Raw genomic sequence first — 114,190 nt, 5'->3', positions numbered from 1 at the left:
GCGCACAGACTTATGCCACCGAAGGCTCGTGCCGGAGCCGCTGTCAAGAAGGTCCGGCGCAAGGAACGCAAGAACGTCGCCCACGGGCAGGCGCACATCAAGAGCACGTTCAACAACACCATCGTGTCCATCACGGACCCGACCGGTGCGGTCATCTCCTGGGCCTCCGCTGGCCAGGTGGGCTTCAAGGGCTCCCGCAAGTCGACTCCGTTCGCCGCGCAGCTGGCCGCCGAGGCTGCCGCGCGTCGCGCCATGGAGCACGGCATGCGCAAGGTCGACGTGTTCGTCAAGGGCCCCGGCTCCGGCCGGGAAACCGCCATCCGTTCGCTGCAGGCCGTGGGCCTCGAGGTCGGGCAGATCGCCGACGTCACCCCGCAGCCGCACAACGGGTGCCGTCCGCCGAAGCGTCGCCGGGTCTGAGAGGTAGAGAGAGATGGCTCGTTACACCGGTGCAGACTGCCGCCGTTGCCGGCGGGAGAAGATGAAGCTGTTCCTCAAGGGCAGCAAGTGCGATGGTCCGAAGTGCCCGTTCGAGTCCCGGCCGTTCCCGCCCGGGCAGCACGGCCGCGGCCGCACGAAGGAGACGGAGTACCTGCTCCAGCTCCGCGAGAAGCAGAAGGCCCGTCGTGTCTACGGCGTGCTGGAGAAGCAGTTCCGCGGTTACTACGAGGAAGCCGTTGGCAAGCAGGCCAAGACCGGTGAGGTCCTCCTGCAGATCCTCGAGTCGCGGCTGGACAACGTCGTTTACCGGGCCGGCTACGCCCACTCGCGGGACATGGCCCGCCAGCTGGTCAAGCACGGTCACTTCACGGTGAACGGCAAGAAGGTCGACATCCCGTCGTACCGCGTCAAGGAGCACGACATCATCGAGGTTCGGGGCAAGAGCAAGGAGCTCACCCCGTTCATCGTCGCGCAGGCTCAGGCCGGCTCGAAGACGGTTCCGGCGTGGCTTGAGGCCATCCCGAGCCAGATGAAGGTGCTCGTGCACTCCCTCCCGGCCCGGCAGGTCATCGACACGCAGGTCCAGGAACAGCTGATCGTCGAGCTCTACTCCAAGTAGTCCGAGCTCGTTCGGTGGCCCGCCCTCCCGGGGGCGGGCCACCGGAACAGTTTGTGTCGTGGGCGTCAAATAGCGGGCGCCCCGGAAGAGAAGAGAAAAGATGCTCATCAGCCAGCGACCCTCCCTGTCCGAGGAGTCGATCAACGAGACCCGGTCCCGGTTCGCCATCGAGCCGCTGGAGCCGGGCTTCGGCTACACCCTGGGCAACTCGCTGCGGCGCACGCTGCTGTCGTCGATCCCGGGCGCGGCCGTCACCTCGATCAAGATCGACGGCGTGCTGCACGAGTTCACCACGATCCCCGGTGTCAAGGAGGACGTGGTCGAGCTCGTCATGAACATCAAGGAGCTGTGCGTCAGCTCCGAGCACGACGAGCCGGTCAGCATGTACCTGCGCAAGCAGGGCCCGGGCGACGTGACCGCGGGGGACATCCAGCCGCCGGCCGGCGTCTCGGTGCACAACCCGGATCTCAAGCTCGCCACCCTCAACGGCAAGGGCCGGCTCGACATGGAGCTGACCGTCGAGCGGGGCCGGGGCTACGTGACGGCGGCGCAGAACAAGCAGTCCGGCGCCGAGATCGGCCGCATCCCGGTCGACTCGATCTACTCGCCGGTGCTGAAGGTGACCTACCGCGTCGAGGCGACCCGTGTCGAGCAGCGCACCGACTTCGACCGGCTGATCATCGACGTCGAGACCAAGCCGTCGATGGGTCCGCGTACCGCGCTGGCCTCCGCCGGTTCGACGCTGGTCGAGCTGTTCGGGCTGGCCCGGGAGCTGGACGAGACCGCCGAGGGCATCGACATCGGGCCGTCCCCGCAGGACGCCCAGCTGGCGGCGGACCTCGCACTGCCGATCGAGGAGCTGGACCTCACCGTCCGCTCCTACAACTGCCTCAAGCGCGAGGGCATCAACTCCGTTGGTGAGCTCATCGGGCGTACCGAGGCCGACCTCCTCGACATCCGCAACTTCGGGCAGAAGTCGATCGACGAGGTCAAGATGAAGCTCGCCGGGATGGGTCTCGGGCTGAAGGACTCGGCTCCGAACTTCGACCCGGCGCACGTCGTGGACACCTTCGGCGAGGCCGACTACGACACCGACGACTACCGCGAGACCGAGCAGCTCTAGTCCGCGCTGCCGCCACAACTGAGGAGCACCAAAAATGCCCACGCCCACCAAGGGCCCCCGCCTCGGCGGCAGCCCCTCGCACGAGCGGCTGATGCTCGCCAACCTGGCGACCGCGCTGTTCCAGCACGGCAAGATCCAGACCACCGAGACGAAGGCTCGGCGGCTGCGTCCGCTGGCCGAGCAGCTCATCACCAAGGCCAAGCGCGGTGACCTCGCCTCGCGGCGGCGGGTGCTGGGTGTCGTCAAGGACAAGGACGTGGTCTACGCCCTGTTCGACCAGATCGCGCCCCGGTACTCCAACCGCCCCGGCGGTTACACCCGGATCGTGAAGACCGGTCCGCGCAAGGGTGACAACGCGCCGATGGCCATCATCGAGCTGGTGGAGGAGCTTCAGGTCGCCGAGCCGAAGGCGAACAAGAAGACCGCCGCCCGCAAGGCCGCGCAGCAGGACAAGGTCGAGGCGCTCGCCCCGGCCGACGAGACCCCGAAGTCGGCCCCGGCCGACCAGGACTCCGAGGCGCCGGTGTCGGCGTCCGGTGACACCGACGCCGCTCGCGAGGACAGCGACGAGGCCACCGAGAACAAGGCCTGATCAAGGGCAACGTCGGGCCCGGCACCCCATCGGGGTGTCGGGCCCGACCCATGACAGGAGGTACGAGGTGGACGAGCGGATCCGGCTGCGGCTGGACGTCTCGTACGACGGCACGGGCTTCTCCGGCTGGGCCGCCCAGCCCACCCGGCGCACCGTCGCGGGGGTGCTGGTCGAGACCCTGGACCTCGTCCTCGGCGCCGGTACGGCCACCGGGCTGACGGTGGCCGGGCGGACCGACGCGGGAGTGCACGCCACCGGGCAGGTGTGCCACCTGGACCTGCCCGTCGACGTGTGGCGGGAGCACGAGGGGCGGCTGCTGCGTCGGCTGGCCCGCCTGCTCCCCACCGACGTACGCGTACGGGCGATGACCGAGGTGCCGTCCGACTTCGACGCCCGGTTCTCGGCCACCTTCCGGCGCTACGAGTACCGGGTCACCGACGCGCCCTTCGGTGCGGAGCCGCTGCGGCGGCACGAGGTGCTGGCCTGGCCCAAGCCCCTGGACCTGGCCGCGCTGAACGCCGCGGCGAGCGGTCTGGTCGGTGAGCACGACTTCGCCGCGTACTGCCGGCGCAAGGAGAACGCGACCACACTGCGTGAGGTGACCCGGCTGGACTGGCGTCGCGACCCGGACGGCATCCTGGTGGCCACCGTGCAGGCCGACGCGTTCTGCCAGGCGATGGTGCGCAGCCTGGTGGGGGCGATGCTGGTGGCGGGCGACGGCCGCCGCCCGGTCGAGTGGCCAGGCAGCCTGCTCACCAGTGAGGTTCGCTCCAGTGAGGTGACAGTGGCCCCGGCGCGCGGGTTGACCCTCGTCGCGGTCGGCTACCCGGCCGACCCGGCCGACTACGCCCGCCGTGCCGACCTCACCCGCCGGCTGCGGGTCCCGGTCGAGGGCTGACCGTCGACGGCGTGCCGGTCAGTTGCCCGGCAGTTCGCCGTCGTCGGTGCTGCCACCCTGGGTTCCGCTGCTGCCGGTCGGCGCCGCCGTCGGCTGTCCGGCGCTGCCACCGTCGGCCCGCTGTTGCAACACCCCCCGGCTGAGGTGCAGCTCGATCATGTCGAACAGGATCTCGCCGACCTTGGCGTCTCCCGCCTTGATCGCCGAGCCGTCCTTCTGGACCACCAGCGCGTACGCCAGGTAGTGGCCCCGGACCTGCCAGCCCACCCGCGCCGGGGCGCTGGCCAGCACGTCGGTGCCGTCGCCCTCGCCGGCGGTGAGGCCACGGAACCGGCCCTGCCGTTCGTCGAGCAGCGGCCGGATCCGGTCCCGGGCCCGTTCCGCACTGACCTTGTCGGTGAGGTTGAACAGGCCGGCGGTGACCAGGTGGTCCCCGTCGGGTGTCCGCAGCGTGGCCCGGACGATCTGGTTGCAGCCGAGTCGGACCAGCAGGTCGGCGACCTCGCCGGTGGCGGCGACGGCACAGCTGGCGCTGGACTGGGTCTTGACGACCTCGTAGCTCGGCTGGCCGTCGTTGAGCTTCAACTCCTTGCCGGCGAAGAGTTCCTTGGCGGTGAGCGGGGCCTGGTCGGTGTCCCGGGAGTCCAGGGTGAGCCGTTGCGCCGCGGCGGACGTCGGGGCGGCGTTCGGCTGGAACGTCGGGGTGGCCTGCGGTTGCTGGTCGCGGTTGTCGAGCAGCGCGGCGGCGCCCAGGCCGCAGAGGGCGAGCAGCACCAGGACGGCTGCGCCGCCGATCAGCACCTGCCACAGTCGGCCGCCGCCGCGTCGGGCTGATGGCTCGATCGGCGACGCGGAGCTGTAGACGTGGCCGCGGGGCGTGGCGGGCGGCGTCTCGGCACGAGCCGGCCGTGGCGGTGGTGGCGGGGGTGGCGACGACGACGGCAGCGAGAGCTGGTTCGCTCGCGGCAGCGACGGCGTGGGGAAGCGCGACGGAGAGGGCCCGGCGGGCGGGGGCGGACCGGCGCCGAGCACCGACAGGTCGGACCCGGGCTCCGGGTACTCCTCGAAAGCGTCCTCATCGGACTCGTACCGATACACCATGTCGCCCAGAGTAAGAGCCATTGTCCCTTTTGGGGATAATATCCAGGAAATGTGTGCGTAGGCCGTGTCATGGCCGGCCCGGGCCGGTGCGAGAATTGCCGGCGTGACCGGCGACCACTACTTCACCGCGCAGCCTGCCAGCGACGCCCCGGCGCGCGAGATCGAGTTCTCCGTCGCCGACCGCGACTACCGGCTCGCCTCGGCCGGCGGGGTCTTCTCCGCCAGCCGGCTCGACCCGGGCACGGCGGTCCTGCTGCGCAAGGCCGAGCTGCCCGCAGCCGACACCAGCGGCGACCTGCTCGACCTGGGCTGCGGGTTCGGGCCGATCAGCTGCGTGCTGGCCGACCTCGCGCCCGCGAGCACCGTCTGGGCCGTCGACGTCAACGCCCGGGCCCGCGAGCTGACCGCCGCCAACGCGGTCCGGATCGGCGCCGGCGACCGGGTCCGGGTCAGCGCGCCGGACGACGTGCCGGCCGACGTCTCGTTCGCCCAGATCTGGTCCAACCCTCCCATTCGGATCGGTAAGGACGGGCTGCACGACCTGCTGCTGCGGTGGCTGCCCCGCCTCGCGCCGGACGGTGTCGGCTGGCTGGTCGTCGCCCGGCACCTCGGCGGCGACTCGCTGCAACGCTGGCTCACCGAGCAGAGCTGGCAGGTGGAGCGGCACGCCAGCCAGAAGGGCTTCCGGGTGCTGCGAGTCACCCGGTAATTGGATATACCCTCCGCCCCTCGCTGGGGCAGGATCCCCGCGTGGGATACGTGGACGTGGCAGGGGTCGGGCACATCCTGCCCGACGGTCGGGAACTCTTCGCCGACGTGTCGTTCCGGGTCGGGGAGGGCGCCAAGGTCGCCCTGGTCGGCCCGAACGGCGCGGGGAAGACGACGCTGCTGCGAATGGTCGCCGGTGACCTGCCGGTGCGGAGCGGTGTCGTCGCGCGCGCCGGTGGGCTGGGCGTCATGCGCCAGTTCATCGGCATGATCGGGGACGAGTCGACGCTCGCCGACCTCGCCCTGTCGCTGGCCCCGCCCGCGCTGCGCGACGCCGGCCGCCGGCTCGGCGAGACCGAGACAGCCATGCGGACGGCCGAGGCCCACGGCAAGTTCAGCAACGCCGCGGGCAAGGCCCAGTTGGCGTACGCCGACGCGCTCGGCGCCTGGGGCGAGGCCGGCGGGTACGACGCCGAGGTGCTCTTCGACACCGTCGCGACAATCGTGCTCGGCCTGCCCTGGGACACCGTGCGGGACCGGCCGGTGCGCACCCTCTCCGGTGGCCAGCAGAAGCGCTTCGCGTTGGAGCTGCTGCTGCGCGGCCCGGACGAGGTGCTGCTGCTCGACGAGCCGGACAACTTCCTCGACGTGCCCGGCAAACGCTGGTTGGAGGCGCGACTGCGCGAGTCGACCAAGTCGGTGCTCTACGTGTCGCACGACCGCGAGCTGCTGGCCCAGAGCGCCGACCGGGTGGTCGCCGTCGAGGGTGGCAGCGCCTGGGTGCACCCGGGTGGCTTCGCCAGCTGGCACTCCGCCCGGGTGGCCCGGCACGCCCGCCTCGACGAGCTGCGTCGTCGCTGGGACGAGGAACACCAGAAGCTGCGCGAGCTGATGCTGATGTACAAGCAGAAGGCCGCGTACAACGACGGGTTGGCCTCGCGCTACCAGGCCGCGCAGACCAGGCTGCGCAAGTTCGAGGAGGCCGGGCCGCCGCCCGTACCCCCGAAGGACCAGGACATCCGGATGCGGCTGAGCGGCGGGCGGACCGGCAAGCGCGCTGTCATCTGCGAGCGGCTTGAGCTCGACGGCCTGACCTTCCCCTTCGATCTGGAGATCTGGTACGGCGACCGGGTGGCGGTGCTCGGTGCCAACGGCAGCGGCAAGTCGCACTTCCTGCGGTTGCTGGCCCGGGGCGGCACCGACCCCGACCCGGCGAACGGGCCGGTCGACGGGGCGGGCGCGCTCGCCCCGGTGGCGCACGACGGCACGGCCCGCCTCGGTGCCCGGGTCCGACCCGGTCACTTCTCCCAAACCCATGACCGGCCGGAGCTGATGTCGAAGACCCTGGTCGAGGTCCTCTGGCGGGGTGACGAGCATCGCACCGGGATGGACCGGCACGCCGCGATGGGGGTGCTCAGCCGCTACGAGTTGGCCGCGCAGGGCGACCAGCGCTTCGGCACGCTCTCCGGCGGGCAGCAGGCCCGGTTCCTGGTGCTGCTGCTGGAGCTGTCCGGGGCGACCCTGCTGCTGCTCGACGAACCCACCGACAACCTCGACCTGGCCAGCGCGGAGGCACTGGAGGCGGGTCTGAACGCGTTCGACGGGACGGTGATCGCGGTCACCCACGACCGTTGGTTCACCCGCTCGTTCGATCGGTTTGTGCTGTTCCGGGGCGACAACGAGGTGGTCGAGACTCCGGAGCCAGTCTGGGACGTGGGCTGAGCGGTCCCCGGGCCCGCCGCGTCCGGCGGGCATAGGGTGGATCTCGTGACTGAGATGACCTATCGCCGGTTGGGCGACTCCGGGCTCGTGGTGTCCGTGGTCGGCATCGGCTGCAACAACTTTGGCCGCAAGCTCGACCTCGACGGCACGCGCGCGGTGGTGGACGCCGCCCTGGACGCCGGGATCAACCTCTTCGACACCGCCGACATCTATGGCGAACCGCAGGGCGGCTCCGAGGAGCTGCTCGGGCAGGCGCTCAAGGGGCGCCGGGACGACGTGGTGGTGGCCACCAAGTTCGGCATGGACATGAACGGCCTGAACGGGCCGGACTTCGGTGCCCGGGGTTCGCGGCGCTACATCGCCCGTGCCGTGGAGGCGTCGCTGCGCCGGCTCGGCACCGACCACATCGACCTCTACCAGATGCACGAGCCCGACCCGGGCACCCCGATCGACGAGACCCTCGCCGCCCTGGACGACCTGGTCCGCGACGGCAAGGTGCGTTACCTGGGCAACTCCAACTTCGCCGGCTGGCAGATCGCCGACGCGGACTGGGTCGCGTCGTCCAACGGTCGGGCCCGCTTCATCAGCGCCCAGAACCACTACAGCCTGCTGGAGCGCTCGGTGGAGACCGAGGTCATCCCGGCCTGCGAGCGGTTCGGCCTTGGCATGCTGCCGTTCTTCCCGCTCGCCAACGGGCTGCTCACCGGTAAGTACAAGCGCTCGGGTCAGCCGCCGGCCGGCAGCCGGCTCTCCGGCGGTGGCCGGTACGCGGAGCGGCTCGCCGCAGCCGACTGGGACACCATCGAGGCGATCGAGGCGTACGCGGCCGAGCGGGGTCTGAGCATGCTCCAGGTGGCGATCGGTGGGCTGGCCGCCCAGCCGGCGGTGACCTCGGTGATCGCCGGTGCCACCACGCCCGAGCAGGTGGTGGCCAACGCCGCCGCCGGCACCTGGGAACCCAGCGACGAGGATCTGACGGCGCTGCGCGCCATCCTCTGAGCGAGGCGGGCGCCCGCCGGCGCGTGATCCACTCGCGTTCCTTGAAGTCGGGGCGTCCTGCGGTCCGGGAAGCCCCGACTTCAAGGATGTCGAGTCGATCAGTCGTTCTGCGTACCGGTGCGGCGGCGGCCGAAGAGCATGGCCACCCCCATCGCCGCGGCGACGAGCACGAGGCCGGCCGCCGCGAACGGCCACCAGCCGGCACCCGCCCCGGCGGTTCGGTCCGGCGCGGTCACCGCGACCGGCGCGGGCACCGGTGGGGACTGCGCCACCCGGGCCTGCACCGTGGCGGTGGCCTCGCTCTGCAACGGAGCGGGGGACTTGACCGTGACCTTCCACTTGCCGGCGGAGAGCACCGGGCCGCTGCTGTAGAAGCCCTGCCCCTCGGGCTGTGGCTCCAGTTGCACCGGCCCGACCTTCTGCCCGTCCGGGCCGGTGGCGGTGAGGACCAACCGCACCACCTGGTCCAGCCGGCGGCCGTCGGCGTAGACGGCCTGGATGGTGACCCCCTCAGCCCCGTCACCGGCCACCGTCAGTTTGAGCTTGTCGGCCTGAGCGGCCGCCGGGGCAGCGGAGAACAGGGTCAGGGCCAGCCCGACGAGAACGGCGGCCAACACCTTGCGGATACCCGTCACGGACATCTCCTCACTACCTACGAGGGAGGCCCCTCCCCGACGTCGTGACGTCGGGGAGGGGCCTCGTCGGATCAGAGCTGGCGACCGGGTGCGAGCCGGGTGGCATCCTCACCCAGGCGTCCGGTGCCCTTGATCGGAGCGCCGTCGTTCGCCTTCACCCCGGCCTTGCTGGCCGCGCCGCCGAGCCGGACGATCATGGCGTCGGCGTCCCGGATCAGGACGTCCCGGATCTCCGCCTCGGCCACCAGTGTGGCGTCGGCGGCCAGCGTACGGAAGGCGGTCAACTGCTTGATCGCCTTGTTGTCGTTGCCGGCCGCCTCGGCCTGACGGGCCGCGTCCAGCTTCGCCGTCAACTGCTTGTGCGCCTTGGCCGAGAGTCGACCCGTCGCCTTGAACCGGTCCAGCAGGCCCTGCATGTCCCGGAACGAGGTGGTGACGAAGAACCGGACCGCAGAGGTGGTCTGGTTGCCCGCCTTGTCGGTCGCGGTCACGGTCAGCTCGTGCAGGCCGAGCGGCAGCTCGTACATGGCCTGCAGAGTGCCGCTGGCGTACGCCCTGCCGTCCAACTGGCCGACCACGGACGCGATGCCCGAGGTCGGGTCGACGGCCTGCCAGGACACCCGAACGTCCTGGCTGTCACCGTAGAGCTGGCCATCGGCGATCCCGGACACCAGCAGCGTCGGCTTCGTGCCGTCGATGCGCAGCACCGCCGACTTGAGCGTCTCGGCGTTGCCCGCCTTGTCGGTCGAGCGGAACAGCAGCTCGTGCTGGCCGTCACCGGTCACCTCGACCGGCGTCGTGTACGGCGTCCAGGTGCCACCGTCCAGGGACCACTCCACCGTCTTGACGCCGGAACCGGCGTCGGTCGAGGCCAGCACGACCGGGATCGTCCCGTTGTGCCAGCCGGCGTCGTTCGCCGGAGCGAACGTCGCCGTGGTGACCGGCGCGGTGGTGTCGATCTTGACCGAGACGGTCTTCGTCGACTCCACGTTGCCCGCCTGGTCGGTCGAGCGGAACCGCAGCTCGTGCTCGCCGTCCCCGCTGACCGCCACCGGAGCGGTGTAGGCCGTCCAGGTGGTGGCACCGTCCAACTGGTACTCGGTGCTGGCGAGCCCGCTACCGCCGGCCTCGTCGGCGGCGGTGAGGGTCACCGTCACCGGCCCCGTGTACCACCCCTCGGTCGGGGTGCCGGACACCGTCGCTGTGGTGACCGGCGCGGTCTCGTCGGCGACCTTCGTGCTCAACCGGAAGTAGTCGAACACGGCGGTCTTCGAGGCGGTCTGGTTGGCGCCGAGGGTGAACAACCCAACCTTCGGGGTGGCACCCACCGCGCTGTTCGTCAGCGCCTCCAACGCGGTCCAGGTCGTCCCGTCGGCCGAGTACGACGCGGTGAACGTGTCACCGGTGCGGGCCAGCCGCAGGTGCCACACCGCCGAGGTGAGGCTGGCCGCCTCCGGCTGCGGGTTCTGCACCGTCCCGGCGATCTCGCTGCGGAACTCGATCCGCCGCGTCACCGCCTGGCCGGCCTGGTTGTCCGCGATGAAGTCCAACTTCAGGTAGTTGTCGTCGTCGGCCTGCACGAGCAGACCGGCCTGCTGGTACTGCTCGTTCAGCAGACTGCCGTCGACCTTCGTCTCCAGGGTCCAGTCGCCGGACGGCGCGGTCTGGAGGATGAAGTTCTTCGGCCCGGTGTTGTCGGTGCCGTAGATGTCGCCGTTGGGCACGTCGATCCGCAGCGCGCCACCGGTGACCCGGTAACCGTTCGGGTCCTCCCGTGTGATGGCGTCCCAGCGGCACTTGTCCAACGTGGAACCGGTGAACTCGTCCGACGGGTCGACCGGGCCGGCCGGGGCGTCCGGCGTGACCTGGAACGAGTCGAACGCGGCGTCGACCACGGGCGCCTCGGTGCCTCCGTTGAGCGCGAAGACCCCGATCCGCGGGTTGGTGATGCCGGCGAGCGCTGCCGACTGGCCGACCGGGGTGAAGGTCTGCCCGTCGCCCGAGGCGGCGGCGGTCAGGTTCGTCCCGTCGCTGGTGATCCGCAGGTACACGGTGTCACCCGCCGGCGCGGCGGCACTGTCGGCGGCCTCGTTGCGAGGCGTACCGGCCGTCTCCCGGATGAACTCCACCCGCCGGCTGCCGTTGTACAGCAGGTCCAGCTTGGCGTAGTTGTCGTCGTCGCCGTACACCAGCACGCCAGCCTGCTGGTAGTTGGCCGTCACCGGCAGCGTGACCTTGGTGGTCATCTCCCAGGCGCCGGTCGGAGCCGCCTGTAGCACCAGGTTGGTGGCGTCGTTGCGCGCGCCGTAGAGGTCACCCACCCCGGTGGGCAGCCGCAGCGCGCCGCCGCTGAGCGAGTAGAGCTGGTTCTCCCGGACCACGCTGGTCCAGCGCTCCTTGTCGAGGCTGTTGCCGTTGAAGTCGTCCGAACGCGCCCCGAAGCAGGACGTGTCCGGAGCGTCGACCCGCACCGGCACCGTGGCGTACGACCTGGCGCCCTTGCTGTCGGTCACCGTGAGGGTGGCCGTGAAGGTGCCCGCGTTGGTGTAGGTGTGGCTGGCGTCCACTGTGGTCGCCGAGCCTCCGTCACCGAAGTCCCAGGCGTACGTCAGCGGGGTGTCGCCCTCGGCGTCGGTGGCCGTGCCGTCGAACTCGACGGTGACCGGCACGGTGCCGGTGGCCGGGGTCGCGGTGGCGGTGACCACCGGCGGCGCGTTCTCGGTGACGCCGCGGCCGATGAAGTCCATCCAGTTGACGTTGAACAGCGAGCCCGTCCCGCCGTTCGGGTCGCGGGCCACGAAGTACAGCGAGCCGCTCGCGGCACCGGTCACCGGCGCGCTCACGTCTGTGTACGTCTGCCACGCGCCGGTCGTCGGAACGGTGGCCGTGGCCACGATCGGTCCGTCGACGGCGCCCGCGTGGACCTCGATCCGACCGCCGGCGGCTGCCGAGGCGGCCCGGAACCGGATCTCGGTGATGTTGGTCAGGTCCGCCGGAGCGACCGACCACCAGTCACCGTCCTCGATGAACGCGATGCTCTGGCCACCACCGGCGGTGTCGGCGCCGGCCTCTCGTTGCACGCCGGCGTCTCCGCCGCCGGTGCTCACCGGGGCGCGCCCGGTGGCGGTGAAGTACTCGGCCTGCTTCTGCTTGGGCTGCAGGATCTCGATGTCCCGACCGGTGAGCGGGCCGGACCCGCCGGCGCCACCCTCGTCGGTGTAGGTGGCCTCGAAGACAGCGAACACGTTCGCCTCGGCGCCGTGCCCGGAGGCGAGCGACGTCTGGACGGTGCCGGTGCAGCCGGTGTGCTGCTCCAGCGGGTGGGCGTGCTCGTCGTGACCCAGCAGCACCTGGAGCTGCACCTTGTCGCAGTCGACCTGCCCGTCCTCGGGGTCGGTCACCTTGACGGAGTAGCGGACCTGGTTACCCCAGTTGAAGAAGCCACCGTCCGGCGGGAACTCGATGGTCACCGTCGGCGCGGTGTTGCCCACGGTGATCGGCACGTTGGCCACCGCGGTACGGCCCTTCGGGTTGGTGACGGTGAGCTGGGCGGTGTAGCTGCCGGCCGTCGCGTACGTGTGCGTCGGGTTGGCCTCGGTCGAGGTCTGCCCGTCGCCGAAGGTCCACGAGTAGGTGAGCGCGCCGCCGTCCGGGTCCCGGGAGCCGGCGCTGGAGAAGGTGACAGTCAGCGGCGCCGGGCCCGAGGTCGGGTTGGCGGACGCCGCGGCGATCGGTGCGCGGTCACCGGCGGTGTAGTCGATCCGGTAGATGCCGGAGTCGTCGTTGTTGCCGCCGAACCCGGTGCCCCACTCGATCAGATAGAGCGCGCCGTCCGGACCGAACTCGAAGTCCATCGGCCGGACCATCTTCATGCCGGTGAGCAGCTGATTGATGTCCACCAACGACTTGCCGTCGGGGGTCACCTGCATGGTGTACATCTTGTTCTGGTTCCACTCGCCGAGCAGAGCCTTGCCGTCGTAGTACGCCGGCCACTTGCGGTTGGAGTTGAGGTCCGCGTCGTAGCGGTAGGCCGGGCCGCCCATCGGGGCGCCACCGCCGCCGATCTCCGGGTAGCGCGCGTCACCGGCGTAGCCGTAGTCGACGGTGGCCGGGACGACCGGCGGGAGGTTGGTCAGGCCCGTGTTGTTGGGCGAGTTGTTCACCGGTGCGGCGCAGTCGAACTTCGGGCCGCTCGGGCCGGACGGGAACGTGTAGTCGTTGTACGCCTCGTTCGTCCCGGTGCAGTACGGCCAGCCGTAGTTGCCGGGGGTCACGACGTTCCACTCGACCAGGCCCCGGGGGCCCCGGTCCGGGTTGTTCGCGTTGGCGTCCGGCCCGTAGTCCCCGACGTACAGGGTGTCGGTCTTCGGGTCGGTGCCGATCCGGAACGGGTTGCGGAAGCCCATCGCGTAGATCTCGGGGCGGGTCTTCTCGGTGCCCGGCGCGAAGAGGTTGCCCGTCGGGACGGTGTACGTGCCGTCGTCCTCCGGGTGGATCCGGATCACCTTGCCGCGCAGGTCGTTGGTGTTGGCCGAGGTGCGCTGCGAGTCGTAGTCCTGGCGGCCCGGCCGCTCGTCGAGCGGCGAGTACGCGCTCGACTCGAACGGGTTGGTGTTGTCACCGGTGGCCAGGTAGAGGTTGCCGGCGCTGTCGAAGGCCATGCTGCCGCCAGCGTGGCAGCAGGTGTTGCGCTGGGTGTCGACCCGCAGCACCTGCTTCTCGCTGGCAGGGTCGATGGTGTCGCCGGTGACCGTGAAGCGGGACAGCAGGTTGCGGGTGACCCCGTCGTTCGGGGCGTAGTAGAGATACACCCACTTGTTGGTGGCGAAGTCCGGGTCGAGCCGGATGCCGATCAGGCCGTCCTCGTTGCCGGTGAAGACGTCCAGGTCGACGGCGGTGACGGTGCTGCCGGTGTCCGGCTTGACGATCTGCACGCGACCGTCGCGCTCGATGTAGAAGACCCGCCCGTCTCCGGCGATGTCCAGCTCCATCGGGTTGCTCGTGTTGCTGTCCAGCGCGACCTTCTCGAAGTTCGAGGTCTTCGAGGCGCCGCAGTCGGCGTTCTCGACACCGGCCGCGGTCCGGATGCCGCCGAGCAGGTGGGACAGGAACTCGGGCTCGGCGTACGACTCCCGGGTGTGGCCCGCCCCGGTGTACCAGGATCGGCCGCCGTCGAAGTCCTGACACCAGGCGATCGGGTGGTCGGCGCCCATGGCACCGGCGCCTGCCGTGTAGCTCTTCTCGTCCAGGCTGGCGAGCACGTGCACGTCCGGCCGGGGATTGGTCTGGTAGTTGTACCACTCGTCGAACCGGGACCATCGGTCCGGCAGCCCGGTCGTGGACGGGTGGGCGTGGTCCTCCACCTTGACCGTGGCCTGCTGGTTCTGCGGGTGGTTGGCGAAGTACGCGCCGACCAGGTCGCCGTACCAGGCCCAGCTGTACTCGGTGTCCGATGCGGCGTGGATGCCGACGTAGCCGCCGCCCGCCTTCACGTAGCGCTCGAACGCCGCCTGCTGCTCGGCGTCGAGCACGTCACCGGTGGTGGAGAGCCAGATCACCGCCTTGTACTTCGCGAGGTTGGCGTCGTTGAATGCGGAGCCGTCCTCGGAGTTGTCCACTGTGAATCCGTTGGCCACACCGAGCTGTTGGATGGCAGCGATGCCGGTGGGGATGGAGTCGTGCCGGAAGCCGGCGGTCTTGGAGAAGACGAGGACGGAGAAGGGATCGGCCGCGGCCTTTGGCGCCTTCGGCACCACCTGGCTGACCGGGGCTGCGGCTTTCGCATCCCGTGGGGGGACCTGGGCGGCCGCCTGGGCGGGCGCGCCGAACAGGGTGGTCGAGGCCATGGCCAGGGAGATCAGGGTTGCGGTGATGGGTACGCGGGCACGACGAGAACGGGACACGCCGCCTCCTATGTCGTAGTGACAGGGATCGCGGGAGCCGGCTCGCCGAAGACCCTCCCAGATGGAGCCGGTGGTGACACCGCGTCACGGTGCCCCCGCCAACATTTTGTCGAATCGCTGAACAAATTAATTCGGCTGGCTCAATGTCCGGCAAGATGCCGGCAGGTAACGGTTCTGCAACGGGGGGCGACATTCCGAATAGGACCGGGATGAAGCGCCCAACCTAATCCGCCATTCCGGCCCGTCGACACCCGCCTTGGCAGACCGGCGGATCTGTCGTACGGTGACACGCAAGTAACCCACGGGAGCCCGGTGTACCGGGCTGAGAGGGGGGCTGACAGCCCCCGACCGTCGAACCTGATCCGGATAATGCCGGCGCAGGGAGGAGCGTTGCCGTGCCGTCCCTGGGGCGACTGCATCTGATCACCGACACCCGACCCGGGCGAGACCCGCTCACCGTGGTCCGGGCCGCCCTCGCGGTGGCCCGAGCCGACCTGGTGGTGCAGGTCCGGGTCGAGGATTCCGCCACCGACCGCGAGGCGTACGAGCTGGCCCAGCGGGTGCTGGCGCTCTGCGTGCCGTACGGGGCGACCTGCCTGGTCAACGATCGGCTGCACGTGGCGCTGGCGGTCGGTGCCGCCGGTGGGCACGTCGGGGCCGACGACCTGCCGGTCGCCGCCGCCCGTCGGGTGCTCGGCCCGGCCGGCGTGCTGGGCGCCACCGCCCGCGCGCCGGGAACAGCGACCGCGGCGGTCGCGGCGGGAGCCAGCTACCTGGGCGTCGGGCCTTGCCACGCCACCAGCACCAAGTCCGGCCTGCCGGACCCCATCGGGCCCGTGGGCGTACGTGCCGTCGTCGACGCCGTCGACGTGCCGGTCATCGCGATCGGCGGCGTGACCGCCGAGCGGGTGCCGGAGCTGCGGGCCGCCGGGGCGTACGGGGTGGCGGTCGTCGGGGCGGTCTCCGCTGCCGCCGACCCGGGGCGGGCGACCGCCGAGCTGATCGAGGCCCTGGCGTGCTGACCGGCCGGTCGGAGTCAGCGCGATCGAGTGACCGGGGCCGGCCGGACGTCGCGGTGGTGGGGGCGGGGCCGATCGGGCTGGCGATCGCCTGGCGCTGCGCCGCCCGGGGGCTGCGCGTGGTGGTGCACGATCCGGAGCCCGGCTCGGGGGCGTCGGCGGTGGCCGCCGGCATGCTCTCGCCGGTCGCCGAGGCGTACTTCGGTGAGTGGCAGCTGACCGGGCTGCTGCTGGCGTCCGCCGCCCGCTGGCCGGCGTTCGCCGCCGAGCTGACCGCGGCGAGCGGCACCGGGATCGGCTACCGGACCGAGGGCACCCTGATGGTCGGGCTGACCGGCGACGACCTGGCCGAGGCGCGCCGACTCTGGGCGTACCAGCAGGGGTTGGGCCTGCCGGTGACCCCACTGCGCCCCAGCGAGCTGCGCGACCGCGAGCCGGCGCTCGCACCACGGCTGCGCGGCGGCGCGCTCGCGCCCACCGACCACCAGGTCGACCCCCGGCGGCTGGTGCCGGCGCTGCGCACGGCCGCCCAGCGGGCCGGCGCGGTGCTCGTGCCGCAGGCGGTCGCGCACCTGTCTGATGTGGACGCTGCGGTCACGGTGGTCGCCGCCGGCTGTGGGGCAGCCGCCCTCACCGGCCTGCCCGTCCGGCCGGTGAAGGGCCAGATCCTCCGGCTCCGCGCGCCCGACGGCGTCGCGCCGGGCTTCCGGCACGTGATCCGGGGGTACGCCGACGGCGAACCCGTCTACCTGGTGCCCCGCGCCGACGGCGAGGTCGTGCTCGGCGCGACGGTCGAGGAACGGGCGGACACCACTGTCACCGCCGGTGCGGTGCAGCGCCTGCTCCGCGCCGGAGTCGACCTGCTGCCCGAGCTGGCCGAGTACGACCTGGTCGAGGCGGTCGCCGGGCTGCGCCCGGGCACGCCGGACAACGCACCGATCCTCGGGCCGCTGCCCGACCGGCCGGACGTGCTGGCCGCCACCGGGCACCACCGGCACGGCATCGTGCTCACCCCGATCACCGCCGACCTGATCACCGAGCTGGTGCTCGACGGCGTGCCCCACCCGCTGCTCGCGCCCTTCGGACCCGAACGGTTCGTCGGTGCCGGCTCGGCCGGTCGCACACCGGCCGCGACGGGTGGCGGCCTCGGTGGCCTCCGCGGCCGGCGAGGAACTGAACCGACGATGGAGGGGGACCTGTGGAGTTGACGGTGAACGGGGCCGGACGCAGCGTCCCCGGCGGCGCGTCGGTGGCCGACCTGGTGCGCGACGTCGTGCCCGAACAGCGGGGGGTGGCGGTCGCGGTCAACGGCGAGGTCGTGCCCCGGGCCGGCTGGCCGGCCACTGTGCTGCGTGACGGCGACCGGGTCGAGGTCCTCACCGCGGCGCAGGGCGGGTGAGCGGCGTGACGTTCGAGCTGGGTGGGGAGACGTTCACCTCGCGGTTGATCCTCGGCACCGGCGGCGCCGCGAACCTGCACGTGCTGGAACAGGCGATCCGGGCGTCCGGCACCGAGCTGGTCACGCTGGCGCTGCGCCGGGTGGGCACCGCGCCGGGCTCCACCGGTGGGCTGCTGGAGCTGCTGGACCGGTGCGGGGTGCGACTGCTGCCGAACACCGCCGGCTGCCACACCGCGACCGAGGCGGTGAAGGTGGCCCGGCTGGCCCGGGACGCGTTCGACACCGACTGGGTCAAGCTGGAGGTGATCGGCGACGAGCGGACGCTACTGCCCGACGGGGTGGAACTGCTCCGCGCCGCCGAGGAGCTGGTGGCCGACGGCTTCACCGTCCTGCCGTACACCAGCGACGATCCGGTGCTCGCCCGCCGGCTCGCCGACGTGGGCTGCGCCGCGGTGATGCCGGCCGGTTCCCCGATCGGCTCGGGGCTCGGCATCGGCAACCCCCACCACATCCGGCTCATCCGGCAGGGGGTGGACGTGCCGGTGATCCTCGACGCGGGCATCGGCACCGCCTCCGACGCGGCCCTGGCCATGGAGCTGGGCTGCGACGCGGTGCTGCTGGCCAGCGCCGTGACCCGGGCCGAGGACCCGGTGGCGATGGCGACCGCGATGCGGTACGCGGTCGAGGCGGGCCGGCTGGCGGCAGGCGCCGGCCGGATCGCCCGACGCTTCCACGCGCTGCCCTCCACACCCGACGAGGGAAGACCCGACCTGTGACGCCGCCGTCCGGTGTTGTCCTGTTGACCGACCGGCTCGTCGCGCGGGGCGGGCTCGACCGGGTCGTGGCGGGAGCCGTGGCCGGGGGAGTGCGCTGGGTGGTGCTGCGGGAGAAGGACCTGCCCCGCCCCGAGCGCACCGCCCTAGCCGTCGAGCTGCGCGCGATCCTCGCCGACGTCGGCGGAACTCTCGTCGTGGCCGGCCCCGACCCGCTCGGCGGCGCCGCCGTGCACCTGCCCGCCGCCGGCCCGTACCCGCCGCCGACCCACAGCCTGGTCGGCCGCTCCTGCCACAACGAAGCCGAGATGAACCGCCTGACCACCGAGCACTACGCGACCGTCTCCCCGGTCTGGCCCACGAAGACAAAACCGGGCTACGGCCCACCCCTGGGACCGGCCGGCCTGCGAAAACTGATCAGGACCAGCAACGTGCCGGTCCTGGCGCTGGGCGGAGTCGAATCCCCGGAACAGGTAACCGCCTGCGTGAAGGCGGGAGCCACCGGAGTAGCCGTACTGGGCGCACTCATGCGAGCAAAAGACCCCACCCAAACAGCCGCAACCCTGACCAGAGCCTTCCAAGAGGCGGTCACCCCTGTGCTGACCCAAACCCGGCGCGGGGTCACCCAGGTCTCCACGTCAGGGCTGCGGCCGACCGTGCCCACGCAGGGATCAAGCCTGACCGCCCGGAGTGGGCACGGTCGGCCGCAGCCCCCAACCGCAACCAAAGGCCAGGGAAAATGACCCCGCGAACACTGCTGACAATCGCAGGCTCAGACTCCGGCGGCGGCGCGGGCATCCAGGCCGACCTGAAGGTCTTCGCCGCGCTGGGCGCGTACGGCACCAGCGTCATCACGGCGGTCACCGCACAGAACACCCGAGGCGTCGACGCCGTCCTGCCGTTGCCTCCGCGCACGGTCACCGAGCAGTTGGACAGCGTGCTCGCCGACTTCACCGTCTCGGCGGTCAAGACGGGAATGCTCGGCACCCCGGCGGTCGCCGACGTGGTGGCGCAGGCCGCACGTGCCGGCCGGCTGCCCCAACTCGTCGTCGACCCGGTGCTCGTCGCCACGAGCGGCCACCGGCTCGGCGTGGTGGGCGCGGTCGAGCGGCTGCTCCCGTACGCCACTGTGGCGACGCCGAACTGCGCGGAGGCCGCGGCCATCACCGGACGCCCGGTGGACGACGTGGCCGGGATGGTCGTGGCCGCCGAGGCGCTCGCGGCCGGCGGCCCCGACCACGTCGTGGTCACCGGGGGTGATCTGGACGGCGGCGAGGCGGTCGACGTGCTGCACGGCGACGGTGTCACCACGCTGCTGCGCGCCCCCCGGGTGACGACCCGGCACACCCACGGGACCGGGTGTTCGTTCTCGGCGGCGATCGCCGTGCGGCTCGCGCTGGGTGATCCGGTGCCGGCGGCGGTGGGTGCCGCCAAGGAGTACGTGCTCCGGGCGCTGACCGGCGCACGGGGTTGGGAGCTGGGCGCGGGGCGCGGACCGCTGAACCACTTCGGCTGGTCCGCTTGATCACCAGGGAGGCTGTCATGCACGCACGAGGCAAGGTGTACGTGGAGGGTTCGCGACCGGACGTCCGGGTGCCGTTCGCGGAGGTGGGGCTGACCGGGGATCTTCCGCCGGTGCGGCTCTACGACACGTCCGGCCCCGGGTCGGACCCGGAGGTCGGGTTGCCGCCGCTGCGGGGACCGTGGATCGCCGAGCGTGGTGACGTGGCGCCGGTACGGGGTGCGGGCACGCCACTCGCCGGGGTGGACGGTCGCCGGCCCACGCAACTCGCGTACGCGCGGGCGGGTGTGGTGACGCCGGAGATGGAGTTCGTGGCGATCCGGGAAAACGTCGACCCGGAACTCGTACGGGCCGAGATCGCCGCCGGCCGGGCGGTGCTGCCGCTCAACGTGAACCATCCGGAGTGTGAGCCGGCGATCATCGGTAAGGCGTTCCTGGTCAAGGTGAACGCCAACATCGGCACCTCGGCGGTCAGCTCGTCGGTCGCTGAGGAGGTGGAGAAGCTCACCTGGGCCACCCGTTGGGGCGCGGACACCGTGATGGACCTGTCCACCGGGAAGCGGATCCACGAGACCCGCGAGGCGATCGTGCGGAACTCCCCGGTGCCGATCGGGACGGTGCCGATCTACCAGGCGTTGGAGAAGGTCGGCGGTGACCCGGTGAAGCTGAGCTGGGAGGTGTTCCGGGACACCGTGATCGAGCAGGCCGAGCAGGGCGTGGACTACATGACGGTGCACGCCGGGGTGCTGCTGCCGTACGTGCCGCTGGCCGTGGACCGGGTCACCGGGATCGTCTCCCGGGGCGGCTCGATCATGGCGGCCTGGTGCCTGGCGCACCACGAGGAGAACTTCCTCTACACCAACTTCGCGGAGCTGTGCGCGCTGCTCGCCAAGTACGACGTGACGTTCTCCCTCGGCGACGGGCTGCGCCCCGGCTCGATCGCGGACGCCAACGACGAGGCGCAGTTCGCCGAGCTGCGCACCCTCGGCGAGCTGACGACTGTCGCCTGGGAGTACGACGTCCAGGTGATGATCGAGGGCCCGGGCCACGTGCCGATGCACAAGATCAAGGAGAACGTGGACCTCCAGCAGGAGTGGTGCCACGAGGCGCCCTTCTACACGCTCGGTCCGCTGACCACCGACATCGCGCCGGCGTACGACCACATCACCTCGGCGATCGGCGCCGCGATGATCGGCATGTTCGGCACCGCGATGCTCTGCTACGTGACTCCGAAGGAGCACCTCGGCCTGCCGGACCGGGACGACGTGAAGGCGGGCGTGATCGCGTACAAGATCGCCGCGCACGCGGCCGACCTGGCCAAGGGCCACCCTGGCGCGCAGGAGTGGGACGACGCCCTGTCGAAGGCGCGGTTCGAGTTCCGCTGGGAGGACCAGTTCAACCTCTCGCTGGACCCGGAGACCGCTCGGTCGTACCACGACGCGACCCTGCCCGCCGAGCCGGCGAAGACGGCGCACTTCTGCTCGATGTGCGGCCCGAAGTTCTGCTCCATGAAGATCACCCAGGAGCTGAAGGAGTACGCGGCCCGCGGCATGAAGGACAAGTCGGAGGAGTTCGTCTCCGGCGGCAGCCGGGTGTATCTGCCGCTGGCCTGAACCGGCGCGGTGCGCGCTCTTGGGTGATCGGGTCGGGGTGATCGACTCGGGTTCACTGATGTCGCGGTGTCCGAGCCGGTGGGACAGGCCGACATCAGTGAACCCGAGTGGATCAAGCAGGTAGGCAGGTCGATCGGCGTTCCGACGTGCCCGCGGGTGGGGTCACTCGCGGTGGTGCCGACCGGTGGAGCGCAGCGACCGGCGACCGTTGTCCTGCTCCGGCTCGTTGTCCGACACCGGCTTGCTCAGCCCGGCGACCCAGTCGACGAACTCCTCGTCCTTTGCAGGCAGCGGCTCCACGTTGTCTGCCGCCTGCTGGCTCTCCTCGTCGGCCCGGGACCGGTTGCGGCGGAAGAGGCCACCGAGCCGTCCTCGGCGGGAAGGCTGCTCGGCAACCTTGCCCGGCTTCGACGCGGCCGGTGTGGCGTCGGTGCTCGCCGTCTCGTCGGTGCCGGCGTCGGTGCCTGTGCCAGCGTCGGAGGACGTGCCGGCTGCGCCCGGCACGACCGGTGCGTCCGGCCGGCTCGGGCTTTCAAGGTGGGCGGCTGTCTCGCCGGTCGCGGCCGCGCTGGTCGGCGTAGTCCGATCCGCCGAACTGTCCGCTGCCTCCGCCTGTCCGGCGCGCCGGGTGGTGTCGAAGGCGTTCCAGGAGCTGGCCCGGCTCAGGTCCGGCAACGGCGCCCGGTGCCGGGGCCTCGGCGTCGGCCCGGTCGCCTTGTCCGACCCGGTCGGCGTCTCCGATGTCGCTGGCCCCGGTGCGGAGGTCTGCGGCGGCACCGTCCAGGCCGCGCTGACCGGCCAGGCCGAAGGTGCTGGTGTCCACCGGTCGGCGTCCGGGTCACCGGCGGCAGTGCTCCCGAACAACCCGGTGCCGGGACCGTCCTCGGTGGCGGCCGGCTCGTCGTCGGCTTCGCCCGCCAGCTGGGTTGCGGATGCGCTGGCCGGGTCGGCGGTTTTCGCCTTCGGGCTGGTTGCGGTGGTCGGGGTGCGCGGCGGGTTGGCGGCGTCGGCCTTCGAGCTGGTTGCGGCGGCCTCGCTGCGCGGCAGGTCGGCTGCCCCCGCCACTGCGCTACTCGCGGCCGGGGCGCGGGGAGGCTTGGTCGCTTCCACCTTCGGGTCGGCTGCTTCCGCCTTCGGGCGGGGTGCTTCCGCCTTCGGCACGGGCGCCTCGGCCGGGACGCGGGACGACTGGGCTGCTGCTGCCGCCGTCGGGTCGGCTGCTTCCGTTCCGGCGGTTGCGGCCCGGGTGCGGGGCGGCTTGACCGCCTCGGCCTTGGCGCCGGCCGGTGTCGCCGTCGAACCGCTTGCGGCGGTCGGGGCGGCTGCTGTCGCGCCGCTTGTGGTCGGGACCACCGCCGTCGCGCCGCTCGTGGTGGTCAGGGCGGTTTCGGTGGTCGGATCGGCGTCGGTGCCCGGGCTCTGCTCGCTCGGAACGGGAGCGGCGGTGACCGTGCCAGAACCGGTGCTGTCGGCGGACCTGCCCGCCCGGGTGACCTTCCTGGTGCGGCCGGTGGCCGCCTCGTCGGCGGTATCCGACTCGGATGGCGCGGCGTCATCGACCGGGTCAGAGATCGCGGCACCCGGGCTGACCTTCGGCTTACGGACCCGGCGCGGCTTGCTCGGCACCGCCGCATCACCCGTACCGGCGTCGGCCGCGCTTGCGCTGGTCGTGCCGGTGCTGGCCGCGCCCGGGCTGGCCGCGCCCTTACTGGCCGCTTCGGTGGCGGTCGTGCCCGCACTGGCCATGCCGGTGCTGGTGGTTCCGGTGCTTGCCGTTCCCGCACCAGGCGCGCCCGTGGCGGTCGTGAGCGTGTTTGTTGCGCTGTCGGTCGGGGCGCTGGCATGGCCGACTGTCGGGGTGGCGGCATCGGCGCGGCCGGCCTTGGCGCTGGCCGGGGTGGCGTCGGTGGGGCTGCTGACGCTGGTCGCGGCTGAGCGCTCGCTCTCGACCGGGGAAGTGACATCGTCCGGGATCGACCGGCGCGTCTGCGCTCCGGCGGTGAACTCGCCGGTCGGATCGGTCAGCCAGGCTGCGGGTTTCGCCGCAACGGCGGGGGTCGGGCCATCCTGGCCGCCCGTGGTGGACGCCGGCCAGTCCCAGTGGGCCGGGGCGGTGCGTACGCCATCGGAGCCGGCTGCGGCCCTCGGGCCTGCGACGACACCACCGGCGGGCTTGGTGTCGGCGGGCAGCTCCGCGTCGGTGCGTTCGGTGGTGTCCGGGTCGTTAGTCGAGTTCGCCGACGCGGTGCCCGGCAGGGCCGGGCCGGGGGGCAGTGGGCGCAGGATGTCGGACGGCTCGATCGCCTGCGAATCCGCGCTGCGAGCGCCGGTCGGCCAGCGCAGTAGCGCTGCGGCCGCCGCGCCGAGCGCACCGGCGAGGATCGCGATCAACGAGCCGTAATAGGGAGTGGCCTGGTAGCGATCCACGGCGTCACCCGGGCCGGCGGTCAGGTACGCGAATGCCACCAGCACCGGACCGGCGACCCCGGTGGCCCCGCTGATCAGGGGTGCCTGGCCCCGCCAGCGAGCCAGCGCGGCGGTCGCCACGCCGGCCAGCAGCGCCACGATGGGCAGCAGGAGCAGCGACAGCCGTTGCGCGGCGTCGTCGGCCAGCCAGCTCGGCTCCAGGACGCCGAGCCGCACGGTCGGCATCGGGCCGGTCGTGCCGAGCGACGGCAGGACCGAGATCAGCGCCAGCAGCCAGACCGCGCCGGCCACCGCGGCCATGTTCCAGCCCAGCTCGGGCCGGAGCAGAACGGCGATCGCCGCGCCCGCCCCGATGACGGCACCGAGTACGGCGCAGATGCCCACCGCCCAAACCGGGTCGACGGAGATCAACTCGGCGGCGCGGGCGGGCTGCATGCAGAGGGGAGCGATGACGGTGGCACCGAGCGCCGCCGCGCCACCGATCGCCAGCTGGCGGCCGGTGCTGACCGCCGGTGCGTCGCGGCGAGCGAGGCGTCCGGTCAGGACGGCGCCGACGACGGCGGCGTTCGCGGCGAACCAGCCCACCCAGACGAGCTGGGTGGGCCACTGGTTGACGGTCGTACCGGTGAAGGCGCCGGTCAGCCGGACGATGCCGAAACCGTACGCGACGCCGAGCTGGCCGGCTCCGGCCAGCACGCTCACCCCGAGCGCCGTGAGCAGCAGTCTGCCCCAGGTCCGAAAGGCCATGTCGGGCACGTTACGCACCCGGTACACCGAATCGCCACCGGCACGCCGCGCGACGCGCAGGCCCGCGCTCGGCGGGTCTACTTGAGTTCGACCAGCCGAGCCAGGTAAGTCGTGTCTCCGACATTGGTGAGCATATGTACCGCGCCCGGATCACGGTAGACCACGCCGCCGGTGGGCTCGTCGGCGTCGATCCGGGTGCCGTCGATGGTCTGCACGACGTTCTTCGCGCCCTCGATCGCCACCACGAGGTAGGGGTGGTCGTGCCGGTGCAGCGGCTGCCGCTCGCCGGGTTCGAGGCGGATGTGCCAGACCCGGACCCGGTCGTTCTCGTACACGATCTCCTGGCCCACCGGCCCGAGTTCGGTCCCGTCGATCACGTCGGTCATCGTTCTCCGTCCAGTTGGGGGAGCACCTCGGCGGCGATCAGTTCGAGGTGGTCGAGGTCATTGAAGTCGATCAGACGCAGGTGGACCCGGGTGGCGCCGGCTGCGGCGAACTCGCCGATCCGCTGCGCGAGCTGCGCGGGTGAGCCGACCACCGGGTCCTCCGGCGGCAGCGCGCTCTTCTCGTGCAGGGGTGCGGCCCGCCGCTGGGCTTCGGCGTCGGTCCGGCCGATGGCCACGACGATCCCGGCGGAGAGCACCAGCGGGTCGCGCCCGGACTCCGCCCGCCCGGTGCGCTCGCACGCCTCAAGCACCCGGTCGTACGCCTTGGCGGTGTCCGCCACGGACTTGAACGGCATGTTGAACTCGGCGGCGTACCGGGCGGCCAGCTCGGGGGTGCGCTTGGGACCGCGACCGCCAACGATGATCGGGGGCCCGGGCACCTGCACCGGCTTGGGCAGGGCGGGCGCGTCCACGAGCCGGTAGTGGTCGCCGGTGAAGCTGTAGGTCTCGCCGGACGGGGTGCTCCACAGCCCGGTGATGACCTCAAGCTGCTCGGCCAGCCGGTCGAAGCGCTCGCCGACCGGCGGGAACGGGATGCCGTACGAGGTGTGCTCGCGCTCGTACCAGCCGGCGCCGATGCCCAGGTCGACCCGGCCGCCGCTCATCTGGTCGACCTGCGCGACCATCACCGCGAGCGGGCCGGGCAGGCGGAAGGTGGCCGACGTCACCAGGGTGCCGAGCCGGATCCGCTCGGTCTCCCGGGCCAGCGCGGCGAGGGTCAGCCAGGCGTCCGTGGGGCCGGGGAGGCCCGGGTCGGCGCCCATCGACTGGTAGTGGTCGGCTCGGAGGAAGCCTTCGTACCCGCAGGCCTCGACCAGCCGCGCGAACCGGAGTTGGGTGTCGTAGGTGGCGCCCCGGTTGGGTTCGGTGAAGACCGACACCCGCATGCTCATCGTCCTTCCGTGCTGGCCGTGGCCGGTTCGTCGCGTTCCATCAACAGCTCGTGCAGGTCGGCGCTGACTCGCGCGACGTCAGCCAGGTGGGCGTTGCGGCCGAGGGTGCGGGGCCGGGGGATGTCGACGTCGAGCACCTTGCGGATCCGGCCGGGGCGGGGGCTCAGCACGACCACCCGGTCGGCGAGCAGCACCGCCTCGTCGATGGAGTGGGTGACGAAGACGATGGTCGGCTTGTTCTCCATGTGCACCCGCTGGAGTTCGCCGGAGAGTTCCTCGCGGGTGAGCGCGTCCAGCGCGGAGAACGGCTCGTCCATCAGCATCACGCGGGGCTCACCGATCAGCGACCGGCACAGCGAGACCCGCTGCTGCATGCCGCCGGAGAGTTCGTGCGGCAGCCGCTTCTCGAACCCGGCCAATCCGGCCACGTCGAGCAGTCGCCGGGCCCGCTCGCGGTGCTTGGCGCGGCTCCAGCCGAAGATCTCCACCGGCAGGAGGACGTTGTCCAGCACGGTGCGCCAGGGCAGCAGCGCCGGCTTCTGGAACAGCATGGCGATGTCCTGGCGAGGGCGGGTGATCGGCGTACCGGCCACGGTGATCTCGCCAGCGGTCAGCGGGAGCAGCCCGGCGATCAGCCGCAGCAGGGTGGACTTGCCGCAGCCGGAGCGGCCGAGCACGGCGACGAACTCACCCTCGGCGACGTCGAGGTCGATGCCGCGCAGCGCCTCCACCCGGCCGGATCGGCCATCGAAGGTACGGGACACCCCGGACAGTCGGATCATCTCCGGCGCACCTCCGCTGAGTGGACGGTCAGGAATCCGACAAAGGCTAGCGGGCGTGTCTACGTATCGCACCGTCCGGGGTGGTCGTCAGGTTGTTTCCGTTCCGCAACCCGATATGCCTGGCGTCGCAACTGTGGGTTTCTCGTACGCTGTGCCCGCGAAGAGTCCCCTCACGACGGCGGTGCCCGGCTTCCACCCCGACCGCCGGCCCGTCACGACAACCCCCTCCGGTGGCCCGTCGGCCCCGGTAGGAAAGGACATGGTGCTACTGATGAGAAGGCTGACCCGTACGGTCGCTACGGCCGCGCTGGCCACTGCCCTCGCTCTCGTTTCCGCCTGCAGCAGCGGGTCGGACTCGTCAGACGACGCCAAGGGCGGCAACGGTGGTTCGCTGGAGAAGGTGACCTACCTCACCTCTTTCGGTAACTTCGGCCGTGACTCCTACGCCTGGGTGGCAAAGGAGAAGGGCTTCTTCAAGGACGCCGGTTTCGACGTCGAGATCAAGCCCGGTCAGGGCACCGGTGGTGTGATCCAGACCATCGTCGGTGGCCAGGCCCAGTTCGGCCCGATCGACCTCACCGGCGGTCTGCTCCAGGTCGGCAACGGCCAGGCGAAGGACTTCACCGTGGTGGCCGCGATCCAGCAGCGCACCATGGCCGGCATCGCCACCGTCGAGGGCAAGAACATCGCCTCCCCGAAGGACCTGGAGGGCAAGAAGCTCGCCGACACCCCCGGGTCCGTGGTCCGCAACCTGTTCCCGACGTACGCCCGGCTCGCCGGTGTTGACGAGAAAAAGGTGACCTGGGTCAACGGTGAGGCGCAGAACCTGATCAGCACGCTGGCCACCGGCCAGGTGGACGGCATCGGCCAGTTCGTCGTCGGTCAGCCGACGATCGAGGCGGTGGCCAAGAAGAAGGCCGTCATGCTGCCGTACAGCAACGTGATGCAGGACCTCTACGGCAACGTGCTGATCACCTCCTCCAAGATCGCCAAGGAGAAGCCCGAGATGGTGAAGAAGTTCACCGCGGCGCTGCTCAAGGGCCTGGAGTACAGCCTGGCCAACTCCAAGGAGGCCGGCGAGATCCTGAAGAAGAACGTGGAGGCCTCCAACCCGGTCGCCGCCGCCGCCGAGCTTGAGCTGATGGCCGCGTACGTGCGCTCCGGCAACACCGGCACCGCGATCGGCACCCTGGACAGCGGTCGGGTCGCCAAGAGCATCGCCATCCTGCAGGGCGCTGGCGCGCTGAAGCAGAACATCACCCCCGAGCAGATCATCGACTTCAGCCTCGCGCCGAAGGCCTGATCGTCCGGTCGTCACCAGGGGGTACGTTCCGCCGACTCCGGTGGGACGTACCCCCGTCGCTCGTCGGCCCCCCGGGGGCCGAGGATTTCGAGGAGGACAAGATGACCGACGTCCGGTCAGCGGATCCGGCGGTGGCGCCATCCCCACCCCCGGGCGCCGGCCCCGAGGCGGGGCGCGCGGGTCGAGGTGCCAGCCTCCGGGCCGGGGCCGGGGCGGCGCTGCCCGCGGCCGGCCTCCTGGTCGCCCTGGCGGCGTGGTGGCTGATCGCCCGGTTGGAGCTGGTCCACCCCGCGGCTCTGCCACCGCCCGGTGGTGTGCTCGCCGCGTTCGTCGACAAGCCCGCCCAGATGCTGGAGCACACCTGGGACACCCTGCTGGAGATCCTGATCGGCTTCGCGCTCTCGGCGGTGGCCGGTGTCCTGATCGGACTCTCCCTGGCCAGCTCCCGCACGGTGGAGCGGATGTTCACCCCGCTGCTGGTCGCGGTGAACGCGGTGCCGAAGATCACGCTGGGCCCGTTGTTGGTGGTGGCACTCGGCTGGGGTCAGAAGCCGATCCTGACCATGGTGTTCCTGCTCTGCTTCTTCCCGATCGTGCTCTCGACCGCGACCGGGCTCACCACCACGCCGGCTGACCTGGCCGAACTGGTGCGCTCCTGGAACGCCTCCCGCTGGCAGGCGTTCCGCAAGGTGCGCTTCCCGGCCGCGTTGCCGCAGATCTTCGTCGGGCTCAAGGTGGCCATGCCACTGGCCGCGATCGGCGCGGTGATCGGTGAGTTCCAGGCCGGCGAGAGTGGCCTCGGCTATGTGATCACGCAGTACGCCGGTATTGGCGACACCGCCACCGCGTGGGCGGCGATCATGTTGGTGGCGCTGGTGAGCATCCTGCTCTACTCGGCGCTCGTGCTGAGCGAACGGATCGCCCTGCCCTGGGTCCGCGAAACCACCAGCAGCCGCTGACCCGCCGCACGGTCAGCAACCGCAACGAAGAGGGCCGGCCTCCCCATCGGGAGGCCGGCCCTCTTCGTGCACGGTGGCCGGGAAGCGTTACCCCGCCAGGCGCCAGCGGCCGTTACGGGCCACCAACGTGGTGAGCGCCTGCGGCATCAGGCCGCTGTGGTTGTCCGGCGTCATTCGGATCGGGCCGGACAGGCCATCCATCTGGGACGTTTCGAGCACGTCCCGAAGGCCGTCGCGGTCCATCTTGCCGACCTCACCGCCGGCGCGCAGTTCCGCATCGGCGATCAACTGCATGGCGTCCGCGGCGAAGGACGACGACCCGTTGTAGCCGCCGAAACGTGCCGTGTAGTCCTGGAACCACTGTCGTCGCGCCGCCTTGGCCGGCGTCGTCGCGATCACGTCGTCGATCACCATGGTCTGGGTGAAGATCAGCGTGGCCCGCTCGGTGGCCCTGGCTGCCTCGCCGAGGAAGAGGTCACCGGCCGCGCCCGCGTCGAAGAACAGCGACCCGCGGAAGGTGGTCTGCGAAGCGCTGGTGGCCGCCAGCGTCGCCTGCTCCGGCGGCGTCCAGAAGACGAGCGCGTCGGGCTTGCCTGACGTCAGCTGCCGGACCTGCTGACTGACGTCGGTGTCGGTGGTCTTGACCTTCTGCTCGCGCAGCGTGATTTTGGCCTTGTCCAGCTCGCTCCTGAGTGCGGTCGCGCCCTCCCGGCCATAGTCGTCGTCGCTGACGAGCATCCCCACCTTGCGGAGGTTGTTGCGACGCAGTTCGGTGGTGAGTGCGGCGGCGCTGTCCACGGCGTTGGGGCCGAGCTTGAACACGTAGCGCCGCTCGGCGACCGGGCTGGCGATCGCGCCGGAAGCGGCGAGCGCAATGGTGGGAATCCGCTTCTCGTTGATGGTGCCGACCGCACCGACCGCGCATTCGTTACAGCCGCCCATGATGATGGCGCTGACTTGGGAATCGCTGCTGAAGTCGACGATGTTGCGAAGTGACTCGGCCGAGTCGGAACGGTTGTCCTTCACCTTCAGCTCGATCTTCCGGTTGTTCAGTGCTCCGGAGGAGTTCAACTGGTCCCTCTTGAGTTCCAGTGCGCGCTGGTATGCCCGCCCGACGGGGGCGGCGGCGCCGGAGAGTTCGAGGTCGGCAGCGATCACGATCGGACTCGTGTCCTGCTCCGCCCCGCCAAACTGGCAGCCGGTGAGCGTGGTGGCCACTACGGCCGATGCGAGCGCCGCGATGGTCGCGGAGCGGATGGGGCTCAACTCAGTCCTCCAGGTGCGGGCGCGGGCGCTGCCCGGTCACCGCCGCTAATCCGTCCTCAGTGGAGGACGGTATCTCCTCTGCCGTACGGTGTGCGCGAAGCCTGCAAAACCTTGCCAATGGCCGGCGCTGTGGTCAAGCGCGGACCCCGGCAGCATTTTCGGGACGGTCATCCCACATGCTGGGGTAACGCAATGTTTGCAAAAGCTCACTTTGCACACACGCGTGACCACTCTGGAGTTACATGCCCTGTTCAGGGGCTTGCGGAAATGAAGGTATCAGTTGCCCGGATCACGGGATGCGCTCCGTCCGACCGTTTCCTACCTCACTGCGGCTTCCCAAACCCGATCTTCTCTGATGAAATCGCGGCCGTGCCGCGCGTGGTCCCCTCCGCTTACGGCATGGCTCGGCGGCTCAGGCGGGGAAGAAACGACGGAGGCGATGTCGTGAGCACCGGACCGACGACCCTGCCCGCGCTCGGCGACAGCGCTCGGCGTCCCCGCCGAGGGTTGCCGAGACTGCGCGACGCCCGGATCCGGTCCAAGCTGGCCCTGATCCTGGTTGTCCCGGTGGCGGCGGTGATCGCGCTGGCGACGGTCCGCCTGATCTCCATTGGCGAGGGTGCCTTCGACGCCACCCAGGCCCGATCGCTGACGGCCCTCTCCATCGACGTCAGCGCCCTCACCCAGGACCTTCAGGCCGAGCGGATGGCCGCCGCGGCCTACCTGGCCACACCGCAGCAGCCGGCCGACGCGTACAACCTGCGGGTCCGCCAGACGCAGCAGAAGGTGGACGAGTACCGCGCCGAGCGAGGCCGGGTCGGCGAGGTGCCGACCGCCCTGCGCGAGCGGCTGGTCGCCATCGACGACCACCTGGCAACCCTGGACGGCACCCGCCAGGAGGTGCTGGACCGCCGGCAGATGGCCGTTGCCGAAGCGGTTCTCCGCTACGGCGTGATCCTCACCGACCTGGTCTCGTACGGTGACGGCCTGGCCCAGTTGCCCGGCGACGAGAGCCTGGGGGACAGCCGGCGTGCGGTCTCCGCCTTCGCCCGCGCCAAGGCCTCCGTCGCCGAGGAGCAGGCGGTCGCCTACACCGCGTTGACGGCGGGTCAGCTCGACTCGGAGCAGTTCTCGTCCTTCGTGGCGACGCTGACCGGTCAGCAGGAGGCCCTGGTCGCGTTCTCGCTGGCCGCCGACCCGGTGCAGCGCGCCCTGGTCGACAGCACCGTCTCCGGTGACGCGGTCGGCCTGGCCGACCGGGTGGCCACCGACATCACCCGCTCGGTCGGGCAGCGCCCGCTGGTCACCGCGCAGGACGCCACCGCCGCCATCGGCGCGGTCAACGACCTGATGCGCTGGGCCGAGATCCAACTGCAGGACCGCCTGCTCCAGCAGGCCGACGAGGCACGCTCGGACGTCATCCGGCAGGCCGTGGTCGAGTCGATCCTGGTGCTGCTGACCCTGATCATCGCCATTTCGCTGGCCGTGGTGCTGGCCCGCTCGCTCAACCACTCGCTGCGCCGGCTGCGTGAGGGCGCCCTCTCGGTGGCCAACCACGACCTGCCGGACGCGGTGCAGCGGCTGCAGACCATGGGCAGCGTGGGCGACGGCGGGGTGGAGGAGATCGTCCGACAGGTCCGGGACCCGATCCAGCTCAACACCCGCGACGAGGTCGGTCAGGTGGCGTTGGCCTTCAACGTCGTCCACCGCGAGGCGGTACGGGTCGCCGCCGAGCAGGCTGCGCTGCGTACCAGCGTCTCGGCGATGTTCCTCAACCTGGCACGTCGTAGTCAGACCCTGGTCGACCGGATGATCGGCGAGCTGGACGCGATCGAGCGCGGCGAGGAGGACCCGAAGCGGCTCGCGCAGCTCTTCGAGCTCGACCACCTGGCCACCCGAATGCGCCGCAACGACGAGAACCTGCTGGTCCTGGCCGGCGCCGACTCCGCCGCACCGCGCCACGACAACGCGCTGGTGGTGGACGTCCTGCGCGCCGCCCAGTCCGAGGTCGAGCTGTACAACCGCATCGAGTTCGGGACGGTCGACACCGACATCTCGGTGGCCGCGCACGCGGTCAACGACGTGGTACGCCTCGTCGCCGAGCTGCTCGACAACGCCACCCGGTTCTCGCCACCGAACACCACAGTTGTGGCCGACGGTCGCCGCATCCGTGACTACGTCCTGATCCAGATCGAGGACCGCGGGCTCGGCCTCACCGACGAACAGCTCGACTCGCTCAACCGTCGGTTGGCCGCCCCGCCGAGCGTCGACGTCGCCGCGTTCCGGCTGATGGGTCTGGCCGTGGTGAGTCGGCTCGCCTCCCGCTACGGCATCCGGGTCGAGCTGCGCCGCAACGTCGAGGGCGGCACCGTCGCCCAGGTGACGCTGCCCGCCGCCACGGTGGTGCTGCCCAGCAACCGGGGACGCGACCAGGCGCTCACGCGGCCGCGTCAACCGATGGCCGTGGAGCAGACGCCGCTCACGCCGGTCGGTCACAGCGAGCAGTTCGCCGGTGCCGCGACCTCGGCGGCGACGCTGCCCGACCAGTGGCGGAGCAGCCCACCGGCACCCGCCCAGTGGCAGTCCCCGCTGGACTCGCGGGACACCAACTCTCCGGTACAGGCGGGTGGCTACGCCGGCACCCGCTCGGCAGCGCCGGCCCCCGTCGCCCCGCTCCCGCCGGCGCGGCCCGCGTACAGCAACGGCGCGGGCGCCTCGGCGGGCAGCCCGACAGTGGCCTACCCGACCATCGATCCGCTGCCCCGGCGCGGCTCGACCCCGGACACCGCCGACGGGCGTGGCGCGACGCCAGGTCTGCCGGTCGGGCCGGTCGCCGGCCTCGGCGCGGTGGCACCGCCCGCCGCGCCCCCGGCACCCGCTGCCCCGCCGGTACCCGCCGCACCGGTCAGCACTCGGCCGGACTTCCCGGCCGAGGCGCCGATCTTCCGGGAGATGGAGGCGGTCTGGTTCCGGTCGCACGGCGACGACGCCACCGCGATCTTCACCCGACCCAATTTCGACGAGCCGCCGGCTCCGGCCGACGCCGGCCTGCGCTCGGGCAACGGCGCTCAGTCGAGTGCCGGGTCCGTGCCGCCCGCCGCGCCGGCCCGGCCGAAACTGCCGACCCGTACCCCGGGCAGTTCCAACACCGACGGGACCAGCACGTCGGGTGCCGCTGGCCATGGCACCAGCACGTCGGGTGCCGCAGGCCATGGCACCGCGACCGGCGGCGGCTTCGGCGCGCCGCCCGCGGCGCCGCCGTCGTACACGCCGCCTCCGGCGGCCCGACCGGCACCGGCCGCGCCCAGTGCGCCCTCGGTGGACCCGGGCGCCTGGCGGACTGCGGCCGACGAGGGCTGGTCCCGTGCGAGCAGGGCGGCCGAGCCGGCTCCCGCCGGGACCACCCGTTCCGGATTGCCCAAGCGGGTGCCGCAGCAACAGCTCGTGCCGGGCGGCATCGAACCGAAGAGCGGCCGGGACCGCAGCCGGCGGACCCCGGATGAAGTACGAGGTCTGCTGTCGGCCTACCACCGCGGTGTGCAGCGGGGTCGGACGGCCGGGACGGACCTGAACAGCACCTCGACCAAGGAGAGCCGATGAACAGGCCAGCTGCCATGCAGGACATGGGTTGGCTGCTCACCAACTTCGCCGACAGCGTGGCGGGTATCGCCCACGTGGTGGCGGTGTCCGCCGACGGGCTGCTGCTCGCGTCCTCCCGGGACCTGCCGGGGGACCGGGCGGATCAGCTCGCCGCGATCACCTCCGGTGTGGTGAGCCTGACCGAGGGCGCAGCCCGGATGTTCAGCGCGGGCGGGGTGTTGCAGACAGTCATCGAGATGGACAGCGGGTATCTCTTCCTGATGTCGATCAGCGACGGATCGTCGATGGCCGTGCTGGCCGCGCGCAGCTGCGACGTGGGCCAGGTGGGCTACGAGATGGCCCTGCTGGTCGAGCGGGTGGGTGCCGCGCTGGTGCCGCTGCCGCGTGACGCGGTGCGCTCCTAGCACCGGAAGACGGCGCTCGAACCGCGCGCCGAAGCAGGACGAAAGGCGGCACTGGCCGGGCTCTACAGTGGACGGGGAGGTGATCGGGAATGGACCAACGGCGCGTTGACCCGCGTGGCGCGCTGGTGCGTCCGTACGCGGTCACCCGGGGTCGTACCGAACCTCGACAGGACATCGCCCTGGAGGCCGTCCTGACCGCGTCGCTCACCCAGGTTGCCGAGTCCCGCTTCGCCGGGCATGACAAGCACCGAATCGCCACGGTCTGTGAGGGCCGAGCACAGTCGCTGGCGGAGATCGCCGCGTACACCCGGATGCCGCTGGGCGTCGCCCGGGTGTTGGTCGCCGACATGGTGGCCGAGAGCCTGCTGACGTTACACACTGCTGCTCCCGCCGAGGGGTTCGAGGAGCGGATGGAACTGCTTGGAAGGGTGCTAAGTGGACTTCGCAGGCTATGACCCCGCTAGGGGGCGGCCGGGCCGGGGAATCGTCTCCGCGAAGATCGTCGTCGCGGGCGGCTTCGGCGTCGGTAAGACGACACTGGTCGGGGCGATCTCCGAGATCACACCGCTGACCACAGAGGCGTTGATGACAGCGGCGGGTGTCGGCATCGACGACCCGTCCAAGGTGCCGGGCAAGGAGACCACCACGGTCGCCATGGACTTCGGCCGTATCACGATGGCCCAGGACCTGATCCTGTACCTCTTCGGTACACCGGGTCAGACTCGGTTCTGGTTCATGTGGGACGAGATCATCCGAGGTGCGGTGGGTGCCGCCGTGCTGGTGGACACGCGCCGGATCACCGACGCGTTCGCCCCGCTGGACTACTTCGAGAACCGCAACCTGCCGTACGTGGTGGCCCTGAACCGGTTCGACGGTGCTCCCCAGTACGAGCTGGAGGAGGTCCGCGAGGCGCTGGCCATCTCGCCGCAGGTGCCGCTGGTGATGACCGACGCCCGGCACCGGGACTCGGTCAAGCAGGTGCTGGTGACGGTGGTCGAGCACGCCATGCTCCGCCTTGAGGCCGAGCACGGGCGGGGTTTCCCCACGCCTGTCGGCTGAGCCGTCGGGTCATGGCCGGCCGGCGCATGCCGGTCGGCCATGACGCGTCAGTCCACCCGGAGTCGGTAGCCGCGCTTCACCACGGTCTGCACCACGCGGGGCGCGCGCAGACCGGCCCGTAGACGGGCCACCGCCATCTCCACCGCGTGCTCGTCCGCGCCCCGGGGCAGCGTCCGCAGCAGCGCCGTGCGGGACAGCACCCGACCGGGCGACTGGGCCAGGGCGCGTAACACGGCCATCGGGGCGGGTGCGAGCGGTCGCAACTCGCCGTCGATCACCGCAGCGTGCCCGCGCAGCGTGAGAAGGTGCCCGCCGGCCTTGAACGTCACGGTCCTGCGGGGCAGCTCGTCGACGATCGTCCGCACCAGCGCCCCCAGCCGGGCCCGGCCCGGCGCGCTCACCGGCACCCCGCGCCGGAGCAGCGGCTCGGCGGTCACCGCGCCGACGCAGCTGGCGAGCACGTCGCCGCGGAACGCGGTGAGCAGCGCGTCGGTGCGGTCGCCGGCTGCCCGCAGCAGCGCCTCGGCCGCCGGTGCCGAGGTGAAGGTCACCGCGTCCACCAGTCGGCCGGCGATCAGGTCGATCAGCCGGTGCAGCGGCGCCGGGTCGCTCGGTGGGGCCCAGCGATAGACGGGCACCTCGATCACTGTGGCACCGGCCGCCTCCAGCGCGAGGGTGCACTCGGGCTGTCGCTCACCGTGCAGCTGCATGGCGATCACCTGCCCGGCCACACCTCGCCGGCGCAGGTGGTCGACCACCTCGTCGCAGCTCTCCGAGGCCGGCGACCACTGGTCGTGCAGCCCGGCCGCACGGATCGCGCCGCGTGCCTTCGGGCCACGGGCAACCACGTACGAGCTGGCCAGCACCGAACGCAGCGGCTCGGCCAGCCCCCAACCCTCGGCCGCCTCCAGCCACCCGCGCATGCCGATGCCGGTGTTGGCCATCAGGATGTCCGGCGGCTGGTCGAGGCACGCGCGGGTCGCCTCGCGCAGCTCGGTGTCGTCGGACAGCGGCACGATCCGCAACGCCGGGGCGAGCACCACCCGGGCGCCCCGGCGTTCGAGCAGCGCGGCCAACTCGTCGCGCCGCCGGTCGGCGGTCACCCCGATGGTGAAGCCCGCCAGTTCTTCCCGCATCAAGCCTCCTGTCGCAGCCGCACCTCGACCAGCCCGTCGCGGCAACGCGCGTCGTGCCGTGCCACGGCCACCCCGGGCAGGTCGAGGCAGTGCCCGCTGCGCAGGTCGTACACCTGCTTGTGCAGCGGCGAGGCGACCGTCGGCACTCCGCCGCGGCTGCCGACGATGCCCCGGGACAGCACGTACGCCCCGGAGACCGGATCGCGGTTGTCGATCGCGAACAACCCGTCCTCGGTGCGGAAGAGGGCGATCTGTGCCCCCTCGACCAGGGCGGCGACCCCTCGGTCCGGTTCCAGGCGGTCGAGGGGGCAGACAGCGGTCCAGCTCAGCGTGGTGGTCAGGTTCATCGCCGTACCTCCGGTAGGCCCAGGGTGACCGGTTGCCGACGGTGCTCGAATCCGCCCGGGGGGTGCTCGCGCACCGGCACCGGTTGTCCGCGTTCCCGGGCGAAGGTGATGGACGGGTCGGGCACGTCGGGCGCGTTGACGAAGGAGGTGTAGCGGCGGAGCCGGTCCGGGTCGTCGAGCACGTCGCGCCACTCGTCGGAGTACGACGACACGTGCTGGGCCATCGCCGCGTCCAGTTCGGCGCAGAGCCCGAGCGAGTCGTCCACGATCACCGCGCGCAGGTGGTCGAGGCCGCCGTCCATCGCCTCGATCCAGCCGGCCGTGCGTTGCAACCGGTCGGCCGTGCGGATGTAGTAGATGAGGAACCTGTCGATCAGCGAGATCAGCGTTTCCGTGGACAGGTCGGTGGCGAACAGGTCGGCGTGCCGGGGGCGGAAGCCGCCGTTGCCGCCGACGTAGAGGTTCCAGCCGGTCTCGGTGGCGATGATGCCGAAGTCCTTGCTGCGCGCCTCGGCGCATTCGCGGGCGCAGCCGGACACCGCTGACTTGATCTTGTGTGGAGCCCGTAGCCCTCGGTAGCGCAGCTCCAACGCGACGGCCAGCCCCACCGAGTCCTGTACGCCGTACCGGCACCAGGTCTCGCCCACGCAGGACTTCACCGTCCGCAGCGCCTTGCCGTACGCGTGACCGGACTCGAAGCCGGCGTCCACCAGCCGCCGCCAGATCTGCGGCAACTGCTCCACCCGCGCCCCGAACAGGTCGATGCGCTGCCCACCGGTGATCTTCGTGTAGAGCTGGAAGTCCCGGGCCACCTCACCGATCACGATCAGCTTCTCCGGGGTGATCTCACCGCCCGGGATCCGGGGCACCACCGAATAGCTGCCGTCGCGTTGCAGATTGGCCAGGAAGTGGTCGTTGGTGTCCTGCAACGACGCCTGCTCACCGTCGAGCACGTGGCCGCTGCCCAGCGAGGCGAGGATCGACGCCACCACCGGCTTGCAGATGTCGCAGCCGCGCCCCCGGCCGTGCTCGGCGACCAGTCGGGAGAAGGTGCGGATCCCGCGCACCCGGACGATCTCGAACAGCTCCCGTCGGCTGACATCGAAGTGCTCGCAGAGGGCGCTGGATTGCGCCACACCGGCCGCGTCCAGGAGCTGCTTGAGCATCGGCACGCAGGAACCGCAGCTGGTGCCGGCCCTGGTGCACGCCTTTAACGCCGGCACGTCCGCGCAGCCGTCGGTGATGGCGGCGTCCACGTCGCCCCGGGTCACCGCGTTGCAGGAGCAGACCTGGGCGGCGGCGGGCAGCGCACCAGCGTCCGCCCCACCGCCGTCCGGGGCGAGCAACGCCAGCGGCGCGGCCGGCAGCGGGCCGCCCACGCTGGCCCGCAACGTCGGGTACGCGCTGGCATCACCGACCAGCACCCCGCCGAGCAGCGTGTGCGCGTCGTCGGAGAGCACCAGCTTCGCGTAGACCCGGGTGGCCGGGTCGGTGAACGTGACGTCCAGGCAGCCCGGGGTGGTGCCGTGGGCGTCGCCGAACGAGGCCACGTCGACACCGAGCAGCTTGAGCTTGGTGGCGGTGTCCGCGCCGGGAAAGGTGGCCGCGCCACCGACCAGCCGGTCGGCCACCACCTCGGCCGTCGCGTACCCGGGTGCGACCAGGCCGTGGCAGGTGCCGTCGACCGCCGCGCACTCGCCGATCGCCCAGATCCGCTCGTCGGCGCTGCGGCAGGTCGCGTCGACCAGCACCCCGCCACGCGGGCCTAGCGGCAGCTCGGCGTCCCGGGCCAGCTGGTCCCGGGGCCGGATGCCGGCGGCCACCACCACCAGCTCGGCGTCGAGCACGCCACCGTCGGACAACTCCAGTGCGGCGACCGCCCCGTCCGGGCCGGGTCGGATCGCGCTGGTCGCCACCCCGAGGTGGGTCCGTACGCCCAACTCGTCGACGTAGCGCCGCAGCATCGCGCCACCGGCCTGGTCCACCTGAACCGGCATCAGCCGGGGCGCGAACTCGACCACGTCGGTGCTCAGGCCGAGCAGCCGCAGCGCGTTCGCCGCCTCCAACCCGAGCAGCCCGCCACCGATCACCGCGCCGACCCGCCGGCCGGAGGCGTACGCCCGGATCGCCGCCAGGTCGTCCAGGGTCCGGTAGACGAAGACCCCGGGCAGCTCCGCGCCGGGCACCGGTGGCACGAACGCGTACGAGCCGGTGGCCAGCACCAGCGCGTCGTAGTGGTACTCGCCGACGCCGGTGGTCACCACCTGCCGGGCCCGGTCGATGGCGGTGGCCGGCTCGCCCAGCCGCAGCCGCACCCCGTCGTGCGGCGTGTACAGGTTGAGCTCGCTCTCACCCACCCCGTCGAAGTACGCCGAGAGCCGCACCCGGTCGTACGCCGGGCGCCGCTCCTCGGCCAGCACTGTCACCCGCCAGCGGCCCTCCGGGTCACGGGCGCGCAGCGCGTCGACGAAGCGCTGCCCGACCATGCCGTTGCCGATGACGACCAGATCGCCGCCGCTCATCGCGTCACCTCCACCGATTCCGCCTGGCTCAGCCAGTCGACGATGCCGCCCACCGCGTCCCGGCACCCGCCGCATCCGGTGCCGGCGCGGGTCGCCGCCACCACCGCGTCGACAGTCCGGGCCCCGGAGCGCCAGCTCCGTACGAGTGCGCCCTTGCTCACCGTGTTGCACTGACAGACAGTGGCCGCGTCCGGCATCAGCGCCGGTGACGCGGCCGGAGTCGCGCCGACCGTGCCGAGTGCCCGGCCCAGCAGGAGCGCCCGCCGGTCGGCCGGCACGGGGTGACCACGGTCGAAGAGCTGGATCACCGTGCCGACGGCCGGGTTGTCGCCGAGCAGGATCGCGCCGATCAGCCGCTCGTCGCGGATCCGCAGCCGGGCGTACGTGCCCCGGGCCGGGTCGGTGAAGGTCAGCTCCTCACCCGGCCCGCCACTGACCGCGTCACCCATCGAGGCCAGGTCGATCCCGGCGGCCTTGAGCCGGGTCACCACCGGCTGGGGCCGGTACCGCGCGAGCGGGTCCGTCCCGGTCAGCACGTCGGCGAGCACCCGGGCCTGCGCCCAGGCGGGTGCGACCAGCCCGGTGAGCACACCGTCGTGCTCGGCGCAGTCACCGATCGCCGAGATGGACCGGTCGTCGGTGCGGAGCCGGTCGTCCACCACCACGCCGCGCCGGACGTTCAGCCCGGCGGCCCGCGCGAGGGCGGTGTCCGGGCGTACGCCGCAGGAGAGCACCAGCAGGTCGGCGCGCAACGTCCGGCCGTCGGCCAGGTCGAGGCGTACGCCGGTGGCGTCGGCGGCCACACCGGTCGCCGGCACCGCGAGCTGCACGGTGACGCCGAATCCGGCGAGGGTGCCGGCGAGCACCGCACCGGCCGCCCTGTCGAGCTGCCGTTCCATCAGGTGTTCCCTCGGGTGCACCACTGTGGTGGCGAGCCCTCGGCTGGCCAGCCCTCGGGCGGCCTCCAGGCCGAGCAGCCCGCCGCCGAGCACCAGCGCGGTGCGTGCGCCGTCAGCCGCGGCGAGGATCCGCCGGCAGTCGTCCAGGGTCCGGAACGGGACCACCCGCTCCGGCAGGTCCGCCGGGTCGAGGCCGGGCAGAGGCGGCACCACCGCCCGTGCGCCCGTGGCCAGCACCAGGTGGTCGTATCCGATCCGTTCGCCGTCGTCGGTACGGACCTCCCGGGCGGACCGGTCGATCGCGGCCACCGGTACGCCGGCGCGCAGGTCTATGCCGTGCCCGGCGGCCTCGGTCAGCTCCACGTCCGGCTCGTCGATGCGGCCGGCTAGCAGGGTGGAGAGCAGGATCCGGTTGTACGCGCGGTGCGGCTCCGCCCCGAGCACTGTGACCTTCCGGTCCCCTTCGCGGGCGTGCAGCTCGCCGGCGAGGCGGGCGCCCGCCATCCCGTTGCCGACGATCACCACCCGGGCCGTCATGCCTTCTCCACCCGTACCGCGCAGATCTTGAACTCGGGCATCCCGGAGATCGGGTCCACCGCGTCGTTGGTGACCGAGTTGGCCCGTCCCGCACCCGGGTAGTGGAACGGCGCGAACACGGTGTCCGGTCGGATCCCGGCGCTGAGGCGCGCCGGGGCGCACAGCTCACCCCGGCGTGAGGTCACCCGCACCGGGTCGCCGTCGTCGATGCCCAGGCGGGCGGCCAGGTCGGGGTGCAGCTCGACGAACGCCTCCGGGGCGGCGCGCCGCAGCGCGGGCACCCGGCGGGTCTGGGTGCCGGACTGGTACTGCGCCAGCACCCGGCCGGTGGTGAAGTGCAACGGGTACGCGGAGCAGACCTCCTCGGCGGCCGGCCGGTGGTCGACGGGGTGGAACCGGGCCCGGCCGTCCGGGGTCGCGAACCGCTCGGCGAACAGCCGGGGAGTGTCCGGCCCGTCCTCGGTCGGGCAGGGCCACCAGACGCCGTCGTCGCCGTCGATCCGGGCCCAGCTGATGCCGGCGTAGTCGGCGATCCCGCCGGCGGAGGCGCGGCGCAGCTCGGCGAAGACGGCGGCCGGGTCGGCCGGGAACCGGGCTGCCGCCTCGGTGGCCGAGGCCTCGTGGGGGGCCAGTCTCGCCGCGAGGGCGGAGATGATGTCCAGGTCGGTCCGGACGTCCGGTGGGGGTGGGCGCAGCGCCCGGCGACGCAGCACCCGACCCTCCAGGTTGGTCATGGTGCCGTCCTCCTCCGCCCACTGCGCGGTGGGCAGCACCACGTCGGCCAGCGCGGCCGTCTCGGAGAGCAGCAGGTCGGCGACGACCAGCAGGTCGAGATCCCGCAACCGGCCCTCGATCCGGGACGCCCGAGGCGCGGAGACCACCGGGTTGGAGCCGAACACCAGCAACGCGCGGGGGCCGTCCGGTGTGCCGAGCGAGTCGAGCAGTTGGTAGGCCGGCACACCCGGGCCGGGCAGCTCGTCGGCCGGCACCCCCCAGACACCGGCCACGTGCTCCCGGGCCGCCGGGTCGTCGATCCGCCGGTAGCCGGGGAGTTGGTCGGCCTTCTGCCCGTGCTCCCGCCCGCCCTGGCCGTTGCCCTGGCCGGTGAGGCAGCCGTACCCCGAACCGTCGCGGCCGGGCAGGCCGAGGGCGAGGGCGAGATTGACGTACGCGGTGACCGTGTCGACGCCCTTGGCGTGCTGCTCGGCGCCCCGCGCGGTCAGGATGATCACGCGACCGCCGGTGCCCAACGCGCGGGCGGTCTCCTCCAGGTCGGCCACCGGCACACCGGAGAGCTGCTCTGCGCGGGCCGGCCACCAGGCGGCGACGCTGCGGCGGACCGCCTCGAAGCCAGTGGTGCGTTCGGCCACGTAGGACCGGTCGACCCACCCCTCGGTGAGGGCGATGTGCAGCAACGCGTTGGCCACCGCGAGATCGGTGCCGGGCAGCGGTTGCAGGTGCAGGTCGGCCTGGCGGGCCGTGGCGGTGACCCGGGGGTCGACGACGATCAGCCGGCCGCCGCCCCGGCGCTGTTCGGTGAGCCAGCGCACCAGCGGCGGCATGGTCTCCGCCGGGTTCGCGCCGACCAGCAGCAGGGTGTCGGCCCGGCCCAGGTCGGCCAGCGGGAACGGCAGCCCACGGTCGATGCCGAAGGCGCGCATCCCGGCGGCCGCCGCCGAGGACATGCAGAACCGTCCGTTGTAGTCGATGTGCCGGGTGCGCAGCCCGATCCGGGCGAACTTTCCCAGCGCGTACGCCTTCTCGTTGGTCAGGCCGCCGCCACCGAAGACGGCGACCGCGTCACGGCCGGCGTCCTGCTGGACCGCGCGGATGCCGGTGACGACCCGGTCGAGCGCGGCGTCCCAGCTCGCCGGGCGCAGCTCACCGGTGGCCGGGTCGCGCAGCAGGGGAGTGGTCAGCCGCTCCGGGTGGTCGAGCAGTTCGGCGGCGGTCCAACCCTTCTGGCAGAGCCCGCCCCGGTTGGTGGGGAACTGGCGGGGGTGGACCGAGACCCCGGTGTCGTCCTCGCGCAGCGTCATGCCGCACTGCAGCGCGCAGTACGGGCAGTGCGTCGCCACCTCCCGGGGCGCCAGCCCCGGTCGAGTTGCCGACCATGCACCGTCTGTCATGTCGGCAAAGCGTGCCGCCGGGCGGTTTCCGGTCCGGGTCTCTTCTGTTTCGGTCCTGTCAAGTGGGGCTCACACCGCACGCGGGCACGGCAGAGGACGGATGGTCGCCAGCGATCACTGCCCCGGCGCGGCTCGACCCCGGACACCGCCGTTCCGGCTCCGTTGCGGCGGAATCCGCTGTGACTTCGCGTGCGGTGGGAGGTGCGAGCCGGAGCCTTTGGAGCTGAATCGCTGACGACATCAGCGTCGTTCATTGGCTTACAATATGGGAAATCTGTCTCACTAATTGGGAGAGCGCGATGAGCGTGACGGACGTCTTCGACGCGGTGGCCGGCACCTACGACGAGGCGCGCAGGCGGCTCGTGCCCTGCTTCGACGCCTTCTACGGCACGGCGGTCGAGGTGACCGCGCCACCGCTGCGGGCCGCGCTCGCCGCCGGTCGTACGCCGGAGGTGTTGGACCTGGGCGCCGGCACCGGCCTGCTCTCGCTGCTGCTGGCCGCCGCGGTGCCCGGTGTCCGGCTGACCCTGGTCGACGGGGCGCCGGCGATGCTCGCCCGCGCCACCGAGCAGTTGGACGCCCGGTCGGTGCCGCACCGGACGGTCCGGGCCGACCTGGCCGATCCGCTGCCCGCCGGCCGGTACGACGCGGTGGTCAGCGCGCTGGCGATCCACCACCTCGACGACGAGGGCAAGCGGACGCTGTACCGGAGGGCTGCCGGCGCACTCGCGCCCGGCGGGGTGTTCGTCAACGCGGAGCAGGTCGCCGGCCCGACTCCGGAGTTGGACCGTCGCTACGACAAGGTGTGGATGCAGCGGATCACCGAGCTGGGCGCGTCCGGTGAGGAGATCGCCGCATCCCGGGAGCGGATGCGGCACGACCGGCCGGCGACGGTCGCCGACCAGTGCCGGTGGCTCGCCGAGGCGGGCCTGATCGACGTCGACTGCTACTTCAAGGAGTGGCGCTTCGCGGTGTTCGGCGGCCGGGCCCGGTGAACATCGCCGGTATGTGCGTTTCGGCGGCGGGGGGCGAGCCGGCGGTCGCGTGGATGACTGTCGGTCACACCGGTGGGTAGTCTCAGCGGCATGACTGCCAAGGTGACTCTGTCGTTTACCGACGAGACGATCGAGGAGGCCCGGCGGTTCGCCAAGCGCGAAGGGCTGTCGCTCTCCGCATGGATGGACCAGGCCGCCCGCGAGAAGGCGCTGCGCGAGGTGTTCACCGCGCACGCCGCAGCCGTGGGCCGTGCCGGTCTGGACCTGGAGTCCGCCGCTCTCGCCGACGCCCGCGAGGTGGGCATGGTCAACGACCTGCTCTCCGGCGGACGACCGCGTGCTGCGTAGGGGAGAGGTCTGGCGCATCGAGGGCGCCCGGGAACGCCTCGGCCTCGTGGTCAGCTCGGACGTCTACAACTCCACCGACGTACCCATCGTGATCGTGGTCGAGGTGGTGGAGGAGTCGCTGCTGCGCGACTCGCCGCTCGCCGTGTCGATGGGCCGGTACGTGGTGATGCCCGACCGCATCTCCTCGCCCATGAAGAAGTGGTTCACCGACTGCGTGGACGTCGCCGACACCGACACCATGATCCGGGTCGGCCGCGCGCTGCGCATCCTGCAACAGCTCTGAGCACCGACCTCACCACCGCCGCCGGCCCGTGGTGCGGTCCCCGTTTCCGGGCCGACCCGCGACGGGCACTGCCAGGTAACCGGGCGTTCCTAGCGTTCCTCCTCGTCACATCGACGAGGAGGAGCCGCCGTGAGCACGCTCACCAGCACCGCAGTCACCACCCGGCCGCCGGCTGCCACCGGGCGCGCGCGCCGGCTCGACGACTGGCGCCCCGAGGACCCCGACTTCTGGCGGGTGACGGGCGCGCCCATCGCCCGGCGCAACCTCTGGGTCTCGATCTTCGCCGAGCACGTCGGCTTCTCGGTGTGGAGCCTCTGGTCGGTCACCGTGCTCTTCCTCGGCCCCGCGTACGGCATCGACCCGGCCGGGAAGTTCCTGCTCACCGCCGTGCCGGCCGCACTGGGCGCGGTACTGCGCCTGCCGTACACGCTGGCGGTGGCCCGCTTCGGCGGGCGGCGCTGGACGATCATCAGCGCGCTCCTGCTGCTGGTGCCCACGGTGCCGATGACGGTGCTGCTGGAACCCGGGGTGTCCTACTCCACGCTGATGGTGCTCGCCTGCCTGACCGGCGTCGGTGGCGGCAACTTCGCCTCCTCGATGGCGAACATCAACCTGTTCTACCCACAGCGGCTCAAGGGCCGGGCCCTCGGGCTCAACGCCGGCGGCGGCAACCTCGGCGTACCCGCGGTGCAGTTGGTCGGGTTGGCGGTCCTCGCCACCGCCGGTGCCGCGTACCCCCGTCTGGTGCCGGCGGTCTACCTGCCGCTGATCGTGCTGGCCGCGCTGGCCGCGGCCCGCTGGTTGGACACCGTGCCCGGGGCGCGCAACGAGCCGGGCGCGCTGCGTGAGGCGGCCCGCGACCCGCACACCTGGGTCATGTCGGTGCTCTACGTCGGCACCTTCGGCTCGTTCATCGGGTTCGGTTTCGCCTTCGGTCAGGTGCTCCAGCTCCAGTTCGCCGAGCGGTTCCCCACCCCGGTCGACGCCGCCTGGCTGACCTTCCTCGGCCCGCTGGTCGGTTCGCTGATCCGCCCGCTGGGCGGGCACCTGGCCGACCGGTTGGGCGGTGCCCGGGTGACCTTCTGGAACTTCGTGGCGATGGCGGCCGGCGCGGGCACCGTGCTGTACGCCGCCCGGGAACGGTCGTTCGGGCTCTACCTGGCCGGGTTCCTCGCCCTGTTCGTCTTCTCCGGCATCGGCAACGGATCCACCTACAAGATGATCCCGGCGATCTTCCGGGCCCGGGCGGCGGACGCCGTGACGTCGGGTCGCCGCGATCCGGAGGCCGCCGCGCGGTGGGCGCGGCGGATGACCGGCGCGCTGATCGGCATCGCGGGTGCCGTCGGGGCGTCCGGCGGGGTGCTGGTCAACATCTCGTTCCGACAGTCGTTCCTGGGCTCCGGCAACGCCGACGCCGCCTACCTGGCCTTCATCGGCTGGTACGCGTTGTGTTTCGCGGTCACCTGGGTCGTCTACCTCCGGCCGAGGGTCGATCGGCTCGCCAACGTGTGAGCTGGGCCACGGCTGGCGTGTCGCCGCGCACGAGCGCACCCCCGTTTTGACCTGCGGATGGGGCGCCGGGTATCGTTGCCTGCTGTTGTACGACATCCAGAGGCGTGCCCCATCAGGTACGCTTGGTCGTTCGTGCGCGCTGGTCCGGCCTGCAAGATCTGGTCACCTCGGCGCGCGACCCCAGACCGACGACGAGACAAGGTAGACCTGTGCGTACGTACAGCCCGAAGCCGGGTGAGATCGAGCGTCAGTGGCACGTCATCGACGCCTCTGATGTCGTGCTGGGCCGCCTGGCCACCCACGCCGCCACGTTGCTGCGTGGTAAGCACAAGCCGACTTTCGCGCCGCACGTCGACACGGGCGACTTTGTCGTCATCGTGAACGCGGGCAAGGTTGCGTTGACCGGCAACAAGCGCCAGACCAAGGTTGCTTACCGCCACTCCGGTTACCCGGGTGGTCTGAAGCAGATTGGCTACGAGGAGCTGCTGACCAAGCGCCCCGAGCGGGCCATCGAGCTGGCCGTGAAGGGGATGCTCCCGCACAACAAGCTCGGCCGTCAGCTGATCAAGAAGCTGAAGGTCTACGCCGGTGCCGAGCACCCGCACCTCGCGCAGCAGCCGGTGCCGTTCGAGATCAAGCAGATCGCGCAGTGAGCGCGGGCGAAGGAAGCAGCATGACCGACATCACCGAGACCGAGGTCGCCCCGGAAGCCCCTGAGGCCACCGAGGCGCCGGCGCCCGTCGCCCGCGCGCCTCGCGGTGACCGGCCGATCCAGACCGTGGGCCGCCGCAAGCAGGCCATCGTCCGGGTCCGTATCGTCCCGGGCACCGGCAAGATCACCTGCAATGGCCAGGACCTCGAGGCGTACTTCCCGAGCAAGGTGCACCAGCAGCTCATCAAGGACCCGCTGGTCACCGCCGAGAAGCCCGAGCAGTTCGACGTCATCGCCAACCTGCATGGCGGCGGCACCACCGGGCAGGCCGGCGCGCTTCGGCTGGGCATCGCCCGCGCGCTGATCATCAACGACCCGGACGACCGCCCGGCCCTGAAGAAGGCCGGCTTCCTGACCCGGGACGCCCGGGTCAAGGAGAGCAAGAAGTACGGCCTCAAGAAGGCCCGTAAGGCTCCTCAGTACTCGAAGCGCTGATCTTCAACAGCGCGTTGTACTTCTGACGGACGGCCGGTCCGCCTCCCCGCTAGGGGGAGGTGGGTCGGCCGTTCCGCTTTCTCCTCATTGGCAGTGCTCATCGGAGGTTGGCGGGTATGGGTCGGTTGTTCGGCACGGACGGCGTACGCGGGCGGGCAAACGCGGATCTCACACCGGAGTTGGCGTTGGCGCTCGCTGTGGCCGCCGCGCACACGCTCGCCGAGACGGACCGCAGCCACCCGCCGCTCGCCGTCGTCGGTCGGGACACCCGGGCCAGCGGCGAGATGCTGGAGGCGGCCGTGGTCGCCGGTCTGACCAGCGCCGGCGCCGACGTGGTGCGGGTCGGCGTGCTGCCGACCCCCGCGGTGGCGTTCCTCACGGCAGAGACCAAGGCCGACCTCGGGGTGATGCTCTCCGCGTCGCACAACCCGATGCCGGACAACGGGATCAAGCTCTTCGCCGCCGGCGGGCACAAGTTGCCCGACGAGATCGAGATGCAGATCGAGGCGGCCGTCGAGACGAACGCCACCACCGCCTGGGACCGCCCGGTGGGTGCCGGCGTCGGCCGCGTGCACGACCTTCTCGACGGCGCCGACCACTACGTCCAGCACCTGGTCAGCACCGTGCCGCACCGGCTCGAAGGCATCAAGGTCGTGGTCGACTGCGCCAACGGCGCCGCCGCCGAGGTCGCCCCGGTCGCCTACCAGGAGGCCGGCGCGGAGGTCATCGCGATCCATGCCGAGCCGAACGGCCTGAACATCAACGACGAGTGCGGCTCCAACCACATCGAGGCGCTGCGTGAGGCCGTGGTCGAGCACGGCGCCCACCTGGGCATCGCCCACGACGGCGACGCCGACCGTTGTCTGGCGGTCACCGCCGACGGCGACGAGGTGGACGGCGACGAGGTGATGGCGATCCTCGCGCTGGCCATGCGGGATGCCGGCACGCTCACCCAGGACACCCTGGTGGCCACCGTGATGAGCAACCTCGGGCTGCGGCTCGCGATGTCCGCGCAGGGCATCCGGCTGATCGAGACCAAGGTCGGTGACCGGTACGTGCTGGAGGAGCTGCGCGCCTCCGGGCTGGCGCTCGGCGGTGAGCAGAGCGGTCACATCGTGATGCCCGCCCACGCCACCACCGGCGACGGGGTGCTCACCGGCCTGCACCTGATGGCCCGGATGGCGGCCACCGGCAAGTCCCTCGCCGAGCTGGCGTCGGTGGTCACCAAGCTGCCCCAGGTGCTGATCAACGTGCCGGTCGGCGACCGGACCGTCGGTGCCGCCGCGCCGGCCGTGCGCGCCGAGGTCGAGCGGGCCGAGGCGGAGCTGGGTGAGACCGGCCGGGTGCTGCTGCGCCCGTCGGGCACCGAGCCGCTGGTCCGGGTGATGGTCGAGGCGGCCACCGAGGCGACCGCCCGTGAGGTCGCCGAGCGGATCGCCGAGCTGGTCCGCACCGCCAGCCCCGCCACGTCCTAGCGGGCGGGCGCGGTCAGTTCGGACGCTGTGGAGCTGAGTCGCTCACGACATCAGCTCCACAGCCTCCCGGACAGCCGGCCCGTCGATTCAGCGGCTCAGAGCGCGCAGCCGGCTGACCGCCTCGGTCAGCACCTCGGGACGCTTGCAGAACGCGAACCGGACCAGCCGTCGGCCCGCCTCCACATCGTCGTAGAAGACCTGCGTCGGCACCGCCACCACACCACAGCGCTCCGGCAGCGAACGGCAGAACTCCACCCCGTCCCGGCCGCCGAGCGCGGTGATGTCGGCGGTGACGAAATATGTCCCCTCCGAGTCGAGCACCTCGAACCCGGCGTCGGTGAGACCACCGACGAGCTGGTCACGGCGCTGCTGGAGCCCGTCGCGGAAGCCGGTGTAGTAGTCGTCCGGCAGGGCCAACGCCACTGCCACCGCCGGTTGCAGCGGTGCCGCGTTCACGAAGGTGAGGAACTGCTTCACCCGCAGCACCGCCGAGACCAGCGCCGCCGGGCCGCTCGCCCAGCCGACCTTCCAACCCGTGCAGGAGAACGTTTTGCCGGCCGAGGAGATGCGCAGCGTCCGCTCCCGCATCCCCGGCAGGCTGGCCAACGACACGTGCGGGCTCGACGCGTCGGTGAAGACCAGGTGCTCGTACACCTCGTCGGTGACCGCGTACGCGCCGAACTCCTGACACAGCTCGGCGACCAGCGCCAACTCGGCCGGGGTGAAGACCCTGCCGGTCGGGTTGTGCGGTGAGTTGAGCAGCACCAGTCGGGTGCGCGGGCCGAACGCCGCGCGCAGCGCCGCCGGGTCGAAGGCGTACCGGCCGTCGGCCGCGGGCCGCAGGGTCACCGGTCGCCGGACCGCGCCGGCCAGGGCGATCGAGGCAGCGTACGAGTCGTAGTACGGCTCGAAGCACACCACCTCGTCACCCGGTTCGCAGAGGGCGAGGATGCTGGCCGCGACCGCCTCGGTGGCACCCGCGGTGATGACGATCTCGCCGTCCGGGTCGTACGACAGGTCCTGGAACCGCTGCTGGTGGGCCGCGACCGCCGCGCGCAGGGCGGGAATCCCCGGGCCGGGCGGGTACTGGTTCTGCCCGCCGCGCAGCGCCTCGGCGGCGGCGGCCAGCATCTCCGGCGGACCGTCGGTGTCCGGGAAGCCCTGCCCGAGGTTGACCGCGCCGGTGCGCACGGCGAGGGCGGACATCTCGGCGAAGATCGTCGTGCCGAACGGCCGCATCCGGGCCACCAGCGGGTCGACATCGGTGCTCGTCACCTGCGCCAGCCTAAGGCCACACCATGGCCGAACCCCAGCCTCACTCGGGCGCGCACCAGATGCTGCCGTAGCTCCGCTCCTTGAGGACCACCGGCGTGCCGGTGCCGGTGATCGTGACGGTGCATTCGAGGAGACCGTGGTATTCCATATCCAGCCAGTCGGCCTCCAACCTGACCCGGCTCTGGCCGTTGGTCCGGATGGTGGTGCGCCAGGGGAGCTTCGCGCCGACGACGTGGATCAGGTCGCTCTCGGCGTCGAAGTACGCGATGTCGGCCTCGCCCGATCCGGTGACCTCGTAGACCACCGTCACCGGGGCCGGCCCCGACGTCGGTCGGGTGACCGGCTGCTTACTCGGGGTCGGGGGCGCGGGGCTGGGTCGCTCCGGAATGGGCGCACGTGTGGTGGGTGCGGTCCAACCGTCGTCGGGAACAACCCACGGCTCCTCGGCGATCGGCTCCGAGCCGGGTCTGTCCAACAGGAAACCACTCGCGCAGAGGCAACCGCAGACGGCCAGGACCAGTGCCGCGAAGACCGCGACGACGATGCCGACGATCCGGCCGCTGCTCGTGGTCGGGCTGCTGCTGGCACGCGGCTGGCCGGGGTAGGTGTACGGCGGCGGATAGCCGTGGGGCGGCCATCCGGCTGACGGTGGCCAGTGCGCGGGCGGTGGCGCGCCGGCAGGCGTGGGCCATCCTGCTGCCGGAGGCGGCCCGGCGGCAGTCGGATCCGACGGGTCGGGCGGGGACGGCGACCACGGCGACGCCGGTGGCCCGGGCGTCCACGGGGTCGGCGGCGGTTGAGGCGTCCACTGGGTCGGGGGCGGCGACGGGGTCCACGGCGCGGCCGGAGTCCACGGGGCTGGCGCCCACGGCGCCGGCGGTGCCCACGGCTGAGCCGGTGCCAGTGGGTCGGGCGCCGGGAGCCCCGCGGGGGAGGGCGGTGCTGTCGGATCCGGTGGCAACGGAGAGGCCGGGCTCAGCGGGGACGGCTCGGGTGCCGACCCCGACGTGCCGCCGGGTGCCGGGTCCGATGGTGAGGTGGGGGACGGATCGGGCGGGGGCGCGTCGGACATGGCTGCTCCGGGCGGGAGTGGGTATGGGACGAACGGGCCGAGGGCGGGCGCGCCGAACCCGCCGAGAGACTGTCGTACCCGACGGCGCGCCGCAACCCCCGTCACCTCCGGGCGGCCCCGCCCGGCCTGCGATGCTCGTCCCGTTGCGCCCCGCCAACCCCCGATCGCTCAGATTCCGTGATTGATAACCCGACTTTCGAGCACCCATCATGAGTGAAACTGGGTTAGGCTGCGGGCCATGTGTGGAATCGTGGGATACGCGGGCGCGCGCCCCGCACTCAGCATCGTGCTCGACGGGCTGCGGCGGCTGGAATACCGCGGCTACGACTCGGCGGGCGTCGCGATCGTCTGCGACGACCGGCTGCTGACCGAGAAGAAGGCCGGCAAGCTGGCCAACCTTGAGAAGGTGCTGTCCGAGCGGGCCGCCGACGACCCGACCTCCTGCGCGGCCAGCCCGATCGGCATCGGTGACGGCACCACCGGCATCGGGCACACCCGGTGGGCCACCCACGGCGGCCCGACCGACCGCAACGCCCACCCGCACGTCGCCCCCGACGGCCGGGTCGCGGTGATCCACAACGGCATCATCGAAAACTTCGCCAAGCTCCGTAACGAGCTGGAGGCCGACGGCGTCCAGTTCACCAGCGACACCGACACCGAGTGCGCCGCGCACCTGCTCGCCGCCGCGCTGGCCGACCTGCGCGCCGCCGGCCAGCCGGACAGCCCGCAGCTGCTCGCCGCCGGCATGCGGGTGGTCTGCCAGCGGCTGGAGGGCGCGTTCACCCTGCTCGCGGTGGACGCCGGCGTGCCCGGTGCGGTCGTCGGCGCCCGGCGCAACTCGCCGCTGGTCGTCGGCCGCGGCGACGGTGAGAACTACCTGGCCAGCGACGTGGCCGCGTTCATCGAGCACACCCGGGAAGCGGTCGAGCTGGGCCAGGACCAGATCGTCCTGATCACCGGTGACAGCATCGAGATCACCGACTTCGACGGCCAGCCCGCCGCCGGCAAGGACTTCCACATCGACTGGGACTCCTCGGCCGCCGAGAAGGGTGGCTACGACTGGTTCATGCTCAAGGAGATCGAGGAGCAGCCGCAGGCCATCGCCGACACGCTGCTCGGCCGGCTCACCGAGACCGGCGAGATCGCCCTCGACGAGGTCCGCCTCAGCGACCAGGACCTGCGCGACGTCGACAAGATCTTCATCGTGGCCTGCGGCACGGCGTACCACGCCGGCATGGTCGCCAAGTACGCCATCGAGCACTGGACCCGGATCCCCTGCGAGGTGGAGCTGGCCAGCGAGTTCCGCTACCGCGACCCGGTCCTCGACCGGTCCACGCTGATCGTGGTGATCTCGCAGTCCGGCGAGACGATGGACACCCTGATGGCGCTGCGCCACGCCAAGGAGCAGAAGGCCCGGGTGCTGGCGATCTGCAACACCAACGGCTCGACCATCCCCCGTGAGTCGGACGCCGTGCTCTACACCCACGGCGGGCCGGAGATCGCCGTCGCCTCCACCAAGGCGTTCCTCACCCAGGTCGTCGCCTGCTACCTGATCGGCCTGCACCTGGCCCAGGTGCGCGGCATCAAGTTCGCCGACGAGGTGGGCGCGGTGGTCGCGCAGTTGCAGGAGATCCCCGGCAAGCTGCGCGAGCTGCTCGACCGGATCGAGCCCGTCCGCGAGCTGGCCCGGGAGCTGAAGTCCGAGCCGACAGTGCTGTTCATCGGTCGACACGTCGGCTACCCGGTGGCCCTGGAGGGCGCGCTGAAGCTCAAGGAACTGGCGTACATGCACGCCGAGGGCTTCGCCGCCGGCGAGCTGAAGCACGGCCCGATCGCCCTGATCGACAAGGGCACCCCGGTCATCTGCGTGGTGCCCTCGCCGGTCGGCCGGGGCATGCTGCACGACAAGGTCGTCTCCAACATCCAGGAGGTCCGGGCGCGCGGTGCGCGGACCATCGTGATCGCGGAGGAGGGCGACGAGGCGGTCGTCCGGTACGCCGACCACCTCATCTACGTGCCGCGTACGCCGACGCTGCTGGCCCCGCTCGTCACCACGGTGCCGTTGCAGGTGCTGGCCGCCGAGATCGCCGCCGCCCGTGGACACGACGTGGACCAGCCCCGCAACCTGGCCAAGTCGGTCACCGTCGAGTAGGCCCCTCCACGACCTGGCCCAGCACGACCCGGGCCATCCCGTCCAGCGCGGGATTGCCCGGGTCCCAGTAACCGGTGTGGCCTCCTCGCCCACTGCCGAAGACCCGACCGCCGAACCCGGGATCCGACGGGTCGTGACCGAACCACAGCTCGTGGCCGGTCCGGTCGGGCCAGGCCAGCGCGGCGGCCAGCGGAGCCGCGCCGGACAGCGCACGACGGCCCATCTCGTCCACCGGAAGGGCCCCGCGGATCACGTCGTCGGGAGCGCTGCTCGCCCAGACCTCCCGGGTGGGCACGCCCAGCTCGGCGGCGTGCGACGCACCGACCCCTGGGGAACCGACAAAGACCAGCGCGTCGGCGGCCAGCCCGTGCTCCCGGGCGGCCATGCCCACCACCAGTGACCCGTAGCTGTGCCCGAGCACGGTCTGCCGGGCCGGTGGCCCCTCGTGGGTGGCCCGCAGCCCCTCCTGGAAGCGGTGCAGCGCCGGGCCGGCATCGCGTGCCAGACCTGCCGAAGTCGCGTCGGTCACGAAATCCGGGGCGTCGTAGTCCAACCAGAGCACCGCAGCGCTGCGTTCAGTCGGGGCGAGCGTGGCGCACCGGTCCAGCACCCGCGCCGCCCTGCCCAGCTCACCGGGGGCGTCGTCCAGCCCGGAACCCATCCCCGGCACGTAGGTGAGCACCCGGTCGGCCTGGTCCGGGTCGCCGAGCGCCAGCACCACCCGACCCTCACCGGCCGTATCCAGCCCCAGCAGGTATGCCCGCGGCTCCCCGCCGCCCGCCAGTCGTCCGCCCAGCGCGTCCAGACCGGCCAACCGCTCAGCCACCCCGCGCAGCCGGAGCGACGCCAATGCCCCCGGCGGCACCCGGGTCAGCAACCGCCGCCGCTCGGCCAGCAGCTCCTCCCGCCAGACCCCGAGCCGCAGCCGGTTGGCCTGGTCGCGGGCGGCCACCGGCACCCCGTCCAATCGGCCGACCAGCGCCGGCTCGTGCCCGATCAGCCACCGTCGCTGCGCCGGTGTCAGACCCGCCCACCAGGCGCGGACCAGGGTCGGCGCCGCGCCGGGGGCCGGCCGGTCCGGCGGTGGCGGGGAGGCCCAGCCGGTGCCGGCGGCCAGGGCCAGCTCGTCCAACCGGTCGGCGGCGGCCCGGTCCGCGGCACCGGCCTCGTCGAGCGCGTCCCGCAGGTCTGCCGCCACCCGGGCCGCTGCCACGCCGGCCCGCTCGGTCGGCCGGGCCCGGGCGGGATCGACGTGCACCCCACCCGAGCGGTCCACCAGCAGGCCGGCCGCGTCCGCCAGGGCGACCGCATCGGCGAGCCGTGCCTTCGCCACGGTCAGCCGGCCGCCCAACTCGGCCAGCACCTGGTCGACCTCGATCAACACGGGTGCGACCGACGTCAGCTCGTCACGAAGGCCGACGAGCCGGGCGTCCGCCGCCGTGGCCGCCGCGCCCGACCAACCGCCCCGCAAGCGCCCGTCCGCCGTACGCAGCTCACCGACGCGTCGGTCGACCAGCCCGGTCAACCCCGCCCAGGCCGTCCCGGCGGCCCGCCACCCGCTCGGATCGGCTGCCCACAGGTGTCGGTAGGCGACGCTGCTCACCGGTGCAGGGTGGCGAACCGGTCGGCCGCCCGGTCGTCGACCGACTCGTACGCCTCGGCCGCGGCCCGCACCCCGGCGGAGGCCGCCGTGACCCGAGCACCCACCAGGCACAACCAGGAGTGCATGGCTGCCTCCACCCCGGCCAGGGCCGCGCCGGCTCGCCACTCGGGTGCCGTCACCAGCAACCCGGGCACCCCCGCGAGGCCCAGCGCCAGCCGGTGCGCCCCGTCGTCGAGCACTACGGCGACCGCGCGCAGCTCCTCCGGCCGGACGACGAACGGCTTATCGGTCATGACCACACCCCCACCGACGATCGGGATCGACGCGCTGACGCTAGGCGCGTACCGGAGGTCGTCGAGTGCCCTGTGGACAGCCGGCGTTGAGGCGTACCCCGGCCTGTCCACAGGCGTTGCCCACCGCGGCCCCGACGGCTAATCTGCGGCCCCGGCCGCCGGTAGGGTGAAGTGGTGATCGTCGCTGTCGGCATCGACGTCGTCCTGGTCGACCGGTTCGCCCGGGCCCTGGCACGGACGCCGCTGCTCGCCGACCGGCTCTTCACCGCGGCCGAGCGACACACGCGCGCCGGTGCCCCGCGATCGTCGGAGTCCCTTGCCGCCCGCTTCGCCGCCAAGGAGGCCGTGGCCAAGGCGCTCGGCGCTCCGGCCGGGCTGAGCTGGCACGACTGCGAGATCGTGCCCGACCCGGACGGCCGTCCCTGGCTCGCCGTCTCCGGCACGGTCGCGGCGGCGGCCGACGCGCGTGGGGTCAACCGCTGGCATCTCTCGTTGTCGCACGACGGGGGGATCGCGTCGGCGATGGTGGTCGCGGAACGGTGACGTCGGCTGGGCGGGCCGACCCGGTCCACCCGCGAACGAATGGGACACGGTGGCATGAGATCGGTGTGGCGGGTGGCCGACGTACGGGCGGCCGAGGCAGGGCTGATGGGCACGCTGCCGGACGGGACGCTGATGCAGCGGGCCGCCGCCGGGCTGGCCCGCCGGGCCGCGCTGCTGCTCGTCGAGCGGGGCGGGGTCTACGGCGCCCGGGTGCTGCTGCTGGTCGGTTCCGGTGACAACGGTGGCGACGCCCTGTACGCGGGGGAGCGGCTGGCCCGCCGGGGAGTCCAGGTGTCCGCCCTGCTGCTCACCCCCGGGCGTGCGCACGCCGCCGGGCTGGCCGCCCTGCGAGCGGCCGGTGGCCGGCTGGTGCCGCAGCCGGCCGGCCCGGTCGACCTGGTCCTGGACGGCATCGTCGGCATCGGCGGCACCGGTGGGCTGCGGGCGAGCGCGGACGAGGTGGTCCAACGCCTCGGCGAGTTGCGTGGGCGCGACGGCGAGCGCGCCACCATCCTGGCGGTGGACGTGCCGAGCGGGGTCGCGGTGGACACCGGCCACGTGCCGCTGTCCGCGTCCGGCCGACCGACAGCGGTCCGCGCCGACGTGACGGTGGCGTTCGGCGCGCTCAAGCCCGCACTGGTGGTCGGGCCGGCAGCCGCCCTGGCCGGGCAGGTGGAGTTGGTCGACATCGGGCTGCGCCCGTGGCTGCGAGGCTCTCCGGCGTTGCGGGTAACCGAGTGGTCCGACCTGGTCGACTGGTGGCCGGAGCTGGGCCCGGCGTCGGAGAAGTACAGCCGGGGCGTGGTGGGGGTGTCGACCGGCTCGGCGACCTACCCGGGCGCGGCGGTGCTCTCCGTCGGCGGCGCTCTGGCCGGGCCGACCGGCCTGGTCCGCTATGCCGGCGGTGCCCGGGCCGAGGTGCTGCACCAGCACCCCTCGGTGATCGCCAGTGGGCGGGTCGCCGACGCGGGCCGGGTGCAGGCCTGGGTCTGCGGCTCCGGCCTGGGCACCGGAGAGGACGCGGCGGCCGAGCTGCGCGCCGTGCTGGCTTCCCCGGTGCCGGTGGTGCTCGACGCAGACGCGTTGACCCTGCTGGTGGACGGCTCACTCGCCGACCGGCTGCGCGGGCGGGACGCGCCGATCGTTGTCACCCCGCACGACCGGGAGTTCACCCGGCTGTGCGGGGAGGAGCCCGGCGCCGACCGCGTCGGCTCCGCGCTGCGGCTGGCCGCCTGGATGAACGCGGTGGTGCTGCTCAAGGGGGACCGCACGGTGATCGGCACGCCGGACGGCCGGGCGTACGTCAACCCGACCGGCACCCCGGCGCTGGCCACCGGCGGCACGGGTGACGTGCTGGCCGGGCTGCTCGGCTCGTTGCTGGCGGCCGGGGTGCCCGCCGATCGGGCCGCCGCCTCGGCCGCGTACCTGCACGGGCTCGCCGGCCGGGAGGCGGCCCGGGGTGGGCCGGTGACCGCGCCCGACGTGGTCACCGCACTTCGCCCGGTTGTCGCCCGGCTGGGCTGATCGGCCCGTTCCGGCCGGGTCGTCGTCCGGGGGCGTGCGTCGCCGCCCCCGGTGATCACGGCGGAAAGTAGGCTGGGCGTATGTGGCAGGCCGAGGTACGCGTCGATCTTGACGCGATCCGCGAGAACGTGAGCAGGCTCCGCTCCGGCACCAGCGCCGAGCTGATGGCGGTGGTGAAGGGCGACGGGTACGGCCATGGCATGCTTCCGGCCGCCCGCGCCGCGCTCGACGCCGGCGCGGACTGGCTCGGTGTCTGCACCCTCGACGAGGCGCTCACCCTGCGGCGGGCCGGAGTGACAGTGCCGGTGCTGGCCTGGCTGCTCGCGCCGGGGTTGCCGCTGCACGAGGGGGTCACCGCCGGGGTGGACCTGGGCGCGGCCAGCCTTCCGCAGCTGGACGAGATGATCGAGGCGAGCCGGCTCGCCGGGCGCCCCGCCCGCCTGCACCTGAAGATCGACACCGGGCTGTCGCGGGGCGGGGCGACCGTCGCCGACTGGCCGGCGCTGCTGGACGCCGCCGCGAAGGCGCAGGCCGACGGCCTGGTCGAGGTGGTCGGCGTGTGGAGCCACTTCGTGTACGCGGACAGCCCCGGCCACCCCACCACCGATCGCCAACTGGCCGTCTTCCACGAAGGGCTGGCCATGGTCGAGCGGGCCGGGCTGCGCCCGCGCTGGCGGCACCTCGCCAACTCGGCGGCCACCCTGACCCGCCCGGACACCCACTTCGACCTGGTCCGCCCCGGCCTGGCCATCTACGGGCTCTCCCCGGTGGCCGGCGAGACGTACGGGCTGCGGCCGGCGATGACCGCACGCGCCCGGGTGATGCTCACCAAGCGGGTGCCCGCCGGCACCGGCGTCTCCTACGGGCACGCCTACACCACCGAGGCGGACGCGAACCTGGCCGTGGTGCCGCTCGGGTACGCCGACGGGGTTCCCCGGCACGCGTCCAACACCGGCCCGGTCCAGCTCGCCGGCGCAAGGCGGAAGATCTCGGGACGGGTCTGCATGGACCAGTTCGTGATCGACTGCGGGGACGACCCGGTGGCCGACGGTGACGTGGCGACCCTGTTCGGCAGCGGCGCCGACGGTGAGCCGACCGCCGACGACTGGGCCGAGGCGGTCGGCACGATCAACTACGAGATCGTCACCCGGTTCGGCAGCACACGCGTGCCTCGGATCTATGACGGCGAGCGACCATGAGCTACCGCATTCCGCGTCCGCGGACCGCGGCGGGCCGGGTCGCGGGGATCCTCGGGGCCGCGGTCGGGGTCGCGGCTGCGGGCCTGGCGGCCGGCGTCGCGACCGAGCGCACCCTGGTCCGCCGGCTCAAGGCAGACCCGGCCGACCGCTACGCGCACGAGGCGTTCGGCGAGCAGCGGTACGACGAGGCGTTCCGTCTGGAGCTGCCGGACGGCACGGACATCCACGTCGAGGTGGTCGAGCCGACCAGGCCGGTGCCGGGGCATCCGACGGTGGTGCTGGTGCACGGCTTCTGCCTGGACATGGGGACGTTCCACTTCCAGCGCCAGATGCTCGCGGCCCGAGGTGACTACCGGGTCGTGGCGTACGACCAGCCCGGTCACGGTCGGTCCGGCCGGTTGGAGACCGGGGAGTACGACCTCGCGGTGCTCGGCCGGACGCTGCGCCAGGTGATCGACCGCACCGCCCCGGACGGGCCGCTGGTGCTGGTCGGTCACTCGATGGGCGGCATGACCATCATGGCGTTCGCCGAGTTGTTCCCGGAGCTGTTCGGTGACCGGGTGGTGGGCACGGTCCTGATGGCCACCTCGGGCGGGCTCATCGCCGAGACCAAGCTGGTCGCGCCCGCGCTGCTCGGCCGGGTCGGCGGCCCGGTGCTGTACATGGTCAGCAACGCCACCCGGTACGGCGGGCCGGTGATCGACAAGGCCCGCAAGTCGACGTCGAACGTGGCCTGGCTGCTGACCCGCAAGTACGGCTTCGGCACCCGCAAGCCCAGCCCGTCGCTGGTGTCCTACGTGGAGACGATGAACTCCCGGACATCGGCCGACACGGTGACCCGCTACCTGCGGACCCTGGCCACCCACTCGCGCTTCCCGGCTCTCGCGGCGTTGGCCGCGACGCCGGTGCTGGTGGTGGTCGGCGACAAGGACATGATCACTCCGGTGACCCACTCGGAAGAGATCGTCCGGCGGCTGCCGCACGCCGAGTTCGTCAAGATCAAAGACAGTGGACACGTGGTGATGCTGGAGCACGCCGACGAGGTCAACGCCGCGCTCGCGCGGTTCCTCGAATCACTCGCAGAGCCGGAGGAACGGTGAGTCACGTCGTCAAGCTGCCGACCGTCGAGGACACCCGGGAGTTCGGCCGACGCCTGGCCGGGCTGCTGCGCGCCGGCGACCTGGTGCTGCTGACCGGCCCGCTGGGCGCCGGCAAGACCGCTCTCACCCAGGGCGTCGGCGCCGGGCTCGGTGTACTCGGCGACATCACCTCGCCGACGTTCGTGATCGCCCGGGTGCACCGCCCCGATCCGGCCCGGGGTGGCCGGGTCGCCCTGGTGCACGCCGACGCGTACCGACTGGGCGCCGCCACCGACCCCCGCGCCGAGATCGACGACCTGGACCTCGACGCATCGGTCGAGGACTCGGTGACCGTGGTGGAGTGGGGTGAAGGCCTGGTGGAGCAGCTGGTCGACGCGCACCTGCGGGTCCGGATCGACCGCCGCGACGACGACACCCGCATCGTCGAGCTGGACCCGATCGGTGGCGACTGGGCCCGTCGGCTCGCCGACCTGGGCTAGGGCGGCCGCTGTCGTACCCGATGCCTAGAGTGCGGGGGACCGACCCGCGCTGTGTGAGAGGTTCCTGATGCCCGACGACGCCCCCGCCCTGGATCTGCTGGCCCTGCTGCCGGAGCAGTGGCGTGCCGTGCTCACCCCACACCTGGATGCGGCGCGCACCGCCGCGCTGGCCGAGTTCGTCGCTCGGGAATACGCGACGCACACCGTCTTCCCTCCCCTGGAGGACCTGTTCTCGGCCTACCGGCTCTGCCCGCCGCAGGGCACCCGGGTGCTGATCCTCGGGCAGGACCCCTACCACCGGGCCGGTCAGGCACACGGGTTGAGCTTCAGCGTCCGCGACGGTGTGACGGTGCCGCCGTCGTTGCGCAACGTCTTCAAGGAGTTGGGCGAGGACGTCGGCGTTCCCAAGCCGCACAGCGGCAACCTCGACGGGTGGGCCGCCCAGGGCGTGCTGCTGCTCAACGCGGTGCTGACCGTCCGTCAGGCCACCCCGGGCTCGCACGCCAACGCCGGCTGGGAGGAGTTCACCGACGCCACCATCCGGGCACTGGACGCCTCGCCGGACCGGGTGGTCTTCCTGCTCTGGGGCGGCTACGCCCGCAAGAAGGCGGCCCTGGTCACCAACCCGCAGCACGTCGTGCTGGAGGCCGGCCACCCCAGCCCGATGAACCCGCGGGGCTTCCTCGGCAGCCGCCCGTTCAGCGCGGCCAACAAGGCGCTCGCCGACGCCGGCCTGCCCACCATCGACTGGGAGCGCACCGCCGGCTGACCTCTGCGGCTCGCGGCTCCCGGTCACCGCCCTGCTGTTGGCGTGGCCGGCGGGTGGCTCAGCTTCCGCTGGCCAGCTGCCGGTCACGGTAGCGGCGCAACAGCTCGCCGGCGCGCGGCTCGGCCACCTCCAATTCGACGAGCGGCACCACCTGGTAGCCCCGACCGCCGTGGCGCACCTCGATCGTCTCGGGCAGCTCGTCGCACATCGTGGCCCTGATCTCGCCGTACCGGGTCGACCAGCGGTGCTCGCCCGGCTCCTCGGGCTCCAGCCACACACCGCCGAACTCGCCCCAGCGAGCGTTCCACCGCTGCCCGTAGTTCCTTTCCAGCCAACGGGTCAACACCTTCGAGTCCTGCCACCGCACGGCGATCTCCAGCGCGTCCACCGGCACCGGCGCACCCTGCAACAGGGCAGCCGTGCTCCCGGTGAGCACCTGCGGGAGATCGCTGAGCCGGTCCAGCAGCCGATCCAGGCCCAGTTCGTCGATCCGCTCGGCGAGCGGCCGAGCGGCCAGGTCGTCCATCCGGGCGTCAAGGTGCGCGTCCAGCGGCTCCACCCCGACAGCCAGCTGCACATCCATCGCAGCGAGCAAGGCCTCGAGCATGGCGACGCTGGGCGCCCGCTCGCCACGTTCTATCCGGGCGACGGTCGCCTGGCTGATCGCGGCCAGTTCGGCCAACTCGCACTGGCTCAGTCCGCGCAACTGCCGTTGCTGGCGAACGACGGTGCCGAGCAGAGTGCCGAGACGGGTGGATGGCATCTCGGAATGGTGGACCACGCTGGGCGGTAGCCGGTACCGCTGAGGCGGATTCGCGACTGCCCAGGCCGTCGTGCGGGTTCGCGCGACGAACGGACGAGGTGCCGCGGTGACCGGACCGTTCCCTGTTGAGCGCTATACCTCTGGGGCATAAATATGACTCACAGGTATAGCGCTTGTTGAGGCATCCGCCGCTCAGGCCGGAACGTCCCCGAGAGCGGTCCGAGCCGCGAAGGCGCGAACGGGGGCGAGGGCGGGGCGTGGTCGAGGGCAGGGCGTGATCGAGGGCGGGGCGTGACCGGGGGCGGTGGCGGGGCGGCTAGGCTGGCTAACCGTGCTCGTACTCGTGGTGGACAGCTCGACCCCTGCGGTGACCGCAGCGCTGGTGGAGGTCTCGGCGGACGGTGTCGTATCCCGGGCGCACCGGTGCACGGTCGATGCCCGCGCGCACGGCGAACTGCTCGCTCCCCAGGTGGACGCGGTCCTCGCCGACGCCGACGCACGCCCACGTGATCTGAGCGCCATCGTCGCCGGGCTCGGCCCGGGGCCGTTCACCGGGCTGCGGGTCGGCCTGGTCACCGCCGCGACGATGGGTCAGGTGCTCGGCATCCCCACGTACGGCGTCTGCTCGCTGGACGCCATCGGCTACCCGGCGGCGTCCGGCGAGCCGGTGCTGGCCGCCAGCGATGCCCGGCGCAAGGAGCTCTACTGGGCCGTCTACGACGGTGCGGGCCAGCGGATCGTCGGGCCTGAGGTGTCCACGCCGTCGGTGGCCGCCGCGCGCGCCCGGGAGTTGGGCGCGACGATCGCGGTCGGGGACGGGGCACACCGGTACGCCGAGATCCTGGACCTGCCCGTGCGGGTCGAGCCCAGGTACCCGGACGCCACCGTGCTGGCGCTGCTCGCGGCCGAGCGGATCCGGGCGGGAGCGTCCAGTGAGCGGCTCACCCCGCTCTACCTGCGCCGTCCCGACGCGGTGGCGGCTGTCGGCCGCAAACCGGTCCTGCCATGACAGCGGTACGGCTCGTCCCGTTCCGCTGGTGGCACATCGACGACGTGCTGCCGATCGAGGCGGACCTCTTCGGCGCCGAGCAGTGGTCGCCGGCCATGTTCTGGAACGAGCTGGCAAACGGGCACCACTACCGGGTCGCCGTCGACGGGGATGGCGCGGTGCTCGGTTACGCCGGCCTCGCCGGGGCTCCACCGGACGAGGTGTGGGTGCAGAACATCGCCGTGCGCCGGGACGCCCAGCGGCGGGGCGTGGGCCGCGTCCTGCTGGAGGAACTGCTCGCCGAGGCGGCCCGGCGGGACGCCCGCAGCACCCTGCTGGAGGTCGCCGCGGACAACGCCGCCGCCCAGCGGCTCTACGCGACGTACGGGTTCGAGCCGATCGGGGTGCGGCGCGGCTACTACCAACCGAGCAACACCGACGCGCTGGTCATGCGGCGCGACGCCGAGCCGACCGGGGACGGACCACACGACCATGGCTGACGAACCGCTGATCCTGGGTATCGAGACCTCCTGCGACGAGACCGGCGTCGGCATCGTGCGGGGGCACACCCTGCTGGCCGACGCGCTCGCCTCCAGCGTCGAGGAGCACGCCCGATTCGGGGGTGTGGTGCCCGAGGTGGCCAGCCGGGCACACCTGGAGGCCATCGTGCCCACCATGGACCGCGCCCTGACCGAGGCCGGCGTCACCCTGGCCGACATCGACGCGATCGCGGTCACCTCCGGGCCTGGTCTGGCCGGTGCGCTGCTGGTCGGTGTCGCCGCCGCCAAGGGGTACGCGCTCGCCGCCGAGAAGCCCGTGTACGGCGTGAACCATCTTGCCGCCCACGTCGCGGTGGACACCCTTGAGCACGGCCCACTGCCCGAACCCGCCATCGCGCTGCTGGTGTCCGGCGGTCACTCGTCCCTGCTGCTCGTAGACGACCTGGCCCGGGGCGTCACCCCGCTGGGCGCCACCATCGACGACGCCGCTGGTGAGGCGTTCGACAAGGTCGCCCGGCTGCTCGGGCTGCCGTTCCCGGGCGGCCCGCCGATCGACCGGGAGGCCCGGGCCGGCGACGCCGCCGCGATCGCCTTCCCACGCGGCCTGACCGCCGCCAAGGATCTCGCCGCCCACCGGTACGACTTCTCGTTCTCCGGCCTGAAGACGGCGGTGGCCCGGTGGGTCGAGGCGCGTCAGCGTGCCGGTGAGCCGGTGCCGGTGGCCGACGTGTCCGCGTCCTTCCAGGAGGCGGTCTGTGACGTCCTGACCAGCAAGGCGCTCGCCGCCTGCCGCGCTCAGGGCATCGACACCCTGGTGATCGGCGGGGGAGTGGCGGCGAACTCGCGGCTGCGGGCGATGGCCGAGCAGCGGGCCGAGAAGTACGGCATCCGGGTCCGGGTGCCCCGTCCGAAGCTCTGCACCGACAACGGTGCGATGGTGGCCGCGCTCGGTTCGCACCTGGTCGCCGCTGGGGTCGCGCCGAGCCGACTGGACCTGCCTGCCGATTCGGCACTGCCGTTGACCACGGTCAGCGTGTGACGGGGGCGGCGGACATGATCGTGCGGATGTGGGAGGCGCGCGCCGAGGCGTACGGCGTCGCTGACCTGATCACCTGGGTGTGCGACATCGCCCTGCCCGAGTTGGAGCACGACCCGCTGCATGTCTCCAGCGAGGTCTTCTCCTCCACCGACCATCGCGTGGTGGTCATCTCCAAGTGGCGCAGCAACCCGCGACCGCTGCCCGATCCGCCTGCCCTGCTGGTGGCCCGCGCTCCGCACTCCTGGGATTTCACCCAGGTCGACCGCTGACGCGAGCCACCAACGAGGTCATCGCCGACGGTCAGCTGCGGCGCAGCATCCGGTAGGTGGCGATTCCACCGGTGCCCAGGGCGGCGAGGAAGACCAGCCAGACGACTGTGCTGCTGACCCCGACCTGCGGGCCGGCGTTGGCCGCCGCGGCGGCCAACAGGCCGTCGTCACCGGGGGCGGGCAGCGCCGCCGGGGGCAGCTCCGGCCAGCGGACCAGGCCCGTGCTCTCCAGCATCTGCATGTGGTGCATGACGAAGCCGTTGGAGTCGTCGCAGAGCTTGCGGACGGTGGCGTCCCGGGTGCTGGCGCGGACCGCGCCGATCACCGGGAAGATCTTGCCGTGGGCGACCCGGAGCCGGGTGACGAAGATCTGGTCGAAGCGGGCGCCGGACGCCTTCTGCATCTCCGCCAGCCAGCCCTTCTGCTCGGCGGTCGGCTCGCTGGGGATCGTCGCGCCCAACTTGTTGGCTGCTTCGACCACGAGCTCGTCGAGCTTCTGGTGCTCGCTGGCGATGCCGGCGCCGATCTCCCGTACCTTGGCCGACTGCCCCTTCTCGGCGGCCATCTGACCGGCTGGCATCTCCCACAGCCCGGCCAGCCGTACCCCGTTGAGCAGTGTCATGTCGGCGGCGTTGAGCTGCTGCCCGCCGCCGGCGGGCGCGGCCATGGCCACGCCGGGCAGGACACCGATCCCCGCGACGATCGCGATGAGCAGCATCGCCGCTCGGTGGGTCCGGTTGCCCAGCCGGCGATGGGCGGATCTGAGCGGTGCCATGTCTGTGGTGCCTCCTCGGTCCGGACCGAAACGCGTCTGGACCGGACAGCCATACGCTCCCGGCTGCCCGTCCGCCCACTGATACGGACTGATCGCTCGATCAGTTCACCGTTTGGCGACGTGGATCAGCGGGTGATGGCGAGGAAGCCGCCGAGCAGCAGCAGGGTGAGCGCCGCGGCGGCGAAGAGCATCAGCAACTCGCGGTGCCCGTGCCCGACGGTGTCGCGGTCGCCGGGCGGGTCGGACAGTGCCGGCAGATCGCGGGTCAGCGCGGCCAGGTCACCGAGGGTGCGTGCCGTCCACACTGCACCCGCCCGATCGGAAAACTCGTCGAGGGTCAGCCGGCCCGCTGCGGTGTGCCGGTGCAGCTCGGCGACCACCCGGTTGCGGTCGTCGTCGGAGGCGCGCAGCTCGACATCCACGCCGGACAGCGTACGCGGATCAGCCCACGTCGAGGGGGTCCGCGAGGAGTCGTTCGAAGGCCAACTCGGCGGCCCCGATCAGGGGGGCGTCCGCGCCCAGCTTGGGCGTGCGCAGCCGGACGTGCTCCAGGCAGGCTCCGAGCGCGTTGGAGTTGAGCCGGCTGCGGATCTGGGCCGCCGCCGCGAGGTAGAGGTCGCGCATGGTGCCGCCGAAGATGACCATTTCGGGGTTGAAGATGTTCACCAGGTTGGCGACGCCGAAGCCGAGCCAGTCGCCGGCCTGGCGGACCGCCGTCTGGGCCCGGGCGTCGCCCCGGTCGGCGGCGTCGAAGACCGCCAGCAGGGCGTCGCGACCCCGGGCGTCGGAACGTCCGGCAGCGCGCAGCAGACCGTGCTCGCCGATCTCGGTCTCCCAGCAACCCCGGGAGCCGCACTCACAGGGCCGGCCGTCGCGGACCACCTTCATGTGGCCGACCTCGCCGCCGTACCCACCGTGCCCGGTCAGCCGACGTCCACCGGCGATGATGCCGGCACCCACGCCGACGTCGCCGTACAGGTAGAGGACGTTGTCGCAACCGGCCGCAACACCCCGTGCGTGCTCGGCGAACGCGGCGACGTCGGCCACGTTGCCCACCGTGACCGGTACGTCGATGCCCAACTCGTCGGCGAGGGCCGAGCCGATCGGCTCGTCCACCCAGCCGGTGGTGGGGCCGAGCCGGACCAAGCCGTCGTCCCGGCGGACCATGCCACAGACCGCGACGCCGGCGCCGACGCAGATCGCGTCCGCCGGCACCAACTGCTGCATCTCCTTGACCGCGCCGGCCAGCAGCGGCGCGGCCTCCGCGGCCAGCAGCCCGCGTGGTCTGTCCAGGTCGCGGCGGTCCAGGACCGCCCCGCCCAACCCGATCCGGGCCGCGCGCAGTCGGTCCACCTCCACCGAGTACGCGTACGCGTAGACCCGGGCCGACTCGGGCCGGACGACAAGTGACGGTCGCCCGGCCCGGCCGGTCTCCTTCGGCGCGCCTTCGCTGACCAGCCCCACCGCGGACAGGTCGGCGGTGAGCGCGCCGATGGTGCTGCGGTTGAGGCCCAGCGTGGTGGTCAGTTCCGCGCGTGTGGTCGCCCCGTGGACGTGCACATGCCTCAGCAGAGCCCCGAGGTTCTGCCGTCGGACGTCATCCTGGCTCGGTCCTGGGCGCATGCCGGTGCTACCTCCCGCGTGGTCAGCGGGTGCCGGTGGCTGCCGCGCGGCGGCGGGAGAGCGCGTCGACGCTGGCCGCGAGCAGCAGTACGACACCGGTGACCACGTACTTGACTCCCGCGGTGTATCCCATCAGGCCCATTCCGTTCTCGATGACCGCGACCACCGCGCCGCCGAGCACGGCGTCGAAGACGCGGCCCTTGCCACCGAACAGGCTGGTGCCGCCGATCACCGCTGCGCCCACCGCGTAGAGCAGTACGTTACTGCCCCCGGTGTTCGGGTCGACCGAGTTGGCCCGGCTGGCCGCCACGATGCCACCAATGGCGGCCATGGACGAGCAGATCACGAAGACGGAGATCCGGATCCGGTCCACTCCGATGCCGGCCCGGCGGGCCGCTTCCCGGTTGCCGCCCACGGCGTAGATGTGCCGGCCGTAGCTGGTGCGCTGCAGCACGAAGGTCCAGATGACCAGCAGCACCGCGATGATCGGCACCACGATCGGCACACCCTTGAGCGAGACGATGAGGACGTTGCGGCTGCGCTCCAGGTTGAGCACGTACACAGCGGTGCCGAGGATGACGGCGAGCCCGGCGATCCGCAGCGCCACCACCGCGATCGGGTCGGTGATCAGACCACGTGCCGCCCGGTTGCGGTGGCGCAGCAGTTGCACCGCCGCGTAGCCGACGACCGCGAGGGCGGTCAGCGCCCAGCCCAACGTGGGGCCGAGGTTGCGGTTGGCGATGGCGACCAGCACGTCGTCGCGGACGGAGATGTTGGTGCCATCCTTGACGAGCAGCAGCACGACGCCCTGGAAGGCGAGGAAGCCGGCGAGGGTGACCACGAAGGACGGAATACCGATCTTCGCGACGAGCATGCCGAGCGTGGTGCCGATGACCACACCGGTGGCGACCGCGGCGAGCACCGCGACCCACCAGGGGTAGCCGAGCACGGTGACCACATTGGCCAGCACCGCCGCGCAGACGCCGCTGGCGAAGCCGGCGGAGAGGTCGATCTCGCCGAGCAGCAGCACGAAGACCAGGCCCATCGCGATCAGCGTGACCGCCGCGCCCTGGGTGAAGAGGTTGGCGAAGTTGCCGGCCGACAGGAACGACGACGGCCGCATGATCGCGAAGACGGTGCAGAGCACGATCAGGCCGAGCACGGCCGGCAACGCGCCGACGTCGCCACCGCGTACCCGACTCAGGTAGTTGCGGACGTGGCCCCCGACGGTCGGCGTCGGTGTGACGGCCGCCGGGCCGTCCTTCCGCACGGCGGTGGTGGTCATCGGACGCCTCCTGAGATCGAGTCGGCCGCCTGCGGGCCGTCGCCGTTGCTGCCCGGGTCGGTGGCGAGGCCGAGCCCGCCCGAGCGCCCGGCGGTGATCAGCTCGACCACCTGGGCGTGGGTGATGTCGGTGGTCTTCACCTGGGCGACCATCTGGCCGAGGTACAGCGCGGCGATCCGGTCGGAGACGGCGAAGACATCGTTCATGTTGTGCGAGATGAGCACCACGGCCAGGCCGTTGTCGGCGAGGCGGCGGACCAGTTCGAGCACCTGCGCGGTCTGTGCCACGCCGAGCGCCGCGGTCGGCTCGTCCAGGATGACCAGCTTGCTGTTCCACAGCACCGCCTTGGCGATCGCCACGGTCTGGCGCTGGCCGCCGGAGAGGCTGGACACGTGCTGGCGCAGCGACGTGACGGTGCGGATGGAGAGCCCTGCCAGGGTCTCGGCGGCGAGTTGTTCCATGGTCGGCTCGTCCAGGACGATGCCGCTGCGCCTCTCCCGACCGAGGAACATGTTCTGCACGATGTCCAGGTTGTCGCAGAGCGCGAGGTCCTGGTAGACGACCTCGATGCCGAGCGTGGCGGCGTCGCGGGGGCTGCCGATGTGCACCGGTTCACCGTTGAACAGGAACTCTCCGGCGTCGGTGGGGTGGATGCCGCTGATGCACTTCACCAGGGTCGACTTGCCGGCGCCGTTGTCGCCGACCAGTGCGGTCACCTCGCCTGGGTGGACGGTCAGGGCGACGTCGCGGAGCACCTGGACGGGACCGAAGCTCTTGTCGATCCCGCGGAGTTCCAGCAGGGGGGTCGCGGACACGGGGTCTCCTTCTCAAGGGAGGGTCGGGGCCCGTCCGGCGGGCGCCGCCCGGCACGGGAGGGTGCTCCCGTGCCGGGCGGCGGTGGTCGTTCCGGCGGGTACTGCAGCGTCGGTCAGCTGATGCCGGCTTCGGCGCAGAACTTGGCGTACGCCGCGGTGCAGACCTGCTCCTTGGTCGCGTAGCCGTCGGCGATGACGTCCTTGACGTTGTCCTTGTAGATGGCCTTCGGGGTGAGCAGCACCGAGGGGACGTCGCGGTCACCGTCCTTCACCGACTGGCCGGTGTCCTTCTTCTCGCCCTTGGCCAGCGCGATGGCCAGGTCCGCGGCGGCCTTGGCCTCTTCCCGGACTGCCTTGTAGACGGTCATGCACTGGTCACCGGCGAGGATGTTCTGCAGGCCCTCCACGCTGGCGTCCTGCCCGGTCACCGGCACCTTGCCGTTGATCTTGTTCTTCTTCAGGATCGAGATGGCGGCGTTGCCGAGAGTGTCGTTGGCGGCCAGCACGCCGTCGATCTTGCCCTTGGTCGCGGTGAGCTGCTGCTCGAAGATGGTCGCGGCGGTGGGGCCGTCCCAGCCCGGCACGGCGTCGTCCGGGCCCTTGGTGTATTCCTTGGAGTCGAACTTCGGCTTGAGCACCGAGTCGTATCCGGCCTTGAACAGGGTGGCGTTGTTGTCGGTGGGGGAGCCGTTCAGGTATGCCACGACCGGGTTCTTGGCGTTCTTCTCGGTCAGGCACTTCGCCAGACCCTCGCCCTGGAGCTTGCCGACGGACTCGTTGTCGAAGCTGACGTAGTACTGGGCGGAGCCGCCGAGGGTGAGCCGGTCGTAGTCGATGGTGGCGACGCCCTGCGACTTGGCCTTGTCGAGCACGGCCTTGCCGGTGCCGGAGTCCAGGTTGACGATCATCAGGGCGGTGACGCCGCTGGTGATCATCTGGTCGGCGATGGTCTGGAAGGCGGCCTTGTCGTTCTGGGCGTTCTGAATGTCGGACTGGACGCCGGCGGCCTTGAACGCCTCCTCCAGGAAGCGGCGGTCCGCCGTCTCCCAGCGGGGGGAGGACTTGCTGTCCGGAAGGATCACGCCGATCTTGGGGGTCTTTTTGGAGTCGGTCGAGCCGGTGCCGGAGTCGTCGCTGCAAGCGGTCAAGCCGCCGGTCGCGAGCAGGCCCACGGCGGCGATGGTGAGGATCCCCTTACGCATGTGCAGGGTCCTTTCGGAGGTGGGGGAGGTGTTGTTTTGTTGTGTCCGGCAACGTATTTCGCGTCACACCGGCTCCACAAGACCGCGCAGGTGCCTAGTTTGTTGGGAGCGATAACAATTCAGCAACGCGGCTGTTACTCCGCGGGTATCCCACGGGGGAGTCGACGTAACGAAGGTCGTCAGTGGGTCTGCAACGGCGCGGTGCGGGCGTCGGTCAGCGCCACCAGATCCGCCGCGGCCAGTTCGAGTTGCAGACCGCGCCGACCAGCCGAGACGTAGATCGTCGGGAATGCCAGCGCGGAGTCGTCCAGCACTGTGGGCAGTCGCTTGCGCTGCCCGAGCGGGCTGATCCCACCACGTACGTAACCGGTCGCCCGCTCGGCGACCGCCCGGTCGGCCAGCGCCGCCCGCTTGCCACCGACGGCCGCCGCGAGCGCCTTCAGATCCAACTCGCCGGTGACCGGAACGACCGCCACGGTCAGTGCGCCGTCGACCTCGGTCACCAGCGACTTGAACACGCGCTCCGGTGGCACGCCGAGCGCCACCGCCACCAACGCGCCGTAGTTCGGGGCGTCCGGTGCCACCCGGTACGGATGGGTGCGGTGCGCCACCCCACGCTTGACCACCAGTGCCGTCGCCGGAGTGCCCTGTCCTGCCACACCGGCGACGCTAGTCGACCGGCCTACCGATCAGCACTGTCGGTGCGCCGGCGACCCGGGTGAGCACCAGGCTCGCCGCCTCGTCGCCGGCCAGCCTAAGGTCGCGCCGAAGCTGCTCCGGGGTGAGCGCGGAACCCCGCTTGAGGATCTCCACCCGGCCCACCCGACGATCCCGCAGCAGTGCCCGCAGGCGCTTGAGCGAGAACGGCAGCACGTCGGTGATCTCCAGGCAGCGTGCGTACGGGGTGCGGATCGGCTGGTCGGCGTAGAGGTAGGCGATGCTCGGATCGCCCAGGGTGGCGTCCAGTTCGGTGGCCAATTCGGCCACGAGGTGCGCGCGCACCACCGCCGGGTCCGGGTCGTACAGGTAGCGACGTGGCGGCCCGACCGGCGCCTCGTCGGCACCCGAGCCGCTGAGCTGGTGGCGGCGTGTCTCGACGCCCCGCTGGCGGTAGAGGGTCGCGCGGCGGGGCACCTCCGCCAGGTCACCACACCAGAGCGCGGCCTCGACCAGGTCGCCATCGACGCCGACCCACTCGGCCTCCGCGCCGGCCGGAATGAGCGCGTGGTCCAGGCCCGGCGCCACCTTCACCACGGTGCGCGGCACCCGCTCGGCCAGCCCGGTCACGAAGTCCCACGGTGGCGAGTAGGCGCGCGGGTCGAAGATCCGTCGCCCGGTGCCGGTGGTGCGGCGGGCCGGGTCGCAGAAGACCCCGTCGACCCGGGAGACGTCGAACGCCGTGGCATCCCCGCACTCGACAGTGAACAGGTCGGCCAGCCCGGCCGCGTCGGCGTTGGCGGCGGCCATCGCGGCGGTCACCGGGTCGGCCTCCACCCCGTACACCCGGATGCCGGCGCGGGCGGCGGCCAGCGCGTCGGCGCCGAGGCCGCATCCAAGGTCGGCCAGGGTGCGCACGCCGGCCGCGTGGAGCCGGGCGGCCCGCCGGTCGGCGACCACCCGGCGGGTGGCCTGCTCCAGCCCTGGGCGGGTGAGGAACATCCCAGCGGCTGCCGGGCCGAACTTGCCGACCGCCCGGTGGCGCAGCTCAGCCTGGGTGAGCGCGGCCGCGGCGAGCGTCGGCGGCACCCCGGCCGCGCGCAGGGCCGACGCCGCAGCCAGTGGATCACCGCCGGCCAGCCCGGCCGCCGCCGTGAGCGCGGCCGACCCCTCGGGGGTACGCAGCGCCGCCAGCTGATCGAGATCCACCCGGTCATTGTCCGGGTAGACCCGGAAATCTGGGCTGGCGGGGCGCGACTCGCTGGCACTCTCCTTGACGGAGTGCTAGCCACGGAATAACCTGCGATTAGCACTCTCACCCTGAGGGTGCCAGCTTCCGGGTCTCGCGACCCGGGGGCGCACGCCAGGCGGACCGGCACCCGCGACGACGGCCCCGCCCGGTGGCATGAGGCAGATTGACGCTGGTCGGCCCCGCCGGCCAGCAACGAAACCAGTACCCCAGGAGGGTATGCCCGTGACTACCGCGACCAAGGTTGCGATCAAGCCGCTCGAGGACCGCATCGTGGTCCAGGCGAACGAGGCTGAGACCACCACGGCGTCGGGCATCGTGATCCCCGACACCGCCAAGGAGAAGCCGCAGGAGGGCACTGTCCTCGCTGTCGGCCCGGGCCGCGTCGACGACAACGGCAACCGGGTTCCGGTTGACGTGCAGGTCGGCGACACCGTCCTCTACTCGAAGTACGGCGGCACCGAGGTCAAGTACGCCGGCGAGGAGTACCTGGTGCTCTCCGCCCGCGACGTCCTCGCGGTCATCGAGAAGTAAGCAACCGATCAGTGCCACTGCCCCGGTCCGGCTCGCCGGGCCGGGGCAATGGCGCTTCGAAGGGACATAAATGGCGAAGATCCTGAGCTTCTCGGACGACGCCCGGCACCTGCTGGAGCACGGTGTCAACGCCCTCGCGGACGTGGTCAAGGTCACCCTCGGCCCGCGCGGGCGCAACGTCGTCCTGGACAAGAAATTCGGTGCGCCGACGATCACCAACGATGGTGTGACCATCGCCAAGGAGATCGAGCTCACCAACCCGTACGAGAACCTTGGCGCGCAGCTGGTCAAGGAGGTGGCGACCAAGACCAACGACGTCGCCGGCGACGGGACCACCACCGCGACCGTGCTGGCCCAGGCGATGGTTCGCGAGGGTCTGCGCAACGTGACCGCCGGGACCAACCCGGCCGGCCTCAAGCGGGGCATCGACGCGGCGGCCGCCAAGGTCTCCGAGGCGCTGCTCGGCCGTGCCGCCGAGGTCACCAGCAAGGAGTCGATCGCGAACGTGGCGACGATCTCCGCGCAGGATGCCACGATCGGCGACCTGATCGCCGAGGCGATGGAGCGGGTCGGCCGCGACGGTGTCATCACCGTCGAGGAAGGCTCCATGCTCACCACCGAACTGGACGTGACCGAGGGTCTCCAGTTCGACAAGGGCTTCATCTCGCCGAACTTCGTCACCGACCTGGAGAGCCAGGAGTCCGTCCTTGAGGACGCGTACATCCTGGTCACCACCCAGAAGATCTCGGCGATCGAAGAGCTGCTGCCGCTGCTGGAGAAGATCCTGCAGAACAGCAAGCCCCTGCTGATCATCGCCGAGGACGTGGACGGCCAGGCGCTCTCCACCCTGGTGGTCAACTCGCTGCGCAAGACCCTCAAGGTCTGCGCGGTCAAGGCCCCGGGCTTCGGTGACCGGCGCAAGGCGATGCTCCAGGACATCGCGATCTCCACGGGTGCCGAGCTGGTCGCCCCGGAGCTGGGCTACAAGATCGACCAGGTCGGCCTGGAGGTGCTCGGCACCGCTCGGCGCGTCGTGGTCGACAAGGAGAACACCACGATCGTCGACGGCGGCGGCCAGAAGGCTGACGTCGCCGACCGGGTGTCCCAGATCCGCAAGGAGATCGAGGCCTCCGACTCCGACTGGGACCGGGAGAAGCTGGCCGAGCGGCTGGCGAAGCTCTCCGGTGGCATCGCCGTCATCAAGGCTGGCGCGGCCACCGAGGTCGAGATGAAGGAGCGCAAGCACCGCATCGAGGACGCCATCGCGGCGACCAAGGCTGCGGTCGAGGAGGGCACTGTGCCCGGCGGCGGCGCCGCCCTGGTGCAGATCCGTTCGGTGCTCGACGACGACCTGGGCTTCACTGGCGACGAGAAGATCGGTGTCTCGGTCGTGCGCAAGTCGCTCGTCGAGCCGCTGCGCTGGATCGCCCAGAACGCCGGTCACGACGGCTACGTCGTGACGCAGAAGGTCGCCGACCTGGAGTGGGGCAACGGCCTCGACGCCGCCAAGGGCGAGTACGTCGACCTCGTCAAGGCCGGCATCATCGACCCGGTGAAGGTGACCCGCAACGCGGTCACCAACGCCGCCTCGATCGCCGGTCTGCTGCTCACCACGGAGAGCCTCGTGGTCGAGAAGCCGGAGCAGGCGGAGCAGTCCGCCGGCGGCGGCCACGGCCACGGTCACGGCCACCAGCACGGCCCGGGCTTCTGACCCGGTAGCGACACCCGTTCCGGGGCACACCGTCGCACGACGGTGTGCCCCGGAACGTCTTATGGGTCTGTTACCGACGCTGCCGTTGTTGGCGAGTGGACCGGATGATCGCGCACACTGGGCCGATGAGCACCACGTCGCGGCGCTACGCCGCGCTGGCCGGGATCACCGCCGCCGCCGTCGCGATCGGAATCGCCGAACCGGTGGCGGTCCTGACCGGCCCCCGGTCGGCACCGCTGGTCGCGGTCGGCGGGGTGGTCGTCGACGCCGTCCCCGAGTCGCTGAAGCAACTCGCCATCGACCTCTTCGGCACCGCCGACAAGATCGCGCTGCTGGTCGGTACGGGCCTGTTGCTGGGAGGGTTCGCGGCGCTGTTCGGTGTGCTGGCGGTCCGGCGGCTGGCATTCGGCCTGGCCGGCATCGCCGCGTTCGGCGTCATCGGTGTGGCCGCCGCGCTGACCCGTTCCGGTGCGGACACCGCCGACGCGCTGCCGTCGCTTGTCGGCGCCGGCCTCGGCGGCCTGGTGCTCTGGCTGTTCATCGACGGCCCGTTCGAGCTGGACCCCTGGCCATGGTCACCGCCCACGCCGATCGCGCCGCCCGCCGGGTCGGTGCCGCCTGCTGGGTCGGTGCCGCCTGCGGGTCCGGCGCGGGGGTCGCGGGCCGAGCCGCCTTCGCCGACGCCCGAGGGCCTGCCGGTGCCGGTGACTCCCGCCGCGCCGGTGTCGCCTGCTGGCCCGGTGGCGCCCGCTGCGCCGGTGGCTCCGGGCGGGCAACCCGCGGCCAGGGCTGCGGAAGTCGACCCCGAGTCGCGGCGGCGGTTCCTCACCAGCAGCGGGGTTCTGCTCGGAACCGCCGTGGCGGCAGGTCTCGGTGGGCGCTGGCTGGCCGGCCGACGTGGGGTGTCCGCCGCTCGGGACGCGATCCGGCTGCCCGCGCCGGTCGCCCCCGCAGCGGCCGTACCCGCTGGCGCGGACCTCTCGCTGGCGCAACTCGCGCCGTACGTCACCTCGAACCTCGGGTTCTACCGGATCGACACCGCGCTGGTGGTACCCCAGGTGGACCCGGACAGCTGGCGGCTGCGGATCCACGGGCGGGTCGGCACCGAGCGCACCTACACCTACGCCGACCTGCTGGCCCGGCCGCTGGTCGAGCGGTACGTCACGTTGGCCTGCGTCTCCAACGAGGTGGGCGGTGACCTGATCGGCAACGCCCGCTGGCTCGGCGTACCCCTGCGGGAACTGCTCGACGAGGTCGAGCCGGATGCGGACGCCGACCAGGTCGTCGGCCGGTCGGTCGACGGCTGGACCTGCGGCACCCCCACCGCCGCGCTGCGCGACGGGCGGGACGCGCTGCTGGCGGTCGGCATGAACGGCGAGCCTCTGCCCGTCGAGCACGGCTTCCCGGTCCGGATGGTGGTGCCCGGCCTCTACGGGTACGTGTCGGCGTGCAAGTGGGTGACCGAGCTGGAGCTGACCCGGTTCGCGGACTTCGACGCGTACTGGGTGCCGCGCGGCTGGTCGGTCGAAGGGCCCATCAAGACGCAGTCGAGGATCGACACGCCCCGGGGACGTAACCGGCTGACCACGGGGCCGGTGACCATCGCCGGTGTGGCGTGGGCGCAGCACCGGGGCATCCGCCAGGTCGAGGTCCGCGTCGACGACGGCGAGTGGCAGCAGGCCGAGCTGGCCCCAGCCGTGTCGGTGGACACCTGGGTGCAGTGGTCGTGGCGCTGGGACGCCACGCCAGGCGAGCACCGGCTCCAGGTCCGGGCAACGGACGCCACCGGCGAAACCCAGACCGAGCGTACGCAGGATGTCGTCCCGGACGGCGCCACCGGCTGGCACACGGTCACCGTCACCGTCCGCTGATCCGGCAGTGCCGGGCGGTCCGCTCCGGTCGGAAGCCGTCGGAGCGCTGTCGGGCCGGCCGGCCGGCCCGGCCCGGTGGGCGGCGTGTCGCGCCGGCCGAGTGAGCCCGACCGTGTAGATCTTGGACAGTTTCCGTTAGCGGCTAACGGAAAGTGTCCAAGGTCTGCCGGGCCTTGTTGTTGGTGTCCTTGTGGTTGTGCGGGATATGCCGCTGGCCGGCACCCCGGGTTGGGGTGCCGGCCAGTGGTCGGGTCGTTCAGTGTTTGTGTTGGTGTCAGCTGTTCCAGTGCTGGGCGACGAGGTCGGTGGCCTGCTGTTCCCACTGGGCGTAGGCGTCGGGGTAGGCGGAGACCTGGACGGTCTGCGCGGCGTCGGTCAGCGGCATGTCCTGCCACCCGTCGACCTGCTTGAGGCCCTTGAGGAACGCGGTGGTGGAGTAGGCGGGGTCGGTGATCTGCTCCGGCGTGCCCCAACCACTGGTCGGGCGCTGTTGGAACAGGCCCAGCGAGTCATGGTCATTCTTGTCGCCGAGGTGGCCCAGGTTTTCCAGCTTGGACTCCTGCAGGCTCGTCGCGATGGAGATGACCGCGGCGCGCTCGGGCAGGCCGGCCTTCTTCGTGGCGGCGATGATCGCCTTGACGTTGGCGGTCTGCTCGTCGTTGAGGGTGATGTGGGACTGGTCGCCCTGGGGCTTCGGGGCGGCCGACTGCACCGCCACCGGCTTGGCGTCGACGGGGTTGGCGTGGGCGGCGATCGGGCCGGCGAAGACACCACCGGCGAACGCGAGACCAGCAACAGACAGCATGCTCTTACGGAAGATCGTGTTCATGGGGGTAGCTCCTTCGGGGGTAGGAACACCCAGGCCGCCAATGGGGGTCGGCGACACAAGGGTGTGAGCACCTCGTCCGGCGCTGCATCAAACAAAGGGAAAAAGTCTGGGGGAGATCGGCACCAGTTAAGCCGGGGGGCTTGCGGGGGCCGGGTCGGCGGCCTGCGAGCGGAGGGCTCGGGCGCCGGGTCCATGTGTAACGACCGGGGGCCCGGAGTCATTCCGGAGGCCGGGCCATCCCGTGACACCCGATGGAGCGGGGTGCTGGGAAGGCTTCAACGATGCGGGCCGGGTCGGGCATTCCAACCCCGCTACCAACCCCGGTGGGCGGGGCGGCGAGCCGGTGGTCCTGCGATCGTCAGAGTGTGTAACGACCCCGCCCGGGCCATCATTCCGACCCACCGGTGCGACCGGTCACAGGCCAAACGCCCCGAAGGCCGCAACCCTCGTACCGGGGCCATCGGCGCTCTCGCCTTAACCCCTCAGACCGGACAAACCTCCCATACGGAGGCGCGGCCGGCCTCAGCCCGTTCCGTTCTGGGCATGATCCACTCGGCTTTGCCAAAATCGGGGTGTCCGAGGCGGCGGGACACCCCGACACCATTGAACCCGTGTCGATCATGCGGATGTTGGGGTTTTTGGCGAGACCGGGCGGGGAGGCCGAGCCCGCCTTAACCCGGGGATGTTGAGGCCGCCCAGGGGTGGGGACGTCGAAACCGCGCCCCCGAACGAGGGACGCGGTTTCGCGGACGTCAGGTATGTGTCGGGTCAGGCGACGTTGCGTTGGGCCGGGACGGTCGACTTGTGCGGGTGACCCAGTCGGGCCTCCAGCCGTGCGACGTCGACCCGGGCGTGCCGGCGGTCTGCCAGGTCCTCCCAGCCGACGGCGAGCAGTCGCAGTCGTTCCGACTCGCTGAAGCCGCCCCACACGCCGTACGGCTCGCGGACCGACAGTGCGTGTGCGGCGCACTCGGCCCGGACCGGGCAGGCGCGACAGACCGACTTGGCGGCGGACTCGCGACGCAGTCGGGAGGAGCCACGCTCGCCGTCCGGGTGGAAGAACTGGGCGCTGTCCCGCCCTCGGCAGGCACCGAGCCGTTGCCAGTCCCAGAGATCGACGATGGGTCCGGGCAGTCTACGTACGTTCGACATCAGCACCCCTCCTCCCGCGCGGCTCCGCGAGAATCCTTGTGGCCGGCATCCGTGCGGCGGGCCGCGCAGGCGCACCGTTCCCGGCCTGGACCTCCCGGTACCCGGGCCGCAGCCGACTCACACGTGTGTGATCGAAAACGTCCCACAAATTGCGGCTTTTGCCCTATCTGTCGGAAAAGTTCGAAGGATTGCCGGGAACCCCCTCCCGAGCCGACCCCGTCATGGTCTGCTCGTTGGCGGAGAGGAGACCACAGTGCGTACCGTCCTTGTGTGCGTTCGGACACCACTCGCGGCCCAGCACCTTGCTTCTGCTGCCGCGCGGCTGGGGTTGTCAGCAATTGTTCGTACCGCAGTCTCCGATCCTGAGGTGATGCTGCGGCTGGCCGAGCGACCGGCCGACGTGGTGTTGGCCGATACGGCCCTCACCCGGCCGGACAGCGCCGGCTTCGTTCGTCGGGTCCTGGCCCGCGCGCCGCAGGCCGCGGTGCTGCTGCTTGGTACCGAAGAGTCCGAGGCGGCGGCGGCCACCATCAGCGCCGGTGCCCGCGGTCTCATTCAGAACGTCGACCACGACCTGACCAGCGCGGTGGCCAAGGCCCTCCTGCTGCTCACAGCGCCCGGCCGGGCCTCCCGGCAGCGGATCACCGATCCGGCCCGGGATGCCGCGGCGGTGGGCGGTTCTGGTCGCTCCGGGCCGTCCCCGCGTGGCTCCGGCGAGCCCGGCTGGCCGGCAACGCCCGGCGACGGGTCGGCGGGGATGCCGTCGGTGCCGGTGCAGCGGGGGGACGACGAGGCCGAGTCGGCGACCGGCGAGTCGTCGGCGGATCAGACCGATCCGGCCCGGCCCGCTGCGAACACCCGGCCCACCCGGGCGTCGATCGGGCTCACCGAGCGCGAGCTTCAGGTGCTGCTCGGCATGGCCGAGGGTAAGAGCAACGCGGAGATCGGCCGGGAGTTGTTCGTCTCGGAAGACACGGTCAAGACGCACGCTCGCCGGTTGTTCCGCAAGCTTGGGGCCCGGGACCGGGCGCACGCGGTGGCAGCCGGCTTCCGCGCCGGGCTGGTCGCCTGAGGGTCACGCCACGGTCACCGGCACGCGCCGCACACCACGGTCACTGGTACGCGCACGCCGCACTCCACCGGCAGACGCCACGCCGCGCTGCGCCGCAGTCATCGGCACGCGCCACGCCGCGCGCACGCCACCGTCATCGCGCCGCGCCAGGCCGCACGCCACGGTCACTGGCAGGCGCCGCACGCCACCATCAAACGGCGTCCACGCACCCGACCGTCACTGCGTTGCGGTCGGGGTGCCCGGCTCGTCCTCGGTGCCCTCGGTCAGTGTGTCGTGCACGCCGTCGGCGTAGCCCCGGGCGTAGTCCCAGGTCACGTAGTGGTCCGGGTCGGGGTCGTACGCGGGCTCATGCACGCGGGGGCGGCCGGAGTTGAGCAGGTGGCGCAGGTTGCCCCGGAGCAGGTCCCAGTCGAAGTAGTGCGGCTCTCGGCAGTCCTCGCATTCGATCACCAGGCCACGGACCCCGATCGGGGCGAGCAGGGCCTGGTAGATCTCCAGGTCGGCGAGGTCTTCCAGCACGTCCTGGCGCTCGACGTCGGTCAGCGGATCCGGCGTCGGGTCATCGCCCGGCTCATCCAGACCCGCTGTGGGATCGGCCGGGTCGCCATTGAACGGGTCGATGGGCTCGTCGTGCACCCCTTCACCGTAGACCCAACGCGGCGCGGACGTCCGCCCCCCGGGCCGTGCGCCGGGCCGGGCCGCCACAGACGGGTCGCCCAGGTCACTGGGTACGATGAGGCGACGTGCCGGCACCGTGGCGCGCTCCGGTGCCCGCCCGCGCCACCTCGCTGAAGCCCATCCGAGCAGCTCAGGGGAGCAATCGTGGAAAATTCGCCCAGCACCGATCTTCCGGCCGGCGTGGAGCACGCCGACCTGGGCGGCCACCTGCCCGAGCTGCCGGCCGGCTCCGCCCGGGTGGTTCCGCTCGGCCTCACCTTCGACGACGTGCTGCTCCAGCCGGGCGAGTCGGACGTGGTGCCCAGTCGGGTCAACACCCGGACGAAGCTCACCCGCAACGTCGAGTTGTCCATTCCGCTGCTCTCCAGCGCGATGGACACGGTGACCGAGGCCCGGATGGCGATCGCCATGGCCCGCCAGGGCGGCATCGGCGTGTTGCACCGCAACCTCTCCATGGAGGACCAGGCGCTCCAGGTCGACCTGGTCAAGCGCTCCGAGTCCGGCATGATCACCAACCCGGTGACCGCCAGCCCTGACGACACACTGCGCGAGGTCGACGAGCTGTGCGGGCGTTACCGCATCTCCGGCGTCCCCGTGGTGGACGGCGACGGCCAACTGGTCGGCATCGTCACCAACCGCGACATGCGTTTCGTCTCCGAGCCGGACACCCCGGTCCGCGAGATCATGACCCACACCCCGCTGGTCACCGCCCGGGTGGGCGTGAGCAAGGACGACGCTCTCGCGCTGCTGCGCCAGCACAAGGTCGAGAAGCTGCCGATCGTCGACGAGTCGGGTCGGCTGCGTGGCCTGATCACCGTGAAGGACTTCACCAAGAGCGAGCAGTACCCGGACGCCAGCAAGGACGACGCCGGCCGCCTCCGGGTCGCCGCCGCCATCGGTGTCGGCGAGGACTCGTACAAGCGGGCCCGTGCCCTGGTCGACGCGGGCGTCGACGTGCTGATCGTGGACACCGCGCACGGTCACCAGCGGGCCGTGCTGGACATGGTCCGCCGGCTCAAGGCCGACGTCACTGTCGACATCATGGGCGGCAACGTGGCCACGTACGCCGGCGCGAAGGCGCTGGTCGACGCCGGCGCCGACGGCGTCAAGGTGGGCGTGGGTCCGGGCGCGATCTGCACCACCCGGATCGTCGCCGGCGTCGGTGTGCCGCAGGTGACCGCGATCATGGAGGCAGCCCGTGCCGCCCGGCCGGCCGGCGTGCCGGTGATCGGCGACGGTGGCATCCAATACTCCGGCGACATCGCCAAGGCCCTGGTGGCCGGTGCCGACACGGTGATGCTCGGCAGCCTGCTGGCCGGCTGCGAGGAGAGCCCCGGCGAGCTGATCTTCGTCAACGGCAAGCAGTTCAAGACCTACCGCGGGATGGGGTCGCTCGGCGCGATGCAGTCCCGGGGTCAGGCCAAGTCGTACAGCAAGGACCGCTACTTCCAGCAGGACGTGCTCAGCGACGACAAGCTCGTCCCGGAGGGCGTCGAGGGTCAGGTGCCCTACCGGGGGCCGCTCTCCCGGGTCGCCCACCAGCTGGTCGGCGGTTTGCGACTGGCCATGGGATACGCCGGTGCGGAGAACATCCCCGATCTGCACCGCCGAGGCCAGCTCATCCGGATCACCGCGGCCGGGCTGAAGGAGAGCCACCCGCACGACATCCAGATGACCGTCGAGGCGCCCAACTACCACACCCGCTGACCCACCACCCCCAACCATCTGGAGTCCCCCATGCGTGACGTGGTCGAGATCGGGCTGGGCAAGACCGCGCAGCGCGGCTACCACCTGGACGACATCGCCATCGTGCCGAGCCGCCGGACCAGGGACGTCGACGACGTCTCCACCTCCTGGCAGCTCGACGCGTACCCGTTCGGTATCCCGTGCGTCGGCCACCCCTCCGACGCCACCATGAGCCCGGCGTCGGCGGTGCGGCTCGGTGAGCTCGGCGGCCTCGGTGTGCTCAACGTCGAGGGGCTCTGGACCCGCTACGAGAACCCGACCAAGGTGCTGGAGGAGCTGGCCGGCCTCGATGAGGACGCCCGCGCCACCAAGAAGCTCCAGGAGGTGTACGCCGAGCCGATCCGTCCGGACCTGATCGCCGAGCGGGTTCGTGAGCTGCGCGCCGGTGGCGGCACTGTGGCGGTGCGGGTCTCCCCGCAGCACACCCTGGCGCTGGCTCCGGTGATCCTGGACGCCGGGGTGGACATCCTGGTCATCCAGGGCACCATCGTCTCGGCCGAGCACGTGTCGACCACCGATGAGCCGTTGAACCTCAAGGAGTTCATCGCCGACCTCGACCTGCCGGTGATCGTCGGCGGTTGCACGGACTACAAGACCGCTCTGCACCTGATGCGTACCGGTGCGGCCGGGGTCATCGTGGGCATCGGTGGCGACGAGTGGTCGACCACCGAGTCGGTGCTGGGGATCCGGGTGCCGATGGCGACCGCGATCGCGGATGCGGCGGCGGCCCGCCGCGACTATCTGGACGAGACCGGCGGCCGGTACGTGCACCTCATCGCCGACGGTGACATCCAGACCTCGGGTGACATCGCCAAGGCGCTCGGCTGCGGTGCGGACGCGGTGATGCTCGGTGAGCCGCTGTCGCTCTGCGAGGAGGCCCCCGCCGGTGGTGCCTGGTGGCACTCGGCGGCGAGTCACCCGTCGCTGCCTCGGGGCGCGTTCGAGGTTGCCGGTGAGCCGCTCGGTTCGATGGAGGAGCTGCTCTTCGGGCCGGCTGACGAGGCCGACGGCCAGCTCAACCTGTTCGGTGGGCTGCGTCGGGCGATGGCCAAGTGCGGTTACCGCGACCTGAAGGAGTTCCAGAAGGTCGGCCTGGTCCTCGACCGCTGACCCTTCTCTCAGACGCCGGACGGCCGGCCCCGCGGTGCTGCGGGGCCGGCCTTCGTCGCGTCAGCCGGGAGTCACTTGTCCAGGTAGATGGTCAGGTCGGACATGTTGCGGTAGCTGGTCGCCGCGAAGTCCAGTGACTGGCCCTTGTTGTCGGCACCGCCGGGGGCGGTGTCCATCTCCCAGTTGGCGTGGTGGAAGTTCCGCTCGCCGATGGTCTGGAAGAACTGCTGGAAGTTGAGGTCACCCTCGCCCAGCGGGGTCATCTGGTATCCGTTGGGAACGCTGGTGTCCCGGTCGCCGTCCTTGGCGTGGAAGAGCGGGAACCGGGTGGTCCGGTCGGCCACGGTGAGGATCGGGTCGAACAGGTCGGTCACTTCCTGGCCGGCCGGGTCGACGTACTTCTGGTGCTTGTAGCGGGCCACGTAGGCCCAGTAGATGTCGAGCTCGAAGAAGACGTACCGCGGGTCGGTGATCTCGAAGAAGTACTCCAGCCGGCGGATGCCGGACGACCGGGTCTGCCGGCCCTGCGCGTCGCGCGGGCCACGGTCGATCAGGAAGCTGTACGCGGCGTCGTGGTTGTGCGTGTACAGCCGCATGCCCCGGGCCCGGGCCTGCCGGCCCAGCTCGTTCCAGATGTCGGCGGCGGCGTCCCACTCGGCCTTGTACGCGCTGCTGGTCGGGTCGCTGCCGGTGCCGATGTTCTTCATGCCGAGTTCCTGGGCGATGTCGAGCTGCTGCTGGAAGGTGGCCGGCTGGATCGAGGCGTGGGTGCCGTTGGCCACCAGACCGTTGTCGTCGAGGATCTTGCGGATCTCGGTGGGGGTGATCTGCCGGCCGAGGATCTCGGTGCTCTGCGTGTAGCCGGCGAACTCGATCTCCTTGTAGCCGATCTCGGCGAGCCGGGCGAGGACGCGCTCGAAACCGTAGGGCACTCCACTGTCGTCGGGCGCGGCGGTGATCCGGTCACGGACGCTGTAGAGGATGATGCCGCGGTTCTTCGCCGGGATCAGCGGCTCGACCCGCAGCTTGCTCTTGGGTTTGGCGAGCGCGGGGGTGCCGGTGGCGAGGACCGGTAGGCCGGCCGCGCCGATCGCGGCGGCTGCGCCGGCGGACGCGGCGAGCAGGGACCGACGGCTGAGTCGGCCGGTGGGGGTGGCGTCGGGTGCGGTGTGGTCTGGCATGGTTCCACCTTTCGCGACGGTGGTCGGAGATCGACACTAACGTCGGTCAAAGTCGAAAGAAAGTATCGATCGATGGTAACTTTTGTTTGATTCAACGAAAGTTACTGATGATCGTCAATACGGACCGCGTCGCCTGCGGCGCTGACTACGCTCGTCCTCACCGGAGGTACCGCAGGGGGTGTGCATGGTCCGGACCGGACGGAGATCGGCCGGCAGTCGGTTGACCGCCATCGCCGCCACGCTGACCTGCGTCGTCGGACTGGCCACGACCGGCTGTACGGGCGACAGCGACGGGTTCCGCCCCGGCGCGGCCGACTCGGGCGACCCGTACGTGCCGGGGCGCGGCAACGGCGGCTACGACGTCTCGCACTACGACCTCGACGTCCGCTACGACCCGTCGACGGACCGGCTGACCGGTCGCGCCGTCATCACGGCCACGGCCACCCAGGACCTGTCCCGGTTCAACCTGGACCTGGCCGGACTGACCGTCAGCGCGGTCACCGTTGCCGACGCACGAGCCGACCACCGGCGCGGCGACGGCGAGCTGGTGGTGACCCCGCGCGCCGGGCTCCCGCGCGGCCGGCAGTTCACCGTGGCGGTCGACTACGCGGGTGTGCCCACGGCTGTGGTCGACGGGTCGTTGGGCAGCGGGGGTTTCCTGCACACCGCCGACGGCGCTGTCGCGCTCGGCCAACCCGACTCGGCCGCCACCTGGTTCCCGGTCAACGACCACCCGTCGGACAAGGCCACCTACGACCTGGCGGTGACCGTCCCGGACGGCCTGGCCGCACTGAGCAACGGTGTGCCCGGCCCGAAGAGCAGCGCCGACGGCTGGACCACCTGGCACTGGTCGGAGCGCGCCCCGATGGCCAGTTACCTGAGCACCCTGGTGATCGGCGACTACCGGGTGGTGACCGGCACGCACGCCGGCCGACCGATGGTCACGGCGGTGGCGGCGAGCCTGCCCGCGAACGGCGGCGCGGCCAGCTCACTGGCCCGCACCGGGGCGATCGTCGACTTCCTGGCCAGCCGGTTCGGCCCGTACCCGTTCGACTCGTACGGCGGGATCGTGGTCGCCGACGACCGGATCGGGTACGCGCTGGAGACCCAGTCCCGCCCGGTCTACGGGCCCGCATTCTTCGCGGACGACCAACCCAACCCGAGCGTGGTGGCGCACGAGCTGGCCCACCAGTGGTTCGGCGACAGTGTGTCGCTGACCAGGTGGAGCGACATCTGGCTCAACGAGGGCTTCGCCAGCTACGCGGAGTGGCTGTGGGAGGAGCACGACGGCGGCCGGACCGCGCAACGCAACTTCGAGCTCCAGTACGCGGCGACCGACTGGTCGCAGCCGTCGGTCGAGCCGGGCCGGGAGTCGATGTTCGGCACGGCCGTCTACAAGCGGGGGGCACTCGCGGTGCACGCGCTGCGCCGGACCGTCGGTGACGACACGTTCTTCCGCCTCCTGCGGACCTGGACCAGCGAGCAGGCGGCGGGCAACGCGACCACCTCGGACCTTGTCGCGCTGGCCGAGCGGGTGGCGGGTCGGCAGCTTCGACCGCTCTTCGATGCCTGGTTGGTGGGTGGATCAGCGCCCACACTGCCGTGACGGAGCCGTGATGGCCGGTCGATATGCTCCCGCCTGCGGACGGCGGGGGACCGTCCGTGCGCGCGGAGCGGTGGACGCCGTCACCGCGACCGTACCGGGGAGGGTTCGAGATGCGGGTGACGCGGCACGACCTACGGATGGGCGTCGGTCTGCTGGTGACCGGGGCGCTCGCACTGTCCGGATGCGACTCGTCGGCCCCGGAGGCGGCGTCGGCGCCGAGCGCGTCGCCCACCCCGGCACGGACGTTCACCGCCGGTGCCGAGGGGGTCGGGGACGCCTACTTCCCGACCTACGGCAACGGCGGCTACGACGTCGGGCGGTACACGGTCAAGGTGCGCTACGACCCGGCGAAGGACCGGTTGACCGGTACGACCACGGTGCAGGCCACCGCGACGACCGACCTGTCGACGTTCAACCTCGACCTGGCCGGCCTGACGGTCACCACGGTCACCGTGGACGGCGCGCCGGCCACCCATGAGCGGAAGCGGAACGAGCTGGTGGTCAAGCCGGCCTCCGGCCTGATCAACGGCAACGGGTTCGTCGCCGAGGTCACCTACGAGGGTGTGCCGAAGCCGCTGAAGAACGAGACGCTCGGTGAGGGCGGGTTCCTGCACACCCCGGACGGTGCCATCGCCCTGGGTCAGCCCGAGTCGGCCAGCACCTGGTACCCGGTCAACGACCACCCGTCCGACAAGGCGGCGTACGACTTCGAGGTCACAGTGCCCGACGGTCTGACCGCGGTCAGCAACGGCGTGCCGGGCGGCAAGGCCAGCAAGGACGGCTGGACCACCTGGAAGTGGTCGGAGAAGTCGCCGATGGCCAGTTACCTGAGCACACTGGTGATCGGCAAGTTCCGGATCACCACCGGCGAGCACAAGGGCCGCCCGGTCTACAACGCGGTCGCCACCAACGTGGCCAAGGGCGCGGCCGACACGTCGATCGCCCAGACCGTCAAGGTGGCCGACTACCTGGAGAGCGTGTTCGGGCCGTACCCGTTCGACGCGTACGGCGGTGTGGTGGTCACCGACAGCCGGATCTCGTACGCCCTGGAGACGCAGAGCCGCCCGGTCTACTCCGCCGGCTTCTTCCGACAGGGCGAGAACACCGAGGTGGTCGCGCACGAGCTGGCGCACCAGTGGTTCGGTGACAGTGTCGCGCTGGCCAGGTGGGAGGACATCTGGCTCAACGAGGGCTTCGCGACGTACGCGGAGTGGCTCTGGGCCGAGCACACCAGGACGTACACGGCCAAGGAGGCCTTCGACAACCGGTACGCCCGGATGTCCGCTCAGGTGTGGAAGACGCCGCCGGGCAAGCCTGGTGCCAAGGAGTTGTTCAGCGAGTCTGTCTACCAGCGCGGCGGCATGACCCTGCACGCCCTGCGGGTGGCTGTGGGCGACAAGGCGTTCTTCGAGATCGTCAAGACCTGGGCGGCGGAGAAGCGCAACGGCACCGCCACCACTGCGGAGTTCGTCGCCCTCGCCGAGCGCGTCTCCGGCAAGCAGCTCGACGCGCTCTTCGACGCCTGGTTGTACGGCACGAAGAAGCCGGCCCTGCCCAAGCGGCTCTGAGCGGGGTCAGTTCTTGACGACCAGGGTGGGGTTGGCGGCAAGGTAGGCGTCGGCGCGGCCGGCGCGGAGTTCGGTGATGAACTTCCGGCCGACGGCGGTGAGCTGTTCGCCGCGGTAGGCGCTGCCCTTGCCGACGCCGGACCCGGGCAGGCCGACGAGCACGAACTTGTTCTCCGGCATCCCACCGAGGGCGTACGCGATGTCGACGATCCGCCGCCCACCCACGTAGATCAGCGTGTTACCCAGCGCCGCGACGACCTGGTCGACCCGCTCCGGTTGCCGGGCCAGGCCCTCGTCCAGGATCTTGCTGGTCATCGCCTTGATCAGTTGCTGCTGGTGACGCTGCCGGGCGTAGTCGCCGCCGGGGATGTAGCGCTGCCGCGCGTAGTCCAGTGCCTGCCAGCCGTTGAGGTGCTGCTCGCCCTTCTCGTAGACCTGCTGCGGACCGGTGTAACCGCCCGGCACGCTCTCCCGGTATTTGCCGTCCGGTCGGCGGTGCATCGACTCGACCCGCTGGTCGACGTAGATGTCCACCCCGCCCAGCGCGTTGACCAGCTTGTCGAACCCGTTGAACGTGAGCACCGCACCGGCGTCGATCCGCAGCCCGGTGTACCCGGCGACCGTGCTGCGCAGCAGCTCGTACCCCTGGGCGGTGCTCGGCTCCTTGGGTTTGCCCGGCACCCGGCTGCCGAAGCTCATCGCGTGGGTGAGCTTGGTCTTGCCGCCCTTGTAGCCGGCCTTCGGGAACGCCGGGATGTCCACCAGCAGGTCGCGGGGGAGCGAGAAGAGGTACGCCTGGCCCAACCCCTTCGGCACGTGCAGGACCAGCACGGCGTCCGAGTGCGGTTCCCATCCGGGCACGCTGACCCGGGTGTCCACACCGACCAGCAGCAGGTTGAGCGGGCCGGTGATGTCCGCGCCCGGCGGTGGGCCGCTGGGGCTCGGGGTGGGCGTCGGAATCGGCGTCGGCGTCGGCGAGCCGGCCACCGGAGCGCCGCCCGGCTTGTTGTCGCTGGTCAGCCGGGTGATCACCACCGCCCCGGCCGCGATCAGCGCGACGGCTGCGAGGGCCGTCAACCCCAGCAGCAACCACCGTCGGCGCGGTGCCATCGACCCGAGGATCATCTGAAAATTCCCTCCACCCGTCTGGTGAACAACGCTCCGACGGGTGCTCCGGGTTGCGGCCGGAAGGCGCCGGGTCGGTCGGCCGGAGCATGATCGCGCGAAATCGGGCGCTAGCGCGAGCGCTACTGGCGAGTAATGATGCATCCATGCGGTATGACGTGGTCGTCATCGGGTCCGGCTTCGGCGGCAGCGTCACCGCGCTCCGCCTCTCCGAAAAGGGCTACTCCGTCGCTGTGCTGGAAGCCGGCCGACGCTTCGCCGACGACGAGTTCCCGCAGACGTCCTGGCGTGCCCGCCGGTTCCTGTGGGCGCCGAAACTGGGCTGCTACGGCATCCAGCGGATCACCCTGCTCCGCCCGGCCGCGAAGCGCTCCGGCGGTGGTGTGCTGGTGCTCTCCGGAGCCGGGGTGGGCGGCGGCTCACTGGTCTACGCGAACACCCTCTACGAGCCGCTGCCGCCCTTCTACACCGACCCACAGTGGCGGGACATCACCGACTGGCGCGACGAGTTGGCCCGCCACTACGACCAGGCGAAGCGGATGCTCGGCGTCACCACGTACCCGGTGAACACCGGCGCGGACCGTGCCATGCGGGCGGTGGCCGAGCGGATGGGGGTGGGGCACACCTTCCACGCCACCCCGGTGGGCGTGCACATCGGCCGCCCCGGCGAGCGGGTCGCCGACCCGTACTTCGGCGGCGCCGGCCCGGAGCGCACCGGCTGCTCGCACTGCGGCGGGTGCATGACCGGCTGCCGGCACGGTGCGAAGAACACCCTGGTCAAGAACTATCTCTGGCTCGCCGAGCGACTGGGCGCCGTCGTGCACCCGCTGACCACTGTGACTGCCGTCAAACCCGCCGCGGAGGGCGGGTACGAGGTGCACACCGTCCGCACCGGCGCCTGGGTGCGTCACCGACGCCAGGTGATCCACGCTGACCAGGTGGTGTTCGCCGCCGGAGCGCTCGGCACCCAACGGCTGCTGCACGCGATGAAGGACGACGGCGTGCTGCCCGGGCTCTCGCCCCGCCTGGGCGAGCTGACCCGGACCAACTCGGAGGCGATCCTGGGTGCCTCGGTGGCACGCCAGCAGGCCCGGGCCGAAGGGCTGGACTTCACCGACGGCGTGGCGATCACCAGCTCGTTCCACCCCGACCCGCAGACCCACATCGAACCGGTCCGCTACGGGCGCGGCTCCAACGCGATGGGGCTGCTCCAGTCGCTGCTGGTCGACGGCGGTCCCCACCGGGTACGCCGCTGGCTGGGCAGCATCGTGCGCCAGCCACGGCTGGCCGCCCGGATGCTGTCCGTGCGCGGCTGGTCGGAGCGGACGGTGATCGCCCTGGTGATGCAGTCGGTGGACAACTCCCTGACCACCCGGTGGCGGCGCGGCCTGTTCGGTCGTCGACTGGTCACCGGCCCGGGCCACGGCACCCCGAGCCCGACCTGGATCCCGGCCGGCAACACCGCGGCCCGACTGCTCGCCGACGAGATCGGCGGCACCCCCGGCGGCTCACTCACCGAGCCGTTCGACATCCCGGTGACCGCGCACATCCTCGGCGGGGCGCCCATCGGCGCCACCCCGGCCGACGGGGTGGTCGACCCCTGGCACCGGGTGTACGGACACCCCGGGCTGCACGTCGTCGACGGCGCTGCGGTCTCGGCCAACCTCGGCGTGAACCCGTCGCTGACGATCACCGCGCAGGCGGAACGGGCGATGTCCTTCTGGCCCAACCGGGGCGAGGAGGACCCCCGACCGACGCTCGGGTCCCCGTACCGCCGGCTGGCACCCGTACCCCCGCACCACCCGGCGGTGCCGACGGACGCCCCGGGCGCGCTGCGGCAGTGAGGCCGGCGGGCGCGGGGGGCGAGCCGGTGCCGGGCGCGGCCGTGACTGTCGGTAGGATTTGCGCACATGAGCCTGCCTCGCCCCGTCCTCGTGGTGGACTTCGGAGCCCAGTACGCCCAGCTCATCGCGCGCCGGGTCCGTGAGGCGAAGGTCTACTCCGAGATCGTGCCGCACTCGATGCCGATCGCCGAGATGCTGGCGAAGAACCCCGCCGCGATCATCCTCTCCGGTGGCCCCGCCAGCGTCTACGCAGCCGACGCACCGCAGATCGACGCGGGCGTGTTCAGCGCCGACGTGCCGGTCTTCGGCATCTGCTACGGCTTCCAGGCGATGGCCCAGGCGCTCGGCGGCACTGTCGCGAAGACCGGCAACCGCGAGTACGGCGGCACGCCGCTGCGCCCCCGCCTGCTCGAACCCGGTGTGCTGCTGCGCGACCTGCCGGCGGACCTGCCCGTCTGGATGAGCCACGGTGACGCCGTCACCGAGGCCCCCGCGGGCTTCACGGTGACCGCCGAGTCGGCGGGCGCGCCGGTCGCCGCCTTCGAGGACCTGGCCGGCCGGCGTGCCGGCGTGCAGTTCCACCCGGAGGTCGGGCACACCGCGCACGGCCAGGAGATGCTGACCCGCTTCCTGTACGACATCGCCGGCATCGAGCCGACCTGGACGCCCGAGAACATCATCGACGAGCAGGTTGCCCGGATCCGCGCCCAGGTCGGCGACAAGGAGGTCATCTGCGGCCTGTCCGGCGGGGTGGACTCCGCGGTCGCCGCCGCGCTGGTGCACAAGGCGGTCGGTGACCAGCTCACCTGCGTCTTCGTCGACCACGGTCTGCTGCGCGCCGGTGAAGCCGAGCAGGTGGAGAAGGACTACGTCGCCGCCACCGGCATCAAGCTGAAGGTGGTCGACGCCACCGACCGGTTCCTCGGCGCGCTGGCCGACGTGACCGACCCGGAGCAGAAGCGCAAGATCATTGGCCGGGAGTTCATCCGGGTCTTCGAGGCCGCCGCCCGCGAGATCGCCTTGCACGGCGATGTCGAGTTCCTCGTCCAGGGCACCCTCTACCCCGACGTGGTGGAGTCTGGCGGCGGCACCGGCACCGCCAACATCAAGAGCCACCACAACGTCGGCGGTCTGCCCGAGGACCTGAAGTTCGCCCTGGTCGAGCCGCTGCGCACCCTCTTCAAGGACGAGGTCCGGGCGCTCGGCCTCCAGCTGGGCCTGCCCGAGGCGATGGTCTGGCGGCACCCGTTCCCCGGCCCCGGCCTGGCCATCCGGATCATCGGCGCGGTCAACCAGGAGCGCCTCGACCTGCTCCGCGAGGCCGACCTGATCGCCCGCGAGGAACTGACCGCCGCCGGCCTGGACCGGGGCGTCTGGCAGTTCCCGGTGGTGCTGCTCGCCGACGTCCGCAGCGTCGGTGTGCAGGGAGACGGGCGCAGTTACGGGCACCCCGTGGTGCTGCGCCCCGTCTCCAGCGAGGACGCCATGACCGCTGACTGGTCACGACTGCCCTACGAGGTGGTTGCCCGGATCTCCACCCGGATCACCAACGAGGTGGCTGAGGTGAACCGCGTGGTCCTGGACGTGACCAGCAAGCCGCCGGGCACCATCGAGTGGGAGTAGGCGCCGCTCAGGCGGCCGGCGGCGTGTTGAACGGGGTCGTCGGCGGGTAGGGCGGCGTCGGGGCGGTGGGCTGCGGCGCGGTGCCCGCCGGGTGCGGCCAGGCCGGCGCGCCGGTGGGCTCCTCCGGCATCAGGAACCACATGATCGGGTACGCGAACAGCGCCAGCCCGCCGGTGAGCAGGCCGCTGACCGCGAAGAGCACCCGGACCAGTGTGGGATCGATGGCGAAGTAGCGGCCGACGCCGCTGGCGACCCCCGCGACCATGCGGTCGGTGGTGGGTCGCCGGAGCTGCTTGTACGGGGCGTGGGGAGCGGTGGTCGATGTCATGACCCCACTGTCCGCGCTGGCGGCCGGCCCGCCCTCGGTGACCGCCCGGATCCTTACCCTGACCGATCCCTGATCGGTGTCAGACAGTCAGGAATCCGACTCTTTTCCGTTCCGGTAACCAGGCGCGGGGAGAATTTGGTCCCGTGACCACCTTGCTGGAGCCGCTCCGCAGGATCGCGGCATACGCAGTTTGTGCTGATTCAAGAGGCCGAGTCTTGCTGGTCCGCGCATCGGAGCGCTCCGGCACCCCCGGCACGTGGTCGCTGCCTGGCGGGGCGGTCGACCACGGCGAGGACCCGAACCACACTGTCGTCCGTGAAACCGCCGCCGAAACCGGCCTCTCGGTCGCCGTCTCCGGCCTGGCCGACGTGCTCGCCGACATGCGCGCACTGCCGGACCGCGGCATCACCATCCACACCGACCGGTTGATCTACCGGGTGGCGGTGCGTGGCGGCACACTGGCCGACCGGGTCGGCGAGCGTCCCACCGACCTGGCCCGCTGGTACACGCTCGACGAGGCGCGCGAGCTGCCCCTGCGCTCGTTCACCGCACGCGCCCTCGGGCTGCCCGCCTCCTCGGCCGACGTGGTGCCCGACGAGGCACCCGAGTTCCCCTCGTTTTACGCGGTGCCCGGCCCGGACGGGCTGCACCGGGCGCAGCGCTTCGCCGCGTACGCCGTCTGCACCGACCCGGCCGGCCGGGTGCTGCTCACCCGGGTCTCCGACGGCTACCCCGGCGCCGGCTGCTGGCACCTGCCTGGCGGCGGCACCGACTACGGCGAGCAGCCCGGAGCGGCCCTCATCCGCGAGCTGGTCGAGGAGACCGGGCAGACCGGCCGCCTGGTCGAGCTTCTCGGAGTGGCCAGCCACCGCGACGCCGCCTCACTCGGCCCCGAGGGCTACCCGATCGACTGGCACGGGGTGCGCGCCTTCTACCGCGTCGTCGTCGACCAACCCAACCCGCTGACCGTGGCCGACGTGGGCGGCTCCACCTGCGAGGCCCGCTGGTTCGGGCGCGAGGAGCTGGGCGCTCTCCCCGCCCACCACCTCACCGAGGTGACCGCCGAAGCAGTCCAAGCCGCCCAGCTCACCTGATCCGTGGTCATCCCGGCCTCGTTCTGGCGCCGGTGTGACCTGCGGTGATGCGGGGTTCGGTGCATCTCGCGTCAGGCGCGCGCAGGTGACCGTGGCCGCGCTGCCTGGCGTCGGGGATGTCCTTGCTGCCTGCTGCCTGCTGCCTGCTGCCGGCGGTCGTGTGGTCGTGTGGTCGTGTGGTGGTGTGGTCGTGCGCGCTCAGCAGGCCGATCGGGTGTGGATACCCGGCAATCCCACGGCGAAGTGCTGCGGCCGAATGATCGACTCGGTTTCATTGAAGTCGCGGTATCCCAGCACCAGGACACCCCGATTTCCGCAAAACCGAGTCGATCATTGCTTGAGCGGCCTCGTAGCCACACGGTGACGCAGTACGGACATATCCCCAGAAAGGGCCCCCTTCGGCAAAAGGGCGGTCCTTCGGACCTGAGGCCGGCTTGAACGCAGCCCGGTGCGGAGGGTCGGCGCCACGGGTCGAGGTCCGTCGGGGCGCCGCTCCTGCCCGCCTCACCCCGTTGATCATGAAGTTATTGTCAGGACACGCCGAGATGGACGGCTATAACTTCATGATCGACAGGTTTGGTGGGCTTCGTGGGCGGGTGGGAGTGGGCGGGGATGGGGTTCTTGCGGCGGGTTGGGGTTTATGGGGTTCTGTGGGATGGCGATCGGGTGCTGGTGGTTCGGGACGGGGTGGGCGGTGAGTTTCCCGGGGTGTGGCGGCTGCCGGGAGGTACTGTCGCGCACGCCGAGCATCCCGAGCGTGCCGTGGTTCGTGCCGTCGCCGAGCAGACCGGGCTGACCGTAGCGGCGGGTCGACTGCGGGCGGTGGTCGCAGACGTGACCAGCTATCCGGAGGACGTCTCGCTGCACACCGACCGGCTGTTCTTCGAGTTGACCCAGCGTGACGGGCCGGTGGCTGAGGCTGGTGGTGGGTTGGTTGATCGCGTTGCTTGGCTCACCCTGGCCGAGGCGGCGGGGTTGTCGCTGACACCGTTCACCGCCGAAATGCTCGGCCTGCCGGTCACGCCGCTGCCGCCCGGGTCGCACCGGCCGGGTCAGTCCTTTCCGCCGCCGCACCCCGATCGCCGGCTGCGCTTCGGGGCGTACGGGCTGGTGACCGATCCGGCAGGGCGGATCCTGCTCACGCAGATCGCGGACGGCTATCCGGGGGCTGGCTTGTGGCACCTGCCCGGTGGGGGTACCGATCACGGTGAGCAGCCGACCACCGGGTTGCTCCGGGAGCTGGTCGAGGAGGGTGGTCAGCTCGGTCGGGTGGTCGAGCTTCTCGGGGTGGACAATCTGCACAACCCAGCCGCGCTCGGCCCGGAGGGTCGGCCGTTGGACTGGCACGGCGTACGGGTGATCTATCGGGTGTTGGTGGACGTACCTACCGATGCGGTGGTCACCGAATCCGCAGGGGGCTCGACGGCGAGGGCCGGCTGGTTCACCCGCGCCGAAGCTGTTGACCTGCCGTTGAGCGACATCGCTACGCTGGCAATCGGACAGAGTGGCCGATAGCACGCCGCTCGGTGAGCCGAACTGGTGACCCTCCGGTACAGTCAAAGGCGGGAATGGTGGAGGAAACGGGCGATGAAGCCCGGGATGGGAACAAGCGAGCGGTTCGAGCGGTTTAAGCCAGATATAAGTACCGCCGGCAGCTATCGCCAAGCCATGTTCCCCTATGCGATGGTGTACTCCGCAAAACGGCTGCCGGGCCACGCAAGGTCCGGCACGAGACAGCCGGACACCCGCCCCCCACGGCGGTCAGCCGATCCGGTGATGGAGGAAACGTGCCGAGAGCCCCATGGCGCCGGCGTCGTACTACTGACAGTCCGCGCCCCGCAGGGCGTCGCTGGGCGGGCAGGTTGCGCCGCAGCAGCACGTTCGCCCGCCAGGTGCTCCTGGTCCGGGTCGGTCGTCGTGACGACGACCTGCACGGGACCGACCTGGTTCCTACCGAGCACCGGTACGCCGACCGGCAGCGCCGTCGTTACGGCCTGGACCGGCTCAGCCGGCCGGCTGACAACGTCGGTCGGGCGGAGATCGAGGCGGTGATGCCGGTCAGCCCGGCGATGCCGCCGATGGCGTACGCCGACGAGGCGTCCGCCGCTACCATCCCGCTGCTTCCCGGCGAGCGCACCATCGCCCGTCGGATGAAGTTCGGCCTGGTCAACGCGTGCACGCTGGCCAGCCTGATGCTCGGCATGCTGGCCATCTTCCTGGCCATGCAGGGCGAGGTGCGCATCGCCGCGCTCTGCCTGATCGCGTGCGTCGCCTTCGACGGTCTGGACGGCGCACTGGCCCGCCGACTCGGGGTGGCCAGCCCGTTCGGCGCGCAGATGGACTCGCTCGCCGACATGTGCTCGTTCGGTCTCGCCGCGCCGGTCGTGGTCTACGCCTCGCTCGCCGGCTCCGTCTCCACCGCCGCGGCGGCGGTGGCGTGCGCCCTGGTCGCGGCCTGTGCCGCTATTCGACTGGCCCGCTTCAACGTCTCGCCGAAGGACGGCCGCTTCTTCTGCGGCGTGCCGACCACGATGGCGGCTGCGGTGCTCGCCCTGACCGTGGCGATCGGCCTGCCGGTGCCCGGGGCCGTGCTGGTCGCCGGGGTGGCGCTGCTGGCCTTCGCGATGGTTTCGAGCTTCCCGTACGCCAAGCTCGCCCGCCTGGTGAAGCTGCCCCCGTGGCTCTGGCTGGCTCCGGTGATCGGCGCGCTGGTCGACATCCGGATCACGTTCGCGCTGATCGTGGTGGGTTACCTGGTCAGCGGGCCGGTGCTCTGGCTGCGGCAGCGTCGCACCGCCTGAGCACCGCACATCGCGGCAAATGAGCACAGCACATCGCGGCAAATGAGCACAGCACCACGTACCACTTGATCGCAGCAACGAGAAAGGGGCGCCGCGGACAGCGGCGCCCCTTTCTCGTTCGTGGGTCAGCGCCAGCGGGCGATGACCGTGGAACCGCCGACGACCTTGTCGCCCGGCCCGACCAGCGGGTCAGCGGCATCGGCCGGCAGGTAGACGTCGGTCCGGGAGCCGAACCGGATCAGCCCGAAGCGCTCGCCCCTGGCCAGCAGCGCGCCGATGGGCGCGCGCTGCACGATCCGGCGGGCGATGAGCCCGGTGCGCTGCGCGACCACCACCGTGCCCCGAGCGGTGTCCAGCACGGTGTACGCCGCCACGTTGTGCTCGGCGTCCGGCTTCATCGCGTTGACGAAGCCGCCGTCAGCGACGAAGTAGTCCACCACCTTGCCGGCGACCGGGGACCGGTTGACGTGCACGTCCAGCACCGACAGGAAGACCGCGACCCGGAGCCACTCGCCGTCGCCGAAACGCTCGTCGTGCAGCCGCTGCACCGACAGGACCTTGCCGTCCGCGCTGGCGACCACGGCGCTCGGGTCTTCCGGCACGTCCCGCTCGGGGTCGCGGAAGAACGCGGCGACCGGCCCGGCGGCCAGCGCCGGCAGCAGCCAGAGCTTGGACGACGGACGCGCCACCCGGGCCAGCGCCGCGAGGCCCAGCGCGATGCCCGCCGCGGCCACGCCGTTGGAGTCGATGTGCATGCCGCGGGTCAGCGGAACGCTCGACGGGCGGTGCGCGGGGGCCAACCTGTCGGCCGTGGCCGGGCTGGCCGGGGTGAACCGCAGCCGGTAGACCCGCACCGGTGGCGAGTTGCGCAGCACCAGGTCGGCGCCGACGCCGTAGAGGGCGTCCTGTCGAGCCAGCTCGGTGGCCGCGCCGGTGGTCCGGCCCGGCATGGCGATGGTCGCCACGCTCAACACCGCGCCGTCGGAGAGGTATTTGGCCAGGCCCTCGATGCCGCTGCGGGTCTCCTCGGCGGTGCCGGCGAACACCTCGCCGGCAATGACGACCCCGGCGGGCTCGGCCTCGGCCAGCGAGTCGACGATGCTCACCCGGTCGGCGACCCAGCGACCCTGGGCGGTGATGTGCTCGCGGAGCGCGGCAGCGCCGAACGGCTCGGCGGGCACCACGGTGAGCCGGTCACCGGGGAGCAGCGCGTCGATCGCCGCGGCCAGCACTGCGGACTCCGGGCTCGCCCCGACCAGCAGGGCGGCCTTGGGATCGTTGATCCGGGCCAGCTCGGTGACGAGGGTACGGGCGGCTCGCTCGCCGATGCGGACCGGACCGGACCGGCCGGTGGTACGCACGGCGGGGGACTGGGTCATGTCGGGCGGGCTCCTGACGGGGTAGAGACGGGAATCGCGGCGGGACCGCCATGGCGGGACGGGCCGGCCGGCGGAGGCGAGATCTCCACCGGCCAGCATATGCGTCCGTTCGCGTCAGCCGCACCGCCGTAGCGGTGGAGTACGCCGACGCCGGCAGGCGCCCAAGGTCATCCCTGCCCGCGCCGGCCGTCCCGCTCGTCGGCCGACTGGTCGTCGACGGCCTCGACCGGGTGGTCGGGGCGGGTCGGCTCGTCCCCCTCCGCCGGGGCCGGTCGGGTGTCGATCCCGAGGGTCGGCTCCTCGTTCCGGTCGTCGGGCGGGCCGGAGACCGGTGCGGTCTGCTCCTCGGAGGGCGGATGAGCCAGCCAGGCGGGGTGGATCACCTCGGCGGTCGGCGCCTCCGGTGTGGGACCCGAGGCGGGAACGTCCCACGTTGTCGGACCCGAGGGGGGAACGTCCCAGGTGGACCGTTCGGCCTCCCAGACCGGCAGCGGGGCGCCGGAGGTCGGTACGGCGGCACCAGCGGTTGGTACGGCGGCACCAGCGGTCGGCGCGGCCGCACCGGAGACGGGGGCAGCGGTCTCGGGGGCAGCGGTCTCGGTGGTCACCTCCGGTTGCGGCGACCGACCCGAGCGCAGCGCTCCGACCAGCCCGAAGACCCCGATCAGGATGAGTGCGCTGGCCAGGAACCAGCCGACCGCGGGGAGCGCGAGCCCGAGCAGTTGGGCGAGCAGCCACCAGCCGGACAGCGCCAGGAACACGAGCCCGAAGGCGAAAGACACCAGATCAGTGCGGTGAGCCTTCACCGGGTCACCTCCAGATTGCCGGCATTGACGTGGACGTAGAGGCGCAGGGTCCCGCCGCCGGGCCCGTCCGCGCCGACATCGGTGGTCTCCCGCAGGCGACCGTCCAACCCGCCGGACCGGTTGCCGAAGATGTTGGCGTCGCCGGCGTTGACATCGGCCACCGTGGTGACGTCGACGTTCGGCGGTACGACAACGGTCGCCTGGCCGAAGTTGATTGCGACGGTGACCTGGCTGTCCCGCTTCGTGAAGTCGATACCGCGCAGGTCGAGCACGGCGTCACCGAAGCTGTTCTCGTATCGGTCGGCGAGGTCCCGATAGTCGGTGGGCGCCCAGGTCACCGCACCGTCGACTCCCCGGATCCGGTCGTAGGACTCGGCGACCGTCGCCGTGCCCAGCGCCGCCGCGGTCACCAGGCCGAGCGCGATGAGCCAGCGGGCGCGGCCGAACCACGTGCCGACCAGCAGCCCCAGCGCGATCGTGGCCAACGCGGCCGCGAAGTATGACGAGGCGCTGATGGCGAAGACGTCCAGCAGGTCGAGCAGGGCGACCACACCGAGGACCAGGAAGATCAACGAGAAGGTCACCGCGCCGAGCGGCGAACGCTCCTTGGGGCGCTTCGGCGGCTTGGGTGGCTTGGGTGGAGGGGGCGCGGCCGGAGTCGGCGAGGCGTACGGGCCGTGCGGCGCGAACGGAGGCCGGTATCCGGACGGTGGAGGGGCGGTCGGATAGCCGGACGGGGCAGCGGGTGCGCCGGTCACGGGTGCCGACGGCCAGCCGACGCTGGGGGCGGCGGTGCTCGGCCAGCCGGTGGAAGGTGTCGGCCAGTCGGACTGGACAGCCGTCGTGCCGGCCGGTTGCCCCGACACAGGACCAACTCCGGACACGGGACCGACGCCGGACACCGGCTGCGTGGGGGCGGAGAGCTGCGGACCAGCGGTCGGCTGCACGTCGTACGCCATGGTGGGTGTTCCCCCCGTCGTCGCGGTGACGTACGCGGGATCGCCGCCGGCCCCCGGTGTCGTCGTCAGCGGGCCGGTCGACGGCGCGACGCCGTACGACGGCGCTGGCCAGGTCACCGGCGGAACGGGACCGGGCGGGGAGCCGGTCGGCGCGGACGGCGCCGGCCCGCTCGGAGCACCGGGCTGCGAGTTGCGGCTGTCCCGGTTGAGCAGCAGCGCGCCGGCGACCAGGATGGCCGCGCCGAGCAGCACCGCACGGAAGGCGTCGGTGACGATGTAGCCGAAGCTGGCCGCGACCAGGATGCCCAGGACGATCACGGTCACCGGCGACATGCTGGAACGCCCGCGCCCGAGCATCGACTCGACCGGGGACGCGGTGTCGCCCTCGTTCGGGATGATCAGCCAGGCGGCGACGTACACCAGGATGCCGATGCCCCCGAAGAACCCGAGCACCGCGAGCAGCACCCGCCACAGCACCGGATCGGTGTTGGTGGCTCGCCCGATCGCCGCGCAGACGCCGGCCAGATACCGTCCCTCGCGTGGCCGGACCAGCCCGTACCGCGAGGTGAAGCCGGTGCCGCCCAGCGGTGGTGGCGGCGCGGACGGGCCGGGACCGCCACCCTGCCCGGGTGGTGTGCCCGCGGCGCCGCCGGCTCCGTAACCGGTGCCGGCCGCGAAGCTGGGGCCCGGGCCGGTGGGCGGCGGGTAGCCGCCGTAAGGATCGGTAGGTGCGGCGCCGGGGTGCGGACCGGACGTGCCGGGCTCGGTCCATCCGCCGGCCGTCACGGCCGGCGTGGGCGGCGACGTGCCTCCCGGTTGTGCCGACCCGGGACGGGGTGGCGGGGCAGCTTCCTCGGTCATGCTTCGATCCTGCTGCCCGGTGCACCCGTTCGACCTCAGGACCCGACCCTGACCCCACCCTGAGATCCGGCGGCCGGAATGTCGGGGGCGTCCCCGTGGTCGTGGACGCCGCAGCGTGTGACGATCGAGTCACCGACCTCGACCATCCCGCCACCGTGACAGGGAGCCTCCGATCAGCACCGTGACTTCGCCTCCGCGCCTCTACCGCGCACCCGAGCACCGGATGGCCGCCGGCGTCGCCGCCGGCATCGCCGACCATCTGGGCATCTCGGTGCTGCGGGTGCGCGTCGCGTTCATGGTGCTGCTCGGGCTGAGTGGGCTCGGCCTGCTGCTCTACGCGGCCTTCTGGGCCGTGGTGCCGCTGCGGCCCGGTGACACCGCGGTGCCGCTCCGGCGCGACGTGGCCCAGCTCCTGCCGTTCGTGGGGATCGGGCTCGGTGTGCTGTTGATCCAGGTGATTGTCTTCGACTCGGTCGGCGCGGCGGGCACCGCCGGCTGGCTGGTGGCCATCATCGCGGTCGGCGCCGGGGTCATCTGGCACCAGTCCGCGCCCGAACGGCGGCGGCAGTGGGGCGACACGATGCCGGTGCCGTGGCTGGGCGCGGTCGTCGAGGAGAGTGACCGGCGGGCCTTCGTGCTCCGGTTCATCGGCGGGGGAGTGCTGGTCGCGGTCGGCATCATCGGCGTCGCGGCGGTCTACTCGCCGGCACAGAACTTCGACGCGGTGATCAATGGCGTGATCTTCGCGCTGGTCGGGCTGGCCGGGGTCGGCGTGGTCGCCGCGCCGGTGCTCTGGCGGACGTACAGCCAGCTCCGCTCGGAGCGCGAGGGGCGCATCCGCGAGCAGGAGCGGGCCGAGTTGGCCGCGATGGTGCACGACCAGGTGCTGCACACGTTGGCGCTGATCCAGCGCAACGCCGGTGACGTCAAGACGGTGCAGCGGCTGGCCCGAGGGCAGGAGCGGTCCCTGCGCAACTGGCTCTACAAGCCCACCGCGTCGCCCAGCGAGCGCTTCGCCGCCGCTCTGGAGCAGGCCGCCGCCGAGGTCGAGGACACCTTCGCGATCACCGTGGAGGCCGTCGTGGTGGGGGACCGGGAGACCGACGAGAAGGTCGGGGCGCTGGTCGCGGCCGCGCGGGAGGCGCTGGTGAACGCGGCCCGGCACGCCGGCGTGCAGACCGTGTCGCTCTACGCCGAGGTGGAGCCGGATCAGGTCAGCGTCTTCGTCCGGGACCGGGGCAAGGGCTTCGATCCGGATACCGTGGAGGACCACCGGCACGGCGTACGCGGCTCGATCATCGGGCGGATGAAGCGGCACGGCGGACGGGCCGAGATCCGGTCCGGCCCGGGGGAGGGGACCGAGGTTCGGTTGATCCTGCCGATCTCCCGGGACTCGTCCGCAGCGGAGAGGAACAGATGACCATGGCCGAGCAGTCGACCGAGCACCTCGACCCGGCGGAGGCCCGCCCCGAGCGGCTGCGGGTGTTCCTGGTGGACGACCACGCCATGTTCCGGGCCGGGGTGCGCGCGGAGCTGGGCGCCCACGTCGAGGTGGTGGGCGAGGCGAGCACTGTGGCCGAGGCGGTCACGCGGATCGCCGCCGTCGGACCGGACGTGGTGCTGCTCGACGTGCACATGCCCGACGGCGGCGGACGCGCGGTGCTGGAGGCGATGCGCCGCACCCACCCGCAGGTCAAGTTCCTCGCGTTGAGTGTCTCCGACGCGGCGGAGGACGTGATCGGGCTGATCCGCGCCGGTGCCCGGGGGTATGTCACCAAGACCATCTCCCCGGACGAGTTGGCTGCGGCGATCCGCCGGGTGGCGGACGGGGACGCGGTGTTCAGCCCGCGGCTGGCCGGCTTCGTGCTGGACGCCTTCGCGGCCCGACCGGACGCACCGGTGGCCGACCCCGAGCTGGACCAGCTCACCAACCGTGAGCGGGAGGTGCTGCGGCTGCTGGCCCGGGGGTACGCGTACAAGGAGATCGCGAAGGAGCTGTTCATCTCCATCAAGACGGTGGAGACCCACGTTTCGAACGTGCTGCGCAAGCTCCAGATGTCCAACCGTTACGAGCTCTCCCGTTGGGCGGCGGACCGCCGGCTCGTGTGACAGCACGTCACCGGGCCGGAGGATCAGACAGACGATCTTTGCGCCCTCGTCCACCCAGCCGTGTGATGGTGCCCGTGCAGCCGTAGTAGACCTCATCCGGACGGGTCGAAAAACCGATGGTGACGTACGTCCCATCGGGCAGAGGTGAGGCCCGCCGCGTTCGCGTGGGCCGAACCCAGGTTCACGGGTGACGCAACGTATTTCCTGCTCAGTGCTGCCCGCACCGACCGTTTTATGATCATTTTTCAAGTATCGGCAACGCGGCGGGCAACTAACGGCTTGATAACGGCACCTTCACGGAAGAGGCCAGTTGGTGTCACAGTGGCAGCACCTCACCATCGGTGTGTGGCACTCCGTACGGCCAACGACCACGTCCTCGCCCTTCGCGGCGATTCGTGGCTGTGCCTCCTGCGTCGTGTCGCGCCTCGTCGGTGAGGGAGCCCGGCGGATCGGAACATCAGGGTGTCCCCAAATTCCCTGTGGTCCCGGCGACCCGCGCCTCGGGGTGGTCGGGCGGTGTCACCCCCAAACGTGCGTGAAACCCACGACGGAACCTGGTTAGAAAGAGGAGGCCCCTCGGAATGAGAGTCTCGAAGCGGGCGACGAGCGCAATCGCGCTCAGCGCGGCTGCCGCGCTTGTCGCGAGCGGTTGCTCGAGCGGTGACAGCAACGACGACGCTGCCGCCAGCAAGGACGGCGCGATCACCGTCCACGGCGTCCAGCCGGAGAACCCGCTGGTCCCGTCGAACACCACGGAGACTGGCGGCGGCAAGGTGATCGACTGGCTGTTCACCGGCCTGGTCGAGTACCCGAACGACGGTGGGGCCCCGCGCAACGCGCTGGCCGAGTCCATCAACACCACGGACTCCAAGGTCTTCACGATCAAGATCAAGAAGGGCACGAAGTTCCACGACGGCACCGAGGTGAAGTCGAAGAACTTCGTTGACGCCTGGAACTGGGCCGCCTACTCGCCGAACGGCGCGCAGAACGGCACCTTCTTCTCCGACATCCTGGGCTTCGAGGACACCTACACCACGGACCCGGACGGCGCGGAAGGCCCGCAGAAGGCCCCGGCGCCGAAGTCCGACAAGATGTCCGGCCTGAAGGTCGTCGACGAGCAGACCTTCGAGGTCACCCTGGCGGCGCCGACCGCGGTCTTCCCGACCAAGCTCGGCTACAGCGCCTTCATGCCGCTGCCGGACGTCTTCTTCACCCAGAAGCCGGAAGAGTTCGGCAAGAAGCCGGTCGGCAACGGCCCGGTCAAGTTCGTGTCGTGGGAGGACAACGTCCTCATCAAGCTGACGCGCTTCGACGACTACAACCTTCGCGACAAGATGAAGGTCAAGGACGTCGACGTCAAGCTGTACCAGGACGAGACGGCCGCCTACGCCGACCTGCTGGCGAACAACCTCGACTTCATGGAGGTTGTCCCCACCTCGGCGCTCGCCGGTGACAAGTGGAAGACCGACCTCGGTGACCGGGGCCTGTCGACCGTCACGCCGTCGACCGCGCTGATCGCGTTCCCGACCTACGACAAGCGCTTCCAGAACCCGAAGCTGCGTCGTGCCGTGTCGCTGTCGATCAACCGGCAGGAGATCTCGGACAAGATCTTCTTCGGTACCCGTAAGCCGGCCGACAGCTGGGCGAACCCGCTGACCCCGGGCGCCAAGCCGGGCAACTGCACCGCCTGCAAGTTCGACCCGGCCACGGCCAAGACGCTGCTGACCGAGGCCGGCGGCTTCACCGGTGAGATGGTCTTCTACTACAACTCGGACTCCAGCCACAAGGACTGGATGGACGCCGTTGCGCAGCAGATCAAGACCAACCTGGGCATCAACGCTCGGGCCGAGGGCGTGCCGACCTTCGCGGTCTTCCGCCAGAGCATCAACGCCCACCAGATGAAGGGCCCGTACCGCGCTGCCTGGCAGCAGGACTACCCGGACGTCGAGAACTGGGTCAACCCGCTGTACGTCACCAACGGCTCCTCGAACGATGGTCTGTACAGCAACAAGGAGGTCGACGCCCTGGCGAAGCAGGCCAGCGCCGCGCCGAGCCTGGAGGCCTCGCACGAGGCGTTCTCCAAGGCCGTCGAGCTGGTCGACCAGGACGTCCCGAGCATCCCGATCTACTTCTACGGTCAGCAGTCCGGCCACTCGGAGAAGATCAAGAAGCTCGAGCTGAACAACGTCGGCGAACTCGACATCACCTCGGTCGAGCTCTGATCCGAACGGTCTGACCCCGGGTCGGGCTCGCCACATCCGGTGAGCCCGACCCGGGGCCGTTCCGCGACTGGGTGTTACAACACTCCACTCGCACGTTGTCACCACCGTGTCGGCCGTCCGACGCGCCCCCTGTCTGGAGGACCACCCCATGGGCCGTTATCTGTTGAGACGGCTGCTCCAACTCGTGCCGGTCTTCATCGGTACGACGTTCCTGATCTACTGGCTCGTCTGGGCCGTTCCGGGCGATCCGTTCGCCGGCAAGTGCGGCGAGCGACGCTGCCCGGACCAGTACATCGCCTTCATGACCGAGAAGTACCACCTCGACCAGAACGTCTTCGTGCAGTACGCCAACTACATGAAGAACCTGCTCCAGGGTGACTTCGGTCAGACGTTCTCGCAGCGCGAGATCGGTGACATCATCGCCACGGCGTACCCGAACACGCTGAAGCTGGCCCTGGTGGCACTCGCCATCGAGGCCGTGATCGGCCTCGGCGCCGGCGTGCTGACCGGTCTGCGCCGCAACGGCTTCCTGGACAACCTGGTCCTGGTCTCCACGCTCTTCCTGATCGCGCTGCCGGTCTTCGTCGTCGGCTTCGTGCTCCAGTGGCTCCTGGGCGTGCAGTGGGGCATCGTCAAGCCGACCGTCTCCTCCGAGATGCGGTGGTCCGAGCTGATCGTGCCGGGCTTCGTGCTGGGCAGTGCGTCAGTGGCCTACATCGCCCGGGTTGCACGTACGAGCATCGCGGAGAACCGCCGCGCCGACTACGTGCGCACCGCGATCGCCAAGGGTCTGCCGATGCGCCGGGTGGTGGGCGTACACCTGCTGCGTAACTCGCTCATCCCGGTGGTCACCCTGCTCGGCACCGACCTCGGTGCCCTGATGGGCGGTGCGATCGTCACCGAGGGGATCTTCGGCATCAACGGGATCGGCCGTGCGGTGTACCGCGCGATCGTGACCAAGGAGAGCGCCACCGTGGTGGGCATTGTGGTCGTCCTGGTGCTGGTCTATCTCGTGATGAACCTGCTGGTTGACCTGCTCTACGCCGCCCTGGACCCGAGGATCCGTTATGAGTGACCCGAGTACCGCATCAATCGTCAGCACCCCTGGCGCGCACCCGACCGACTCCGCCGCCCCTGCTACCGCAGGCCAGCCGCAGAGCAACGAAAAGCCCCGTGGCCTGCTCGGTGACGCCTGGCGGGACCTCCGCCGCAAGCCGTTGTTCTGGATCGCCAGCGTCCTGATTCTGATCTTCCTGCTGATGGCGGCCTTCCCGGCGCTGTTCGCCCCGGGTGACGCGGTCAATGGATCGCTGTCCCGCAGCCTCGACAAGCCGTCCGCCAATGGCTGGTTCGGCTACGACGTGCAGGGCCGCGACGTCTACGCGCGGGTCATCTACGGCGCGCGGGCATCCGTCATCGTCGCCGTGCTGTCCGTGGTCGGCACCCTGCTCGTCGGTGGTGCCATGGGCATCATCTCCGGCTACCGCGGTGGCTGGGTGGACGGGCTGCTGAGCCGGATCGCCGACGTCTTCTTCGGTCTGCCCTTCGTGCTCGGTGCGATCGTCATCCTGACCACGTTCAACGGTTCGGGCTCCGGCAACAGCAAGGCCCAGATCATGGGCCTGGTGATCGTCTCGCTGATCGTGCTGAGCTGGCCGGTCGTGATGCGCCTCATGCGTTCCTCGGTGCTCGCCACCAAGGAAGCCGACTACATCGTCGCGGCCCGCGCCCTGGGCGCCGGCACCGGCCGGATCATCCTCAAGCACCTGCTGCCGAACTGCCTGGCCCCGCTGCTGGTCTACGGCACGATCATGGTCGGCTCGTTCATCGGCGCCGAGGCCACCCTGTCGTTCCTGGGCGTCGGTCTGAAGTCTCCGGTGGTGTCCTGGGGCATCATGATCAGCGACGGTAAGGATTTCCTCCGAGTCGCGCCAGGGCTGGTCTTCTTCCCCGCCGCGTTCCTCGTCACCGCAGTGCTGAGCTTCGTGATGCTCGGTGAGGCGGTCCGCGAGGCCCTCGATCCGAAACTCCGCTAGGGGATATCCAGTGTCCGACATTCTCGTGTCCGAGCAGTCCGCGCCGGGACCCGGCGGGTCCGGACGTCCCTCCGGCCGGCTGCTCGAGGTCGACGACCTGCGGGTGGAGTTCCGCACCCGGGACGGCGTCGCAAAGGTCATCAACGGGGTCACGTACCACGTCGACGCGGGGGAGACCCTCGCCGTGCTCGGCGAGTCCGGCTCCGGTAAGAGCGTCACGGCGCAGACCATCATGGGCATCCTCGACACGCCGCCCGGCTTCGTCACCGGTGGCCAGGTCCGCTTCCACGGCAAGGACATGCTCCGCATGTCCGACGAGGAGCGCCGCCGCATCCGCGGCGAGGGCATCGCGATGATCTTCCAGGACGCGCTCTCCGCGCTGAACCCCGTCTTCACCGTCGGGTTCCAGATCGCCGAGCAGTTCCGGGTCCGGCGGGGCATGGGTCGCGCGGAGGCCAAGAAGCGCGCGATCGACATGCTCGACCAGGTCAAGATCCCGAACGCCAAGAGCCGGTTCAACAACTACCCGCACCAGTTCTCCGGCGGTATGCGGCAGCGCGCGATGATCGCGATGTCGTTGGCGCTCGACCCGGAGGTGCTGATCGCGGACGAGCCGACCACCGCTCTCGACGTGACAGTGCAGGCCCAGATCATGGACCTGCTCGCCGAGCTTCAGCGTGAGCGGCAGATGGGCATGATCCTGATCACCCACGACCTCGGCGTGGTCGCCGACGTCGCGGACCGGATCGCGGTCATGTATGCGGGCCGGATCGTCGAGGAAGCCAACGTGTACGACCTGTACGCCAAGCCGGCGCACCCGTACACCATCGGTCTGATCGAATCGATCCCGCGCCTGGACGAGAAGGGGCAGCAGCTCCGGACGATCAAGGGCCTCCCGCCGAACCTGATGAACATCCCGCCGGGCTGCCCGTTCAACCCGCGCTGCCCGATGGCTCAGCCGGTGTGCCGGGAGAAGATCCCGCCGCTGCTGCAGGTCGGCCGCGACCGGGCCAGCGCCTGCCACTTCGCCGAGGAGCTGGTGAACCGTGTCTGAGAACATCCTCGAGGTCAACGACCTGGTCAAGCACTACCCCGTCACGCAGGGTGTGGTGTTCAGGAAGACCGTCGGCCAGGTCAAGGCGGTCGACGGGGTCTCGTTCGGTCTGCGCGCCGGTGAGACGCTCGGTGTGGTCGGCGAGTCCGGCTGCGGCAAGTCGACGCTCGCCCGGGTGCTGATGAACCTGGAGAAGCCGACCGCCGGCAGCGTGGTCTACAAGGGCCAGGACACCTCCAAGCTGTCCGGTGCGGCGCTGCGACGCCTCCGCCGGCAGATCCAGCTGGTCATGCAGGACCCGTACACCTCGCTGAACCCGCGGATGACCGTCGGTGACCTGCTCGGTGAACCGTTCGAGATCCACCCGGAGGTGGCGCCGAAGGGCAGCCGCCGGGCCAAGGTCCGCGAACTGCTCGACCTGGTCGGGCTCAACCCGGAGCACATCAACCGGTACCCGCACCAGTTCTCCGGTGGTCAGCGCCAGCGCATCGGCATCGCCCGCGCGCTCGCGCTGCGGCCCGAGATCATCGTCTGCGACGAGCCGGTGTCGGCGCTGGACGTCTCCATCCAGGCTCAGGTGATGAACCTGCTGGAGCAGCTCCAGGGCGAGTTCGGGCTGTCGTACGTCTTCATCGCGCACGACCTGTCGGTGGTCCGCCACCTCTCGGACCGGGTTGCGGTGATGTACCTCGGCAAGATCGTCGAGATCGGCACCGAGGACGAGATCTACGAGCGGCCGACGCACCCGTACACCCAGGCTCTGCTCTCCGCGGTGCCGGTGCCGGACCCGACGCAGCGGAACAACAAGACGATCATCCGGCTCACGGGTGACGTGCCGTCGCCGATCAGCCCGCCCTCGGGCTGCCGGTTCCGGACCCGCTGCTGGAAGGCGCAGGACGTCTGCGCCGAGCAGGTCCCGCTGCTGGAGATCCGACGGGACTCGGACCACCCGAGCGCCTGCCACTTCGCGGAGCGGCGCCAGATCGTCGCCACCCACGAGGCGTGAGTCACCGGAACCGCCTGCCGACGTCACCACGACGACGGCAGGCGGTTTCGTCTGTCCGTGCCCCGGGGCCGGCGCCGCGTGGCGCAGGGGAGCCCACGAGGGGCCCACGGGCCGGGTGAGTCACTGTGGGCCGGCGCGGCTCACAGCGGGCCGCGGCCCGCGCGGAGCAGCAGCAGGGCCAACTGGGTGCCGTCGGCGCCGAGCGCGACCCGGAAGCGCTCCAGGATCTCGCGTTCGCGGGAGAGCACCAGGCGAGTCCCGCCGGACGCCATCCGGGTCACCCCGACCTCCTGGGACAACGCGGCCCGCTCCTGCCAGAGCGTGATCAGGGCGTGGTCGATCTCGTCGATCCGTTCTCTGATCTGCACGATCCGAGCGGAGGCGGACGGCTCCTCGGTGCCGGTCCGTGCCTCTGGCGGCCCGGCGGCCTCGGCCGTCGGCGACAGGGGTGCCGCCGGCTCGCTCCCGTTGGCCGCGGGCTGCTCGGCCTTCGGTCGGGTCGGGCCGCCGCTCTGCTCCATCACGTCTGTCATCATCGGGTACCTCTCGCACTGTGGTGCCCGGTGCCCGGAACCCGGGACGGAAAAAGCCCCGGACTCCAGGAGCCCGGGGCTTTCGTAGGTCTGAATCGATCAGGCGCGACCTACGGCAGCCGGACTCCCGGTGCCGTAGTAAAAGTAGTAGCGCGCAGCGATCACGCCGTCGAGTATGCCCACGTCGACGCCGGGTGCGCAAGCATTCCGTGGTGAGACGCCGATCTTTGCCCGACTGGCGGGCAGTGCGGTGGGAGCACGCGGTCGGGCACGAGCTGCCGAGCGCCAGAGACCGTAGTGTCCGACTGACGGCATAGACTTGTCGGGCGATGCATCCTCTCTTCGACATTCCCGCGTCCCCGCCTGCGCCGGAGTCCGCGCCGGCCCGCCCGGACCGGCCCCGGCCCGCCGCCGTCCGCCTCGATCCGCAGCAGCTGCTCGCCGGGCTCAACGGGCCGCAGCGCGACGCGGTCAGCCACGCCGGCTCGCCGCTGCTGATCGTGGCCGGCGCCGGGTCCGGCAAGACCCGGGTGCTCACGCACCGGATCGCCTACCTGCTCGCCGCACGGGACGTCCATCCCGGCGAGATCATCGCGATCACCTTCACCAACAAGGCAGCCGGCGAGATGAAGGAGCGCGTCGCCGCGCTCGTCGGTCCGCGGGCGCGCCTGATGTGGGTGTCGACGTTCCACTCCGCGTGTGTCCGGATCCTGCGCGCCGAGCACGAGCACGCCGGCCTCAAGTCGACCTTCTCCATCTACGACGCGGACGACTCCCGGCGACTGATGCAGTTGGTCACCCGCGAGCTGGATCTCGACCCGAAGCGCTACCCGGCGCGGGGGTTGGCCGCCCAGGTCTCCAACCTCAAGAACGAGCTGGTCGACCCGGAGCAGTTCGCCGCACGGGCCACCGGGCCCAACGAGCGGGCGCTGGCCGAGGCGTACACGCTCTATCAGCGCCGGCTGCGCGAGGCGCACGCACTGGACTTCGACGACCTGATCATGACCACGGTGCACCTGCTCCAGTCGCACCCGCACGTCGCGGAGAGCTACCGTCGGCGGTTCCGGCACGTGCTCGTGGACGAATATCAGGACACCAACCATGCCCAGTACACGCTGATCAAGGAGCTGGTCTCCGGCACCGACGGGCTGGAGCCCGCCGAGCTGTGCGTGGTCGGCGACGCGGACCAGTCGATCTACGCGTTCCGCGGTGCGACGATCCGCAACATCCTGGAGTTCGAACGCGACTTCACCGACGCGCGGACGATCCTGTTGGAGCAGAACTACCGCTCCACCCAGACCATCCTCAACGCGGCCAACGCGGTGATCGACCGCAACACCTCCCGCAAGCCGAAGCGGCTGTGGAGCGAGGCCGGTGCTGGCGAGCGGATCGTCGGTTACGTGGCCGACACCGAGCACGCCGAGGCCGACTGGGTGGCCCGGGAGATCGACCGGCTGGTCGACGCCGACGAGACCCGCCCCGGCGATGTCGCGGTCTTCTACCGCACCAACGCCCAGTCCCGTGTGTTCGAAGAGGTGTTCATCCGCGTCGGCCTGCCCTACAAGGTGGTCGGCGGGGTGCGCTTCTACGAGCGCAAGGAGGTCCGCGACGCACTGGCGTACCTGCGTTCGGTGGTCAACGACGACGACACGGTGAGCCTGCGGCGGGTGCTCAACACCCCCCGCCGGGGGATCGGCGACCGCGCCGAGGCGTGCGTCGAGGCGCTCTCCAGTCGGGACCGGATCTCGTTCGGCGCGGCGCTGCGGCGGGCCCGGGAGGCGCCGGGCATCTCCAGCCGGGCGGCCAACGGCATCGCCGACTTCGTGGCGCTGCTCGACGGGGCCCGGGAGCTGTCCGAGACCGGCACCCCGGAAGAGGTGTTGGAGGCACTGCTGACCCGCTCGGGCTACCTCACCGAGCTGGAGGAGAGCCTGGACCCGCAGGACGCCGGCCGGGTGGACAACCTCCAGGAGCTGGTCAGCGTCGCCCGGGAGTACACCGAGCGGATCGAGGCGCTGGGCGAGGAGGGGGAGCGGGCCACCCTGGCCGGTTTCCTGGAGCAGGTGGCGCTGGTCGCCGACGCCGACCAGATCCCCTCCGACGACCCCGACCACCAGGGAGTGGTCACCCTGATGACGCTGCACACCGCCAAGGGTCTGGAATTCCCGGTGGTCTTCCTGACCGGGCTGGAGGACGGCGTCTTCCCGCACCTGCGCTCGCTGGGTGACACCCGTGAGCTGGAGGAGGAGCGCCGGCTGGCGTACGTCGGCATCACCCGCGCCCGGCAGCGGCTCTACCTCTCCCGGGCGGTGACCCGCTCGGCCTGGGGGCAGCCGTCCTACAACCCGCCGTCGCGGTTCCTGGAGGAGCTGCCGACCGAGTTGGTGCACTGGGAGCGCACCGAAGGGTCGTACACCTCGTGGGCCGGCGGGGGCGGCGGCGTCGGAGGCCGCGCGGACCGCACGCCCGGCGCGCGTGGCAACTTCACCGGGGGTACGCCGAAGGCGGCCCAGTTGGCGCAGCGGCTCGGCGTGGACGCCAGCCGGCTGACCACGGCCAGCGAGCTGCCACAGGGGCCCAAGGTGGCGGCCGGGGACCGGGTCAACCACCAGCGGTACGGGCTGGGGCGGGTGCTCGCCGTCGAGGGGCACGGCCCGGGTGCTCGCGCGCAGATCGACTTCGGTGACCAGACCATGTGGCTGGTGCTCCGGCACGCCCCGGTCGACAAGCTCTGACCCATCGCGCCCGCACCACTGCACTGAAGCAGGGATGGAGGGGCCTCAGGCCCCTCCATCCCTGCTGTTGCGCCTGAATCGCCCAGGGGTGTCGCCTCAGCAGCCGAGGTCCACGCCGCGGGTCCGCATGAACGGGGCCGGGTCGATCTGGTTCCACATGCCCTGGTGCACCTCGAAGTGCAGGTGCGGGCCGGTGGCGTCGCCGGTGGCGCCCTCGTACCCGATGACCTGGCCGGCCTTCACCTTCTGGCCGACGGTGACCGCGATGCGGCTCTGGTGGGCGTAGTGGGTCAGGTATCCGTTGCCGTGGTCGATGAAGACGGAGTTGCCGTACCCGTCGGAGGCATCGCCGGCCTGGGTCACGGTGCCTGCGGCTGCGGCGCGGAGTGGCGTGCCGGAGGGCAGCGCCAGGTCGATACCTGCGTGCAGGGTGCCCCATCGCTGCCCGTAGCAGGAGGTGACGGCTGCGCCGGGCATCGGGTTGACCCAGGCGGGCGTGGGCTTGGTGGTCTTCTTCGGCTTCGGCTTCGGCTTCGGCTTGGCCTTCGCGGTGGCCGTCTTCGCGGGCGTCGGGCTGGCGGTGGCCGCGGACGGGCTCGGTGTCGGGCTGGGCGAGGCGACCGGTGTGCTCGACTCGCGGGCGGAGCGGTCCGCCCGGCTGGCGGCTTCGGCCCGGCTCTGCGCGTCGAGGGAGACGGCTGCGGGTGCCGGGTGGTCGCCGCCGGTGGTGGCGACCGCGACGCCACCGAGGCCGAGGGTCACCAGGGCGGCGGCGCTGAGCACGATGAGGCGGTTCCGCCGGCCGGCGCGCTGTGGTTGCCCGGTGTGGGGGGCGTCGGGGGTGTTCTCGTTCTGGACGGGGCTGTCTTCCTGCACGGCGGACCTTCACAGTCGAGGGGCACTTGACCTCGAAATACTGGTGTCGGACCGAGCCGGGGTGGGCGCGGGGACCGGGTGAACGCGCGGCGCGTGAAGTGATGGCTGCCCAGATATGACCCGCCCTATGGCGTTCTATCCGGAAAAGTGATCATGCTCCGTGGTGTCGCCGGTCACAATCGTGGCTGTGACCCGGGATACATCCATCCGGCCGGGGCAACGAAAAACCGCCCGGATCAACAGATCCGGGCGGTCAACGGTCGTTACGCAACGTCAGGAGGCGGCTACCTCGTTGTAGATTGCCTCGACTTGCATCTTGATGTCCACTCCGCGGTCCTGGAGGAACGGCACCGGGTCGACCGGCTGGCCCTTGACATGGATCTCCAGGTGCAGGTGCGTGCCATAGGCGTGGCCCGTCTGGCCCACCAGCCCAAGCTGGTCGCCGGCCTTGATCTGCTGGCCTTCCTTCACGCTCACCGAGGAGGAGTGGCCGTAGATGGCCTCGCTGCCGTCGGCGTGCTGAACGATCACCGCGTTGCCGTACCCGCCGAACCAGCCGGCCTTGGTGACCAGCCCGTCGTGGATCGCCACGTAGGGAGTGCCCTCGCCGGCAACCAGGTCCACACCGGTGTGCAGCTTGCCCCAGCGCATCCCGTAGGGAGAGTTGAAGTCGTAGCCCTGCAGCGGCAGCAGCCAGACCTCGGGCTCGGCGCTGTCCTTGCTGCGGCTGTCCCGCGAGGCGCGTTCGGCGTTCTCGGCACGGGCCGCAGCGTCCTGACTGGTGACCGACGCCTGCTTGAGCTCGTCGAGCACCGACGGGCTTACGTCCTTGGCGTCGGGCAGCGCGCTCGCGCCGAGGGCGACGATGCCGGCCCCGACGAACGCCGTGGTGACGACAGCGGCGTAACGGCTGCGCGGTGGGGTGGGCACACGGCGACGACCGCGATATCGATCGGGCTCAGACGACAGGCGCTGGCGCACGCACACCCTCCGTTGTCGGGGTTCCGAAGCGGCCGGTGGGCGTTCGTGAAGCTCGAATGAACGTCCGCTGACCGCGTCGTCACCCGTCCATGGACCTGATGACAACCGTGGACACGTTAGCCAACCACCAGGCGAGTCACAAGCTAGACCGCCAAACTGGCGTGTCGATCTGTCCGTTTGCGTCCATGATTGTCACGCATCGCGCCCCTAAATGGTGCCCCTGATGCTGCCCGTTCGTCGCCGAGCGTGACCGATCCGGCGGAGTCGTCCGACTTGACTCGGGGCAGTGCCAGAGTGCCCTTGGCGAGCCACCCCGGATCTGGCTCGGCGGCCTCCCCGGACGGCCCCCGGTCCGCTGCCCGCCACTTCGGGTGCGCCCGTACGACAATGCCGGGCAGGGACCGGCGGCGGAGCCCGGTTTCCGGCCCCTGATTTCCTGGGCCGGGCCCGCCGGGTTACCGTTCGTTCAGGTGAAGGCCCGTGAAGCCGGTGAAAGGTGTGCGCTGATGAGCTCTCGTATTCGGGTCGTCGTCGCCAAGCCCGGCCTGGACGGCCATGACCGGGGCGCGAAGGTCGTCGCACGCGCTCTGCGGGACGCGGGCATGGAGGTCGTCTACACCGGCCTGCACCAGACTCCCGAGCAGATCGTGGAGACCGCCATCCAGGAGGACGCCGACGCGGTCGGCCTGTCCGTCCTCTCCGGCGCGCACATGACGCTCTTCCGGCGGGTGCTGGAACTGCTCAGTGAGCGGGACGCCCGCGACATCGTCGTGTTCGGCGGCGGCATCATTCCGAACGGCGACATTCCCGAGTTGGAGAAGCTGGGCGTCGCGAAGATCTTCACGCCGGGCGCCACCACTCAGGCGATTGTCGAGTGGGTCCGGCAGAACGTGGCGCAGCCGGTTTCCTGAGTCTCGTTGCTCAGCGCCCGGATTTGGGCACGGGGGAGGGGCCGGACGCACCCCTCACACGTCCGGCCCCTCTATGCACGATGCCCCGCCGCCACCCCTCGACCGACAGGGCATCGGCCGTCTCCCGTCGTCACGCTTCTCAGCGCTCCGACATCTGACTCAACGACGCCCCCACGGCCGGGTTACGCAAGCCGGACAACATCGCCCGGATGGTTGATGCCATCCGTGTCGTGCCCGCAAACCGGCCGCGTCTGATGTCCGGTTGTGCATTACCGCACACCGCGCACCCGCTCGGTTGCCGGTGGTGCCGACCTCGCTAGGCTGCGGCCAATGGCCTGTTTCAACTGATGACAGGCGTCAAACTGTTTTTTGAACGCTGGTGGCGGCGCGAC

Annotated in this window: 97 protein-coding genes, 3 pseudogenes and 1 riboswitch; of the genes and pseudogenes, 62 read left to right on the top strand and 38 right to left on the bottom strand. The window is 71.4% G+C overall.

The annotated features are described in order from the left end of the window. Positions 1-12: 12 nt before the first annotated feature. The 5 genes from rpsK (at position 13) to truA (ending at position 3,673) form a co-directional block, all read left to right on the top strand. Complete coding sequence (gene rpsK, locus GA0070619_RS24490; RefSeq protein ID WP_030329919.1) at positions 13-420, top strand: 30S ribosomal protein S11; 408 nt, start codon at positions 13-15, stop codon at positions 418-420. A 13-nt stretch (positions 421-433) separates the two neighbouring features. Continuing rightward, the gene (rpsD, locus tag GA0070619_RS24485) at positions 434-1,060 is read left to right on the top strand and encodes a 30S ribosomal protein S4 (protein WP_030489600.1); all 627 of its coding nucleotides are present in this window, start codon (positions 434-436) and stop codon (positions 1,058-1,060) included. A gap of 100 nt (positions 1,061-1,160) precedes the next feature. Further along, a complete protein-coding gene (locus GA0070619_RS24480) occupies positions 1,161-2,183 on the top strand; it encodes a DNA-directed RNA polymerase subunit alpha (RefSeq protein WP_007465227.1) in 1,023 nt (340 codons plus the stop codon). Positions 2,184-2,217: 34 nt separating this feature from the next. Beyond that, positions 2,218-2,775: a 50S ribosomal protein L17 gene (gene rplQ / locus GA0070619_RS24475; protein WP_088950225.1), complete on the top strand. Its 558-nt coding sequence runs from the start codon at positions 2,218-2,220 to the stop codon at positions 2,773-2,775. 67 nt (positions 2,776-2,842) lie between these two features. Beyond that, a complete protein-coding gene (truA, locus tag GA0070619_RS24470; RefSeq protein WP_088950224.1) occupies positions 2,843-3,673 on the top strand; it encodes a tRNA pseudouridine(38-40) synthase TruA in 831 nt (276 codons plus the stop codon). A gap of 18 nt (positions 3,674-3,691) precedes the next feature. On the opposite strand, the gene GA0070619_RS24465 is transcribed toward truA, so the two are convergent. Continuing rightward, the gene (locus GA0070619_RS24465) at positions 3,692-4,774 is read right to left on the bottom strand and encodes a hypothetical protein (protein ID WP_231927145.1); all 1,083 of its coding nucleotides are present in this window, start codon (positions 4,772-4,774) and stop codon (positions 3,692-3,694) included. 103 nt (positions 4,775-4,877) lie between these two features. On the opposite strand from GA0070619_RS24465, the gene GA0070619_RS24460 reads away from it, so the two are divergent. The 3 genes from GA0070619_RS24460 to GA0070619_RS24450 are packed head-to-tail and all read left to right on the top strand — an operon-like array spanning position 4,878 to position 8,203. After that, the gene (locus GA0070619_RS24460) at positions 4,878-5,483 is read left to right on the top strand and encodes a class I SAM-dependent methyltransferase (protein WP_088950222.1); all 606 of its coding nucleotides are present in this window, start codon (positions 4,878-4,880) and stop codon (positions 5,481-5,483) included. Between the two features lie 41 nt (positions 5,484-5,524). After that, positions 5,525-7,204: an ABC-F family ATP-binding cassette domain-containing protein gene (locus GA0070619_RS24455; protein ID WP_088950221.1), complete on the top strand. Its 1,680-nt coding sequence runs from the start codon at positions 5,525-5,527 to the stop codon at positions 7,202-7,204. 36 nt (positions 7,205-7,240) lie between these two features. Further along, positions 7,241-8,203: an aldo/keto reductase gene (locus tag GA0070619_RS24450; RefSeq protein WP_172862110.1), complete on the top strand. Its 963-nt coding sequence runs from the start codon at positions 7,241-7,243 to the stop codon at positions 8,201-8,203. Positions 8,204-8,301: 98 nt separating this feature from the next. Here GA0070619_RS24450 and GA0070619_RS24445 read toward each other — a convergent pair whose 3' ends face one another. Together GA0070619_RS24445 and GA0070619_RS24440 are read right to left on the bottom strand one after the other, a co-directional pair. After that, complete coding sequence (locus GA0070619_RS24445; protein WP_231927144.1) at positions 8,302-8,844, bottom strand: hypothetical protein; 543 nt, start codon at positions 8,842-8,844, stop codon at positions 8,302-8,304. Positions 8,845-8,909: 65 nt separating this feature from the next. Further along, positions 8,910-14,741, bottom strand: coding sequence for a ThuA domain-containing protein (locus GA0070619_RS24440; RefSeq protein ID WP_088950219.1), 5,832 nt, complete (start codon positions 14,739-14,741; stop codon positions 8,910-8,912). A 291-nt stretch (positions 14,742-15,032) separates the two neighbouring features. Next, positions 15,033-15,142: riboswitch (TPP riboswitch) on the top strand. On the opposite strand from GA0070619_RS24440, the gene thiE reads away from it, so the two are divergent. From thiE to thiC, 7 genes are all read left to right on the top strand, one after another. Beyond that, the gene (gene thiE / locus GA0070619_RS24435) at positions 15,137-15,763 is read left to right on the top strand and encodes a thiamine phosphate synthase (protein WP_088952023.1); all 627 of its coding nucleotides are present in this window, start codon (positions 15,137-15,139) and stop codon (positions 15,761-15,763) included. It overlaps the preceding riboswitch by 6 nt. Further along, positions 15,757-16,968: a glycine oxidase ThiO gene (gene thiO, locus GA0070619_RS24430; protein ID WP_088950218.1), complete on the top strand. Its 1,212-nt coding sequence runs from the start codon at positions 15,757-15,759 to the stop codon at positions 16,966-16,968. Before thiE ends, thiO begins: the two co-directional genes overlap by 7 nt. Next, entirely contained in the window at positions 16,959-17,159 is a 201-nt protein-coding gene (gene thiS / locus GA0070619_RS24425) for a sulfur carrier protein ThiS (protein WP_088950217.1), read from the top strand. Before thiO ends, thiS begins: the two co-directional genes overlap by 10 nt. Continuing rightward, a complete protein-coding gene (locus GA0070619_RS24420; RefSeq protein WP_088950216.1) occupies positions 17,156-17,935 on the top strand; it encodes a thiazole synthase in 780 nt (259 codons plus the stop codon). Before thiS ends, GA0070619_RS24420 begins: the two co-directional genes overlap by 4 nt. Beyond that, the gene (locus GA0070619_RS24415; RefSeq protein ID WP_088950215.1) at positions 17,932-18,675 is read left to right on the top strand and encodes a thiamine phosphate synthase; all 744 of its coding nucleotides are present in this window, start codon (positions 17,932-17,934) and stop codon (positions 18,673-18,675) included. The genes GA0070619_RS24420 and GA0070619_RS24415 overlap by 4 nt, the downstream gene beginning before the upstream one ends. Next, positions 18,672-19,457 (top strand): bifunctional hydroxymethylpyrimidine kinase/phosphomethylpyrimidine kinase, encoded by a 786-nt coding sequence (thiD, locus tag GA0070619_RS24410; protein WP_088950214.1) that lies wholly within the window; start codon positions 18,672-18,674, stop codon positions 19,455-19,457. Before GA0070619_RS24415 ends, thiD begins: the two co-directional genes overlap by 4 nt. Before the next feature lie 17 nt (positions 19,458-19,474). Further along, positions 19,475-21,067, top strand: a complete 1,593-nt coding sequence (gene thiC / locus GA0070619_RS24405) for a phosphomethylpyrimidine synthase ThiC (RefSeq protein WP_088950213.1) — start codon at positions 19,475-19,477, stop codon at positions 21,065-21,067. 162 nt (positions 21,068-21,229) lie between these two features. Here thiC and GA0070619_RS24400 read toward each other — a convergent pair whose 3' ends face one another. The 4 genes from GA0070619_RS24400 to GA0070619_RS24385 all read right to left on the bottom strand — a co-directional run bounded on the left by GA0070619_RS24400 (position 21,230) and on the right by GA0070619_RS24385 (position 26,362). Continuing rightward, positions 21,230-24,241: a hypothetical protein gene (locus GA0070619_RS24400; RefSeq protein ID WP_157744078.1), complete on the bottom strand. Its 3,012-nt coding sequence runs from the start codon at positions 24,239-24,241 to the stop codon at positions 21,230-21,232. A gap of 77 nt (positions 24,242-24,318) precedes the next feature. Beyond that, positions 24,319-24,627 carry a cupin domain-containing protein gene (locus GA0070619_RS24395; RefSeq protein ID WP_007465195.1) on the bottom strand — a complete coding sequence of 103 codons (309 nt, stop codon included), beginning with the start codon at positions 24,625-24,627 and terminating at the stop codon, positions 24,319-24,321. Next, positions 24,624-25,574, bottom strand: a complete 951-nt coding sequence (locus tag GA0070619_RS24390; RefSeq protein WP_088950211.1) for an LLM class F420-dependent oxidoreductase — start codon at positions 25,572-25,574, stop codon at positions 24,624-24,626. The genes GA0070619_RS24395 and GA0070619_RS24390 overlap by 4 nt, the downstream gene beginning before the upstream one ends. 2 nt (positions 25,575-25,576) lie before the next feature. Next, positions 25,577-26,362 (bottom strand): ABC transporter ATP-binding protein, encoded by a 786-nt coding sequence (locus GA0070619_RS24385; protein WP_088950210.1) that lies wholly within the window; start codon positions 26,360-26,362, stop codon positions 25,577-25,579. A gap of 271 nt (positions 26,363-26,633) precedes the next feature. Between GA0070619_RS24385 and GA0070619_RS24380 the strand changes: the two genes are divergently transcribed. Further along, positions 26,634-27,665 (top strand): ABC transporter substrate-binding protein, encoded by a 1,032-nt coding sequence (locus tag GA0070619_RS24380; RefSeq protein ID WP_088952022.1) that lies wholly within the window; start codon positions 26,634-26,636, stop codon positions 27,663-27,665. A gap of 101 nt (positions 27,666-27,766) precedes the next feature. Next, positions 27,767-28,624, top strand: a complete 858-nt coding sequence (locus GA0070619_RS24375) for an ABC transporter permease (protein WP_172862109.1) — start codon at positions 27,767-27,769, stop codon at positions 28,622-28,624. A gap of 87 nt (positions 28,625-28,711) precedes the next feature. Here GA0070619_RS24375 and GA0070619_RS24370 read toward each other — a convergent pair whose 3' ends face one another. After that, positions 28,712-29,890 (bottom strand): ABC transporter substrate-binding protein, encoded by a 1,179-nt coding sequence (locus GA0070619_RS24370; protein ID WP_088950209.1) that lies wholly within the window; start codon positions 29,888-29,890, stop codon positions 28,712-28,714. A 444-nt stretch (positions 29,891-30,334) separates the two neighbouring features. Between GA0070619_RS24370 and GA0070619_RS24365 the strand changes: the two genes are divergently transcribed. The 4 genes from GA0070619_RS24365 to GA0070619_RS24350 all read left to right on the top strand — a co-directional run bounded on the left by GA0070619_RS24365 (position 30,335) and on the right by GA0070619_RS24350 (position 34,953). Next, positions 30,335-33,490: a sensor histidine kinase gene (locus GA0070619_RS24365; protein ID WP_088950208.1), complete on the top strand. Its 3,156-nt coding sequence runs from the start codon at positions 30,335-30,337 to the stop codon at positions 33,488-33,490. After that, the gene (locus GA0070619_RS24360) at positions 33,487-33,894 is read left to right on the top strand and encodes a roadblock/LC7 domain-containing protein (RefSeq protein ID WP_007465177.1); all 408 of its coding nucleotides are present in this window, start codon (positions 33,487-33,489) and stop codon (positions 33,892-33,894) included. Before GA0070619_RS24365 ends, GA0070619_RS24360 begins: the two co-directional genes overlap by 4 nt. 89 nt (positions 33,895-33,983) lie before the next feature. Continuing rightward, positions 33,984-34,349: a DUF742 domain-containing protein gene (locus tag GA0070619_RS24355; RefSeq protein WP_088950207.1), complete on the top strand. Its 366-nt coding sequence runs from the start codon at positions 33,984-33,986 to the stop codon at positions 34,347-34,349. Beyond that, positions 34,330-34,953, top strand: a complete 624-nt coding sequence (locus GA0070619_RS24350) for a GTP-binding protein (protein ID WP_088950206.1) — start codon at positions 34,330-34,332, stop codon at positions 34,951-34,953. The genes GA0070619_RS24355 and GA0070619_RS24350 overlap by 20 nt, the downstream gene beginning before the upstream one ends. 47 nt (positions 34,954-35,000) lie before the next feature. Here the strand turns inward: GA0070619_RS24350 and GA0070619_RS24345 are convergent, their stop codons facing one another. From GA0070619_RS24345 to GA0070619_RS24325, 5 genes are read right to left on the bottom strand one after another with little or no spacing between them, the layout of a single operon-like run. Then, the gene (locus GA0070619_RS24345; protein WP_088950205.1) at positions 35,001-36,089 is read right to left on the bottom strand and encodes a uroporphyrinogen-III synthase; all 1,089 of its coding nucleotides are present in this window, start codon (positions 36,087-36,089) and stop codon (positions 35,001-35,003) included. Continuing rightward, positions 36,089-36,436, bottom strand: coding sequence for a nitrite reductase small subunit NirD (nirD, locus tag GA0070619_RS24340; RefSeq protein ID WP_088950204.1), 348 nt, complete (start codon positions 36,434-36,436; stop codon positions 36,089-36,091). Before nirD ends, GA0070619_RS24345 begins: the two co-directional genes overlap by 1 nt. Next, complete coding sequence (gene nirB / locus GA0070619_RS24335) at positions 36,433-38,958, bottom strand: nitrite reductase large subunit NirB (protein ID WP_088950203.1); 2,526 nt, start codon at positions 38,956-38,958, stop codon at positions 36,433-36,435. The genes nirD and nirB overlap by 4 nt, the downstream gene beginning before the upstream one ends. After that, a complete protein-coding gene (locus GA0070619_RS24330; RefSeq protein ID WP_088950202.1) occupies positions 38,955-40,394 on the bottom strand; it encodes an FAD-dependent oxidoreductase in 1,440 nt (479 codons plus the stop codon). The genes nirB and GA0070619_RS24330 overlap by 4 nt, the downstream gene beginning before the upstream one ends. Next, positions 40,391-42,523, bottom strand: a complete 2,133-nt coding sequence (locus GA0070619_RS24325) for a molybdopterin oxidoreductase family protein (protein WP_088950201.1) — start codon at positions 42,521-42,523, stop codon at positions 40,391-40,393. Before GA0070619_RS24325 ends, GA0070619_RS24330 begins: the two co-directional genes overlap by 4 nt. 299 nt (positions 42,524-42,822) lie before the next feature. Between GA0070619_RS24325 and GA0070619_RS24320 the strand changes: the two genes are divergently transcribed. The 7 genes from GA0070619_RS24320 to glmM all read left to right on the top strand — a co-directional run bounded on the left by GA0070619_RS24320 (position 42,823) and on the right by glmM (position 48,283). Then, the gene (locus GA0070619_RS24320; protein ID WP_088950200.1) at positions 42,823-43,518 is read left to right on the top strand and encodes a class I SAM-dependent methyltransferase; all 696 of its coding nucleotides are present in this window, start codon (positions 42,823-42,825) and stop codon (positions 43,516-43,518) included. Between the two features lie 90 nt (positions 43,519-43,608). Next, a complete protein-coding gene (locus tag GA0070619_RS24315) occupies positions 43,609-43,866 on the top strand; it encodes a DUF6364 family protein (RefSeq protein ID WP_088950199.1) in 258 nt (85 codons plus the stop codon). Then, positions 43,856-44,149 carry a hypothetical protein gene (locus tag GA0070619_RS24310; protein WP_088950198.1) on the top strand — a complete coding sequence of 98 codons (294 nt, stop codon included), beginning with the start codon at positions 43,856-43,858 and terminating at the stop codon, positions 44,147-44,149. The genes GA0070619_RS24315 and GA0070619_RS24310 overlap by 11 nt, the downstream gene beginning before the upstream one ends. 129 nt (positions 44,150-44,278) lie before the next feature. Next, on the top strand, positions 44,279-45,661 hold the full coding sequence (locus GA0070619_RS24305; RefSeq protein WP_088950197.1) for a nitrate/nitrite transporter: 1,383 nt from the start codon (positions 44,279-44,281) through the stop codon (positions 45,659-45,661). A gap of 209 nt (positions 45,662-45,870) precedes the next feature. Next, positions 45,871-46,314: a 50S ribosomal protein L13 gene (rplM, locus tag GA0070619_RS24300; protein ID WP_030489638.1), complete on the top strand. Its 444-nt coding sequence runs from the start codon at positions 45,871-45,873 to the stop codon at positions 46,312-46,314. 20 nt (positions 46,315-46,334) lie between these two features. Beyond that, positions 46,335-46,808 carry a 30S ribosomal protein S9 gene (gene rpsI / locus GA0070619_RS24295; RefSeq protein WP_088950196.1) on the top strand — a complete coding sequence of 158 codons (474 nt, stop codon included), beginning with the start codon at positions 46,335-46,337 and terminating at the stop codon, positions 46,806-46,808. A gap of 116 nt (positions 46,809-46,924) precedes the next feature. Further along, positions 46,925-48,283 carry a phosphoglucosamine mutase gene (glmM, locus tag GA0070619_RS24290; RefSeq protein ID WP_088950195.1) on the top strand — a complete coding sequence of 453 codons (1,359 nt, stop codon included), beginning with the start codon at positions 46,925-46,927 and terminating at the stop codon, positions 48,281-48,283. Between the two features lie 87 nt (positions 48,284-48,370). On the opposite strand, the gene GA0070619_RS24285 is transcribed toward glmM, so the two are convergent. Together GA0070619_RS24285 and GA0070619_RS32555 are read right to left on the bottom strand one after the other, a co-directional pair. Further along, positions 48,371-49,558 carry a pyridoxal phosphate-dependent aminotransferase gene (locus GA0070619_RS24285; RefSeq protein WP_088950194.1) on the bottom strand — a complete coding sequence of 396 codons (1,188 nt, stop codon included), beginning with the start codon at positions 49,556-49,558 and terminating at the stop codon, positions 48,371-48,373. A gap of 40 nt (positions 49,559-49,598) precedes the next feature. Continuing rightward, positions 49,599-50,033 carry an MmpS family transport accessory protein gene (locus tag GA0070619_RS32555; protein WP_157744077.1) on the bottom strand — a complete coding sequence of 145 codons (435 nt, stop codon included), beginning with the start codon at positions 50,031-50,033 and terminating at the stop codon, positions 49,599-49,601. Positions 50,034-50,868: 835 nt separating this feature from the next. Here GA0070619_RS32555 and glmS point away from each other — a divergent pair. Then, positions 50,869-52,782, top strand: coding sequence for a glutamine--fructose-6-phosphate transaminase (isomerizing) (gene glmS, locus GA0070619_RS24275; protein WP_088950192.1), 1,914 nt, complete (start codon positions 50,869-50,871; stop codon positions 52,780-52,782). On the opposite strand, the gene GA0070619_RS24270 is transcribed toward glmS, so the two are convergent. Beyond that, the gene (locus GA0070619_RS24270; RefSeq protein WP_088950191.1) at positions 52,769-54,385 is read right to left on the bottom strand and encodes an alpha/beta hydrolase; all 1,617 of its coding nucleotides are present in this window, start codon (positions 54,383-54,385) and stop codon (positions 52,769-52,771) included. The two genes, glmS and GA0070619_RS24270, sit on opposite strands and share 14 nt — an antisense overlap. Further along, positions 54,382-54,678: a hypothetical protein gene (locus tag GA0070619_RS24265; RefSeq protein WP_088950190.1), complete on the bottom strand. Its 297-nt coding sequence runs from the start codon at positions 54,676-54,678 to the stop codon at positions 54,382-54,384. Before GA0070619_RS24265 ends, GA0070619_RS24270 begins: the two co-directional genes overlap by 4 nt. A 174-nt stretch (positions 54,679-54,852) precedes the next feature. Here GA0070619_RS24265 and GA0070619_RS24260 point away from each other — a divergent pair, with 174 nt between their 5' ends. The 6 genes from GA0070619_RS24260 (at position 54,853) to ung (ending at position 60,292) form a co-directional block, all read left to right on the top strand. Continuing rightward, positions 54,853-55,221 carry a holo-ACP synthase gene (locus tag GA0070619_RS24260; protein ID WP_088952020.1) on the top strand — a complete coding sequence of 123 codons (369 nt, stop codon included), beginning with the start codon at positions 54,853-54,855 and terminating at the stop codon, positions 55,219-55,221. Positions 55,222-55,275: 54 nt separating this feature from the next. After that, positions 55,276-56,745 carry an NAD(P)H-hydrate dehydratase gene (locus GA0070619_RS24255; protein ID WP_088950189.1) on the top strand — a complete coding sequence of 490 codons (1,470 nt, stop codon included), beginning with the start codon at positions 55,276-55,278 and terminating at the stop codon, positions 56,743-56,745. Between the two features lie 80 nt (positions 56,746-56,825). Further along, positions 56,826-57,944 carry an alanine racemase gene (gene alr / locus GA0070619_RS24250; RefSeq protein WP_088950188.1) on the top strand — a complete coding sequence of 373 codons (1,119 nt, stop codon included), beginning with the start codon at positions 56,826-56,828 and terminating at the stop codon, positions 57,942-57,944. Further along, the gene (locus GA0070619_RS24245; protein ID WP_088950187.1) at positions 57,941-59,044 is read left to right on the top strand and encodes an alpha/beta fold hydrolase; all 1,104 of its coding nucleotides are present in this window, start codon (positions 57,941-57,943) and stop codon (positions 59,042-59,044) included. The genes alr and GA0070619_RS24245 overlap by 4 nt, the downstream gene beginning before the upstream one ends. After that, complete coding sequence (tsaE, locus tag GA0070619_RS24240) at positions 59,041-59,523, top strand: tRNA (adenosine(37)-N6)-threonylcarbamoyltransferase complex ATPase subunit type 1 TsaE (RefSeq protein WP_088950186.1); 483 nt, start codon at positions 59,041-59,043, stop codon at positions 59,521-59,523. Before GA0070619_RS24245 ends, tsaE begins: the two co-directional genes overlap by 4 nt. Positions 59,524-59,590: 67 nt before the next feature. Then, the gene (ung, locus tag GA0070619_RS24235; RefSeq protein ID WP_088950185.1) at positions 59,591-60,292 is read left to right on the top strand and encodes a uracil-DNA glycosylase; all 702 of its coding nucleotides are present in this window, start codon (positions 59,591-59,593) and stop codon (positions 60,290-60,292) included. 58 nt (positions 60,293-60,350) lie between these two features. Here the strand turns inward: ung and GA0070619_RS24230 are convergent, their stop codons facing one another. Then, positions 60,351-61,055: a helix-turn-helix domain-containing protein gene (locus GA0070619_RS24230; protein ID WP_088950184.1), complete on the bottom strand. Its 705-nt coding sequence runs from the start codon at positions 61,053-61,055 to the stop codon at positions 60,351-60,353. Positions 61,056-61,386: 331 nt separating this feature from the next. Here GA0070619_RS24230 and tsaB point away from each other — a divergent pair, with 331 nt between their 5' ends. From tsaB to GA0070619_RS24210, 4 genes are read left to right on the top strand one after another with little or no spacing between them, the layout of a single operon-like run. Beyond that, positions 61,387-62,064 carry a tRNA (adenosine(37)-N6)-threonylcarbamoyltransferase complex dimerization subunit type 1 TsaB gene (tsaB, locus tag GA0070619_RS24225; RefSeq protein WP_088950183.1) on the top strand — a complete coding sequence of 226 codons (678 nt, stop codon included), beginning with the start codon at positions 61,387-61,389 and terminating at the stop codon, positions 62,062-62,064. Further along, entirely contained in the window at positions 62,061-62,543 is a 483-nt protein-coding gene (gene rimI / locus GA0070619_RS24220) for a ribosomal protein S18-alanine N-acetyltransferase (RefSeq protein WP_088950182.1), read from the top strand. The genes tsaB and rimI overlap by 4 nt, the downstream gene beginning before the upstream one ends. Continuing rightward, entirely contained in the window at positions 62,536-63,582 is a 1,047-nt protein-coding gene (gene tsaD, locus GA0070619_RS24215; protein ID WP_088950181.1) for a tRNA (adenosine(37)-N6)-threonylcarbamoyltransferase complex transferase subunit TsaD, read from the top strand. The genes rimI and tsaD overlap by 8 nt, the downstream gene beginning before the upstream one ends. Positions 63,583-63,596: 14 nt before the next feature. Further along, positions 63,597-63,851: a hypothetical protein gene (locus GA0070619_RS24210; protein WP_088950180.1), complete on the top strand. Its 255-nt coding sequence runs from the start codon at positions 63,597-63,599 to the stop codon at positions 63,849-63,851. A gap of 31 nt (positions 63,852-63,882) precedes the next feature. Here the strand turns inward: GA0070619_RS24210 and GA0070619_RS24205 are convergent, their stop codons facing one another. The 8 genes from GA0070619_RS24205 to GA0070619_RS24170 form a co-directional block, all read right to left on the bottom strand. Continuing rightward, a complete protein-coding gene (locus GA0070619_RS24205; RefSeq protein ID WP_088950179.1) occupies positions 63,883-64,626 on the bottom strand; it encodes a DUF4142 domain-containing protein in 744 nt (247 codons plus the stop codon). Positions 64,627-64,751: 125 nt separating this feature from the next. Further along, on the bottom strand, positions 64,752-65,048 hold the full coding sequence (locus GA0070619_RS24200; protein WP_088950178.1) for a DUF1707 SHOCT-like domain-containing protein: 297 nt from the start codon (positions 65,046-65,048) through the stop codon (positions 64,752-64,754). A 19-nt stretch (positions 65,049-65,067) separates the two neighbouring features. After that, positions 65,068-66,249, bottom strand: coding sequence for an ROK family protein (locus tag GA0070619_RS24195; protein WP_088950177.1), 1,182 nt, complete (start codon positions 66,247-66,249; stop codon positions 65,068-65,070). Positions 66,250-66,271: 22 nt separating this feature from the next. Then, positions 66,272-67,534: a sugar ABC transporter permease gene (locus GA0070619_RS24190; RefSeq protein ID WP_088950176.1), complete on the bottom strand. Its 1,263-nt coding sequence runs from the start codon at positions 67,532-67,534 to the stop codon at positions 66,272-66,274. Beyond that, positions 67,531-68,349 carry an ATP-binding cassette domain-containing protein gene (locus GA0070619_RS24185; RefSeq protein WP_088950175.1) on the bottom strand — a complete coding sequence of 273 codons (819 nt, stop codon included), beginning with the start codon at positions 68,347-68,349 and terminating at the stop codon, positions 67,531-67,533. The genes GA0070619_RS24190 and GA0070619_RS24185 overlap by 4 nt, the downstream gene beginning before the upstream one ends. A gap of 113 nt (positions 68,350-68,462) precedes the next feature. Then, entirely contained in the window at positions 68,463-69,551 is a 1,089-nt protein-coding gene (locus GA0070619_RS24180) for a sugar ABC transporter substrate-binding protein (RefSeq protein ID WP_088950174.1), read from the bottom strand. Between the two features lie 179 nt (positions 69,552-69,730). Further along, complete coding sequence (gene ybaK / locus GA0070619_RS24175; RefSeq protein ID WP_088950173.1) at positions 69,731-70,210, bottom strand: Cys-tRNA(Pro) deacylase; 480 nt, start codon at positions 70,208-70,210, stop codon at positions 69,731-69,733. 10 nt (positions 70,211-70,220) lie between these two features. After that, complete coding sequence (locus GA0070619_RS24170) at positions 70,221-71,417, bottom strand: THUMP-like domain-containing protein (RefSeq protein ID WP_088950172.1); 1,197 nt, start codon at positions 71,415-71,417, stop codon at positions 70,221-70,223. A 259-nt stretch (positions 71,418-71,676) separates the two neighbouring features. Between GA0070619_RS24170 and groES the strand changes: the two genes are divergently transcribed. The 3 genes from groES (at position 71,677) to GA0070619_RS24155 (ending at position 75,573) form a co-directional block, all read left to right on the top strand. Beyond that, complete coding sequence (gene groES, locus GA0070619_RS24165; protein ID WP_030330046.1) at positions 71,677-71,991, top strand: co-chaperone GroES; 315 nt, start codon at positions 71,677-71,679, stop codon at positions 71,989-71,991. A 70-nt stretch (positions 71,992-72,061) separates the two neighbouring features. After that, positions 72,062-73,702 (top strand): chaperonin GroEL, encoded by a 1,641-nt coding sequence (gene groL, locus GA0070619_RS24160; protein WP_088950171.1) that lies wholly within the window; start codon positions 72,062-72,064, stop codon positions 73,700-73,702. A 125-nt stretch (positions 73,703-73,827) separates the two neighbouring features. Beyond that, entirely contained in the window at positions 73,828-75,573 is a 1,746-nt protein-coding gene (locus tag GA0070619_RS24155; RefSeq protein WP_088952019.1) for a molybdopterin-dependent oxidoreductase, read from the top strand. 274 nt (positions 75,574-75,847) lie between these two features. Here GA0070619_RS24155 and GA0070619_RS24150 read toward each other — a convergent pair whose 3' ends face one another. Next, positions 75,848-76,402 (bottom strand): hypothetical protein, encoded by a 555-nt coding sequence (locus tag GA0070619_RS24150; RefSeq protein ID WP_088950170.1) that lies wholly within the window; start codon positions 76,400-76,402, stop codon positions 75,848-75,850. Between the two features lie 768 nt (positions 76,403-77,170). After that, positions 77,171-77,554, bottom strand: coding sequence for a WhiB family transcriptional regulator (locus GA0070619_RS24145; protein ID WP_088952018.1), 384 nt, complete (start codon positions 77,552-77,554; stop codon positions 77,171-77,173). A 253-nt stretch (positions 77,555-77,807) separates the two neighbouring features. Here GA0070619_RS24145 and GA0070619_RS34170 point away from each other — a divergent pair. Both GA0070619_RS34170 and GA0070619_RS34165 read left to right on the top strand, forming a co-directional pair. Then, positions 77,808-78,245 (top strand): annotated as a pseudogene (locus GA0070619_RS34170) (helix-turn-helix transcriptional regulator); the annotation flags it as partial. A gap of 183 nt (positions 78,246-78,428) precedes the next feature. Further along, positions 78,429-78,626: pseudogene (locus GA0070619_RS34165) on the top strand (response regulator transcription factor); the annotation flags it as partial. Positions 78,627-78,842: 216 nt separating this feature from the next. Here the strand turns inward: GA0070619_RS34165 and GA0070619_RS24135 are convergent. After that, positions 78,843-79,262, bottom strand: a complete 420-nt coding sequence (locus GA0070619_RS24135; RefSeq protein ID WP_088950168.1) for a DUF5319 domain-containing protein — start codon at positions 79,260-79,262, stop codon at positions 78,843-78,845. A 186-nt stretch (positions 79,263-79,448) separates the two neighbouring features. Between GA0070619_RS24135 and guaB the strand changes: the two genes are divergently transcribed. Then, positions 79,449-81,011, top strand: a complete 1,563-nt coding sequence (gene guaB / locus GA0070619_RS24130; protein ID WP_088950167.1) for an IMP dehydrogenase — start codon at positions 79,449-79,451, stop codon at positions 81,009-81,011. Between the two features lie 30 nt (positions 81,012-81,041). Beyond that, positions 81,042-82,160, top strand: coding sequence for a GuaB3 family IMP dehydrogenase-related protein (locus tag GA0070619_RS24125; RefSeq protein WP_088950166.1), 1,119 nt, complete (start codon positions 81,042-81,044; stop codon positions 82,158-82,160). Positions 82,161-82,231: 71 nt separating this feature from the next. Here GA0070619_RS24125 and GA0070619_RS24120 read toward each other — a convergent pair whose 3' ends face one another. Further along, positions 82,232-83,341 (bottom strand): sugar phosphate isomerase/epimerase family protein, encoded by a 1,110-nt coding sequence (locus GA0070619_RS24120; protein ID WP_088950165.1) that lies wholly within the window; start codon positions 83,339-83,341, stop codon positions 82,232-82,234. Between the two features lie 184 nt (positions 83,342-83,525). Between GA0070619_RS24120 and GA0070619_RS24115 the strand changes: the two genes are divergently transcribed. Continuing rightward, entirely contained in the window at positions 83,526-84,947 is a 1,422-nt protein-coding gene (locus GA0070619_RS24115) for a M1 family metallopeptidase (protein WP_088950164.1), read from the top strand. 110 nt (positions 84,948-85,057) lie between these two features. Next, a complete protein-coding gene (locus GA0070619_RS24110) occupies positions 85,058-86,515 on the top strand; it encodes a M1 family metallopeptidase (protein ID WP_088950163.1) in 1,458 nt (485 codons plus the stop codon). A 6-nt stretch (positions 86,516-86,521) separates the two neighbouring features. Here the strand turns inward: GA0070619_RS24110 and GA0070619_RS24105 are convergent, their stop codons facing one another. Next, positions 86,522-87,625 (bottom strand): LCP family protein, encoded by a 1,104-nt coding sequence (locus GA0070619_RS24105; RefSeq protein WP_231927143.1) that lies wholly within the window; start codon positions 87,623-87,625, stop codon positions 86,522-86,524. A 161-nt stretch (positions 87,626-87,786) separates the two neighbouring features. Here GA0070619_RS24105 and GA0070619_RS24100 point away from each other — a divergent pair, with 161 nt between their 5' ends. Both GA0070619_RS24100 and guaA read left to right on the top strand, forming a co-directional pair. Further along, the gene (locus GA0070619_RS24100; RefSeq protein ID WP_088950161.1) at positions 87,787-89,484 is read left to right on the top strand and encodes an FAD-dependent oxidoreductase; all 1,698 of its coding nucleotides are present in this window, start codon (positions 87,787-87,789) and stop codon (positions 89,482-89,484) included. 66 nt (positions 89,485-89,550) lie between these two features. Next, positions 89,551-91,107 carry a glutamine-hydrolyzing GMP synthase gene (gene guaA, locus GA0070619_RS24095; protein WP_088950160.1) on the top strand — a complete coding sequence of 519 codons (1,557 nt, stop codon included), beginning with the start codon at positions 89,551-89,553 and terminating at the stop codon, positions 91,105-91,107. Between the two features lie 7 nt (positions 91,108-91,114). On the opposite strand, the gene GA0070619_RS24090 is transcribed toward guaA, so the two are convergent. Further along, on the bottom strand, positions 91,115-91,435 hold the full coding sequence (locus GA0070619_RS24090) for a PspC domain-containing protein (RefSeq protein WP_088950159.1): 321 nt from the start codon (positions 91,433-91,435) through the stop codon (positions 91,115-91,117). A 143-nt stretch (positions 91,436-91,578) separates the two neighbouring features. Between GA0070619_RS24090 and GA0070619_RS24085 the strand changes: the two genes are divergently transcribed. From GA0070619_RS24085 to GA0070619_RS24075, 3 genes are all read left to right on the top strand, one after another. Continuing rightward, a complete protein-coding gene (locus GA0070619_RS24085) occupies positions 91,579-92,529 on the top strand; it encodes an NUDIX hydrolase (RefSeq protein ID WP_088950158.1) in 951 nt (316 codons plus the stop codon). Positions 92,530-93,141: 612 nt separating this feature from the next. After that, on the top strand, positions 93,142-94,044 hold the full coding sequence (locus GA0070619_RS24080) for an NUDIX hydrolase (protein WP_088952017.1): 903 nt from the start codon (positions 93,142-93,144) through the stop codon (positions 94,042-94,044). A gap of 347 nt (positions 94,045-94,391) precedes the next feature. Continuing rightward, positions 94,392-95,330 (top strand): CDP-alcohol phosphatidyltransferase family protein, encoded by a 939-nt coding sequence (locus GA0070619_RS24075; RefSeq protein ID WP_088950157.1) that lies wholly within the window; start codon positions 94,392-94,394, stop codon positions 95,328-95,330. A gap of 125 nt (positions 95,331-95,455) precedes the next feature. Here GA0070619_RS24075 and GA0070619_RS24070 read toward each other — a convergent pair whose 3' ends face one another. The 3 genes and pseudogenes from GA0070619_RS24070 to GA0070619_RS24060 form a co-directional block, all read right to left on the bottom strand. Further along, complete coding sequence (locus GA0070619_RS24070) at positions 95,456-96,709, bottom strand: phosphatidylserine decarboxylase (RefSeq protein WP_088950156.1); 1,254 nt, start codon at positions 96,707-96,709, stop codon at positions 95,456-95,458. A 557-nt stretch (positions 96,710-97,266) separates the two neighbouring features. Beyond that, positions 97,267-97,515 (bottom strand): annotated as a pseudogene (locus GA0070619_RS24065) (hypothetical protein); the annotation flags it as partial. Further along, the gene (locus tag GA0070619_RS24060) at positions 97,512-99,335 is read right to left on the bottom strand and encodes a PspC domain-containing protein (protein WP_157744076.1); all 1,824 of its coding nucleotides are present in this window, start codon (positions 99,333-99,335) and stop codon (positions 97,512-97,514) included. The pseudogene GA0070619_RS24065 and the gene GA0070619_RS24060, both read right to left, overlap by 4 nt. A gap of 181 nt (positions 99,336-99,516) precedes the next feature. Here GA0070619_RS24060 and GA0070619_RS24055 point away from each other — a divergent pair, with 181 nt between their 5' ends. The 7 genes from GA0070619_RS24055 to GA0070619_RS24025 all read left to right on the top strand — a co-directional run bounded on the left by GA0070619_RS24055 (position 99,517) and on the right by GA0070619_RS24025 (position 107,762). After that, positions 99,517-100,755: an ATP-binding protein gene (locus tag GA0070619_RS24055; protein ID WP_088950155.1), complete on the top strand. Its 1,239-nt coding sequence runs from the start codon at positions 99,517-99,519 to the stop codon at positions 100,753-100,755. A gap of 2 nt (positions 100,756-100,757) precedes the next feature. Continuing rightward, positions 100,758-101,444 (top strand): response regulator, encoded by a 687-nt coding sequence (locus GA0070619_RS24050; protein ID WP_088950154.1) that lies wholly within the window; start codon positions 100,758-100,760, stop codon positions 101,442-101,444. A gap of 581 nt (positions 101,445-102,025) precedes the next feature. After that, positions 102,026-103,666: a peptide ABC transporter substrate-binding protein gene (locus GA0070619_RS24045; RefSeq protein ID WP_088950153.1), complete on the top strand. Its 1,641-nt coding sequence runs from the start codon at positions 102,026-102,028 to the stop codon at positions 103,664-103,666. 148 nt (positions 103,667-103,814) lie between these two features. Then, positions 103,815-104,741: an ABC transporter permease gene (locus GA0070619_RS24040; protein ID WP_088950152.1), complete on the top strand. Its 927-nt coding sequence runs from the start codon at positions 103,815-103,817 to the stop codon at positions 104,739-104,741. Continuing rightward, the gene (locus GA0070619_RS24035) at positions 104,734-105,702 is read left to right on the top strand and encodes an ABC transporter permease (protein WP_088950151.1); all 969 of its coding nucleotides are present in this window, start codon (positions 104,734-104,736) and stop codon (positions 105,700-105,702) included. Before GA0070619_RS24040 ends, GA0070619_RS24035 begins: the two co-directional genes overlap by 8 nt. A 10-nt stretch (positions 105,703-105,712) precedes the next feature. Next, positions 105,713-106,756: an ABC transporter ATP-binding protein gene (locus GA0070619_RS24030; protein WP_371409660.1), complete on the top strand. Its 1,044-nt coding sequence runs from the start codon at positions 105,713-105,715 to the stop codon at positions 106,754-106,756. Next, the gene (locus tag GA0070619_RS24025) at positions 106,749-107,762 is read left to right on the top strand and encodes an ABC transporter ATP-binding protein (RefSeq protein WP_088950150.1); all 1,014 of its coding nucleotides are present in this window, start codon (positions 106,749-106,751) and stop codon (positions 107,760-107,762) included. The genes GA0070619_RS24030 and GA0070619_RS24025 overlap by 8 nt, the downstream gene beginning before the upstream one ends. A gap of 140 nt (positions 107,763-107,902) precedes the next feature. On the opposite strand, the gene GA0070619_RS24020 is transcribed toward GA0070619_RS24025, so the two are convergent. Further along, the gene (locus tag GA0070619_RS24020) at positions 107,903-108,298 is read right to left on the bottom strand and encodes a chorismate mutase (protein WP_172862108.1); all 396 of its coding nucleotides are present in this window, start codon (positions 108,296-108,298) and stop codon (positions 107,903-107,905) included. 326 nt (positions 108,299-108,624) lie between these two features. Here GA0070619_RS24020 and pcrA point away from each other — a divergent pair, with 326 nt between their 5' ends. Beyond that, positions 108,625-111,030, top strand: a complete 2,406-nt coding sequence (gene pcrA, locus GA0070619_RS24015; RefSeq protein ID WP_088950148.1) for a DNA helicase PcrA — start codon at positions 108,625-108,627, stop codon at positions 111,028-111,030. A gap of 96 nt (positions 111,031-111,126) precedes the next feature. Here the strand turns inward: pcrA and GA0070619_RS24010 are convergent, their stop codons facing one another. Together GA0070619_RS24010 and GA0070619_RS24005 are read right to left on the bottom strand one after the other, a co-directional pair. Then, positions 111,127-111,906, bottom strand: a complete 780-nt coding sequence (locus tag GA0070619_RS24010; RefSeq protein WP_088950147.1) for a M23 family metallopeptidase — start codon at positions 111,904-111,906, stop codon at positions 111,127-111,129. Between the two features lie 273 nt (positions 111,907-112,179). Then, on the bottom strand, positions 112,180-112,887 hold the full coding sequence (locus tag GA0070619_RS24005; RefSeq protein ID WP_088950146.1) for a M23 family metallopeptidase: 708 nt from the start codon (positions 112,885-112,887) through the stop codon (positions 112,180-112,182). A gap of 506 nt (positions 112,888-113,393) precedes the next feature. On the opposite strand from GA0070619_RS24005, the gene GA0070619_RS24000 reads away from it, so the two are divergent. Continuing rightward, complete coding sequence (locus GA0070619_RS24000; RefSeq protein WP_088950145.1) at positions 113,394-113,798, top strand: cobalamin B12-binding domain-containing protein; 405 nt, start codon at positions 113,394-113,396, stop codon at positions 113,796-113,798. Positions 113,799-114,190 lie beyond the last annotated feature (392 nt).

Source organism: Micromonospora zamorensis (assembly GCF_900090275.1).
Lineage (GTDB): Bacteria > Actinomycetota > Actinomycetes > Mycobacteriales > Micromonosporaceae > Micromonospora > Micromonospora zamorensis.
Note: the sequence above shows the minus strand (reverse complement) of the source record. Positions and strands in the feature narration are given on the sequence as shown.

Excerpts from the sequence above, each read along its gene's own strand:
- rpsK (WP_030329919.1), top strand. The coding sequence starts at position 13 with ATGCCACCGAAGGCTCGTGCCGGAGCCGCTGTCAAGAAGGTCCGGCGC.
- rpsD (WP_030489600.1), top strand. The coding sequence starts at position 434 with ATGGCTCGTTACACCGGTGCAGACTGCCGCCGTTGCCGGCGGGAGAAG.
- GA0070619_RS24480 (WP_007465227.1), top strand. The coding sequence starts at position 1,161 with ATGCTCATCAGCCAGCGACCCTCCCTGTCCGAGGAGTCGATCAACGAG.
- rplQ (WP_088950225.1), top strand. The coding sequence starts at position 2,218 with ATGCCCACGCCCACCAAGGGCCCCCGCCTCGGCGGCAGCCCCTCGCAC.
- GA0070619_RS24465 (WP_231927145.1), bottom strand. The coding sequence starts at position 4,774 with ATGGTGTATCGGTACGAGTCCGATGAGGACGCTTTCGAGGAGTACCCG.
- GA0070619_RS24445 (WP_231927144.1), bottom strand. The coding sequence starts at position 8,844 with ATGTCCGTGACGGGTATCCGCAAGGTGTTGGCCGCCGTTCTCGTCGGG.
- thiD (WP_088950214.1), top strand. The coding sequence starts at position 18,672 with ATGACCCCGCGAACACTGCTGACAATCGCAGGCTCAGACTCCGGCGGC.
- thiC (WP_088950213.1), top strand. The coding sequence starts at position 19,475 with ATGCACGCACGAGGCAAGGTGTACGTGGAGGGTTCGCGACCGGACGTC.
- GA0070619_RS24400 (WP_157744078.1), bottom strand. The coding sequence starts at position 24,241 with ATGGCCTTTCGGACCTGGGGCAGACTGCTGCTCACGGCGCTCGGGGTG.
- GA0070619_RS24395 (WP_007465195.1), bottom strand. The coding sequence starts at position 24,627 with ATGACCGACGTGATCGACGGGACCGAACTCGGGCCGGTGGGCCAGGAG.
- GA0070619_RS24390 (WP_088950211.1), bottom strand. The coding sequence starts at position 25,574 with ATGCGGGTGTCGGTCTTCACCGAACCCAACCGGGGCGCCACCTACGAC.
- GA0070619_RS24385 (WP_088950210.1), bottom strand. The coding sequence starts at position 26,362 with ATGATCCGACTGTCCGGGGTGTCCCGTACCTTCGATGGCCGATCCGGC.
- GA0070619_RS24380 (WP_088952022.1), top strand. The coding sequence starts at position 26,634 with ATGAGAAGGCTGACCCGTACGGTCGCTACGGCCGCGCTGGCCACTGCC.
- GA0070619_RS24375 (WP_172862109.1), top strand. The coding sequence starts at position 27,767 with ATGACCGACGTCCGGTCAGCGGATCCGGCGGTGGCGCCATCCCCACCC.
- GA0070619_RS24360 (WP_007465177.1), top strand. The coding sequence starts at position 33,487 with ATGAACAGGCCAGCTGCCATGCAGGACATGGGTTGGCTGCTCACCAAC.
- GA0070619_RS24355 (WP_088950207.1), top strand. The coding sequence starts at position 33,984 with ATGGACCAACGGCGCGTTGACCCGCGTGGCGCGCTGGTGCGTCCGTAC.
- GA0070619_RS24345 (WP_088950205.1), bottom strand. The coding sequence starts at position 36,089 with ATGCGGGAAGAACTGGCGGGCTTCACCATCGGGGTGACCGCCGACCGG.
- nirD (WP_088950204.1), bottom strand. The coding sequence starts at position 36,436 with ATGAACCTGACCACCACGCTGAGCTGGACCGCTGTCTGCCCCCTCGAC.
- nirB (WP_088950203.1), bottom strand. The coding sequence starts at position 38,958 with ATGAGCGGCGGCGATCTGGTCGTCATCGGCAACGGCATGGTCGGGCAG.
- GA0070619_RS24330 (WP_088950202.1), bottom strand. The coding sequence starts at position 40,394 with ATGACGGCCCGGGTGGTGATCGTCGGCAACGGGATGGCGGGCGCCCGC.
- GA0070619_RS24325 (WP_088950201.1), bottom strand. The coding sequence starts at position 42,523 with ATGACAGACGGTGCATGGTCGGCAACTCGACCGGGGCTGGCGCCCCGG.
- GA0070619_RS24320 (WP_088950200.1), top strand. The coding sequence starts at position 42,823 with ATGAGCGTGACGGACGTCTTCGACGCGGTGGCCGGCACCTACGACGAG.
- GA0070619_RS24315 (WP_088950199.1), top strand. The coding sequence starts at position 43,609 with ATGACTGCCAAGGTGACTCTGTCGTTTACCGACGAGACGATCGAGGAG.
- rpsI (WP_088950196.1), top strand. The coding sequence starts at position 46,335 with ATGACCGACATCACCGAGACCGAGGTCGCCCCGGAAGCCCCTGAGGCC.
- glmM (WP_088950195.1), top strand. The coding sequence starts at position 46,925 with ATGGGTCGGTTGTTCGGCACGGACGGCGTACGCGGGCGGGCAAACGCG.
- glmS (WP_088950192.1), top strand. The coding sequence starts at position 50,869 with ATGTGTGGAATCGTGGGATACGCGGGCGCGCGCCCCGCACTCAGCATC.
- GA0070619_RS24265 (WP_088950190.1), bottom strand. The coding sequence starts at position 54,678 with ATGACCGATAAGCCGTTCGTCGTCCGGCCGGAGGAGCTGCGCGCGGTC.
- GA0070619_RS24255 (WP_088950189.1), top strand. The coding sequence starts at position 55,276 with ATGAGATCGGTGTGGCGGGTGGCCGACGTACGGGCGGCCGAGGCAGGG.
- alr (WP_088950188.1), top strand. The coding sequence starts at position 56,826 with ATGTGGCAGGCCGAGGTACGCGTCGATCTTGACGCGATCCGCGAGAAC.
- GA0070619_RS24245 (WP_088950187.1), top strand. The coding sequence starts at position 57,941 with ATGAGCTACCGCATTCCGCGTCCGCGGACCGCGGCGGGCCGGGTCGCG.
- ung (WP_088950185.1), top strand. The coding sequence starts at position 59,591 with ATGCCCGACGACGCCCCCGCCCTGGATCTGCTGGCCCTGCTGCCGGAG.
- GA0070619_RS24230 (WP_088950184.1), bottom strand. The coding sequence starts at position 61,055 with ATGCCATCCACCCGTCTCGGCACTCTGCTCGGCACCGTCGTTCGCCAG.
- rimI (WP_088950182.1), top strand. The coding sequence starts at position 62,061 with ATGACAGCGGTACGGCTCGTCCCGTTCCGCTGGTGGCACATCGACGAC.
- tsaD (WP_088950181.1), top strand. The coding sequence starts at position 62,536 with ATGGCTGACGAACCGCTGATCCTGGGTATCGAGACCTCCTGCGACGAG.
- GA0070619_RS24210 (WP_088950180.1), top strand. The coding sequence starts at position 63,597 with ATGATCGTGCGGATGTGGGAGGCGCGCGCCGAGGCGTACGGCGTCGCT.
- GA0070619_RS24205 (WP_088950179.1), bottom strand. The coding sequence starts at position 64,626 with ATGGCACCGCTCAGATCCGCCCATCGCCGGCTGGGCAACCGGACCCAC.
- GA0070619_RS24195 (WP_088950177.1), bottom strand. The coding sequence starts at position 66,249 with ATGCGCCCAGGACCGAGCCAGGATGACGTCCGACGGCAGAACCTCGGG.
- GA0070619_RS24190 (WP_088950176.1), bottom strand. The coding sequence starts at position 67,534 with ATGACCACCACCGCCGTGCGGAAGGACGGCCCGGCGGCCGTCACACCG.
- GA0070619_RS24180 (WP_088950174.1), bottom strand. The coding sequence starts at position 69,551 with ATGCGTAAGGGGATCCTCACCATCGCCGCCGTGGGCCTGCTCGCGACC.
- groES (WP_030330046.1), top strand. The coding sequence starts at position 71,677 with ATGCCCGTGACTACCGCGACCAAGGTTGCGATCAAGCCGCTCGAGGAC.
- groL (WP_088950171.1), top strand. The coding sequence starts at position 72,062 with ATGGCGAAGATCCTGAGCTTCTCGGACGACGCCCGGCACCTGCTGGAG.
- GA0070619_RS24155 (WP_088952019.1), top strand. The coding sequence starts at position 73,828 with ATGAGCACCACGTCGCGGCGCTACGCCGCGCTGGCCGGGATCACCGCC.
- GA0070619_RS24150 (WP_088950170.1), bottom strand. The coding sequence starts at position 76,402 with ATGAACACGATCTTCCGTAAGAGCATGCTGTCTGTTGCTGGTCTCGCG.
- GA0070619_RS24145 (WP_088952018.1), bottom strand. The coding sequence starts at position 77,554 with ATGTCGAACGTACGTAGACTGCCCGGACCCATCGTCGATCTCTGGGAC.
- GA0070619_RS24125 (WP_088950166.1), top strand. The coding sequence starts at position 81,042 with ATGCGTGACGTGGTCGAGATCGGGCTGGGCAAGACCGCGCAGCGCGGC.
- GA0070619_RS24120 (WP_088950165.1), bottom strand. The coding sequence starts at position 83,341 with ATGCCAGACCACACCGCACCCGACGCCACCCCCACCGGCCGACTCAGC.
- GA0070619_RS24115 (WP_088950164.1), top strand. The coding sequence starts at position 83,526 with ATGGTCCGGACCGGACGGAGATCGGCCGGCAGTCGGTTGACCGCCATC.
- GA0070619_RS24110 (WP_088950163.1), top strand. The coding sequence starts at position 85,058 with ATGCGGGTGACGCGGCACGACCTACGGATGGGCGTCGGTCTGCTGGTG.
- GA0070619_RS24105 (WP_231927143.1), bottom strand. The coding sequence starts at position 87,625 with ATGGCACCGCGCCGACGGTGGTTGCTGCTGGGGTTGACGGCCCTCGCA.
- GA0070619_RS24100 (WP_088950161.1), top strand. The coding sequence starts at position 87,787 with ATGCGGTATGACGTGGTCGTCATCGGGTCCGGCTTCGGCGGCAGCGTC.
- guaA (WP_088950160.1), top strand. The coding sequence starts at position 89,551 with ATGAGCCTGCCTCGCCCCGTCCTCGTGGTGGACTTCGGAGCCCAGTAC.
- GA0070619_RS24090 (WP_088950159.1), bottom strand. The coding sequence starts at position 91,435 with ATGACATCGACCACCGCTCCCCACGCCCCGTACAAGCAGCTCCGGCGA.
- GA0070619_RS24080 (WP_088952017.1), top strand. The coding sequence starts at position 93,142 with ATGGGGTTCTTGCGGCGGGTTGGGGTTTATGGGGTTCTGTGGGATGGC.
- GA0070619_RS24070 (WP_088950156.1), bottom strand. The coding sequence starts at position 96,709 with ATGACCCAGTCCCCCGCCGTGCGTACCACCGGCCGGTCCGGTCCGGTC.
- GA0070619_RS24060 (WP_157744076.1), bottom strand. The coding sequence starts at position 99,335 with ATGACCGAGGAAGCTGCCCCGCCACCCCGTCCCGGGTCGGCACAACCG.
- GA0070619_RS24050 (WP_088950154.1), top strand. The coding sequence starts at position 100,758 with ATGGCCGAGCAGTCGACCGAGCACCTCGACCCGGCGGAGGCCCGCCCC.
- GA0070619_RS24045 (WP_088950153.1), top strand. The coding sequence starts at position 102,026 with ATGAGAGTCTCGAAGCGGGCGACGAGCGCAATCGCGCTCAGCGCGGCT.
- GA0070619_RS24040 (WP_088950152.1), top strand. The coding sequence starts at position 103,815 with ATGGGCCGTTATCTGTTGAGACGGCTGCTCCAACTCGTGCCGGTCTTC.
- GA0070619_RS24035 (WP_088950151.1), top strand. The coding sequence starts at position 104,734 with ATGAGTGACCCGAGTACCGCATCAATCGTCAGCACCCCTGGCGCGCAC.
- GA0070619_RS24020 (WP_172862108.1), bottom strand. The coding sequence starts at position 108,298 with ATGATGACAGACGTGATGGAGCAGAGCGGCGGCCCGACCCGACCGAAG.
- pcrA (WP_088950148.1), top strand. The coding sequence starts at position 108,625 with ATGCATCCTCTCTTCGACATTCCCGCGTCCCCGCCTGCGCCGGAGTCC.
- GA0070619_RS24000 (WP_088950145.1), top strand. The coding sequence starts at position 113,394 with ATGAGCTCTCGTATTCGGGTCGTCGTCGCCAAGCCCGGCCTGGACGGC.